Raw genomic sequence first — 113384 nt, 5'->3', positions numbered from 1 at the left:
TCCGTTGCATTGAACCAGTCGGCGCCCTGGATGTCGCCGTCCCTCTGGCTATTGTTGGTCGAGATGCCGGCGACTTTCACCGCAACATCGAGGCTGCTGTCCGCCGGCTTCGTTGCGTCGAACTGAAACGACCCCGAGAATTCCTTCGCGACCCCGATCACCTGTGAGAAGCCGAGATGGTCGATGAAGAAAGCGATCCCCGAATGGACGGGATCGATATCGAATGTCCCGGCCTCCGCTCTTTCTGCGGTCAGCGACAGCCAGGCAATGGTGGCGGCAAGCAAGGTAGTGCGCAGTAACTTCGACATGGTTGTAGTTCCTCCCTGTTGATGGTTTTGACAGTCCTTGCCCGGGTCATACCGGGAAGCTTGAGCCGTACCGCGCAATCACAGTCGCCACGGATGCACCCACGGGCAGCAGGCAGATCCCGACAAAGGCGGCGAGTTGAACGACCTTGTTCGTGGTACGGACCCGGCGCAGGACCGGATCGACGACAAAAGGCGTGACAAAGACCACGGTGAGCACGGCCAGCGCCAGCATGTCGGTCTTGCGCGTGATCAACGTGACGGTTTGCGCGGCCGCGATCATGCCTCCTGCTCCCCCAAGGAGGGATGCGGAGCGGAATCCGAAATCCGGATTCGAAATATTGGCAGCGACGATGGCCGCGATGGCGGCTGCGACAAGCAGGCTGAGCTGGAAGCTCGAGGACGACGCTCCCAACAGTGCGATCGGCGCGAATCCGGCGCATGCGATGCCGAGCAGGGTAGCGCGCCTTGTGCCGGATTCGTCCTCGGCCTCGCCCGTCCCACGGGAAAGGCCATACATCACCATTAGGCCCCATAACGCAGCCGCCGCCACTTCCGGTAGCGCATCGGGCAGGCGGGCCGTTCCTATATAGGCGGCGGACGCGATCGGCTGGGCAAGGACAAGCGCGCGACCCAGCCCGCCACGGCTGAAGGCCTCGACCAGGACACCGAGCGCCGTTCCGATCACGGCCACGAAGAAGATCTTGTTGACCGCGCCCACCGGCGGGAAAGACGGCACCTTGTTGTAGGTGAGCCAGTAGGCGACAAGGAAGCAGGCCGGCACCAGGAGGTCTGTCCAGACGCGCCCGGGGCGCAGCCAGCGCAGCAGCCCGGCAGCGACAAGCGCCAGCAAACCCGCCGCAACCATGCCCAGGATCAACGCTTCTTGCGGCGATCGCGCCAGGCCGCTCATGTCAGCAACCCCGCGGCGCTTCGAACCGCCGGCCGCCGGCGATCCTCTTGGCAATGCGCATAGGTCCTCCCTCTCGGCTCGATGCTGCATCAGCCGATTCACCGATCGATATATTGACATACCGATGGTTATTTAGATACTACTTAGTATCTAAATATGATATGTCTGTCAATGTGGATGGCGACACGGTCGCGGCATTGAACCACATCTCGCCAGCCAGATAAGCAAGCCGGAGCCTGCGCCGGGCGTTTCAAGGGAGGATATCGTCATGACCGATCTGGAAGCTGGCCTCGCCGATCTTCGGCTCGCGGGCGGTGCGCAGGGGTTCAACTGGCTCCCTGTCTTCGTTGCCGACGAACAGGGCCTTTTCGAAAAGCACGGCGTCCGCATCGTCTACAAGCGGATGGGCAGCGTCGAAAAGGCAACCGCGGCCGTTCTCGATGGCGAAACGGACCTGGCGATCACGCCACCGGAAGGTGCCGTCGCCGACTTCGTCCGGGGCGGAGAGTTGCGCATCGTGGCAGCCAACGCCGTGCGCCTGCCGATGTCCATTGTGGTGCGCCCGGGTATCAATTCGCTCGCCGAACTCAGGGGCAAGAAGGTTGGCACCTCCTCGCTGACGGAAGGCACTGCGATCTACACGCAGATCATGCTGGCCGCGGAAGGGCTGCACTATCCCGGCGATTACGAGTTTGCCCTGGCCGGCATTCATTCGAAGCGGTGGGAGGCGCTGCAGGCGGGCGAAATCGACTGCGCTCCGCAGCCCGCGCCATGGAACTTCCTCGCGCAGGACCAGGGCTACAACCTGCTCGGCGAGGTCAGCACCGCTATCCCCGAGATCCTTTTCACCGCCATCATCGGCAAGGCTTCCTGGCTCGGCGCGAACCGCGATGTGGTGACCAGCTTCCTCAAGGCGCTGATCGAAGCGCATGCGCTCACCAACGACGCGGCGAACCATGGCATCACTCTGCCGATCTTCCAGCGCATCACCACGCCCGACAGCGAATCCTTGGCGCGGCGGGGGTTGGAATACATGCGCGGCATGGGCATGTGGCCGGACGGCCTTACCGTGCCGGACAAGGCGCTCAAGACGACGATCGACCTGATGGTCAGGGCCAACCTGCTCGACGAAGCGAGGCGCGACGCGGCGGAAGGCGTCTTCGACAGGCGCTATCTGGAGGGCGCCGACTGATCGGCGGAGGCACCGCTCAAATAGACGTGCCTATGCGTTCGACGATCGGTAGGCGATTGCGGCAGGTCGCCAAGTGCCTCGTTCCTCCAGCCATTTCGCCGTGTTCCTGATGCCCCCAAACGGAAAGACGTGGAACTGCTCGATGGCTGAGCCGGGATTGGCCTGCACGTGGTCCTCGACGGGGCCGACGAAGCTCTCAGGCGAATGGCTGGTGGCCAGAGCCGCCAGCGATGCGCTGCGCTTCTTCAGGAAGTTGAGCGAATTGCCGACGCCGCACAGCGCCGCATATTTCAACAGCGTGGTGATCTTCGCGGGACCGGTCACACCCAGGTGGACGGGCAGATCGATACCATGGGCACTCAGTGCGTTGGCCCAGGCGATGAACCTCTCGGCGTCGAAGCCGAACTGAGTGACGATCCTGACCTTCGCGCCGGTGCGTTCGCCCCAGGCCCGCTTGAGCCTAAGGACCTCGTGCGCGGCCTGCTCCGAGAAATCCCGGCTGCCTTCCGGATGGCCGGCCACGCCGACATGTGTGATGCCGTATTTGTCGAGGAGGCCGGTCTCGAGCACATCCATCGATGAGGCGAAGGCGCCGAGCGGATGCCTGATGTCACCACCGATGACCAGGACATCGCGCACTCCACCCTCTTCGGCGCTCGCCTTCACCCGTTCCTCAAGTGCTGCCCGCGTCGTCAGCCGTCGCGAGGCGATGTGCGGCACTGGCGCGTAGCCGAGATCGGTGATGCGTCGCGCCGCCTTGACCAGCGTGGTAGTGTCGTCGGCGCCGATGTCGGTGATGTAGACCCGTACGCTGGGTGGAAAAAGGCCCGGCAAATCCGGCGAGTCGATCGCCTGCCTTGCCGCCATTTCGATCGATGCAGGGAGAAAGAGGGCGCGGCTGTTGCCCGCAGGCACTGTTGAGTTCATGGGTTGTTGGCTCCGGTGTCAGGCAAAAACGACCGTCTTGCGCCCGTTGAGCAAGACACGGTCCTGAAGGTGGAAGGCGACGGCGCGGGCGAGCACGCGGCGTTCGATGTCGCGACCCTTGCGTACGAGGTCGTCCGGGCTGTCCGCGTGGCTTACATGCTCGACGTCCTGGCTGATGATAGGCCCTTCGTCGAGATCCCCAGTGACATAGTGCGCCGTCGCTCCGATCATCTTCACGCCTCGTTCGTGGGCCTGATGGTAGGGCTTGGCGCCTTTGAAGCCGGGCAGGAACGAATGATGGATGTTGATGCAGCGGCCGGAGAGATAGGTGGAGAAATCGTCCGACAGGATCTGCATGTAGCGGGCCAGCACGACGAGTTCGGCGCCGCTATCTTGGATCACGCCCCTTATCCGGTTCTCCTGCTCGGCTTTGGTGTCGCGGCCGATCGGAAAATGATGGAAGGGGACTTCAGCATCGAGCGTAAGATTGAGCGCCTCGCGCGGATGATTGGACACGACGCCGACCAGGTCCATCGGGAGTTCGAGAATGCGCCTGCGATAGATCAGGTCGACAAGGCAGTGATCGAATTTCGAGACGAGGATGACCACCTTGCGAAGCTGGCTTGTGGGTCGCAGCGTCCATTCCAGGTCAAATCGCGTGGCTTCCTCGGCGAAGCGTCCGGTGAAATCCTCGATCGCCGCTCTCATCGTGAACGCCACGCGCATGAAGAAGCGGCTGGTCTCGCGGTCGTCGAATTGTTGAGCTTCCGTGATATCCCCGCCATGCGCTGCCAACTGCGAGGCGACGGCTGCAACAATGCCCGGCCGGTTCCTGCAGCGAAGCGTCAGGAGATACTCTGTCATGCGTCGGCTCCGCGGTCCCTCTGCGCACGGCCATCTCGTTTGCGGCCTCGATACTGAGGCCGCATTCCAAGGTGATCCGGCGATGTTCGGTGGTCGGAAGAAAGCGCTTCGATCCGCGCCTGCCGAGGCCGGTCAGCGTGTCAGTGCCTGCCGGTCTTGATGACCTTGTCGAAGTAGGGTGCCGGCGCGACCTTTGCCCTCATCTCGCGAACTTGATGCTTCTCCACCGTATTGCGGCGCGTCTCCGGCTCGCCCCAGAGAAGCGTGACCTCAGTCCCCGGTTGCGCATGCTCGAGGTCGACAAGCCCCAGCGAGATGAAGCGGTTGGCATTCGCCGTGAAGGCCGGCCAGGTGGAAATGCCGGCAACCTTGCCCTTCCTCATGACGGCGTCGACCTGGAATGTCGCGTACATGGGCATCGGCATGTTGAGGAACTTGGCGGGCATCCCGTTGGCCGGGAAGATGGAGTCCTGCATCACGGCGGCTGCATCCTCGTCGTTCCACTCAAGCGTTACCTTGGTGCGGCGCTGGTTGTTCGCCTTCTTGAGCAAGGCGTCGCGGCCGATGAAGTCGCGGCCGAAGTCGATCACGTTTTTGTATCCGAGTTCGATTGGATCGACGTAATAGTCCGTGATGTCGTCCGACACGAAACTGCCGCCGAGCGAGGCGACCGACTCCAGGTAGTAGCTGTTGAGCCACTCGCGGTAGGGCTTCATTTGGTCGCCGTGATAGATGGCTGGCAACGGCATCGGCACCCAGCCGGACTCCTGTGCGGTGGTCGAGTAGGCGAGCGCGCCGATCTTGCGCAGGCCGTATCTCTCCCCCGACTTTTCAAGCGCCTCGCGCACCGCCTGCTGGTCGTCCCAGGCTCCGTAGATCTCGAATCCGGGTTCGCCGGCCATGCCGTGCCGCAGGGCACGGACGGGTTTTCCCGCGATCTTGAACTCACCGATGTTGAAGAACTTGATCTCGGGGAGACTGCCGCCAGTTACGTCGCGCATTAGTGCGAGGGCGTTCGGTCCCTGGATCTGGACGCGGAACACCTCGCGCGTGCCAGAGCGGATCGAGAAATTGTCGTCCTTACTGGCCTCAACGTCGTAGTTGCTCTTTTCGGCGTTATAGAGCACCCAGTCGCTGGCGAATGGTGCGCCGACGATGCGGAAAAAGTCCTCGGCCTCCCGGAAGATGATGGCGTCGGCGATGTAGTATCCGTCATGACCGGCCAGCACGAGTTGCTTGGCGCGCAGGACAGGGAACGGGTCGAACTTGTTGACTGCGATCTCCGACAGGAAAGGGATGATCTGAGATCCGCGCAGGTGCAGTTCTGTCATGTGGTAGGACTGTTCGAGCAGTGCGCAACCGTCCTTCCAAGCGCGCACTTCGTCGCGCCAGTTCGTGAACTCAGGAGGAATGACGGGAAAACGGTAGGGGCCGAGGTTTGACCCGCGCAGCAGGTTTACCGGTCCACCCGCCGATCTCAGGATGGTCTCGAGGCTCTTCGGTGCCGCGTTAGTCGTTGTCATATCGGTTCCTCCATTTGTCTTTGTCATGTACCCGGCTCCCCGAACGCTGGCGTGCAGTTCGGCAAGCTCGCCTGAGAGCAATGCCGTGACCCTTCTGCGACGGCGTTTTCCAGCGCAAACATCCGCCGCGGCGCCAGGATGGCGCTCGCTTCGCGAGGCGATAGGCCGTGCGGGAAGCCGAGATATCCTCCCGAATGAGCGTCAACTAGGCTGGCTAGATCCGGTCGTGGGCTTGCGTCGACAGGATCCAGAGCTTGGAAACTCACTCAGATGCCATAAGGTATCCAAAAACTGCACGGAATGTCAATGTGCTATTTTGGCCGTCTGCCGCGCAGTTCGCTTGTTCTTTGGGTGGCATGACCCGGTAGCGCTACGGCGGACGCATGGTTCGGCCAGACGGTGGATCCTGACAGTCGACAATAGAGCCTATTATAGTGTTGACTTGTCACCGTCGGCGAGTGCCACCTCGACAATGTAATGTCCACGCGATGTTGTCCGAGATGGATATAGATCGACCATGGCCCCTTCGTGCGGGATCAGGATGCGCTTGGCGTCACCGGAGACATCGTTGAGGATCCGGTCCGTGGCCAGGATGATCTTTGTGTAGTCACCGAATGAGAGACCGTTGGGCAGGATCTTCGGGTCGTGGGGCTCACCTCCATGGAGGTTTTCAAAGCGATAGATCAGGTCGCCAGTGTAGATGTAGCGGTCTTCGCTGTTCGGCATGCCATCATTGCGGACAATGATGTATTGCGATCCAACAGTATGGGTGTCGCGAGCAAGGCGGACGTCGATCCCGGGCAGAACGTCGTCCTGATCGCCATCGATGCCGATCAAACGGCCCTCGCGGGCAAGCTGAACCGCATGGATAATGTCGCCAGGGTCGGTCGCGCCCATGAGCCACCGGAACTTGCGGTCCATCGTCATGACGTTGACCCAACCGGCGAGTTCCTCCTTCTGGATCAAGAACTTGGCGTTCGGAAACAGTTCCAGTCCTCCCATATGATCGAAATGCGCGTGCGACAGGATCACATGATCGATCTGCTCGGGGGTGACGCCGACTTCGGCCAGAACGTCACGAGGATGAGCCCAGTTCGAGACATTGTATTTTTGCACGAATTCCAGGCCGTGTGCGGCGGCATTCAGCCCACAATCGAATAGAATCGTATGTCCCCGGCCACGCAGCAAGGTGTAAGCGTATGGGAGCTTCTCGGTGCCGGCGTTATGGCGCCCGAATATGAGAGAACTCGTCGGGGCGTCGGGGACGCACGCAAACTCAAGAATCCATATCGAGTAATCCGCCATTGAAACCTCCCTGGTTTTCGGCAAGGCGCGCCTGATGCCAGGCGCAGCATGACTGTTTGAAATCCACCGTCTCGAATCCGGGAAGCGCGCGCGATGCGGCTTCCATATGCGACCAGGCGGCGCGCAGAACCGCGAACGGATCCGCCCCCGCTTTGCCGGCAAGTTCCGCGTCCGTCGCGGCAAACGCCATTCGCAGATCATCGAGCCCACGTTGCAGATGGAAATGGAAATGCTCGACCCGCGGTGTCGGGACCAGGGAAGAGAACAAGTCGCCGGCGCTTTGCAGTGATTCCAATGCCGCTGCTCTCAGCGGAAGGTCCAGCATGTGCCGCGACCCCATCGTCGCCGCGATGAGCAGTCCGGCAAGCCGAAACGCAGCATCCCGGCCGGCCTCGAAGGCTGGTTGGGCGGCCGTGGCGTAGCGCGCGGAAGCATCGTTCCAACGCTGCCCCATGGTGCTCATGCCGCCGAGAATCGCTGCTCGAGCATGGCCCCTTGGCCCCGTATGATCATGTCGGCACCCTTTTCGGCGATCATCAACGTTGATGCGTTGGTGTTGGCCGACGGCATGCTTGGCATGATCGATGCGTCGATCACTCTGAGATTCTCGATGCCGTGGACACGCAACTGATGGTCCACCACGCTGTCTGACCGCTCTGCCGGCCCCATCCGCGCCGTGCCGATCATGTGATACACCGTGGTGCCTTTCTCGCGGGCAAATGCCAGCAGTTCGTCATCGGACTGCAAATCCGGTTTCGGCGAGGTTTCGGCCTCCACATATTTCATCAACGCCGCGGAACGGAATAACCGGCGCGCCACACGCATCCCACCCAGAAGGGCGCGCTGGTCGATCTCGCTGGTCAGGTAGTTGGGCTGGATTTCCGGTGGCGCGAACGGATCCGAGCTGCGGACATGCGCATAGCCGAGGCTCTCCGGGCGCTGCTGCCAGACGCCGAGCGTCAGGCCGGGGTGGACATCGAGCAATCCGACCACGCCTTCCCGGAAGCTTGCCGGCGCGCAGGCAAATTCAAGGTCGGGCCTGTCCAGTCCAGGATGGGACCGACAGAAGAGATAGACGAGTGAAGGACTGATCGCGAGCGGACTTGGCAGGCCGACCAGCCAGCGCAGGACCTGGATCGAGAGGGCAGGTCCCTGCACCAGATTGTTGATGGTCTTGATGCCCTTGATCCTGGAGACCATCCTCACGGCGTAGTGGTCGCGTAAATTGCTGCCGACGCCCGAAAGCGCGTGGTGCACCTCGATGCCGGCCGCGCCCAGAACGTCGGCAGGGCCGATGCCGGAAAGGTGGAGCAGTTTCGGCGTGTTGAGGGCGCCCGCTGATATGATCACCTCGCGGCGAGCCAGCACTTGCCCACGACGGCCGTTGCGACCCCCCTCAAAGTACGCAACACCGGTTGCCTTCTTGCCTTGCATGATAATCCGGGTCGCGTGCGTGTTGGTGCGGATAGACACATTGGGTCGCTTGCGCGCCTTGGTCAGGAAGGCTTTTGCCGCACTCACGCGCCAACCCCGGTAGATGGTGCGCTGAAAGTAGCCAACGCCTTCCTGTGTCTCGCCGTTGTAGTCAGGATTGCGTGGAACACCGATCGACTCGGCGGCATCGACGAGCGCGTCACTCACCGGGTGATGCCAGTCGAGATCGGTAATCGGCAATTCCCCCGCTGTGCCCCGGTAACGGGAATCGCTCTTGCCGACACGGCGTTCCGAGCGACGAAAGAACGGCAGTATCTCCTCATAGGACCAGCCCGGGTTCCCCGCCTGCGCCCACTGATCGTAGTCGATCGCCTGTCCCCGCACGTAATTCAGTCCGTTTATGGAACTCGATCCGCCGAGAACCCGTCCCTGGGGCAGGGAAAATGAACGGCCGTCCACGCCGCGTCCGGGTTCGGACGTGAAGTTCCACGTCAGCGTCTTGGAGTAGATGTTCTTGATGTAGCCCGCGGGGATATGGATCAATGGATTGATATCGCGCGGCCCTGCTTCCAGAAGGCAGACCGAGTACCCAGCTTCGCTAAGGCGGGCTGTCAGGACGCATCCCGCGGTGCCGCCTCCGACGATCACATAGTCAAAAACGTCCGCATTGTCAGGCTTTGCCATTCTCGCTCCCAGCAAACCTGTGTCCGGGCTCTCCCCTGCTCGGGGTGAGGCCGAAGCACAATTCTTTCACCAAACAGTCCCTTGGCCAGCGCGAGTACCGGAAAGCACAAGTGCCGAGGGTCGGACCGGCGTCAGGAAGGTCGAAGAGGTGGGGCACGTTGCCGCTTAGGCCACACTCCTGCACGGGCGCTTGACTCCTCGACAGCTGATGTCGTCCATAATGAAACTATCAGACAATCTGTCAATATGAGAAAAAGATATTGACAGATTAGCAGACAATCTGCTTTTTAGGAGAAAGCAATTTAGCTCTGGGGAGGAGCAGGTGCACGACATCGCGAGTGGCGATCTGGTGGCTGACTTCAAGCTGGCGATGCGCCGGCTGACATCAACCATATCGTTGATAACGACGGCCCACGGCGGTCGGCGGATCGGCATGGCCGCGACCGCCGTGCAGTCCGTCACCGCGGATCCGGCAACCCTTTTGGTCTGCATCAACAAGAGCGCCAGCATCAGTGCACCCCTGCAGGACTGCAAGCGGTTTGCGGTCAATCTTCTCCATCTCTCGCATGCGGATCTGGTGCCCATCTTCAGCGGCAAGCTGAAGGATGAAGCCAGGTTCGATCATGGGGCCTGGGAAGATTGCGACGGCATTCCGGTCCTCGCGGACGCACAGGCGGCGCTGGTATGCGATGTATCCGGAATGGCGACCGTGGGGTCCCACGACGTATTTTTCGGGCGCGTCACGAGTATAGCGGTTCGAAGTGAAGTCTCGCCGCTGCTCTACGAAGATGGCCGGTTTGCACGCTCAGCCAATCTACCTGGAAAGATCCATGCCAGACCCGTTCCGTACGATGATTGGCAATCAATATTCTTCTAAAGGAGTACCTAATGACGACCAATGCGAAGATCAAATCGCCCGATGGCCTGGAACTGTCTGAACGTTTTTACAATGGCCTAAACACAAGACGCGAGGTTTTGGGCGGCGCTTATGTGGACGCCTCAATCGCCAAGGCCACTCCTTTCAACTGGCCAATGCAGGAACTGGTGACGGAATATTGCTGGGATGCGGTCTGGAACCGTCCAGGGTTGGAACGCAAGCAACGCTCGCTTCTCAATCTGGGGATGATCTCAGCGCTCAACCGCCCCCACGAGCTGAAGCTCCACGTTCGCGGTGCGCTGACCAATGGGCTCACCAAGGACGAAATCTGCGAGGTCTTCCTCCAGGTGTCGATCTACTGCGGTGTTCCTGCGGCGATCGACAGCTTTCGTGTGGCGCAAGAGGTGTTCGCCGAAATGGATTCATAACGGCGGGGTATTTTGAGAGAACTCTGGAGTAAAAAATGGATATTCAAGATCATTTCCGCGAAGCCGGGAATCCGATGTTTAACGACAACGCGCTAAAACTTGGCGTGTTCGGAACAAATTGCTCGGGTGCTTGCGCCATTACGATGGCCGAGACGACTTTTGAGCCGACCTTCGATCATAACGTGAAGATCGCGCGCCAACTGGAGGCGGCCGGCTGGGAATGCATGGTGCCGATCGCGCGCTGGCGCGGCTTCGGCGGGCCGACAAACTTCAACGGCACCAATATGGACACGTTCACCTGGGCCGCGGCCCTGTCGGCCGTGACCACGAACCTCCAGTTCTTCTCGACGACCCATGTGCCGACCTTGCACCCTATCGTGGCAGCAAAGATGGCAACGACGATCGACCACATCTCCAAGGGTCGTTTTGGCCTCAATCTGGTGACGGGTTGGTTCACGCCGGAGATGGAAATGTTCGGTCGCCCGATGATGGAGCACGACACCCGCTACGACTATGCAGATGAATGGATGAGCATCATCTCCGCGCTGTGGCAGCGCAATGGGGTCAACTTCGACGGCAATTTCCTCAAGGTGAACGACGCTTTCAGCGAGCCCAAGCCCTACAACAAGGCCGGCCGTCCGGTGCTGATCTGCGCCGGCGCTTCCGGCAAGGGGCTGGATTTTACCGCCAAACACACTGATTTCAGCTTTGGTTTCATGCAGGACATGGAGATCGGTGCCGCCTGGGTGAAGAAGGCCAAGGATCTCGCGTTCAAGGAATACAAGAAGAAACTTGGCACGTTCACTGCCTGTCCGGTCGTGGTGCGGGAGACGGAGAAAGAGGCCTGGGACTACTACGACTACTACGTCAAGCAGAAGGGCGACTGGGAAGCCTGCGAGAACATCGCGACCGTTCTTCAGGTGCAGTCGCAGAACCACTCCGCCGAGATGTACCAGAAGTTCAAGGAGCGGTTCATCGCCGGTTGGGGCGGCTATCCGTTGGTCGGCAACCCTGAACAGGTGGCCGACGGCCTGGTCAAGTTGAAGAAGACCGACGTCGATGGCGTTCTGCTGACGATGGTCGACTACAATGAAGAGCTGCCCTTCTTCAACGAACGTGTGATGCCGCTGCTCAAGCAGGCTGGTCTGCGCAAATAGGCCGTCGGGACCGGGGAGGCGGCCGAGAGGTGCCTCCCTGATTTCCACAACAGGGGAGGGTCCAATGTTGGTCGATATCAGCCGGCTGCTAGATGCTGCCCGGGCCGACTTCGAATTCTGTCGGGAGACCCGCTACTTGAATGGCACCCTGTCGGTGACCATCGGCGCCGATACGACGACGCTGAAATTCCAGGACGGCAAACTGACCGGCATAGGCGGCCCGCCTGGTGGCAAGCATGTCATCTCCGCAGGTGGAACCATCGAGCAGTGGGACGCCCTACTCGCAGACAGGCCAAAGCCCTTTTATCAGTGTCTCCAATCTGCCGCCGTTCGTCACGGAATGGCGCTGTCGAGCACGGACGAGACTTTTGCCTATCTGCCAGCCCTGAACCGTTTGACGACGCTGATGCGTGCCGTCAAGAGCGGGAGGAGCTGAGCCATGGCAAGGCTTGATCCCATCACCGGCCGCTATGTTTACCTGACCGTCGAAGGCATCGAATACCGCGTCTACTTCGAGGAAGCGGGCGCCGGCATCCCGCTGATCGTCGGCCACACGGCCGGCTCGGACGGCCGGCAGTATCGCAGTCTTCTTTGCGATCCCGAGGCCACCAGGGACTTCCGCATCATTGCCTTCGACCTGCCATACCACGGTAAGTCACTGCCGCCGCATGGCGTCAGGTGGTGGGAAACCGAATACAACATGACGAAGGCCCGGATGATGGCGTTTCCCAATGCGCTGTCAGAGGCGCTCGGGCTTGAGCGCCCGGTGTACATGGGCAGCTCGATGGGCGGCCATCTCGCGGTGGACCTCGCTTCGAACCATCCGGATCGCTACCGCGCGACGATTGCCGTCGAAGGCGCACTGCGATCGGCAGCCGCGTATGTCGAGGTCGGCATGGCTGGCATTCGCAAGGAATTCGACAACCCGAACGTCAACCGCACTTCGATTGGCGCCGCGATGATGCTGAACATCTCGCCCTATTCGCCTGAAGCCAATGTGCGCGAAATCCAGTGGGAGTATTCCTGCGGGGGGCCTGGGATATTCGCGGGCGATCTCTATTACTATTACTACGATCACAACGTCTCCCATGATGAGGCGCGTGCGATCGATACGTCGCAATGCATGCTCTACATGCTGACCGGCGAATACGATCCCAACACGTCACCCGCGGAAACCAAGCAATTGGCCGATCTGGTGAAGGGGTCAAAGTTCTGGGTGATGGAAAAGCTTGGCCATTTCCCGGTGACCGAGAACTACGTCGAGTTCCGGAAATACCTGCTGCCGATCCTGGCAGAAATCAAAGCAAAATCAAAATGAGGAGAGGAGAACTATGATGAGAAAGCTCGCCATCATTGCGGCTCTCGGCGCCGCGGCCCTGCTTGCAGGGCCAGTATTCGCCGCGGGCCTGGATGAACTTCCGGCCGATCAGCAGGCCGTTTACAAAATGGTCGACCCACAAACGCCGATAGGCGTAAGCCCGTTCCGCGACTTCGTGCCGAAGAAAAAGGCGCCGTGGAAGATCGGCTATGCCTCGACCTACGCCGGCAACACTTGGCGCAAGAACGTGCTCGAGGAATTCAACAACGTCCTCTTGCCTGCCTATCAGAAAGCCGGCCTGGTGTCGGAACTGGTGGTGACCCAGTCGGACCTCAAGGACGCGACGCAGATCCAGCAGATGCGGCAGATGGTCGATGACGGTGTCGACGCGATCATCATCTGCTGCTCAAACGTGACGGCGATCAACCAGACCATCGAATACGCACACTCCAAGGGCGTCCCGGTGTTCTCGTTCTCCGGTTATGTCACGTCGCCATACGCCATGACCGCGTCTGAAAATCAGACCCAGGGTGGCTACACCTCCGCCAAATGGTTGGCGGAAAAAATTGGCGGCAAAGGCAACGTGCTTCTGGTTTCGGGCATTCCGGGTTTTGCCTCCTCGGACAGCTTCGACATCGGTGCCAAGCAGGCTCTGGGTGAATATCCGGGCATCACGCTCGCCGGCAACGTCAACGGAAATTGGACCGACCAGGTCGCACAAACAGAAGTTCAGAAATTTCTTGCGACCAACCCCGGTCAAATTGACGGCATCGTTGTCCAATCGGCTTCCGAGAACGGCGTGGTCAACGCTGTTTTGCAATCTGGCCGTCCGATGATGCCAATTGTACTGGGCGGGGAAGCGTCGGCGGCTTGCTACTGGCGCAAGAACCCTGACTTCATCGACAAGAGCTTCCATTTCTGGCCGCCGCGCGCCGACGCGCGTCTGGTCTGGGATGTGATGATGCGCACCCTCGAAGGGCAGGGACCCAAGATGCAGTCCATCCTGCGTCCGGTCATCCCCTACACGATCGACGACGTTAAGGCGCAGTTGCCGGAGAATTGCGATCCCAATTCGACGGATTGGGTGGAGCCACTCAACAATGCCTGGTGGACGCCTGAAGCGGCCGCCGCGCATTTCGACCGGCCCGAAGATCCGTTGGCCTGGAAGCAGAAATAGGACCGGACTGATGACTTTGAGGGCCGACCTTTCCGGTCGGCCCTCGCGGTTTTGTCCGCAAGAGGAAACGGAAATGACAGATCAGATCGTTACCGTTCGCGTGAAATCGGTATCGAAGTCCTTCGGTGAGACCCGCGCTCTGCGAGCAGTCGATTTCGAAGCGCGGGCGGGCGAGGTTCACGCGATCGTTGGAGAAAATGGTTCGGGCAAGAGCACTCTGGCAAAGATCATGTCGGGGGTGCTTATCGCCGATCAGGGTGACGTGACGATTCTCGGCCGCGCTCCGCGCACGCCTATCCAGGCGCGGGATGCCGGTCTTGCGACAATCTTCCAGGAAATCCTTGTCGCCGATGGAGCCTCGGTCTTCGACAACCTCTATGTCGGCCGCGACCGGCTATTCCGCGCCACCGCGCGCCATGCTGACCGGGTCGCGGATGCTCAGGATCTGATGGATCGCTTTGTCGGCGCGCCGGTCGATCTGCAGGCGACGGTCGACCAGTTGCCTTTGAACATCAGGCAATGGATCGTCATCGCCAGGGCCATCCTGTGCAAACCGAAGGTGTTGATTCTCGATGAGTCGTCGGCAGCTCTCGATCTGGATGCGACGGTGCGGCTGCATGCCGAGATTGCCCGGCTGCGCACCGAAGGTGCGACCATCCTGATTGTCACGCACCGGATCGCCGAACTCGTGCGCATCGCTGACCGCGCAACGGTCCTGCGCGACGGGGAAGCCGTCGGTGTGCTGGAGAAGGAAAGCATCACCGAAGAGAATCTTGTGACCATGATGACTGCCAGCAACCGCCACGCAGGGCATGCCGAAGCCGTCACCCAGATGAAGCGCAAGGCCGCCGCTCCGGTTGTTTCCGTCAAGGGCATCGAGCTGTCCAAGGGAACCGCTCCGATCAATTTCTCCGTCGACGCGGGCCAGATCGTGGGTGTGACGGGTCTCGACGGACACGGCCAGGACGATTTCCTGCGGGCGCTTGCGGGAATTCGTCCGCCGCAAGCGGGCGTACCCAGCATCATCAGCCAGGACAACCGTGAACAGCCGCTGGCAAGTCTCGGCGACGCGGAGCAACTGGGGGTGGCCTATGTTTCAGGCGACCGCAAACGCGAGGGCATCTTCCCTGACCAGAGCATCTACGAGAATCTGGCGATCGGTATCTACAGGCAGAATCTGGGGCCATTCGGAATTATACGCCGTTCCGGCCTGGCGCAGTCGTTCGACCGTGAGGTCAAACGACTGCGGATCAAGACAGGGCCGCCCTCCAACAAGATCACATCGCTGTCCGGCGGCAATCAGCAGAAGATCCTGATCGGCCGTGCCTTCGCGCGCAAGCCACGCGTGATCATCCTGAATGATCCCGCTCGCGGCGTCGACATTGGGACGAAGCGCGATCTTTACGTCGAACTTCGGCGCTTTGCCGACGAAGGCGGCGCCGTGGTTTATCTCTCCTCAGAAATCGAGGAGTTTGTCGGCTTTGCCGACAGGGTCGACGTCTTCGTCGATCACACTATTTTCAGGTCGCTCTCCGGTGCGGCCATCGCCGAAGACGACATGCTGGCTGCGATGTTCGGGCAGGCGCGCGATGCGCATGTGTCGTTCGAGATCGAGGAGGCTGCCCAATGACCCGCGCGATGACGAACCTCTTGTCGCAGAACCGGTATCTCACCGTGCCGGCCGCGCTTTTTGTCGTGCTGATCATACTGGCCATAATCCGTAGCCCCAACCTGTTCGCCGTCAGCGGCCTGGCCGGAGCAGTACTGGTCGCCGCCCCCCTTATCCTGTGCACCATGGCGCTGACCCCGATCGTCATGGCGGGTCGAGGATCGGTCGATCTGTCGGTCGGGCCCGCCATGGGCTTCATCAACGTAACGCTGGTCATGTGGCTGTCGAAATACGGCTTCACCAATCCGCTTGCGATCTTCGGCTGGGCGATTGCGATGGGCGCCCTGTGGCAGCTTCTGCAGGCTCTCGTAATTCTTTACGTCCGGGTGGCTCCGATTATCGTGACCCTGTCGGGATACCTGATCCTGTCGGGCGTCAACCTCATGATCACGCAACGTCCCGGCGGACTGGCGCCGGACTGGATGATGAGCTGGGGCGCCGGCACCACTTTGCTCTCACCCGTCAGCTTCATCCTGCTTGGAGCTTTCGTGTTGTGGTTCGTTTTCAGGCGCTCCAGGTTTCACAGCCATCTTCGGCTGACGGGCGCGGACGAACGCATGGCCTACACTGCGGGTGTGCCAACTGAAACAGTTCGCATTGGCGCGCATTTGCTTGGCGGCGTTTTCATCGGCCTCGCGGCTGTCTGCTATACCGCGCTCATTTCTTCTGGCGACCCCACCCAGGGCGCCAACTATACACTGCAAGCCGTGACGGCACTGGTGCTCGGAGGCGCGAGCCTCGGCGGCGGCCGAGGCGGGGCCGTTGGATCGGTTCTCGGCGCGCTCAACATGTTCCTTATCGCCAACCTCCTGGCGACCTTCCGGTTCGAAATGATTTCGGGGTCGGCTACGAAGATGGCCTTCGGGGTGATCCTGGTCGTCTCTCTGCTTGTCAACGTGCTGGCCGTCAGCCGCGCTTCCACTCGATAGGACCGCAGTCATGACCGATACAATCAGCGTCAACGAACCTTCGGCCTTCGGTTTGCGTGCGGTCGTCAAGGCGAACCGGGCGATCGCCATCGGCGCGGCGCTTCTGCTTTGCCTGCTTGTCGTGGGTTCGGTGCTGGTTCCTGGATTTCTGTCGGTCCAGAACGCACGCTCGATCCTCCTGCTTGCGGCGTTCCTGGGGCTTGCATCGATGGGCCAAACCCTCGTCGCGCTGCTAGGCGGGCTGGATCTGTCCATCCCATTCTTGATCGGATCGGCCAATATCCTGCTTCCAAAGCTGATGAACAACGGCCTGCCTCCCGCGGCAGCGATCATCATCATCGTGGGGCTTGGCCTTGCAGTGGGGTGCATGAACGGGCTTTTCAGCCTGCGCTTGCAGGGGCAATCCCTGATCATGTCGCTTGGAGTTGGTTTTGCTGTCGTCGGCGCGACGGAAATCTACGTCTCCTATGGATCCGAATTCGGAGGGACCAGTTTCGTTGCGGTTCCCCCTTGGCTGACCAATCTCGCTGCCTTCAACGGCAAGACCTTCGGCATGCCGATACCGCCCGTCGTGATCATCTGGCTTGCCGCAAGCGCCTTCCTGATCTGGATGATGAAGAACACATGGTTCGGCCGCGGTGTCTATGCGCTTGGCGGCAGCCGCACGGCCGCAGCCCGGCTGCAGGTTTCGGAATGGCGCACCTGGATGTGGTTGCATGGCATTTCCGGCGCCATGTCCGCGACCACAGGCATTCTCCTGCTTGGGTTCTCGGGCGGCGGTTATGTCGGCGTCGGCGATCCCTATCTATTCAGCACCGTCGCCGCCGTGGTTATCGGAGGCACTTCGCTGCTTGGCGGTGCGGGCGGCTACGGCGCGACTGTGATTGGCGCGCTCGTCCTGACTGTCCTCACGTCGCTTCTGGTCGGTATGGGCCTTGGATTTGCCGCTCAGCAAGCGGTGATCGGACTGCTGATCGTCCCGATGGTCGCCGTCTATGCGCGCCTACCGCATATCCGCAATCAGATCTGACTTCTCCAGAGAGTGATCATATGGCTATCGCACGATCCCTGCTCGATCGACTTGCCGACAAGGCTCTTGTTCAGGAAGCTGCCGCCGTCGCCGGTTCATGGGTCGACGCCGCCGAGAGTGGCGGAACGTTGGATGTCTACAATCCGGCAACAGGCGAGCGGCTGGCTACGGTTCCAGATTGCGGAATCACCGAGATTCGGCGCGCCATCGAGGCGGCGCATGCCGCGCAGGTGGCATGGGCAGCGCGTGCAGCCAAGGAACGCGCTGCCGCGTTGCGTCGGCTCTACGATCTGATCATGATCAATCAGGCCGATCTTGCCACGATCCTGACGGCCGAGATGGGCAAGCCGCTGGCCGAAGCCAAAGGCGAAGTTGCCTATGGCGCCGGCTATGTCGAATGGTACGCCGAGGAAGCCAAGCGCGTTTACGGCGATATCATCCCTGGCCACCAGTCGGACAAGCGTATCGTCGTGCTGAAGCAACCGGTTGGTGTCGTCGCCGCAATCGCGCCCTGGAATTTTCCGAATGCGATGGTTGCACGAAAGGTGGCGCCGGCTCTTGCCGTGGGCTGCGCGGTGGTTTTCAAACCGGCCGCCGAAACCCCGCTCTCGGCCCTGGCGCTGGCCGTGCTCGCAGAACGGGCCGGCATTCCGCTGGCGCTGTTTAGCGTCCTGCCAACCACCGCTGCGGCCGCTTTCGGCCGCGAGGTCTGCGGCAACGATCTCGTGCGCAAGCTGACCTTTACCGGCTCCACGCAAGTCGGGCGCAAGCTGATCGCGCAGGCCGCCGACAAGGTGCTCAGGCTGTCGATGGAGCTTGGTGGCAACGCTCCCTTTATCGTCTTCGATGACGCCGACCTTGAAGCGGCCGTTGAAGGGGCGATGCTATCGAAATATCGCAATGCGGGTCAGACCTGTGTCTGCGCCAATCGTATCTATGTGCAAGCCGGCATCCATGATGCCTTTGTGCGACGTCTGACCGAGAGGGTTGCTTCCCTCGAGGTCGGTGATGGCTTCGCTCCCTCTGTCACGATTGGTCCTCTCATCAACGAAAAGGCCGTCGGCAAATGGCAAGAACATCTCGATGATGCCGTCGCCAAGGGGGCCAAGGTTGTCGTCGGTGGGCAGCGCCATGCGTTGGGCGGCACATTCGTCGAGCCCACGCTGCTAACCGGGGTGACTTCGAACATGCTGGTGGCCCGCGAGGAGACCTTCGCTCCGCTCGCGCCAATTTTCCGATTCGAGACGAATGAAGAAGTAATCAGGCTCGCCAACGACACAGAGTTCGGACTGGCCGCTTACTTCTTCGCCAAGGACATGCGCCAGATCTGGAAGGTCGCGGAAGCGCTTGAGTACGGCATGGTCGGTGTCAACACCGGGCTGATTTCGACAGAGGTCGCACCATTCGGGGGCGTCAAGCAATCGGGCTTTGGACGCGAAGGCTCGCGTTACGGTCTCGATGACTATCTGACGATGAAATATGTCTGCCTCGGCGGAATTGCCTGACGCATGACAAACTGGAAAGGCTCGGCGAAAGCCAAGACAAAGGAGATGACGATATGCTGAAGGGCGGATGCCATTGCGGACAGGTACAGTATGAGGTGGCGGCGATCGATGGCGGCTTGTGGCATTGCCATTGCCAGACCTGCCGCAAGACCCATGCCGCCCAGCGCAACACCGCCGCGCGCGTAAGTCGCGAGAATTTCAAGCTGACGGCGGGCGCCGACAAGTTGACCGCCTATCAATCCATTCCGGGCAAGTTCAGGCATTTCTGCTCAGGCTGCGGCGCGCATATTTATGCCGAATATCCCGACCGTCCCTTCGTCGTTCTGCGTGCCGCCACGCTAGACGATGATCCAGGCGTCCGCGTCACGATGAACGTATGGATGTCGCACGAACTGCCGTGGCTCACGGATGACCCGACTGTTCCGCAATATCAGGAAGGTCCACCGCCTGCTTGAAAGTGGGCCGCGGCAGGAACGCCTCAAGTCGAAATCGCGTCGCTTTTGTCGGTGCATGCAGTCCGCTGTCTTTCGGCACGGCGTAACGTTCAAGGGCGAGTGATGAAAACCCAAATCGTGGTCGTTGGTGGTGGGGCTGGTGGGCTCGAACTGGTTCGACGTCTGGGGGCAAAGCTCGGCCGCCAGGCATATGATGTCATACTCATCGAACAGAACCACACGCATATCTGGAAGCCGTTGCTCCATGAGGTTGCTGCCGGGGCTCTTGATGCGAACCTCGACGAAGTCGGCTATCGCAGCCACGGGCATCGTTGGGGCTACCGGTTCTTCTATGGTTCGCTGGAGTCTGTGGACCGGGCTGCACGCAAAGTCACGATCGCGCCTATTCTCGATGAGGACGGATCTGAGCTGATCGGGCGACACTTTGTTCGCTACGATTATCTGGTGATCGCCGTCGGATCTGTTTCGAACGATTTTGGCACTCCAGGCGTCAAGGAAAATTGTCTCTTCCTCGAAAATCGTGCCCAGGCGGATCGGTTCCGGCTGAAGTTGCTGAACCACTGCCTTCGCGTGTCGAGGACTATGTCGGTGACCCCCTCAACGGAAGCGTTCGTTGACGTCGCCATTGTGGGTGCAGGTGCGACGGGCGTGGAACTCGCGGCAGAACTCTACAATTCCGCATCGGCGCTCAAGCACTATGGGCTCGAGGTCTTTGACGAGACCCGCCTTAGGGTAACCTTGATCGAGGCAGGCCCGCGAATTCTGCCAGCCCTGCCTGAAACCTTGGCGAAAGCGGCTCACAAGGAACTTGAGGCCCTTGGGGTTCGAGTTCTGCCCAATACGGCCGTGAAAGAGGCGACCGCGACAGGCATGAGGACCGCGTCCGGGCAAGAGATTCATTCGAACATCAGCGTCTGGGCTGCTGGGGTACGAGGACCAGGAGTTCTACACAATATCGACGGGCTGGAGGTAACGCGCAGCACGCAGCTTGCGGTACTTCCCACGCTTCAGACGACACGCGACGAAAGGATTTTCGCGCTCGGAGATTGCTGCTTCTTCAAATCCCCCGGACAGGACCGGCCGGTGCCGCCGAGAGCCCAGGCCGCACATCAGATGGCATCGACCGTGTATCGCAACATCCTCCATCTGATTGCGAAGAAACCCCTGGAGCAGTTCGTTTACCGTGACAGGGGGTCTTTGGTGTCCCTGAGCCGCTTCTCGACGGTTGGCAGCTTGATGGGGAACTTGGTCGGGGGGCGCATGGCGGTTGAAGGGCGTTTGGCCAGAATGGTCTACATGTCGCTCTACCGGATGCACCTGCTGGCCATCCACGGCCGGCTGAAGGGATTCGCCCTCATTCTGGTTGGCCACGTCAACCAGGTCGTCCGACCAAGACTCAAGCTACATTGAGCGGCTGGCAATCAACTTCAAACCTCTACGAAAGTTGAGGTTGTTTCCCGCAGAGGCAGCGGCCTTGAGTGGCAAGGAAACAGAAGCCATCCGCCCGTCTCCCAAGACGCTCGTGCCTATCGGATACCGTCAAATCCGGGGTGGGAAGCGGACCGATAGCTTTTGCGTTATCTTCCCAGTGAACTGCCGCCTCCCGAGTTTATTAGCTAGTCTTGTCGATTTCCTCGATGAACGCCAGCATCGCCGACGCGAGGGTGGCTGGCGCCTCCATGGCGATATAGTGACCTGTATCCGCGATGGTCTGCGTCCTCAGCTTACCCGGCGCAGCGGGAGCAAACGACAGGGCAGTGAAATTCGAACCGTTCTGGTCGATTGCCAGCGCAGGCATTGCCAGCGGATTCGCGGCAACCAGAGCCTTGTACTCCTCGACCTCACGCAGATTGCTGTTGTAGATGGCCTGAGCGCCGTTCCAGCCGCCGGTTCGAGCATAGCCACGGACGAATTCGGCGATATCGACTGCACCGATGGCCGTGGAAATTGTCGTGGGCGGGGTGAAGATGAACTCGGTCAGCAGTTCCGTTTCACGCCCTTTGAAGAAGCGCTCGGCCGCACCCTTCTTCGCGAGCGTGCCAAAATACCAGGCGATTATCGGATTGGCCAATGTTTCCAAGCCAAAGCCGGGCAGGCCGGTTTCTACGGCAATGAAACTTAGCAAATCCTGCGGTTGCGTGGCTGCAAGCCGGAAGGCCAGCGGACCCGAGAAGTCCTGAGCCGCCAAATGGACCGGACCATGGCCGAGATGCGCGATCAGCGCATGCAGGTCTTCGGCCATGGTGGCGCTGCTGTCCCCGGGTTGGGCAATGTCGGATGCGCCGAAGCCACGGAGATCAACGGCAAAGACACGGTGGGATTTGGCCAGAGCCGGAATGACCTTATGGAAGGTCCACCAGGTTTCCGGCCAGCCATGGACCAACAGGATAGGTGAGCCAGCATTGCCGGCAGAGACGTAATGGAAGTTCGTGCCTTTGAGAGACACTTGATGGTGGGCGACCTCGGGGATAGTCAATTGCGTCATTTTCATATTCCTTTATGGTCAACTTGGTTGTCTTAATCCCAGATAGACACCTAGGTTGTCGATTGTCAATAAAAATCGACATGCTGGTTGTCTTTTTATCCCGATCGTGGCAGTGAAATTGCATGAGCAGGAAAGGCGCTGATCTCGCATTGCTTCTTCTGGGCGGCTTCCGTCAGTTGGCGGACAGCGCCGGGGCCGAATTGATACGTTGTGGATATCCAGAGCTTCGGCCGAGCCAGGAGTTTGCCATGCGGGCTATCGCCGGCGGAGCCAATAGCGCGTCCGATTTGGGACGCCGCTTGTCGATCTCCAAGCAGGCGGCCGCCAAGGTTATCGGTTTGCTGGAAGAGCGGGGTTATGTAGCGCGAATGGAAGATGCGACAGATTCCAGGCGAAAACTGCTGACTGTCACGCCCATGGGCCACGAGGTTATGCAGCAGGGGGAGGTAATCTTCGAGCAACTGCGCGCCGCCTGGGCCCGGAAAATCGGTGGGCCGGCGTTAGATCGTCTGCAGCAGGACCTTTTAGTCCTAGTAGGTGACGCACCCGTTGATCTAAATGCACCGGGTTTGACAGGGCTCGAAGAAGATTAGCTTCGAGCAGGTCAGCTTTTGGGAGGGCTTATCCGTCTCCGATGTCTCAATTCGGGTCGTGCAAGGTCGCTTCGACCCTCACGGCAAACCCCGGTTTACTCAAACCCTGCGGCCTGCCGACACTTGAACCGGGTGCCGGCGAATCCATGATCTGCTTCAGTTCGCACGTCACCACCAGATCAGGCCCGTCATTGATAGCACCTACGCGCTTGCCGACGTTCACGCGGCGCTGGATCGCCTCGAACATGGAGCCAATTCGGCAAGATCGCGATCCGTATCGATTGAGCGATGGAAGACGTCCAGCTGTCTTTAGGAGGTCAGAAGTTCTCTTGGGCTGCCTCGTGCGACGGCGACAAGATCGATTCACCTCGCGGTTCGCCATCGTGCTAGCAAATCCCGGACGTCGAAATGAGCCAAATTCGCAAACGGGACCGTAGCCCACTGATGGGTTTCGGGGATCGCTTTAGATCAAGGAATGTCGACGGCAATGTTGAAATCCTCTCATATTGCTCGCGTCCTGCTGCCACTAAGGTCGATCAACATGCCATCGTCTATGTGCTTTTGATGCAGCAGACTGCGCGCCCCAAGGCCATTGAGCGTGGCCGAGGAAGAGGGGCCGGGCTCTCAGGGTTGCTGAAGCCTCAAAAAACAAGTCCGCATTCTTGATGCGACGTGGCGTGTTGCGCCGAGGGGAAAAGCTCTAGTCGCACCGATAGCCGTTCAACCGGCGCGGTAGGGGCGAGATAGGTAGCCAGCAAACCAAATAGAAGATTAGTCGCCATTGGGAGGGATATATGTCTAGTGAGGTAGTCGGCGAAGATAACCTGACGCACCTGTCGGGAAGTGCCAAACATCAAGTTGAGCGGTTGCGTAAGAATACGCTTGGGACGAAGGATATATTCTTCTCGGTTATGGCGATGAATGCGCCGCTTTTCAGCATAGTCGTGGTGGCGCCGGCCATCTTCGTGTTCGGCAACGGCATCGGCGTTCCTGGAGCGTTTGTTCTGATCGGCCTGCTATATCTAGTCTATGCCTCCGGCTTTACGGCCATGAGCCGCTTCCTTGGCGGTGCCGGCGGGTCCTACACCTTCATAGCAGCCGGCTTGAACCGGACCTGGGCCGGTGCTGGGCTCATTCTGATGATCGCATCGTTCCTGATTGCGAACCTCTCATCCGTCGGCAACTTCGGCATCCTGTTCAACGACATGGTCGTCCAATACGGCGGGGCCAACGTACCGGCTTGGGTCTATTCGATCGCGTTCCTCCTCGGCCTCTATCTTTGCGGCGTGCGCAAAATCGAATTCGGGGCCAAACTCCTAGGGATCTGCTTGATGGCCGAAATCGCCATCCTATTGCTGATGGTCTTCGTGGTTGGCGGTCACTCCGTTGTCAGCGGCTCGCTGGGCGCGGCATCCTTTTCGCCAAGCCACGTTTTTGCGCCTGGGGTGGGTATTGCATTCGCATACATCGCTCTGTGCTACGTGGGCTTCGACATCACCGTGACATACCGTGAGGAAACGCGCGATCGCGAACGCTCAATTCCACGGGCAACATATCTGGCAGTCATCGTTATCACCCTCGTGTTCACGGCCTCGACCTGGGCGATCTCAAGCTACTACGGGGAAAAAGGCTTGGCCTCATTCCCGGTAGACAGGCTGCTGTTCATGATCCCCGATCTCTTCAACGCCAAGCTCGGACCGGTCGCCGGAATTGCGTTGAACCTTCTTTTGATGACAAGCTTGTTCGCAACATGCCTGTCCATCTTCAATGCACTCAATCGCTACATCTATGCGCTTGCACGCGACGGTTTGTTGTGGCGCGGCCTGACGAAGCTGCACCCCGCGCACAACTCTCCATACTACGCTGCAATGATGCAGACGTTGCTGGTCGGGTTGGGGATGGTGTTCATTTGGCTGTCGGGTGCGGATTTCTATCTCGTGACCGTGCAGTGGTTAGGTCCTTTTTACGGCTTGGGCGTTCTCCTTACGCAGGCTTTGGTGTCGCTCGCCGTCATTATGTATTTCTGGCGGGATGCACGAGGGGTTGGTGCCTGGTCGCGGCTAGTCGCTCCGAGTCTGGCCGGCCTCGGATTGATCGGCTGCATTGGCTTGCAAATCTGGCAGATGGACCAATTGACCGGCGTGAGTTGGGGTCTGTCCATGCTGTCCCCAGCAGCCGTCGCCGTGGTTGCCTTGAGCGGCATGCTCTTGGTGCACTGGGTCAAGCTCAACAGCCCGGAAAAGTACAATCGGCTCGGGCAGATGTTCGAATGACTTGAGCCACTTTCGTTCAAGTGCGGATGAATACGCACTTCGCCGACTGATTTGACACAAGGATTGAAGTTCGGCGGCGGGCCGAGCATCGGGCGCCGTTCCAGGCATTGCGAGGCATGATGTCAGGAACGGCTGCTGCTCAATCCGCCGAAGCGTTGCGGGCCTGTCAGGAAGCGTTGCGGGCCTGTCAGCAAGGGCCGCAAGAACTAGGACCTTAGGTTTCGGTTGTCGTGATTTGCGAGCCTGGGTGCGAGCTCTCGGGAGGTTGTCAATTCGGACCTGGCCCGAGACTGGAGTTACCACGATGCTCCAGCATCCATCGGAGTGTCCGAATGAGCATTCACAAGAATGCCCGTCTCATGCCACTGCGTCGAGAGTAAATGGTGCCATCGGGATAGAAGGCGCTTTTCGAAAGCCCACGCCGCGCTCGTCCATGAGGTGTCGGCCAAGATCGTGGCACGCACGCATTTGAGCCCCAAGCTTCGTCTTAAAAGGCAAGGGATTTGATGAATGCTGCCTGCGTCGGTGTTACAGTTTTGCCTTTCCGCGTGATAATCCCACAATGCGATTTTGAGAACAGGGCTGTTGGCTTCAGTTGCCTCATTTCTCCTCTGGATACCCAGTAATCTGCGTAATAATCCGGGAGGAAGCTAAGGTATTTTCCAGATAAAACAAGCATCGCTGCCGCCTCAAGGTGATTTGAAACGATATAGCTGCGATCTTCTGGCCTATTAATCGCACTATGAGAAACATAATCTGAATATATCAAATCTCCATCCAATATATCATTTATAGATAGCGCTCCTTCATCTGCGCTAAATAAGTTATGCTTATTGCCACAATATACATAGCTGTACTCGGTGAACTTCTCTTCATATTCTAAAGTGGGTAGTTTGCGAATTATCGGTGAAAGACCGATATCGACCTCTCCGTCAATCAATTTAATCTCCATTTCATTCGGAGAAAGGATGAGAAGATTCAATTTGACGTTGGGGGCCACTTGTAAGAAATTGGTTATGCTCTCAACCAGTTTTAAGCTGCTATTCCAGATGTTGTTGTCGGACAAGGCAACCGTCAACTGGCCTGTGAGGTCATCATTCAGCGTGTTGATTTCGCTCGTAAAATGATCGAGTGAGTCCATCAAAGAACATATCGCGGAGTATACCGCCGATCCGGCGTCGGTCAGAGCGAAACCGCCGCGACCGCGTTCACACAAGCGCATGCCAAGCCTTGTCTCGAGATCAGACAGATGAGTGCTTATCGTCGATCGGCTGATCCCAAGTTCCACCTCGGCGGCAGCCAGGCCTCTGGCATCGACGATCACCTTGAACAAGCGAAAAAGCCTGATGTCGGTGTCGGTAACGCGGCCGAGCCGCACTTTGCGATGCCCCATTGGAATCCTTGTCGAGTAGGCCGCTTCAGCGAAAATTTGCCGGCTGGGCGTCACGAAGTGGATGCTACCAGTTTTGCCAGGCGCACTGCAAACGGTTGCTAATGTTCGGGGTTTGYCAATCGTCACGTGGAGATCAATGGATCGACAGGCGACTGGTCGGTGGCCAACATCCCCTATGATCGCTTGTGCGGGGCGGTTAGCGAGGGGACGGATCCGCTATACATAGAGATCCGCTCGATTGGGAGGTCATATTGACAAGGGCGGAGCCGTCTGCAGTAGGCATGGAAGGGCTTTTTGCGCCGATACCTATCGCTTCCGCTTTGCGGTCCGGGTGGGCGAGGATCGAGCAGTCGGCGGGTTCGCTGGAATCTTTCGGTGAGTCCAAATTGACCCATTTCAAGCTCCAGCAACCAGGCCAGTGTGTCTCGCAAACCTGGGGTATGATCGACCCGTACGGCAGGCTGTCGTTGACGCCGTAGATTCAAGAACAAAGCGCTGTGCGGATGTCGTCCGGTGCTGGGTATCCCGTGCCATAGGCAAAGCTTAAGGCGACGCTGGTTGCCGGTGCAAATGCTGCCAGCCGCAACATTAACGAGCGCATTTCCGAGTCAAAAAGGACCCGCCCATGTCATCTCCAGATCAACATAAACTTGGTGCTGCGAGCCTCATCTTTTTCGTGATTGCCGCGGCAGCCCCCTTGGGCTTCACCGTGGGCACGATACCACTGGCGCTCGGCAGAGGCAGCACGGCTTATGCCTTGGCGATCATCGTGACGGCCGTCGTTCTCGCGATCTTCGCCGTGGGCTACGTGACAATGGCGCGCTATGCGAGCCAGCGAGGCGGGCTTTACGAGTTCGTGCGGGAGGGCCTGGGGCGCCCCGCCGGCACAGGCGCGGCATTCGTCGCTGTGCTTACCTATGCAGTCGCTGGCACGGGAGCCATCGGCGTCTTCGCCTTGCTGGCGCAATCGTTCGCTGCAGAGACACTGCACATCGACGCGCCATGGTGGGTATGGGCGTTCCTCGGCACCGCGACGATGGGCGTCATGGGCGTGCTCAACGCTGAATTCAACTCGCGGGTCTTGGGCGCTGTCATCATTCTGGAGGTTTCCGTTCTCGTCGTTGTGGCGGCGGCCGTCCTGCTCAAGGGAGGGGAGGCGGGACTCACATTTGTTCCTTTCGAACCCTCGACGCTATTCACCGGTTCCGTCGGGACGACATTCGCCCTCGCGGTCGTTGCCTTTGCCGGCTTCGAGGCGACTGTCATCTATTCGGCGGAGTCGGAAGACCGACATCGGACGGTTCTGCGTGCGACGGTCGGATCGCTTGCCCTGATGGCTGTCCTGTATGCAGTCATAAGCTGGGCGATCGTGGTCGGGCTCGGACCCTCGAAAACGGTCGAATTGGCGCAAAGCAATCCGCTAGGCCTCTTCTTCGCAGTCACCGAAACTTACGTCGGTGCTTGGCTCGTACACATAACGGAGTTCCTGGTGATCACGAGTTGGTTTGCCTCGGTGGTCGCATTCCACAATGCCACTGCTCGGTACCTTGCATCCATGGGTGCCGACGGGATTCTGCCCCGGTGGTTCGCCGGCAGGAGCGCTCGTACTGGTGGACCCGTGCGCAGCAGCCTGGTGCACACTGCGATCACGGCAGGTGCCGTTCTGCTGACCCTCGCATTGCACGCTGATCCCTATTTTGACTTATTCGTGCTGGGAAGCACGCCTGCGGTGATCGGTATACCTGCCCTGGAAATTGCAGCGAGTATCGCGATCGTCTTCTATTTCGCCCGCAATCGCCGCGGGCACAGCGTGTGGGTCGTTATGGTCGCGCCCGCTGTCGCGGCTGTTCTGCTCAGTGCATTGCTCTGGCAGATCATCGCTCAGTTGGAGCTCTTCACTGGTCGCGGACCGATGGTCAACGATACGCTTTGGGGAGTGATCGCAATGGTCTTCATCATCGGGTTTGTCCGAGGGCTTGTCTTAAAGGATGCCGGCGAGCCAGTGGATGTCACGCAGTCAACTGCGGCCGAGGTCCGGTAGCAACCCGCGGGCTTGTTTTGAATGGGCTTGCCAATGACGGTAGGCACTTTTTGAAGAGCCCGACGTCGGCATCTCACAAGTATTTTCCATGACAAACAGAGAGTGGCAGAACATGAGCAGCAACCAACTGTGGACGCAGGTGCGCAGCACCCGTTCGGTGACCATCGCCCGGCCATACGCGGTGGTGATGGAATACTTGAAAGACCCTGTCCGCTTCTCGCAATGGGCAGTTGAGTACATCACCAGCCCTGTAACCAAGATCGACGAAGACACCTATCGCATGCAGACAACGATGGGACCCCGGCGGTTTCGTGTCGTAGCAGACCTCGAGCGTGGCGCAATCGATCTCTATATAACCGAGCTGGACAAGCCCTTCAGCTATGCGCTTCCGATCCGGCTGCTCCGCAACCAGGATGGGGTCGACGTGCTCTTCACATTGGCGCGAGAAGACGTCTTGTCGGACGAGGAGTGGGTCTCGTCTTTGGGAATGCTGGAAAAGGAACTTGCGGCACTGAAGCACCTCCTTGAGAGCGACCGCCAATAGCCAACTGATCTTGGGGCCTCAGATCGTCTATGCGTGAGGCAAGGCCGCCCTCCATCGCGAGCTGCACAGTCGCCCGCCCCCGCGCGGCTGCTTTCCCCGACATGGCCGCTCCGGCAGCACCCGTTAGGTTGATGAATGCCAAAGGTAACATTGAAATATCTTCATATGTTTTTCCGCCGGCCCGGCTACCATCAGTCCAATGTAAAATTCACCTGCCGCAGAATAAAGAGTCGAACTCGTAAGATCGATCTCTTCAGCCTCTCGTAAATGACATGCGAAGAATTGCCGGTACAAAGTGTTGAAGGTAGGCCAACCGAGAGTAAATGGCCTGCTTGGATTGCCGTTGTGAGTGAGAGAGCGGGGCGCCTTTCGATCCCGTCGTGAGCTTTCTGTAAGGGCGCTATGAAATCAGAGACGACTGTTCCGGAGAATGCCATGGGTCTATGGCAGCGCGATTCTATAGTATTTGACGGAGGGCGCTGCGACGCAGAAACCCAAGTGTTTTGGGCCCAAACCTCCTCGATCTTTATCGATTTGAGAATTCCAGCTGACCGCCCAGGCTTCAAGTCCAATGATCTTACGCTGTTAACGGAAAATGAGCTGTGTGTTCTTGGGGAGCAGAAAGGGTTTGCGGGAAGACTCTACGGTGAAGGGCACCATTTCACATGGAAAAGGGAAATAGACTTCCGGCCGCCAAATCCTCGCTCGGACAATGGTATCATAAAAATTATTGGCGACAATCTCTATGAGGAGGGCGATCCTACAGCGATCCTTGGAGAGCAGTATAAAGAAATTTATACAAGGCGACAGACTGGCGATCATAGAAGAATTGCCTTGGAGTTAATGCAGCATTCTGGCGCGCCATTCTGTGGATCTGCTGCGAAGGAAGCATTTCTAGTTATCATTGATGATTCTTTCATGTTTGCGCGGTCGCGACCCAATACCCTACGCCAGGCAGAAACATTGAGCGAGTTGCTGGTTGAAGCGAGGCGAAATGGAACGCCTGTCGATCAACTCATCGACTGTCATATAGTTAAAGGGCAGATATCAAACGAGCTGGAATTTGAAATTCTACTATCAACTCATCCTTGGACTGAGGGAAAAAATCTATTTGAGATCGCTTCGGCAGAAATAGATGGTGAGAAGATAACTTTGGATCATGCCTCATGCTCCAGCGTGTGGAGAATACACGACTCAAATATTTCGCATCAAAAGTTGTCTGAAATATTCAAATCATCGCTTGATAAGTAAAAAATAGAGCAAGATGGCGAATACGCCAGAGAATTAACCAAACTGGGGAACAACAATGATAATCAGAGCTTTTCTTCTCGGGTCAGCTGCAGCTTTGCTCTCGCTTTCTGCCGCGCGTGCCGCGGACGCCGAACCTGAGCCAGCAGAATATGTCAAAGTCTGCGACGTATACGGCGCCGGCTATTTCTACATCCCGGGCACCGAGACCTGCCTGCGCATCGGCGGCTACCTTCGCTACGACGCTGGCGTCGGTGACGTTGGCTCACTCGATGGAGTGAAGACGAACGATCATCTCACTGGCGATCCGCAGCACACATACTGGAAGCGAGCCCTTTTCGGGCTGAGGACCTGGACCGGTCAGGAGACGGAATACGGCACGCTGAAGACTTATACTGAAACCCGCTTCTTCTTCGGCAATTTGCCCTTCGGCTCAGCAATTCCGAGCAACGGCGTCACGCAAAACTTCGCATGGATCCAACTCGGGGGGCTACGGATCGGCAAGGATGAATCCGCCTTCGATACGTTCATCGGCTATGCCGGCAACGTCGTCCAGGACACGCTGGTTCCCTATGGGGGCTTCGATACCAATGTCGTCCAGTACAACTTCGACGCCGGCAACGGCTTCTCGGCCGTCCTCTCGCTCGAAGAAGGCTCCGGTGATGCTGGCGCTGCGGTTACGGATGGTGGACGGTACCTCTACAATGCAACTTCTGGCAATGACACCATCGACAGCTACGTGCCGCATGTCGTCGGCGGGGTGAAGTACACCCAGAGTTGGGGTGATATCATTGCGGTCGGCGCCTATGACAGCACCTGGGAAGAGTGGGTCGGCAAGGTGCGCCTCGATGTGAACGCAACCAGCGAACTGTCGCTGTTCCTCATGGCCGGCTACGGAACGGACGACAACGTCGACCGCAATTTCTACAAGCAGTGGGGCGGTAACTGGGCGGTGTGGGGCGGCGGCACCTACAGGTTCAACGAGAAGACCTCGTTCAATCTGCAGGCATCTGCCGACGACGACAAGAACTATGCGGTCGTTGCAAACGTCGCCTACACCATCGTTCCCGGCTTCACTGCCATAGCTGAAGTTGACTATGCTCACGATGGCAGGTTTGGTGATGTCGACAATCGCAATTGGACAGGTGCAGACAAGGAAAACAGTGTCGGCGGCGTCCTGCGCCTCCAGCGCGACTTCTAGTCGATCGGGCCGCGATGAACCGGTGCGGTGCATCCTGACGATTGGCGGGCGCTGAAGCACGGCTGATGTCGCCCGCCGTGCTCGGTCCGAGGTCACCCGATCGGGCCTTTGGAACTGGAGGTTCCGAAGGTTTCGATCAGGCGATCGACAGTATTCGGCAGGTCTGCAGCCAACCACCGAAGCCGTGGAAGGCGGCCCCTATCCGCAGCGACCGGCCACGTGGAAAAGCCTGATCGACGATGGCTGCCAGGTGGCGGTACGACGAGGGAATGTTTCAACAATCCCCAAGTTGGCTTTGGCAATATCTGATTGATGCGGTTTTATTTGCGTCGCAGAATTCCGCAACCAGGGGAAATAGCGAGCCAAATATTCGCTAAGAATTCGGAGCATACATGTCACCTTCAGTAGCGAAAACGCGGCCAGTGGATATTGGCGTATTCGTCCCAAATCACAATGGCGGTTGGATTGCTTCGCAAAATTCCCCAGAAATACCTGGAACGTACAAATCCATTCTGGAGATAACCCTGCTCGCCGAGCAAATGGGATTCGACTTTGCCCTGACTCCATCCACATGGCGAGGTTATGATGGCGAAACCAGGTTCTCGCAGGTCTCGCTCGAGTCGGTGACTGCCATGGCCGGCCTTGCCCAGGCAACATCTCGGATCAGGATATGGGCGACCGTCCATATGATGATCTGGCCTCCCGCGATTGTGGCCAAAATGATTGCCACTCTAGATCAGATTGCGCCAAAGCGGGTCGGGCTGAACCTTGTGACCGGTTCCAATCCCAAGGCACTCAGCCATATGGGGTTGTGGCGTGATCTCGATCATTCGCAACGCTACGAACTCGGCGAAGAATGGATCCAACTCGTGCGCCGCCTATGGGCGGAAGACCGCGTAACGCACAAGGGTGCATATTACGAAACCGATGACTGCATGTCTTACCCAAAACCGATCATCCCGCCAACGGTGGTCTGTGCGGGGATGTCCGAGCGCGGCTTCCGCTTCACCGTGGAGAATTGCGATGCCGCATTCATGACGGCCGATGACAACGAGAAGTCGATTTCGCGGGCACGCCGGGCCAAGGAAATCGCACAAGAGCTGCGGAAACCTGACTTCAAAACATATGGCTTGGTTTCTCTGATTCCAGGGGCGACCGACCGTGAGGCGGAAGAGAAGGTCAGGTTCTACAATGAGGGTGGTGATCGCGTCGCATTGTTGCAACAGCGTGACGAATACGCCTCGGATGTCAGTGCAAAAGTAAACAGTGCCGCGCGGCTGTTTATTGATCAGGGCAACGAGCTTAGCGCAATATTCCCGGGTACGATGACTGGCTCTCCTGAAACGCTAGCGCGTCGTCTCAGCGCGACCATAAGCGAAGGTCAACTGGATGGAGTCATGATAATCGTTCCCGATTTCATCAATGATTTGAAGACCTTTGGCGAGCAGATCGTGCCGCTGATGCAAGAGTTTGGTTTGAAGTCCAATATTCGAGCTGTAGCATAGCGACGGATTGCGCGCCCGTGGTGTGCTAGGCTTCGAAGCCGACGAGACCGTGACGTCGGCCGAATAAATAGTAGCCGACCGCTTGATCCTGTCGGCAACATCTAACAGCCAACGTTGATCAAGCTTGCTGCGCCACGCTGGAAGCGAATGAGCGCGTGACGCAGACCAAACGCGCTTCGGCCAGCGGTCTGGCTGCTGTTGCCAAGACAAGGCGTTGCCTAGTTCTAGTTTTGCCAACAATCACTTGGAGATGATTGCATCGACAGTTCTTCGGCGCAGAGTCATCTTGCCGGCGTACTATTAAGGCATGCGAGCGGAGGAGCGATCTAGCAACGTCTCGCTGTTGTTCAGATGGAGGTTGATTTGGCGAATTCTCGGCTTTTGATTGTTGGCATAGGCGGCACCTTTGCACCTATGTCGTCCACTGAGCAGGCACTCCGCTCGGTCCTGGGAAAAATTGAAGACATGGGCGCCCGTACCGTGTGTTTCGGCTCAGCGGAGTTGACTGAGCTGCCGCACTATCAGTCGGGCCAATGCGGCGCAGGCGCCCGGAAGTTGCTCAGCGCGGTCCGCGAAGCTGATGGCATCGTTCTCGCATCGCCGGGATATCATGGGTCCGTGTCCGGACTGATGAAAAACGCCATCGATTACCTGGAGGAAACGTCCAAGGACGATCGCCCCTATTTCGATGGATTGCCTGTCGGCGCAATCGCCACTGCTCACGGTTGGCAGGCGGCCGTCAGCGCGCTCGCTTCGCTGCGGACGATGGTGCATGCGCTTCGCGGTTGGCCGACGCCGCTGGGAATGGCGATAAACAGTTCCGTGACGAAATTCGCGGCCGGCGCGACAAGCGACGCCGGCGTCGATGCCAGCCTATCGAGAATGGCCACGCAGGTGTTCGATTTTGCCCTGCATACCAGCAGCGGTTCGACGGCGGTCAGCAGTTCGACAGCAGTTATCCCACTGCGAAAAGCGCAGCAAGCGGCCGGCTAGTCTCGCCAATGTCAGGACGCCAGTCATCTCATCCCGTCCATTCGCTGTTGCTCGCTCGCTGGTCGCCAAGAGCCTTCGACCGTAGTGACCTGGCGGAACTCGATATGGAGACGCTCATCGAAGGCGCGCGCTGGGCGCCGTCGGCCTTCAATATGCAGCCCTGGCGGTTTCTCCCGGCCTATCGGAACAGAGCCGGGTGGGAAGACCTCCTCGGCTTGCTGCTTCCATTCAATCGCGCATGGGCCGGCGACTCGTCGGCATTGGTGGCGTTCATCTCCTTGCTGGACCTGGAAGACAATTCGGGCGGCCGCACGCGATGCGAAAGCCATAGTTTCGATACAGGTGCGGCGTGGGCCTGTTTCGCATTGCAGGCGACGGCCATGGGGCTGTCGTGCCACGCAATGACCGGCTTTGATGTCGCAAGGGCGCCCGCCGTTCTCGGGATCGCCAGCAACATGAAGGTTGAGGTCATTGTTGCGGTAGGCAGGCAAGGGGATCCAAGCCAACTGCCGGAGAAATTACAGGGCAAAGAGCGCCCCAGTGGCCGAAATCCTGCCCGGTCATTGATTCTGGACGGCGCCTTCGGAAGGTCGGGCGACGTCGACCGCGGTGGCCTTTGATCGTCGTGCGGATAGCTCTGCCAAGGCCAAAGGAACTCGATGCTCTTCCCCATTGTTCGGCGCCGGCCATGCAACGCACCCCCGCCTTGTGACACGAGGATAACCCAATGAATGCGCCGTCCAGACACCACCATGTTCAAGCTCCGAAGCTATGGTCCTGGGAACAGCAGGACCCCATAGCCCCTGCGGTCAAGGTCGGGAATTTGATCTTCGTGGCGGGCCAGATCGCGCTTGATCCTGAAGGCAACCTGGTTGGCAAGGATGACCTGGCGGCGCAGGCCGACAGATGTTTTCAGAACATTCAAGAGGTCCTGGCACGGCTCGGCGCGGGAATGAGCGATGTGGTGAAGCTGACAACCTATTTCAGCGGACATCTCGATGAGAGCCTGGCCAAGGAATATTGGCGGGTGAGGGAAAGCTATTTCGGCGCCAACGGTCCGGCAAGCACCGGCGTTTTGGTCGCAGGCCTGATCCTCCCGGAGTGTCTGCTTGAGATCGAGGCGATCGCCGTGGTGGACAACAAGGATCCGGTAAATTGACCGAGTTTTTCAAACGCGGCGAGTTGTGTATCGCCTTCGACCGCTCTGGCGCCGGCCCTGTCGTCGTCTTTTTGCACGGCATCGGAGGCAACAAATCCAACTGGTCTACGCAACTGGAAGACCTGTCGGACGAGTTTCTCTGTGTCGCCTGGGATGCCCGCGGCTATCTTGACAGCAAGTCAGTCGACCAGCCGTTCTCGATCGAGGCGAGCGCTGACGACCTTTGCGCTCTCCTGGACGAACTAGACGCTCCAAGGGCCCATATCGTGGGCCTGTCGATGGGCGGTTATATTGCGCTGGAATTTTACAATCGGTACCCGAACCGAGTCGCAACACTTACGCTGGCGGGTACGGGGCCGGGAAGCGTCGTTCTCGACAGAGAAGAAGCAGAGGAGTTTCTAGCGATCAGGCTTGCGCCGCTTGATAGCGGAGCCACGATGGAGGACGTCGCGACCAGCGTCGTTACAGCCCTTGCCGGGAGAAACACCACCAAGGAGATGCGCGCCCAGCTTTGGCGTTCGACGGCATCGGTTCCGGTGGCTACCTATCGGCAGGCACTGATCGCGGTGATGGACACAGACTACCTTGCGGTTCTGCAAAGGATCGTCGCCCCCACATTGATCATCGTTGGAACAGACGACCGGGTCATTGGCCAGGCGGAGACGGACGCTCTCTCGAGCGGCATCAAAGACAGCGAAGTCGTCATGCTTCAAGGGGCGGGACATCTCTGCAATATCGACAGCGCGAGCGAGTTCAATTCCGCATTGAGGCGCTTTCTCATGCCCTATCGACACATGCAGTAGGAATAGCACGCACTCGACGCCTCAGAGCTGGGCTGCGCGGCTGCGGTTGCAAGATCACACATTTCAGTTTCAACCGCGGGGAGCCGAGGAATGCTTGGGCCGTCAGTACACAGCGACACCTTCGCGCGCGACAACCTGCCGCCACACGATGAATGGCCGGATCTCGAGCTCGAAGGCTTTCAGTATCCGGAATACCTGAATGCGGCCGTGGAGTTGACCGATCGGATGGTCGAGAGAGGGTTCGGCGATCGCACAGCATTGATCGGCCACGGGCGACGCCGCACCTATAAAGAGCTATCCGACTGGACCAGCCGTATCGCCCACGCTTTGGTCGAGGAGTATGGGCTAAAGCCCGGCAACCGGGTGCTGATACGCTCGGCAAACAATCCGGCCATGGTTGCTTGCTGGTTGGCCGCCACCAAAGCCGGCGCGGTAGTCGTCAACACCATGCCAATGCTGCGCGCCGGCGAACTCGCCCAGATCGTCGACAAAGCGGAGATCGGCATAGCCCTCTGCGACACACGGCTGATGGACGAGATGGTGGCCTGCGCCAAGGAAAGCGGTTTTCTCAAGAAAGTGATTGGGTTCGATGGCACCGCCAATCACGATGCCGAACTCGATCGCTCAGCGCTCGACAAACCAGTCCGCTTCGATGCTGCGCAGACAGGGCGCGACGATGTCGCGTTGCTTGGCTTCACCTCCGGGACCACCGGCGTGCCGAAAGCGACGATGCATTTCCACCGCGATCTACTCATCATCGCCGACGGATATGCGAAGGAGGTTCTTGGTGTCACACCAGACGATGTCTTTGTGGGCTCGCCGCCGCTTGCCTTTACCTTCGGTCTCGGCGGACTGGCGATCTTCCCGCTACGCTTCGGCGCAGCCGCGGCCCTGCTGGAACAGGCGACGCCGCCAAACATGATTGCCCTCATCGAGGCTTATAAGGCGACAGTATCCTTCACTGCGCCCACCGCCTACCGGGCAATGTTGAGGGCGATGGACGAAGGCGCCGATCTATCCTCGCTGCGCGTGGCCGTCTCGGCCGGCGAAACGCTGCCGGCGCCGGTCTTCGAAGAATGGGAAAAGAAAACCGGTAAGCCGATCCTCGACGGCATCGGTGCCACAGAGATGCTGCACATTTTCATCTCCAATCGCTTCGACGATCGCAAACCAGGGTCTACTGGCAAGCCTGTGGGCGGCTACGAGGCGCGCATCGTAGACGAGGAGATGAACGAAGCGCCACGCGGCACTATTGGCCGTCTAGCGGTGCGTGGTCCGACCGGCTGTCGTTACATGGCCGACCAGCGACAGCGGAACTATGTGCGCAGCGGCTGGAACCTTACCGGGGACACATTCATCCAGGACGAGGACGGCTTCTTCCATTTCGCGGCACGCTCGGACGATATGATCGTCAGCGCGGGTTACAACATCGCCGGGCCCGAAGTCGAGGCCGCACTCATCACCCATCCGGACGTTGCTGAATGCGCCGTGGTCAGCGCACCTGACGCTGACCGTGGTCAAATTGTCGAGGCGCATGTCGTGCTGGTGGAGGGGGTTGCTCGCGATGAACTGACGATCAAGCGACTGCAAGATCATGTGAAGGCTACCATTGCGCCCTTCAAGTATCCTCGTTCGGTAAGGTTCATCGACGCACTCCCAAAGACCCAGACGGGGAAGGTCCAGCGGTTCCGGCTGCGTGACAACGACCGAGCCTGACATCAGGCTCCTGTGACTTATTCGAAGCAGGCGCAGCCATCGCGATGACTGCCGCTGCCGGCGCAGCAGTCCGGCTGGAAGAGGTAATGGCATGCGTATTGTTTGTATCGGCGGCGGGCCGGCCGGTCTCTACTTCGCTGGCTTGATGAAGAAGGAGCACCCCTCCCATCACATCACCGTGGTGGAGCGCAACCGTCCCTTCGACACTTTCGGTTGGGGCGTGGTGTTTTCCGACGCCACCATGCAGTCCATGCGCAAATGGGACCCGGAGACGGCGGCCACCATCGAGGACGCGTTCAATCACTGGGATGACATCGAGCTCGTTTTCAAGGGCCGCAAGATCCGTACGAGCGGTCACGGCTTCGTCGGCATTGCCCGCAAGAAGATGCTGAACATCTTGCAAGAGCGCTGCCTCGAGTTGGGCGTCGAACTGGTATTCGAGCGCGAGGTCATGGGCGACGAGGAATTCCCAGAGGCCGACCTCATCATCTCCTGCGACGGCGTCAACTCGCGCATCCGCCACAAATACGCCGATGTGTTCAAGCCGGACATGCTGATGCGGCCGAACCGCTTTATCTGGCTTGGCACAAACAAGCGCTTCGATGCCTTCACCTTCGACTTCCAGCGCACCGAGCATGGCTGGTTCCAGGCGCACATCTACCGCTTCGACGACACCACCTCGACTTTCATCGTGGAGACCACCGACGACGTGTTCAAGGCGCACGGTATTGATGAGATGGACCAGGACCAGTCGATCGCCTTTTGTGAAAAGCTGTTCGCGCAGACGCTCGAAGGCCACAGCCTGATGACCAATGCGCGGCATTTGCGCGGTTCGGCCTGGCTGAATTTCGGCCGGCTGATCTGCGGCAAGTGGAGCCATTTTAACGGCGACAGTCATGTCGTTTTGATGGGGGACAGCGCCCACACTGCGCATTTCGCCATCGGCTCCGGCACCAAGCTCGCCATCGACGACGCCATCGAACTGACCAACCAGTTCAACATCGCTGGCCACGATGCGAAGAACATTCCAACCGTACTTGCAGCCTATGAAGAGGTCCGTCGCATCGACGTCGCTCGTATCCAGAATGCTGCGCGCAACGCCATGGAATGGTTCGAGGTGGTTGGCACCCGGTATGCCGACACGCTCGAGCCGGAGCAGTTCATGTATTCGATGCTGACGCGCTCGCAACGCATCAGCCACGAGAATTTGCGGCTGCGCGACAAGAACTGGTTGGAGGGCTACGAACACTGGTTTGCTGAGCGCGCTGGCGCGCCGGCGCAGCTGAACGGCAGGCCAGTCCCTCCCATGTTCACCCCTTTGCAATTGCGTGGCGTGACGCTGGCAAACCGGGTCGTGGTCTCGCCGATGGCGATGTACTCGGCCAAGGAGGGCATGCCGAGCGACTTCCACCTCGTCCATCTCGGTTCGCGGGCGATGGGCGGCGCAGCGCTTGTCTTCCCCGAAATGATCTGCGTTTCACCCGATGCGCGCATTACGCCCGGGTGCCTGGGGCTGTGGAACGAGGAGCAGAAAGATGGCTACAGACGTATCGTCGACTTCGTCCGCAAAGACACATCGGCCAAGATCGGTATTCAGCTCGGCCATGCCGGCCGAAAAGGCGCCACCAGGCTAGCCTGGGAGGGTATCGACCAGCCGGTAGAGGAGGGCGGTTGGCCGCTGATTTCGGCTTCGGCCATCCCCTATCTGAAGCACTCGGCGGTTCCTCGCGCTGCCATTCGCGAGGACATGGATCGCATCAAGGCCGATTTCGTGCGGGCGGCAAAATGGGCGGACGAGGCCGCCTTCGATGTTCTCGAACTGCATTGCGCGCATGGCTATCTGTTGTCCAGCTTCCTTTCACCGCTCACCAACATTCGCGGCGACGAATATGGCGGCGGCCACGAGAACCGCGCCCGCTATCCGCTCGAAATCTTCAATGCCCTGCGCGCCGTCTGGCCGGCCGACAAGCCGATCTCAGTGCGCCTTTCCACCACCGACTGGCACGAGGGCGGTAATACACCGGACGATGCCGCGATCTTCGCCGCAATGTTCAAGGAAGCCGGCGCCGACCTGATCGACTGTTCGTCGGGCCAGGTGGTGAAAGAGGAGAAGCCGGTGTACGGGCGCCTGTGGCAGACGCCGTTCTCGGACAAGATCCGCAACGAGATCCAGGTTCAGACCATCGCGGTCGGGGCCATTTCGGAGGCCGATCACGCCAACTCAATCATCGCGGCTGGGCGAGCCGACCTGTGCGCCGTCGCGCGCCCGCATCTGGCGGATCCTTCCTTTGTCATGCATGAGGCGGCCAAGATAGGCTATGCCGGCCAAATCTGGCCGAAGCAGTACTATTCGAGCCGCCAGCAATACGAAGCCAATCTGGCACGCGCCGCGACCGCCGGCGCGCCTGCAGGCAAGCCGTGAGCAGGCGCCATGGGCTGGTCACCGGCATTGACCGGGAATTGGCGATGGTGACGACCATGATGGTCTCGCGAACCTCGATCGAAACTCGCTTGGAGACACCAGATGCATGACATTTTGCAGCCAGACGGCTGGTCCAAACCCAACGGGTACGCCAACGGCGTCGCCGCGCGCGGGCGAACAATCTTCGTTGGTGGCCAAATTGGATGGAACGCACAGTGCCAATTCGAGAGCGACGACTTCGTCGCCCAAGTCCGTCAAACGCTGGAGAACATCGTCGCCGTCCTGAAGGCGGGCGACGCGGATCCGAAGCATATCACGTCGATGACCTGGTTCCTCACCGACAAGAAAGAATACATCGACAACCTGCGCGACGTCGGTCTCGCCTATCGCGAGGTGATCGGGCGTAGCTTCCCGGCCATGGCTGCAATCCAGGTCGTCGCACTGATGGAGGAGCGCGCCAAGGTGGAAATTCAGGCCACTGCCGTGGTCCCGGAGTAAGCCGGTGACGGCTCTGCAATTCTCCGCGAGCGTATCGGGTGAGGTTCGAGAGGCCATCATGGTCGTCACCATCGCCAATCCCCCGGTTAATGCCATGTCCAGCCACGCACGCGCCGGACTGATTGCCGCGCTCGATTATGCGGCGCAACCCAGAGGCATCAAGGCCGTAGTCTTGACAGGGGCGGGCAAGGTTTTCGTGGGCGGCGCCGACATCAAGGAATTCAGTCAAACGCCGTCCCGCCCGAGCCTGATCGAAGTGGTGGATCGTATTGAAAACTTTGCCAAGCCGGTGATCGCTGCAATCAATGGTGCGGCGCTCGGCGGTGGTTGCGAGATCGCGCTGGCTTGTCATGGCCGCACGGCGGGGAAGACGTCGAAGCTGGGGCTGCCGGAAGTAAACTTGGGAATTGTGCCTGGCGCCGGTGGAACCCAGCGACTTCCACGCCTCGTCGGCATACTCGCTGCGATAGACATGATCGCTTCGGGACGCAGTGTAGCACCGGATGAGGCGCTTCAACTTGGCCTGATCGAGTGCATTTCCGAGAATCCGGTGGCAGACGCCATAGCTCTGGCGCATCAGATGAAAAGGCTGCCGCTCAAGCGCACCGGCGCGCTGGTGATCGCGCCGGAGGACGCCGCGGCAATCGACCTGGCCGCGAACAAAGTACTCTCCCGGGCACGCGGCCAGACAGCGCCCGCCGAGGCAATTCGGCTCGTCAAGGCAGCATCTGGCCTTTCGCTTGAAGACGGCCTTGCCGAGGAGCGCGCCACCTTCCAACGCCTGCGGAATTCGCGCGAGTCGGCGGCGCTTCGCCACGTCTTTTTCGCCGAGCGCGCGGCCGCCAAAGTCAGCAAGCTCGAGGGCGTGGAGCCGCTCAAAGTGGAGACAGTCGGCATCGTTGGACTCGGCCTGATGGGCTCCGGTATCGCGGTGGCGGCGCTTGCCGCGGGCTATCGCGTCGTTGGCGTCGATCGGACGCGGTCGGCAGTGGATGAGGGCATAAGGCGCATCGCCAGAATACTCCAAAAGACAGTGCAGTCCAGCGGCCTGTCGGGAGTTGCCTTCGACGACGCTCTTTGCCGGCTGACTGCCATTACCGACATGCATGCGCTTGCTGATGCGGACCTCGTCATTGAGGCGGTGTTTGATGACCTTGCCGTGAAGGTGGACCTGTTTCGATATCTCGACGGCATCGTGCGGCCGGACGCGATCCTGGCGACCAACACCAGCTACCTGAACCCGGATGAGATCGCTGGCGCGACTACCCGGCCCAAGCGTGTGGTCGGAATGCATTTCTTCTCGCCGGCCAACATCATGCGGCTCGCCGAAGTGGTCGATTGCAGGGCAACCTTACCGGAGGTCCTGGCCACCGTGCTGACCTTCGCGAGAAAACTCGGCAAGCTGCCGATCGTCTGCGGCGTGACGGAGGGGTTCATTGGCAACCGGATCTATTCGGCCTACCGCCGTGAGGCGGAGGTCATGGTAGAGGACGGCGCTGCCGTGGATCAGGTGGATGCTGCCCTGGAAGGCTGGGGTTTCCCGATGGGCATCTTTGCCGTCAATGACATGGCAGGTCTTGAGATCGCCTGGGCGCGACGCAAGCGCCAGGCTGCTAGCCGCGACCCGAGTGAGCGGTACGTTGAGATCGCTGATCGGCTCTGCGAAGCCGGCCGTTTCGGCCGCAAGAGCGGGCGCGGATGGTACGACTACACAAATGGTGTGCGCAGAGTGGACTCGGAAGTTGCGAAGTTAATTGCGGCAGTGCGCGCCGCCAGAGGAATTGCGGCACGCGATTTCACGGCCGAGGAGATCGTTTCACGCCTGCTGAAAACTATGGCTGACGAAGGCAAGGTGCTGTGTGCAACCGGCATCGCTGCGCGCGCGTCGGACATCGACCTCGTAATGATCAACGGCTACGGATTCCCAGCGCACAAAGGCGGGCCGATGTTTCATGCAGGGATTGCATAGGCGCGATTTTGCCAAGGCAGGTGACCTGCAACGAAATCAGGATATTGAAGGAAGAAGATCGGTGGTAGAGGCCTATATCTGCGACTACATCCGCACGCCGATCGGCCGCTTCGGCGGCTCGTTGTCATCGGTGCGCGCGGACGACCTCGGCGCCATACCCCTGAGGGCGCTGGTCGAACGCAATCCCGGTATCGACTGGCAGGCGGTCGACGATGTCGTCTATGGCTGCGCCAACCAGGCCGGCGAGGACAACCGCAATGTGGCGCGCATGTCCCTGCTGCTGGCCGGCCTGCCGAAGGAGGTTTCCGGCTCGACCGTCAACCGCCTCTGCGGCTCGGGCATGGATGCCGTCATCATCGGCGCGCGCGCCATCAAATCCGGCGAAGCCGAGCTGATGATAGCAGGCGGCGTCGAATCGATGAGCCGCGCCCCTTTCGTCATGCCGAAAGCCGACACGGCGTTTTCGCGCAATGCCGAGATTTACGACACCACCATCGGCTGGCGCTTCGTCAACCCACTGATGAAGAAGCAGTATGGCGTCGATTCGATGCCGGAGACCGGTGAGAACGTCGCCGAGGATTTTTCCGTGTCGCGCGCCGATCAGGATGCCTTTGCCGTGCGCAGCCAGGACAAGGCGGTCGCGGCACAGGCCAATGGCCGGCTGGCGAAGGAGATCACCCCGGTGACGATCCCGCAGCGCAAGGGCGATCCTGTCATTGTCGAGAAGGACGAGCATCCCCGCGCGGGCACGACGGTCGAGTCGCTGGCGAAGCTGCCGACGCCGTTCCGGCAAGGCGGCACCGTCACCGCCGGCAATGCCTCGGGCGTCAATGACGGCGCGGCGGCGCTGATCGTCGCCTCGGAAGCGGCGGTGAGGAAATACGGCCTGACGCCGGTCGCCCGCATCCTCGGTGGCGCTGCCGCTGGCGTGGCGCCACGCATCATGGGCATCGGCCCGGCGCCGGCGACGCAAAAACTATGCGCGCGGCTCGGCCTGACCCCAAAACAGTTCGATGTCATCGAGCTCAACGAAGCTTTTGCCTCCCAAGGCATCGGCGTGCTCCGCCAACTCGGCATCGTCGAGGACGCGGAGCACGTCAACCCGAACGGCGGCGCCATTGCACTTGGCCATCCCTTGGGCATGTCGGGCGCGCGCATCGCCGGCACGGCGGCGCTGGAACTGCGCGAGCGCGGCGGCCGCTATGCGCTGGCCACCATGTGCATCGGCGTCGGCCAGGGCATCGCGATCGCGCTCGAACGCGTATGATCGGATCCTGTACGGACCGCGGTAGCCATCCGTGCCAATTCAACTAAGCCGAGACTGGTTGGGACGAAATGGTATCAGCCGGCTATCCGAGCGCTGAGATCGTTGTGTACTTTTCGCCGTCGGATTCGAGGCTACGAATCGCCAAGTGGCAACGCCGGCGCGGGATCGACGCTGGCAGACGCGCTCTCGATCGGCATCCAGGTAGTCAATCGTCTGGCTGTCGGGCACGGACACCTGTTCAATATCGGCGGGGCAAGAGCGTTTGAGACTGCATTGGGACACTGTCTCACCCGCCAACCGACACCTGCGGTTGGGGTAACTCTGAACAAGAGTGCAGTCCGACAACCTGCGCGTCTCGGGAATGTCCCATCAATCCCAACGTCGATGTTGAGAAATGCGTATCGACACTTGTGGCGGTGTCAGCAACTTTCCATCGAAAGCAGAAAAAAGGAAGCTTCTCATGCCCGCCCACACAGCACAGCCCCGATCCGTGGAGATAGGGGTATTCATTCCCGTTGCCAATGGCGGGTGGATAGCGTCGAGCAATTCGCCGAAAATATCGGGTTCCTACGAGTCAAATTTGAGGGTGACCCAACTGGCTGAGCGTATGAATTTCGATTTCGCCCTGAGCATGGCCTGCTGGCGCGGCTTCGACGGTGAAACGAAGTATCTTCAGCACTCGCTGGAGTCGGTCACCTGCATGGCGGGGCTTGCCCAGGCGACATCGCGCATCAACATCTGGGCGACCGTCCACATGATGATGTGGCCGCCTGCGATCGTCGCCAAGATGATAGCAACGCTCGATCAGATTGCTCCCGGACGAGTTGGTCTCAATCTGGTTACTGGATCAAATCCCAAGGCACTTGGACATATGGGCCTCTGGCGCGATCTCGACCACACGCAACGCTACGAACTTGGCGAGGAATGGATCCAGCTCGTGCGTCGCATTTGGACCGAGGATCGGGTGACGCACAAAGGTGCCTACTATCAGACCGACGACTGCATGTCGTATCCCAAGCCGGTGGCACCTCCGACCGTCATATGCGCAGGACAGTCGGAACGGGGCTTCCGATTCACGGTGCAGAACTGCGATGCGGCCTTCATGGCGGCCGACGACACCGAGGCGTCGCTAGCGCGAGCGCGGCAAGCCAGGGCAATCGCGAACGACCTGCAGAAGACGAATTTCAAGACGTATGGCTTGGTTTCGCTCATTCCGGGGGAGACTGACGAAGATGCGAATGAAAAGGTTCGATACTACAACCAAGGCGTCGACCATGTCGCACTCGAGCAGCAACTCGAGGAATATGGCGCTGACGTTAGTGCAAAGCAGAATAACGCCGCCCAAATGTTCATCAGCCAGAGCAAAAACCTAAGCGCCATTTTTCCGGGCACAATGGCGGGTTCTTACGAAACCCTGGCTCGCCGTGTTAGCTCCATTGTGAGAGATGGCGACCTGGACGGGATCATGATCATTGTTCCGGACTTCATCGAAGACATTAAGGCGTTCGGCGCCAGGATCGCGCCAGCAATGGAAGAATACGGCGTGATCTCGAATGTCAGAGGCGAATCTAAGTAGGGATTTGACCGAAGGCAGAGGCTCCGGATCAGCGATCCGGGGCGCGTCGATGGGGGCCGACGGTTTTTGGCAAACCCGTTGTGAGAGCGATCGCACCTGTAAACATACCGTGGGGACTGGAGGCCGGTCTTTCGATAGTCGTCCTTGCCATAATCCTCGATCGATCGCTAAAGGTTCGCCGCCACTAGCCATCAGGCGGAAGGTCAATGTGGCAACGCTGCCGCCCTGGGCTACCAGCTTCGCTTGCCGAATATGCGCTCGATGCCGGCTCGGAGATGGGCGGCCATGCGTTCGGCCGCGAGGGCGGCATCGCCAGCTTCGATCGCCTCCAGGATCAGCCTGTGTTCCTGCGCGACGCGGCGGGAGGTGACGTCAGGCGGAATCGCCCGCAACTGCCGTCCCATCTGCAAACCCATTAAGATGTGCGGCATCAGAAACTCGAGCGTCATTGCCGGGTAGCGGCTTCCGGTGGCCCGCGCCACGGCGAGGTGAAAGGCCATGTCGGTTTCGGCGACTGCACTGTCGCGCGACGGGCAGTTTTCCATCGCGATCACGGCCTGGCGGATTTTGGCGATCAGGTCAGGATCGCCGCGGCGGGTCGCGTCGGCCGCTGTGGCGCTTTCGATGATCGCCCGGAAGCGCAAACAATCCTCGAGATCCCCCAATGTCTCGGGACGCCCATAGGAGAAGGCGGTTGGCGGCGGCTTGAGGACAAAGGTACCAGAGCCGCGCCGCGCCTCGATTGCTCCCTCCTTCTTCAGCACATCCAGCGCCATGCGCAACACTGGCCTCGATATGCCAATCCGCTCGGCGAGTTCGGTCTCCGGTGGTAGGCGGCCGCCTTGTGAAAAGGCTGGGAGCGAAAGCATCTCGCGCAGCGAGGCGGTCGCATGTGTCACGAGCGGAGAATCCATGGGGCGGCACCATTTCGACGGTAAGTTGTAAATATTAGTAAATTCGGCCCAGGAAAGCAACACAAAAATATCTAAATAATATCAATAAGTTAACAAACATATTCTGCTGCGACAAGAATTTTAATATTGACTAATTTGGATAGTTTGTGCCTTTTCCTCCGTGTCGACGGAGGACGCCAATTGCAAATCATCGGTCTTGAGACCATCCAGATGCTGGAGGCTGGGAACCTTGTGTGGGTTCGGCTCTATACGGATGAAGGGTTGGTCGGACTTGGCGAGACGTTCCGCAATCCGGAGGCAGTGATTGCCTATCTACATGAGACATGCGCACCGGCACTGATCGGCAAGGATGCTTCGCGACGCACCGCCCTCTCGCATGATCTGGCTCGTCGCGTGGGCAATCACTTCAATGGCTTCCCCAGCCGTAGTGTCGAGATCAGCGGCAATTCCGCCGTCGATCTCGCGCTCTGGGATTTGTTCGGCAAGATGTACGCACAGCCCCTTTACCGCCTCCTGGGCGGCGCCGTCCAGGATAGCGTGCGCATCTACAATACCTGCGCGGGCAGCCGGTACAACAACCGCATCCGACATGGCTACAACACCGAGCTGATCAGCCGCGACGATCCAGCGCCCGCCAGCATCGAGCCGCTGGATGATCTGCTGCTTCAGGTTTTTGAGCCGGCGCGCCTGGCCGAGGAGCTTCTTTCACAAGGCATCACGGCCATGAAGATCTGGCCGTTCGATCCATTCGCGTTGCGCAACCGGGGCCAGGAGATTTCGACGGAGGAATTGCGCAAGGCAATCTGGCCGATCGAGCAGATCCGGCAGGCCGTCGGCGACAAGATGGACATCATGATCGAGTATCACGGCCTTTGGCGGCTGCCGGCGGCGCTGCAGATCGCCGAAGCGCTCGCCGACCATGACATCTACTGGCACGAAGAGCCGGTCTGGATGCAGAATTTCGACGACATCGCCCGCTACCGCGACAAGGCGCGCGGACGCGTGGCGGGAAGCGAGAATTTCGGCACCGTGCCTTGGTATCGCGAAGTGTTCTCGCGTGGCGCCGTCGACGTCGCAAATTTCGATGTCGCCTGGATCGGCGGCTTGTCGGAAGCGCAGCGCGTTACCCATCTGGCCGACGCATACGATCGCAGCATCGCGCCGCACGACTGCACCGGGCCGGTGACGCTTGGCGTCAATGTCCATCTTCTCGTCGCAAGCACCAATGGCCTGATCTGCGAGACGGTCCGCGCCCATACCCAGGGCTTCTATGCAGAGATCGTCGATGAGATCCCGCGCATCGAAAACGGCCGGATCCATGCGTCCGACCGGCCTGGCATTGGCATGGAACTCTCCGAGCAATTTCTGGCGCGCCCGGATCTGCGCAGGCGGTTGAGCGGAAAGGCACTGCGATGAACATCGGTTTAGGCGCAATACAGCCAGCCGGGATCTGCGACGCGCACATGCATTTCTACAAGGCCGGCGCGCATAGCGGCGATACCCCGTTCGTGGTGCCGCAGGCAACGGTCGGCGATTATCGCCGGCTGATGCATCGCCTGGGGATCTCGAAGGTGGTGATCGTGCAGTCCATGCTTTACGGCGCCGACAATCAGGCGATGCTGGACGCCCTGGCAGAGCTTGGTGTGGAGTGCGCTCGCGGCATTGCCGTAACCAAGGCCGATGCGTCCGACGCGCTCTGGGACGACCTTGAGGCTCAAGGGGTCAAAGGCCTTCGTGCTTTCATGCTTCCCGGTGGCGTGTTTTCCTGGAATGAACTTCCCAGGCTTGGTGGGCGGCTTGCCGATCGTGGCTGGCAGCTTCATCTGCAGCTGGACGGCCGCGAACTGCCGAAGCGCGCGGCTGTCCTTTCCGCTTTGCCGTGCCCGCTGGTCATCGACCATGTCGGCAAGTTCCTCACGCCCGTCGCACCCGACGATGCCGCCTTTCTCGCGCTTCTGCGACTGGTCGAGAAAGGCAATAGTTGGGTCAAGATTTCCGGTTTCTATGAAACCTCGGTCAGCGGCGGCCCGGACTATGACGACGTCGCCAATCTTGCGCGCATCATCATCGACACTGCTCCGGAGCGCGTGCTCTGGGCTTCGAACTGGCCGCACCCGAACGGCCGGCCGGCACCGGATGATGGGGCGCTACTCGAACTGGCGCTGAGGCTGGCTCCCGACGAAAGGACGGCAGCGAAGCTCTTCCGCGAGAATGCCGTGGATCTCTTCGGGTTCGGGCCGTCCGCCGCTTCGCCCGGTCTCCAAACCGAGGGAACTGTGCAATGAGCCTCTTGGGCCGATCCTATATCGTGACTGGCGGCGCCGGCGGCATCGGCCTTGCCACGGTCCGTCTCTTGGCCGGCCAGGGCGCGCGAGTGACGATGGCTGACCTCGCACCGCCGCCGGCAGAGCCGCTGGCCGAATTCGGCCCGGCGGTTCGTTTCCGCCGCTGCGATGTGACCAAGGGGGCCGACGTCGAGGCCGTTCTAGATGCCGCTACAGATGCCTTCGGCCTACCGGACGGCCTGGTGACTTCGGCCGGCATCGATCGCCACCACGATTTCCTTGCACTCGACGCTGAAGAGTTCGCGCAGATCCTTGATGTCAACGTGCTTGGATCGTTTCGCTTCGCACAAGCTTGCGCCCGGCTTTGGGCGAGGGCGCCGCGCGCCGCACCGGATTCCTATGCCGTCGTGCTGCTTTCCTCGGTGAATGCCGTGATCGCCACGCCGACGCACACGGCTTACGCCACCTCCAAAGGCGCGATCGCGCAAATGGTGCGCGTCCTTGCGGTTGAACTCGCCGGTTACGGCGTCCGCGTCAACGCGATGGCGCCTGGCACAGTGCATACCGCAATGCTCGACCGCCTGATGACCGATCGGCCGGACGCCATGCAAGCCATCTTGGCGCGTACGCCGCTTGGGCGGGTTGCCGATCCGTCGGAAGTGGCTGCGGGCATCAGCTACCTGCTCAGCGATGCCGCCAGCTATGTGACCGGACAGACGCTCTTCGCCGACGGAGGGCGAACCGCTCAGAATCTATCACTTTAACATCCACGGGAGGATATCTATGAAACATGCTATGCATCGACTGGCTCTTGCCAGCGCCCTGGCCTTCGGACTGGCGGTGCCAGCATCCGCCGAGGATGCCACCAAGATCATTTTTGCCATTCATGGCGCGACGACGAACAGCTTCTTTCAGGCGGTGAAGCTCGGTTTCGAGGATGCCTGCAAGAAGATCGGCGCCGAGTGCCAGATGGTGTTCGCCCAGACCGACGGTTCGATACCCGATCATGTGGCCAATCTGGACACCGCTATCTCGCGCAAACCCGACGCCATCATTACGACGATCATCGACAACCATGCCTATGACGACGTCATTGCCCGCGCCCGCGCGGCCGGGATCGTGGTGATCGCCACCAATGTCGACGATACCGAAGGCGCCGCCGGCAATGCCCGCCAGGCCTTTGTCGGACAGGACTTCAAGTCCGCCGGCTATGCGCTGGCACAGGACCTTGCCAGCAAATTCCCGGCTGACGGGCCGCTGACCTTCATCCTTGGGGTCAATCTCCCCGGGGCGAATTTCTCTGAACAGCGGGCAGCGGGCGTCGAGGCCTTTCTCAACGAGTACAAGGCCTCACATGCTGGACGCAAGGTCGACATCATCCGCATCGACGCCGGCATTGATCCGGCAACGACCGCCGAGCGCTTCGCGACCGCGCTTACCGCACATCCCGAAATGACGGGTTATTTCGACACCGTCAACAACGACGCCGCCGCTGCCCGGGTCTTGCGCGATCGTGGCGTACCGGCCGGGAAGATCCTGCTGGCAGGTTTCGACCTGGTTCCACAGGTCATTCAGGAACTCGAATCCGGCTATATCCAGTCGCAGGTCGACCAGCAGCCTTACATGCAAGGCTTCATGCCCGTGGTCATGGCGGACCTTGCCAAGCGCATCGGATTGGCGCCCGCCGATATCAATACCGGCAAGGCCCTTGTGCATCAGACCGACGCCAAGGCCCTGATGGAGCTCTCTCGCAAAGGCCTGCGTTGATGAATGGGCTGTCGACAAAGCCAGGGCATCCCCTGAAAGGGGATGCCGGCACGGCTTCGGAGTGGAGCAGGTCGCGGCTGAAGCACTATCTGCAGAAGCCGGAAATGGCAGGGCTGGTTCTGCTTGTCCTCCTGGTCGCGCTGTTTCAGGTGCAGTCGAGCGGCGTATTTCTCTCCCTCGACAATCTACGCGGCGTCATCGCGCTGGCGCCGGAGATCACCATCGTGGTCATCGGAGTCACCGTGTTGATGATCTGCGGCGAATTCGATCTCTCGGTCGGATCCGTTTTCGCGCTGACGCCGATGTGTCTCGCTCTGCTGCTTGATGCTGGCTGGGCATTCATTCCGGCAATGCTGGTCGCAGTCCTTGTCGCGCTGACAGTTGGAATCCTGAATGGGGTGCTCACCCTGTTCAGCGGCATTCCGAGCTTCATCGTGACGTTGGGCATGCTTTACATGGCCCGATCGATCACCATCGTGCTGTCGGGCGGGTTTCCTCCGCTGCTGCCGACCGACATGCCAGATTGGCTGTTCGTCGCACCACTTTGGTCCGGCAGTCCGTTGCGCATGTCCCTCCTGTGGTTTCTGGCGATCGCCGTCGGTGTCGGTCTGATGCTGGAGCGTTCGAATCTCGGCAATTGGATACGGGCGACAGGTGGGGGACGCGAGGCCGCGGCTGCTATGGGCGTGCCCGTTGCCAAGGTGAAGCTGTTCGCCTTCGCGCTCTCTTCGCTGCTCGCGGGCTTTGCCGGTATCATCCAGGTGCTGCGCCTGAGCTCGCCCTTTCCGTCAATTGGCGAGGGGCTGGAGTTGCAAGCCATTTCCGCCGCCGTCATCGGTGGAGCGGCCCTGACTGGCGGCATCGGGACGGTGCTCGGCGCTATCGTTGGCGCGCTGCTGATCCGAGCCATCGACAATGGAATGGTTCTGACTGGCATCGACGCAAACTGGTTCAAATTCGCCGTCGGCTTCCTGACCGTCTTCGCCGTGATCGCGAATGGCTGGCTGCGCCGCAAGGCCACCAACATGAAGGTGACGCGATGAGCGCGGCCATCTTTCTGGAATTCGAGAACCTTAGCAAATGGTATTCGGGCGTCGAGGCCCTGAAGCGCGCCAGCCTGGCGATCCGCGACGATGAGGTGATCGGCCTCGTCGGCGACAATGGCGCTGGCAAGTCGACGTTGATCAACATCCTTTCGGGCAAGCAACGCGCCGATGGCGGCAAGATCCGCGTGGCAAGCCGCGACGCGACGATCCGCAACCCGGCGGATGCAAGGCGCCTCGGGATCGAAACGATCTACCAGTACAATTCGACCGTGCCGACCATGACGGTGGCAAGAAACCTGTTCATCGGCCGCGAGCCGCTACGATGGCAGCTATTCGGCCTTGGCCCCATGGACCGACGCAGCATGGAGGCCGCCTCCACCGAGGCGCTCGCTGATGTAGGACTGCATCTTCGCTCGCCGGATGCCCTGGTTGGCGAACTCTCCGGCGGTCAACGCCAGGGCGTCGCCATCGCGCGAGCCATGCATTTTCGCTCCAAGATGCTGATCCTCGACGAGCCGACCAATCATCTGTCGGTCAAGGAGACCAACAAGGTCATCGATTTCATCAAGAGCCTGCGCGGGCAAGGGAAGTGCGGGATATTCATCAGTCACAACTTGCATCACGTCATGGAAAGCTGCGACCGCATTGTCGGGATGGCGCGCGGCGAGATCGTGATGGACAAACCCGTGGCCGAGACGTCGATCGACGAGATCCACAGCATTCTCTGACAAAGGCGAGCCGACGCTCCGCAAGAGGACTTTTTCATGACACAGGCTACGATCCGATTGACGATGGCGCAGGCTCTGGTGCGCTATCTCACGCAGCAATTCATCGATGACGAAGGCACGGAGCGTCGGCTCTTCGCCGGCGTGTTCGCGATTTTCGGCCATGGCAATGTCACCTGCCTTGGTGAGGCGCTTGCCGCCGCCGAAGATGTTCTGCCGACATGGCGCGGCCAGAACGAGCAGTCGATGGCGCTCGCCGCACTTTCCTACGCCAAGGTCAAGCGGCGCCGCCAGATCATGGTCGCCGCTTCGTCGATCGGTCCCGGCGCCACCAATATGATCACGGCCGCAGCAGCCGCTCACAGCAACCGCATACCTGTGCTTTTCCTTGCAGGCGATGTTTTTGCCGCGCGCCGGCCCGATCCGGTCTTGCAGCAGGTCGAGAATTTCGGCGATCCGACGCTCACGGTCAATGACGGCTTCAAGTCGGTCTCGCGCTATTGGGACCGCATCACCCATCCCGCGCAAATCCTGAATTCTCTGCCTCAGGCTGTCTCCGTCATGCTTGATCCGGCGACGGCAGGTCCGGCGTTTATCGGCCTCTGCCAGGACGTTCAGGAAATGGCCTTCGATTATCCGGAGGCTTTCTTCGCACGCACGGTACATCGCATTCCGCGCCCGCGCCCCGATAGGGCTTCGGTCGCGGATGCTGTAACGGCGTTGTCAGCGGCAGAGCGGCCACTGATCCTCGCCGGCGGCGGCGTGCGCTATTCCCTAGCCGAACGTGAGGTTTTGGATTTCGCCCGCCGTCGGGGAATTCCGGTTGCCGAAACCATTGCCGGCAAGGGGACGTCCGCCCATGGCGATCCACTTTCGTTGGGTGTTCTCGGGGTTCTGGGGACTGCCGCAGCCAATGCCGCCGCCGGGCGTGCCGACGTGGTGTTTGCTCTCGGAACGCGGCTGCAAGATTTCATTACCGGCTCGTGGACCGTCTTCTCGCCGGAAACGCGTTTCGTTTCGCTCAACACGGCTCGTTTTGACGCCGTGAAGCACCGTGCTCTTGCGGTCGTTGGTGATGTGCGCGAGGGCCTCGCTGACATCGATGCAGGTCTTGGCGCGTGGCGGGCGAACCCGAATTGGTTGGCGCAAGGTCAGGCCGACATGGCCAATTGGGACGCATTGATTGATGAACTCCAGGCCCCTGACAACGCCTTCGTGCCATCTTATGCGCAGGTGGTCGGCGTCGTGAACCGGGCGGCGGGTGCGAAGGACATGGTGCTCGCCTCGGCTGGCGGCATCGTCGGCGAACTGACCAAAGGATGGCGGGTCACCGGCACCTATGGCTTCGACTGCGAAATGGGCTCATCGACCATGGGTTATGAGATTGCCGGCGGTTGGGGCGCGGCCATGGCGCGCGAAGATGGCGATGTCTTCGTCATGCTCGGTGACGGCTCTTACATGATGATGAATTCCGACATCTATTCGAGCGTTCTGACAGGTCACAAGATGATCGTCGTCGTTTGCGACAATGGCGGCTATGCGGTCATCAACCGTCTGCAGACCTACAAGGGCAATCGTCCGTTCAACAATCTGATTGCCGATTGCCGTGTCAAGGAGCCGTTTTCCGTTGATTTCGCGGCACACGCGGAAGCGATGGGTGCTGCGGTGCGGCGGGTCGAAGCCCTTGCCGACCTGTGCGCCGCGGTCGCATGGGCCAGGGAGCAGGATCGAACCACGGTCCTTTCCATCAAGGTTGCGCCCGATCGCTGGACGCCCGGTGACGCGTGGTGGGACGTCGGCGTGCCCGAGGTCAGCGAACGCTCGGAGGTGATGGCGGCTCGCGAGGATCATCAGGTAGGGCGGAAGCGCCAGCGCCAAGGAGTCTAGCATGCTGAAACCCGGCAACGCTTTCAAACGCGGCCTGGAAGAGCGCCGCGCCCAATCTGGTCTTTGGGTCAGCCTCTGCTCGCCGGCATCGGCCGAGATCGCCGCTCATTCGGGTGCGGATTGGATCCTCGTCGACATGGAACATGCCCCAAACGAGGTGTCGGGCGTCGCGGATCAGCTTCGCGCCGCCGAGTCCGGCTGCGCAGTCATCGTGCGGCCACCCGAATCCAGCCAGGTTATCACCAAGCGGCTTCTCGACATCGGTGTCAAAACTCTCATGTTCCCGATGATCGACACGGTGGAACAGGCAAGGGGGGTGGTGAGTTGGACCCGGTATCCCCCTCATGGTGTGCGTGGGGTTTCAGGCGTCATACGGGGCAATGGTTATGGACGCGACAAGGGCTATCGCTCTCGGTTGAACGACGAGATCTGCGTCATTGTCCAGGCAGAAACGCCGCAGGCGCTCGCCAACATCGCCGAGATCGGCGCGGTCGAAGGCGTCGACGCGATCTTCATCGGCCCTGGCGATCTGGCCGCGGCCTTGGGCTATCCCGGCCCAGCCGAGATGCAGCAAATCGTCTATGAAACACTGACTGCGATCCGGTACACCGGCAAGGCTGCCGGCGTCCTGGCTTATGGCGCGGAGCCGGCGCGGGGAATGTTTGCGCATGACGCCGATTTCGTAGCCGTCGGCGCGGACACCTGGCTGCTTGCCCGTGAAACGAGCGCGTTGATCGCCAGCGTCAAGCTGTGAAACTTGATCCTCGGCCTTGGTGTACCGTGTGACCGGCAGGTATGACCGCACCGAAGCTGCCTGAACGCCGATCTGATGCCTGACGGTTATTTCTCTGGTGCGATGTCGATTCCGAACCACTGGGTCGAAAATCAAGTCAATGTCCCGTCCGCGATCTCCAGGGCATTGGATGAGTTTCGACGGCGTCGCGCGCACAGAATCCGGGTCGGCGAGGTCACCGCGCGGACCGCCGTCACGCCAGCGGGAAACTGCGCCGTCTCAGGGGAAGGCGTCAGGGTGCGGACCTGCTTCTCACGCCGGGCAGCTGGAATGCATAAAGCGTCCCGCAAGGTGCAGTAAGCCGGCAAGGGCGTGCTGCCACCCCGTGCCGCGCGTAGTCGCAGCCAAATGCGTCGCCCATGCGCTTTACAACCGGGCTCGAATGAAGGCGATGCTGTCGGCGATCGCGCGTGCGGGATCATCGAGTTCATGGACGGCCGGCGAGAATGGCTCGAAGGAGAGGGGGCCGGCATAGCCCGCGCTTTGCAATGCCCGGATCTGGCCGATATTGTCGAGGCGGTCTTTTCCATCCACGAGCACGCGATGCGGGTCGCGCATGTCGTCGACCACCACATCCTCATCGGCGACACCCGAAATATGGACGAGGCCGGTCATCTCGGCAAACAGAGCTGGCTCCCCGGCGAGGTGATGATGAAACGTGTCATGCACCAGCCCGAAGGCGCCCACGGCGTCGATGTCCACGATGGCATCCGCCGCCTCCCGCTTCGAGCGCAGGGAGCAGATGCTGAAGCCGAGCGGCTCGACCAATCCGACCACGCCGCGGTCGCTCAGGATCGGCTTCAGGGCTCGAAGGGCGGTTCTTGCGTTGTTCTGGCGTTCGCCGTCCGCCTGTCCCGAGCCATCGTTGACCGGAACCAGGACCAGCGCGGCCGCGCCGGCCGCCTGCGCATAGTCGGCGAGGGCGATCGCCTCGGCCTCGCGGGCCGGCGTCCATTCGTTGAAGCGCTGCAGCGCGTTGATGCTGATCAGGGACACCCCCGCATTGCGGGCTTGACTGCCGATTTCGGCTGCGGGCGTGCCGTCCATCATGGCGTTGCCTGCAAGATCGTTGCGGATTTCCGCCTGCGCCACTCCCACCTTGCGGCAGAGCGCGAAGAACGCGTCCGAGCGCAGCGAGGGCGCTACCATATGGTTGAGTGCGAACGACGGCAATCGAGCAACTGGCATCGGGTATTCCCTCTCGTTGTGATGCCGGTCATTGCTCCGGCGCGGCCGCCGATCCCATCATCCGGCGGCAGGATGCCGTCAACCCTCGCTGATGAATTTTTATCATTCATGATAGATTCTATCGCAAGGATGCCTAGATATTCTCCGGCACGTGGATGTCGAAGGGAAGGAAGGTCTGCCCCGGGGCGTTGGCGGCGCCGTCCTTGATGGCATGCGCCATTAGATTGACGAGATCGCTGCTCAGCCGCGCCAGTGGCGTTGCGAACACCATGGTGATGATGTTGTTGGCGAGTGCGGCGCGTGACTCCGGCGTTATCTCGTTGCAGATCAAGACCGGGGGATGGGCAGGCATGGCCGTTCTCAACGCAGTGATAGCGCCTTCCATGCCGCCGCCAGCTACATAGCATCCGACGAGATCGGGATGCCTCTCGAGCAGGTCGAGCATCGCATGGTGGGTTAGATCGGCCGTTTCGAGATTGACCAGCGTCTCAAGCACAGTGAATTCCGGTGCGTGCTCCCGGAAATAGGCGCGCACGCCGATCTCTCGCAACTCTTGACCGTGAAAGCGGTGACTGCCGACAAACACCGCGACCTTGCCGGGTCGGCTGGCGCACTGCGCGATCATCCACGCGGCGGTGCGTCCTACCTTGCGGTTGTTGAGGCCCACATAGCCTTCCCGTACGCCCGGAGCAAAATCCGACAGAAGCGAAAACACCGGGATCCCGCGGGCCTTCAAGCTCTCCACGGCGGCCGTGATCGTCGGATGATCGGGGCTGACCAAGGCAATGGCGTTCGTCTTTGCCGCCAGTTTCTCCAGATGGACGACGATGTCCTCGGGAGCCTGGCTCGACCAGAAATCGACAACCGGAATTCCACGGAACCGGGGCGCATGCATCGCCGCGGCCTCCAATTCGCGCGCGAACTCCTGGTAGAAATGCTGCTCGGGCTTCTGCAGAAGAAAGCCCAGCCGGTATTCCGGGAGATCTTGGCGGATCCGCTGCTTGATCAGGGGTGCGGCGTGGTAGCCGATGACGGTCGCCGCCTCGTAGACCCGCTGCGCTGTCTCCTCGCGCACCGGAAGGCGGTTGTTCAAAACCCTATCGACCGTCGCCACGCTGACTCCGGATGCCTGGGCCAAATCCGAAACCGTTGGTCGCTTGGCCAAGGCAGTCTCCCTTTGACGAGTTCGAACGAATGATAGTAGATGATAGAAAAATTGCAAGTGGTGTTGATGGGAATGATTGAATTTGGTAGCTTTATTGCATGACAGGTTATCAGTCTTGGTTCCAGCCTGAAAAGGAAAGATCATGACCAGCGCAGCCGCCGCAGCCGAAGACTATGGGCCGACGACACAAGACTGCGTTCTGAGAGGGCGCGAAGCGCGTCGCGCCGGTCAGCACTTCCCGATGGTGGCGTACCACGCGCTACAGAAGCTGAACTGTCTGATCAAGCGCGCCAGCCATCGCCTTCCGTTCCGACAGGCCACCGCGAAATGATCGCGGCCTTCCTGCGCCGGTTGCGCAACGAGGACGACTTCATCAAGCGCAATCTCCTGCCAATGGCGCGGCCGTATCGCGAGCAGCTCCACGCCAAAACCAAGGTTGCCTCGGAACAACAGCCTCCCAAGGCTACGGAGGCGGCGGCGCGCCGCCGTCTCCGACTTCGACCCAGATAAAATCCTCGGAGATGAAAGTGACGGATTGGATTGAGGCCTGCGGCGCGGGCCGCGGACGGACATTTGCTTTGGGCGATCGGCATCGGTCCCGGCAACGCGGTGGCCAGCGACCTTCGCCTGGCCGACATGCTGATCGCAAGGCAGGCGCGGCCGGACCTCGGAACGGACGTTGCCCGACGTGAAACTCAAGACGTTGCTGGCGGCATGATCGCGCAAAATGGGAGGTGCAGACGATGAGCAGGAAGAGGCCGACGGTAGCGGATATCCGCGCCATGAAAGGCAAGTACCAGTTCACGATGATCCGCGTGGAGACGCTGGACGAGTTGGAGGCTGCCGAGAAGGCCGGCGTCGACATGGTCTCGGTGCCGCCGCAGATGATGGTTCTTCCCCATTTCCGCGAGGTTGCGCCAAGCCTGTTTGCGGTGCCAGGCGTCAATTTCTTCGAAGTCGGCACGGCGGACGATTTTGTGCGCTGGGCTTTCGCGCTCTACAAGGCGAGCGCCGACGCCGTCTATTGCAGCGCCAGCCTGGCCACCGTGAAGCGGCTCGCTGACGAAGCCATTCCTGTAATCGGCCATGTCGGGCTGATCCCGTCGCGGGCCACCTGGACAGGCGGCTTCAAGGCGGTCGGCAAGTCGGCCGAAAGCGCCCTCAGGATCTTCGACGCGGTCAAGGCATACGAAGCGGCCGGCGCGTTCGGCGTCGAAATCGAGGTGGTCCCGGCCGAGGTCGCGGCCGCCATCAGCGAACGCACGTCACTGTTCATGGTTTCCATGGGGGCCGGAACCGGCTGCGACTGCCAATACCTCTTTGGCGACGACCTGTTGGGCCAGAATCGCGGCCACGTACCCAGGCACGCCAAGGCCTATCGCAATTTCGCAGCCGAGTTAGACCGCCTGCAGCGCGAGCGCATCGCGGCGTTCTCCGAGTTCGCCGCCGACGTGCGCAGCGGCATCTACCCCGAGCAGCGCCATGTCGTGGGCATCGAAGCGGGCGAACTGCGCCGCTTCCTCGATGGCCTGCCTGTCTCATGAACGCTCATTCCGAAAAACCGCCCCACAGGGAGCACACCGTGGTGGACAAGATCCACGTCCTCAGCCTTTCGTGCGACGACCACCCCGGCATCGTGGCCGCCGTCACCACCGAACTTGCGGCAATTGGCGCCAACATCGCCGAGAGCAATCAGTTCTGGGATCGTCAGACGAACCGCTTCTTCATGCGGATCGCCTTCGCGGCACCGGCTGGTGCGGTCAAGGACGATTTCGAACGGGCGCTGAAATCGCCTGTCGAGCGCTTCGGCATGAAGGCCACGCTGCTCGATCAGGGCCGTCGGTTAAAGATGATCGTCATGGTCTCAAAGTTCGACCACGCACTCCTGCACATCCTCTACCAGATCAGAGTCGGATGGCTGAACGCCGAGGTTGCGGCGATCGTGTCCAATCATGAAGACTGCCGCAGCAGCGCCGAGGCCGCCGGCATCCCCTATCATTGCTGGCCGGTTTCGAAGGACAACAAGGCCGAGCAGGAGGAAAAGCTGCTTGCGCTGGTTCGCGAAACGGACGCCGAACTGGTCATCCTCGCCCGCTACATGCAGGTCTTTTCGAACGCTCTCTCCAAGCGCCTCTACGGCCGGGCGATCAACATTCACCACTCGTTCCTGCCGAGCTTCAAGGGCGCTAAGCCCTATCACCAGGCATTCGAGCGGGGCGTCAAGCTGATCGGCGCCACCGCCCACTATGTCACGCCCGACCTCGACGAGGGGCCGATCATCGACCAGGAGACCGAACGCGTGACGCACTCGATGAGCGCGGAAGATTTCGTGGCGGTCGGCCGCGATATCGAAAGCAGGGTGCTGGCGCGTGCGGTCAAGCTGCATCTGGAGACCCGCGTCATGCTCAACGGCCACAAGACGATCGTCTTCTAACCTTTCAGGCGCGGACGCGGGTGAATGTGGAATTCGTCACGGCAATATTGCCACCGGCCCTTGGCGCTGAGGCACTTGCCGTTTCGATACGGCCCCCGAACGGGGGGAGTTCCGGGAGGATCGGGCGAACCGGACGCCTTAAAATGGAGGAACTGACATGAAGAAACTGATTCTGGGCGCCGCAATCTCGGCGCTGATGACGACCTCGGCGCTTGCCGAGAACATCGGCGTCTCGATGGCGCAGTTCGACGACAACTTCCTGACCGTTTTGCGCAACGGGATGATCGATTACGCGAAGACGCTGGAGGGCGTGACGCTACAGGTGGAGGACGCACAGAACGACGTCGCCAAGCAGCAGAGCCAGATCCAGAACTTCATCGCTTCAGGCGTAAGCGCGATCATTGTCAATCCGGTGGACACGGACGCGACAACTGCAATGTCGAAGATCGCGGCCGATGCCGGCATCCCTCTGGTCTATGTCAACCGCCAGCCGATCAACGTCGACAAACTGCCGGAGAAGCAGGCGTTCGTGGCATCGAACGAAGTCGAGTCGGGCACTCTGGAAACGAAGGAGATATGCCGGCTGCTCAAGGAAGCGGGCAAGACCGAAGCCAAGATCGTGGTGATGATGGGCGAACTGTCGAACCAGGCGGCCCGCCAGCGCACACAGGACGTCCACGACGTGATCGCGACACCCGAATGCTCGTTCATGAAGATCGTCGAGGAGCAGACGGCCAACTGGTCGCGCACCCAAGGCACCGACCTTGTCAGCAACTGGCTGTCGGCCGGTATTCAGTTCGACGCCGTCGTTGCAAACAATGACGAGATGGCGATCGGCGCCATCCAGGCGATGAAGGCGGCCGGTATCGACATGAAGACGATGCTGGTCGGGGGTGTCGACGCAACCGGGGACGCGCTCGCCGCGATGGCAGCCGGCGACCTCGACGTCACCGTGTTCCAGAACGCCGCCGGCCAGGGCGTCGGTTCGGTCGACTCGGCGCTGAAGCTCGCCAAGGGCGAGAAGGTCGACCAAAAGGTCTTCGTGCCGTTCGAGCTGGTGACGCCGGCCAATCTGGCGACCTACCAGAGCAAAAACTGATCTTGCCTGGCCGACACTAGCCGGGCGCGCATCCGCGCGCCCGGCCGAAAATCACCCCAGGAGGAGGAGCACGCCATGAGCAGTGCATCGACACCAGCCGCAGCCCGCGAAAGGGCTTCGGCCGCAGGTTCCGAATATCTGTTGACCATCGAGAACGCCCGCAAGGAATTTCCCGGCGTCGTCGCACTGGACGACGTGTCGTTCAGGCTGCGGCCTGGAACGGTTCATGCGCTGATGGGCGAGAACGGCGCGGGCAAGTCGACGCTGATGAAGATCATCGCCGGCATCTATCATCCCGACCGCGGTGAGGTGCATCTGCGCGGCAAGCCTATCAAGTTGAAGTCGCCGCTGGACGCACTCGAGAACGGCATCGCCATGATCCATCAGGAACTCAACCTGATGCCCTACATGACGGTGGCGGAGAACATCTGGATCAGGCGCGAGCCGCTGAACCGCTTCGGCCTCGTCGACCATGCGACGATGAACAGGATGACGGCGGATCTGTTCCGACGGCTAAACATCAACATCCATCCGCAGGTGCAGGTGCGCGATCTCTCCGTCGCCAACCGGCAGATGGTCGAGATCGCCAAGGCCGTCTCCTACGAATCTGACGTGCTGATCATGGACGAACCGACATCGGCGCTGACCGAGCGCGAGGTCTCCCACCTGTTCACCATCATCCGCGGTCTGAAAGCGCAGGGCAAAGGCATTATCTACATCACCCACAAGATGAACGAGCTGTTCGAGATCGCCGACGAATTCTCGGTGTTTCGCGACGGTCGCTACATCGGCACCCACCTTTCGAGTGATGTGACCCGTGACGACATCATCCGCATGATGGTCGGGCGCGAGATCACACAGATGTTTCCTAAGGAGGAAGTCCCGATCGGCGACGTCGTGCTGTCGGTGAAGAACCTGACGCTAGAAGGGGTCTTCCGCGACGTCTCTTTCGACATCCGCGCCGGCGAAATCCTGGGCGTCGCCGGGCTGGTGGGTTCGGGCCGCTCCAACGTCGCCGAAGCGATCTTCGGTGTGACGCCGGCGAGTTCGGGCTCCATAGAGATCCACGGCAAGCCAGTGACCATCTCGTCGCCGAACGTCGCTATTCGTCACCGCATGGCGCTGCTCACCGAGGACCGCAAGGAAACCGGCTGCCTGCTCATCCTCGACATCCTCGAGAACATGCAGATAGCGGTGCTGCAGCAAGACTACGTGTCACGCGGCTTCGTGGCCGAAAAGGGCATCACCAGCGCCTGCACGCTGATGAGCGAAACGCTGCGCGTCAAGACGCCGAATCTGGCGCAACGCATCGAAAACCTGTCCGGCGGCAACCAGCAGAAGGTGCTGATTGGGCGCTGGCTCCTGACCAAACCGAGGATCCTCATCCTCGACGAGCCGACACGCGGCATCGACGTCGGCGCCAAGGCCGAGATTCATCGCCTGGTCACGGAACTCGCGCGCGATGGCGTGGCGGTGATGATGATCTCGTCGGAGATGCCCGAGGTGCTCGGCATGAGCGACCGCATTCTCGTCATGCACGAAGGACACGTCACGGGAATTCTCGATCGGGCGGAGGCGACACAGGTCAAGATCATGGAACTGGCTGCGAAATAGGACCGAAACAACACTAGGGAGGATACAACATGTCTACGAACAACATATTGCCGGGGCCCGCCGTTTTCACTGGGATCGGGGCCAACAGGCGCCGACTGCCGGTCGAAGCGAACATCCTGCTCATCCTGCTTGGAATTGCACTGGTGTTCGAGTTGCTCGGCTGGATCTTCGTCGGCCAGAGCTTCCTGATGAATGCGCAACGCCTGAAGATCATGATCCTTCAGGTCTCGGTCATTGGCATCATTGCGGTGGGCGTCACCCAGGTCATCATCACCGGCGGCATCGACCTGTCGTCGGGGTCCATGGTTGGCCTGACTGCAATGATCGCGGCCAGCCTGGCGCAATCGTCGGAATGGACCAAAGCACTCTATCCCTCGCTCACCGATTTGCCGGTTTTCGTCCCGATCCTGCTGGGCCTGGCCGTCGGCCTGCTCGCTGGCGTGTTCAACGGGGCGCTGATCGCCTACACCAAAATCCCGCCCTTCATCGCGACACTGGGCACGATGGTATCCGCCCGGGGCCTGTGCAAATGGTACACCAAAGGTCAACCGGTGTCGGGGCTGACGGACCAGTTCAACTTCATCGGCTCGGGCATCTGGCCGGTGGTGGTTTTCCTGGTGGTAGCAGTGATCTTCCACGTGGCGCTGCGCTATACGCGTTATGGTAAGTTCACCTACGCCATCGGCGCCAACGTGCAGGCCGCACGTGTCTCCGGCATCGACGTCGAGCGTCATCTGATCAAGGTCTATGCCGTAGCCGGTCTGCTCGCGGGGGTCGCGGGCATCGTCACCGCATCGCGCGCGCAAACCGCACAGGCCGGAATGGGTGTGATGTACGAACTTGACGCGATTGCCGCGGCGGTGATCGGTGGCACCTCGCTGACGGGCGGCGTCGGCCGCATCACGGGCACGGTCATCGGCACCATCATCCTCGGCACGATGATGTCGGGTTTCACCTTCCTGCGCGTCGATGCTTTCTATCAGGAGATCATCAAGGGCCTGATCATTATCGCCGCCGTGATTGCCGACGTCTATCGCCAGAAGAGCCGCAAGACCTGATGCAGCGGCGGCGGCGCAGCCGCGGCTGTGCCGCCGCCGTCCGTTTCAAATAGCGGCACGGAGAGTTGGACATGACATACGAACCGGCGATTGGGATCGAACGGCTGGGAACTATCAAGGAAATTGCCGCGGCGGCGAGCGTCGGCGTCGCCACCGTGCACCGCGTCCTGAAGGGGCAATCAAAAGTCTCGCCATCCACTTCGCGGACAGTGATGGATGCGATCCGCAGGATCAATGAGCTGAAGATAAGCCGCGCGCGTCTGTAAGAGACCCACAGCGTGGGACCCGATCACCGAACGAAAACACCCGGATCCGCAAAAATTCTGACTTTCACGTTGCCGTGCGCTAGTGGAGCGGTGACGGTACTTTTCGAGACAGGCTTGGGTGCTCATCCAACGGCCGCAAAGTGCAAAAATCGTCCGATTGGTCTCGATTGTTGGTGAAACCTCAAAATATTTTTTGCAGCGATTTTCGCTTTAAAATCAACAGCGTAATTTTTTGACGGTTCTGGTGTCGGACTTTGCACCTTGCCGAAAAATATTTGACAGTAATTTCAACGAGTTATATGTTGTTTTAACAATCGAGTGGGAGTGACGGGACCACTCAGACGCCGCCGAACATACGTCAATCTGCGGCCGCGTCCCTTCGCCAGCGGACATCGCCAAACGGCGACCATTTAGCCTGGGAAGATAGTGAAACCGCCATCGACGCGGATGACCTGGCCGTTGATGAAGCGCGCGCGCGGACCGGCGAGAAAGGCCACTGCCTCGGCGATTTCTTCCGGCTCCGCATAGCGGTTCAGCGATTTCTTGCTCGAATCCATGCGCGTGGGATCTACCACTCGGGTCGCCTGGAACCGGGCCGTCTTGGTGGCGCCGGGGCTGACCGCATTGACACGCACGCCATCGTCAATCAGTTCTTTGGCGAGACAGCGCGTGTAATGTACGACCGCGGCCTTCAACGTCGAGTAGACGACCTCGGGTGAGACGCCGAGATGTGCTGCCGCCGACGCGATGTTGATGACGGAACCGCCGCCGCGCTGCTTCATTGGCGGCACGAAAGCCTGGCAGACCAGCATCGTGCCGATCAGATTGTTCTCCGTGAGCACGCGGATGTCGTCCAGTTCGATGTCGAGGGCGTTGTTGGGGGTCGGCTTGCCGCCCTTGGCGCCGATGTCGCCGCCGGCACAATTGACAAGCACATGCACGTCACCGAGATCGGCCTCGATCTTGCGCTTCATCTCGGCCACTGCCTTCTGGTCGCCAATGTTTCCGGTTACCGAAGTGACCCTCGTGCCATGCCGCTTCAGGCGCTCGACCACCTCGCCGAGATTGGCGAACTCGCCATATTTGGCCGGTGCTGTTTCATCCATGTCATGGATCGCGACATTGGCGCCGAGTTCCGCCAGGAGCTCGGCCATCACGCGACCAAGGCCACGACCGGAGCCGGTGACGAAGGCGGTCAATCCATCGAGTTCACGTGTCGCCATCAGATCTTCTCCACTTTCATCAAACCAAGGTTGCGCATGTTGGCGGCGCTGCGCCGGATCATGTCGAGCTCATAGGAAACGAGGGAACCGTCGTCTTCGCGCTCCCAAGGGGTGCGGTAGTCAGCGTCGTCGGGTAGGCGATTGCGCTGCGCGGCCCGCAGGCAGGCGGCAAATTCGCGCGCCGTTTTCGGCGGATAGCCGCGCCACCAGTCGTCGCTGAGAAAGCGGACATGCCTCGCCTCCAATGCGCCTGGTTCCAGAACGGCGGTCATGCGATCGTGATGTTCGGCAAGGACTGCAAACAGCTGGGCAAACGGCACTGCGCCATCGCCGATGGCACAACGGATCAGCCTGTATCCTTCGGTCGTGAATTGCACGCGGTAGTCCTTGAGGTGGACATGGCGGACATAAGGTGCGATCCGCCGCGCAAAATCGAGCGGCGCTTCGCCGACAGGGAATGTGTTGCCGGTGTCAAAAGTGACGCCGATGCCTTCGCCGCCGAGCGCGCAGAAATCGACGAGTTCCTGGCTGGTGAAGTCCTGGTGGTTTTCGATCGCAAGCACGTGGCCCTCGGCAATCGCGCGGGGGCCCCATTCCTTCAATCTGTCTCGAATGATGCCGGCGAACTCGCCCCATTTCTCGCCGGCGGCGTTGCGGTCGCCACACAGAACCGGCGTCAGTGCGGTTCGGATGATTTTCACCCTCAGCAGGCGTGCGGCTCGAAATGCGGCGTCGAGCGGTTCGCCCACCAGAAGCCCGCCACTGACGATCGGTGTGATTCCAAGGCCGGCGAGCCTTTCGCGCAGCGCGATCACCGCGTCGTCGGAAAGCTCCGTCAGCCATGGCACCCAGATCTCCAGCACCCGCGCGCCAAGTTCGGTCGCAAGCGCGATGAAACCTTCCAGCCCTGCCGGCTTGGGATTGGCGCGTGGCGTGCCGCGGGCCTGGAGGCCGAGATGATAGGTCAGACCGTAGGGGGTCAGGCCGACCTGGAGCATGGAGCGATCCTTTGATGGGGCTGGGGTCATCGCAGACCGGCATCCACGGTGATCGACTGCTTGGTGATCATGCGGCTATCGTCGGCGGCGAGGAACAGCACCGTACGCGCGATCTCCTCGCCCAGCAGAACCCGGCGGATCATCTGGCGCTGCACCACCTGGTCGATCGACGCCTGCGTCTTGTACCAAAGCCGCCGTTGCCGGTCGGTGATGACGGCGCCCGGCTCGATGGCATTGACGCGGATGTTGTCGGGACCAAACGCCCGCGCCAGCGCGAATGTCAATCCGACCACTGCAGCCTTGGCCGTCGCATAGGGCGCCATGTCCGCCGCGCCGAAACGCCAGGCGATCGAGGAAAAATTGACGATCGAACCAAAGCCCAGTTCCTTCATCTGCGGATGCACGGCCTGGGCGGCAAAGAAGTGGTGCCTGAGGTTCACGTCCTGGGCATGGTCCCAGTACGCCTGCGTCACGTCGATGACCGGGTGGCGATTGTCGTCGGCGGCGTTGTTGACCAGCACCGCGACAGGTCCGAGGCGGTCGCGCACAGTGCCGATCGCAGCCTGCAGCGCGGGAATATCGGTCACGTCGCAGTGCATGAACAGCGGCGGGTGCGCTGCCGTGGCGCCGAGTTCTCGCGCGAGCTCTTCGCCGGCCTCCTGCTGCAGATCGAGAAACGCGACGCGTGCGCCATTGGCGGTGAAGGCGCGAACCGTATCGGCGCCGATGCCAGACGCGCCGCCGGTAATCAGCACGACACGGTCGGCCAGGCTCGGATAGGTGGCAAAGGGCAAATGCGAACTCTCTTCAGATCAGGCGTTGGGTCAGATCAGGCGTTGGGTCGTCGGGTCGAACAGGCACGCACGCGCCATGTCGATGCCGAGCGTCACCGTCTCACCCATCCGAGGCGTGCCGTCGGGGTCGAAACGACCGGTGATCTCCTTGGCGCCCAGGCGCAGAACGGCCATGGTCTCCGCACCCGTCGGCTCGACCAGTTCGACCACGGCATCGATTTGCGCGATGCTTGGCTTGCGACGCTGAAGATCGGGATCAAACCGGTAGATGTGCTCCGGCCGGATGCCAAGCACGAGCTGTCGCGGCGTATTGGATGGAAGGGTCTGGACGATCGGCAGGACGGCCGTCTTGCCGTCGGCGGCCTGCAAGGCAACGCCAGGGCGACCGCCGTCCTCGCTCAGTTCGGCCGTCAGAAAATTCATCGCCGGCGATCCCATGAAGCCCGCGACGAACATGTTGGCCGGACGGTTGTAGATCGTGGCCGGCTCATCGAATTGCTGGACCGATCCCTGATGCATTACGGCGATGCGCGAGGCGAGCGTCATTGCCTCGACCTGATCGTGGGTGACGTAAACCGTCGTCTTGCCGACGCGGTGATGCAGTTTCTTGATTTCGGTACGCATGTCGACGCGCAGCTTGGCGTCGAGATTGGAGAGCGGCTCGTCGAACAGGAACAGTTTTGGATCACGCACCAGCGCCCGGCCCATCGCGACGCGCTGGCGCTGGCCGCCCGAAAGCTGTCCGGGTTTGCGCCCAAGCAACGGTTCGATCTGCAGGAACGCAGCAACCCGTTTGACCGCCTCGTCCTGTTGCGGCTTCGGTACGCGGCGGCTTTCCATGCCGAAGGTGATGTTCTCGCGCACCGTCATCGTCGGGTAAAGCGCGTAGGACTGGAACACCATAGCGATGTCGCGGTCCTTCGGTGCAACCGAATTGACCAGCCGGCCGTCGATGCGGATCTCGCCGGAGGTTACGGTTTCCAGCCCGGCGATCGTCGCGAGCAATGTGGACTTGCCGCAGCCGGACGGTCCGACCAGCGCGATAAACTCACCGTTCTGCGCCTCGAGATCGATGCCCTTCAGCACCTCGACCGCGCCGTAGTTCTTGCGCAGGGATCGGATGGTCAATGTCGACATGCGATGCCTTTCTTGGCGGTCGGGGCCATCGGCGACATCAGATAGGCTCCCGTCACTTGATCGCACCCTGGGTCAGGCCGCGGACGAAATACTTGCCACCGAAGAGATAGATCAGCAGCGGCGGCAGCGCGCCGATCAGCACGGCGGCGCTCATGACATCGTAGGCGCGTACATTCGTGCCGCTTGCCGTCAGCGCCACGAGTGCGGCCGTGATCGGCTGTTGCTGCCCGGAGGTGAAGACGACACCGAACAGATATTCGTTCCAGATGCCGGTGAACTGCCAGATCACCGTGACGATCAGGATCGGTGAGGAGAGCGGGAGAATGATCTTGCCGAAGATGCGCCAGAAGCCTGCGCCATCGATGCGTGCCGCCTTGATCAGATCGTCGGGGATGCTGACGTAGTAGTTGCGGCAGAACAGCGTGGTGAAAGAGATGCCCTGGATGACGTGGATGACGATGAGCCCGTAGGTCGAATTGCTGAGGCCCAGATTGCCGAGGATGAACGCCCAGGGCATCAACGAAATCTGGCCCGGAATGAAGACGCCGAGGAGCATGCAGGTGAACAGCGCTTCCGAACCCCTGAAGCGCCATTTCGACAGGATGTAACCGTTCATCGCGCCGACCGCCGTCGAGATGATCGTCGCCGGGATCGTCATTTTCAGAGAGTTGTAGAAGTTGCGCTGCATGCCCTCGCAGGTCCCGCCGATGCAATAGGTGCTCCAGGCCTGGCCCCAGGCTTCAAGGCGGAAGCTCCGTGGCAGCGAGATCAACCCGTTGCGCGCGATCTCTTGCTGGTCGCGGAATGAATTCAGCACCACGACCAACAACGGGACCAGGTAGATCGCCGCGAAGATAACCAGCAGCCCATAGATGACGAAGCGGGTGAGGAAATGCCTGCGCGCCGCAACTGTGGCAGCGTGATGATCCTGCGCCTGGTCCAGCGAGACGTCAGCCATGGCCGGCCTCCTTGCGCCGGCGCCAGACCACCCAGAACGAATAGGGCACCAGCACCACGGCAAGAGCGGCAAGCATCATGATGGCCGCCGCGGCGCCTTCGCCGATCTGGCCGCGTTGGAACATCAGGTCATAGACGTAAATGGCAGGGAACGTGGTCGAGATACCAGGGCCTCCTTTCGTGAGGGCCGCCACGAGGTCGAAGGTCTTGATGGCGAACTGGATCTGGATGACGGCGACCGCCAGGAAGATCGGCGCAATCGTTGGCAGAAGCACTTTGCGATAGATGCGGAAGGTCGATGCGCCGTCGATCTGCGCGGCCTTGACGAGGTCCGAATCGACCGAACGCAGACCCGCCAGGAACAGTGCCATGGCAAAGCCCGAGGCCTGCCAGACACCGGTGATGATCACCGCATAGATTGCATAGTGTCGGTCGCTGGCGAGCGCGAAGCTGAAATTCGTCCAGCCCAATCCGCGCACCATCGCCTGGATACCGTCGGTCGGGTTATAGAGCCAACTCCAGACCGTGCCGGTGACGATGAAGGAGACGGCCAGCGGATAGAGGAAGATCGTGCGCCAGACCGCTTCGCCGCGCACACGCTGGTCGATCAGGATCGCCAGCAGCAGCCCCACGGCCATCGAACCGACGATGTAGAAACCGCTGAAGAGAAAGAGGTTGGTGTAAGCGATGTTCCAGCGCCGGTTCGCCCAGAGTGACGCGTAGTTGTCCAGACCGACGAAGCCGTAGGTCGGGAGCAGCGAGGAGTTGGAGAGCGAGATGTAGAGCGTCCAGCCGGTGAACACGAAAACGTAGATGAAGCTCGCCACAAGCGAGGGGCCGAGCACCAGAAAGGGCATCGCGGAGCCCAGCCGCTCGCGCCAGGGGCGGGCGGGCGCCGGGGTCGACAGGATCAGGTCGTGATTTGACATTTGCGGCGCGGAACTGGATGGAGGATGGCCGGGTGCGGATAGAAACTGCGCCCGGCCGTTCCTGTCTACTTCTGTGCTTCGGCCGCGTCGGCCATCGCATTGGCGCCGTCCTCCGGTGACATGTCGGGCGTCGCTACGAACTCGGTAATGGAGTCCATGATCGCGCCGCGCATCTTCTGCGGGATGGTCATGTTGTGCGCCATCGAGCGGACCAGCGTGCCGTCCTTGATCGAAGCCTGGAGATCCTTCTGCGAGAGCTGCTGGCACGGATTGAAGCCCTTCGACAGATCGATATCCAGGCGTGCGGGGATCGAGCCCTTGGCCTGGTTGAAGACCGTCTGGAAGTCGGGCGACAGGATCAGGCTGGCAAGCAGCTTCTGGCCGTCGATGTAATCCTGGTCCTTTTGCTTGAAGAACACGACCGAGTCCGAGTTGAGGATGAAGCCGGGTTTGCCCCAGTCGGTCGGCGCCTGGGCGCAGACATAGTCGGTGCCTTCCTTAAAGCCGGCGGCGGTCAGCAGGCCGATCGTCCAGTCGCCCATGATGTGGAAAGCCGCGTCGCCCTTGCCCACGAGCGCCGACATCGAATCCCAGTCGCGGCCAACCATGCCCGGATCCATGTACTTGGTCGTCATCAGGCGCATCTGCTGGAAGGCCTTGACCATCCCCGGGCTGCGCATGGATTCGACATCGCCCTCGACGAAGGCCTTGCGGTAGAGATCGATATCCTGGCCGTAGAGCACGACCTCGAACACCGTCGAATCCGTCCAGTCGGCGGTCGAATGCGAGATGCAGATCTTGCCGGACGCGACGATCTTGTCGCAGGCCGCATTGAACTCGGCCCAGGTCTTGGGCATTTCCGTCACGCCGGCGGCCTGCATGACCTTCGGCGAGGCCCACAGCCAGTTGATGCGGTGGATGTTCATGGGGGCGGCGACCCATTTGCCGGTCGGCTTCATCACCGGAAGCAATTCCGGCGCGACCACTTTTTCCCATCCTTCCGAAGCCGCCAGTTCGTCGAGATCAGCGGTCATGCCGGTCTTGTTCCACTCGGCGATTTCCGGACCTTTCAGCTGCACGGCGGGCGGGGCATTGCCGGCGATCACGTCGGCACGCAGCTTGGCCAGCGTATTGGCCGTGTGACCGGCGATCGAGGTCTGTTCCCATTTGCCGCCCTTGGCGGTGAACATCTCGCCCAGCTTGGCGATCGCCTGCGCGTCCGATCCAGTCGCCCATTGATGCAGCAGGTTCGTCTTGGGCTCGGCGAAGGCTGCCCCGGCGGCAAAGGTGCACGCAACGGCGGCCGCGAGGGCGGTCATGATGCATTTCATAGTTTCACTCCCATATGGTGTTGCACGGTTCGTATCGACCGCTTATGGCCGCGGTTTGAAGCCGCCGCCGGCGAGATGCGTTAATCTCAAGTTCTTTCCAAGATGACATATTGGAGCTATCAGTCAACGATGTTTATGTTGGTCCATGACAAAACCTTCGCTTAGAACCTGGCTGATCGACAGGCCGCCCGCATCGCCGGAGAGCATGATTGTGCGTTGCCTGAGTGAGCGCGGCGCCCTCTCGGCGTCGCAGATCGCACGTGTCACCGGTCTGGCGCGCTCGACGGTCTCAACCGCGCTCAATGGCTTGAGAAAATCGGGCATGGTAATCGAAGCCCCGACCAGCCACGAGGGGATCAGAGCCATTGGCAGGCCAGCCGCGGCCGTGACGCTCAATCCGACAGCGGGCACCTGCGTCGGAATTCATCTGGGGCTTCAGCAGATAAGGCTGATCGTCGCCGATGTCTCACATTCCGTCATTGCCGAACAAACTATCCCCATGGCACTGGACTACCAACCGCAGCAGGCGGCCCAGATGGCCAAATCGGCAATTGCCCAATCTTACGAAGAAAATGGTCTGCCGATGGCGGGACTCCTGGGGGTTGGGATTTCCGTCTCTGGTCCTGTCAGTCGCGATGGAGTGGTCCTGCGCGCGAGCATCGTTCCAACATGGGCTGGCGTCAACATACGAGATGTGTTCGGACCCGTCCTGGAGCGGCCGATCTTCGCCGACAACGAGAGCAACTGCTCGGCCATTGCCGAGCTGATGTGGGGTGCGGCCATCGGCCAAGACGATTTTGTGCTGTTCAAGATCGATCTGGGGGTTGGTGGCGCCATTGTCCAGCATGGCCAGCTGGTGACGGGCATTGCCGGCGGTGCCGGCGAATTCGGGCACATCAGCATCGATCCCGGCGGCGATCTTTGTCGGTGCGGCAATCGCGGATGCCTGGAACTCTATGCGAGTTTTGCCCGGCCACTGGAACAGATTTCGCGTGTTGTGCGGCGGCAGGTCACCATGGACGATGTCATTATGATGGCCAAGGAGGGCGACGTCAGGGCGTTGCGGATGATCGAGGATACCGCCGAGATTGCCGGCCGGGGTCTCGGCTTGATCGGCTCGGTGCTCAACCCGCCGCTCATCATCATCGGGGGCCAGATGGCGTTGGCGGGTGACATTCTGTTGACGCCGCTGATCGGGTCCTATGAACGCCACACGCTCATCAAGTCCCGCGATGTCGCTCCGGCCCTGCGCACGCGGATAATCGTTGGCAAGCACACCGAGAACGATGCGTTGCTGGGCGCGGTCGGCCTCGTGCTGAGACACCAGACGAAGGAACTCTCGCTCGGCTGATCGGCTGGGTCAAGTCGCGACTGCGGGGGGTTGAAGAGCCTCCGGGCTTGCGCATGCGCCAGATCTCCTTGGCGATGAAGCCGTATCCACCAAATGGCGGACGCTCTCTTCATGAGCGTCTTAGGTTTCAGAAGCAATTTTCCGGTGCGTACGGGCACGGGCGATGATTCCCAAGCCGGGCTGGACGAGGTGGCGCGCAGCTGCCTCGTTTTCCTCGACCTATGAGACGATGCGAGCCTTCGCCAACATGAAGTGGATCGACGCCCTCGCAAGGGTGCTGATCGTTGGCGGATTGGGCACGTTGCTGCCCGCCCAGGCTGCTGACCTGGAAGGCAGTTTTGATCACCCGCAAGCATCCTCCCGCTCTTCATCTCATCATACCAGTTGACATGATGATGGTTGCCGCTAAGGTTGACCAGGGTTCGGCGGATGCGAGTACACGGTCAAGGGAGGAGACTATGCAAACGTCAAGGAAACTTCGGCGCGTAGCGCTTTTGGGTGCCATCGCCATGGTGGTCGCGGGTGAAGCGTCGGCGCAAGAAGTCAAGGTTTGGACCCTGACCTTCGCCAATGATTCCGCCAACAAGGCATGGGCTGACATCGTCAAGGAATTCGAGGCTGCCAATCCTGGTGTCACCATCAAGGTGGAAGGCCGCGGCACCGATGAACACAAGTCGGCGCTACGGGTCGCCTCAGGTTCCGACCAGGGGCCGGACATCTATTTCATGTGGGGCGGCCTTGGCCTTGGCGGCGAATTCGTCAAGGCGGGGCTCAGCCTGCCGCTCGACAAATACTACTCGGAATACAAATGGGACGACGAACTGCTCTCGCCGGCGCTTTCCTTCTCCAAGCAGTATGAGGGTGGCAGGCACGGCGTGCCCTACACATTCCACGGCGAGGCGCTTTATTACAACAAGGCGCTTTTCGAGAAGGCCGGTATTACCACGGCCCCCGCGACCTATGATGAACTTGTTGCAGACGCCGAAAAGCTGAAGGCCGCCGGCATACCGGCGATCACCTTTGGCGGAACCGTCAACTGGCACGTCATGCGTCTCATGGACATGATCCTGGAGACCAAATGCGGGGTCGAGAAACATGACCGTCTGATGAGCATGCAGGTGAGCTGGGCCGACGAGGCCTGCGCCACGGCCTCATTCGAGGAGTTCCACAAATGGACATCGAATTACACACTGAAGCCGTTCATGGGAATCGATCAGGCGCAGTCGTTCAATCTCTTCCTCGGCAATCGAGCCGCCATGATGCTTGAAGGCGACTGGCTGGTGGGGCAGCTCAAGGGTGAAAACCGCACCGCGGATTTTGGTCTGTTCCCGTTCCCGACCGGTACTGACCGCCTCTACGGCTTCGCCGAGTACAACTACATTTCGACCAAGAGCAAAGTTCCCGACATCGCCGCCAAATTCCTGAACTATCTCGAATCCACCGACGTGCAGCAAAAGCACCTTGGCGATTTCGGTTCGATCTCGGTCAACAAGAACGTCAAATACACGAGCACAGAACCGCTCGACCAGAAATGGATCGAGATCTTTGGCAAGTTCCCCGCGACGTTCGTCAATGGCGACCAGGCCTTCCCGCTCGACGTCACCACCGAATACTTCCGGGTGATCAACGAGGTTGCCAGCGACAATCTCGATCCCAAGGCGGCAGCCGCCGAGTTGCAGAAATTCATCGGCAATCGCAGCTGATATTGAACCTCGCGATGGCCGGCCCCGACAAGCCGCAGGCCGGGGCCGGCCAGCCGATTCTCCTGCACCGCTCCTGGGACGATACATGGCCGTGAACATTTCCGCCGCCGATCGCCATGCGCGAATGCCTGCCCGGTCAGGCCAGCTTCGCCGGAAACTGCAGGACCCGACCCTGCAGGGACTGATGCTGTTGGCGCCCGCGGTGCTGGCCTACGCAGTCTTTGCCTTCTATCCAATGATCGACGTCATCCAACTCAGTTTCATGAAATGGAATGGACTGAACGCCGACAAGCATTGGGTGGGGCTCGACAACTATCGCTACGTGCTCGCCGACGATCCGGTGTTCTGGGTCGCCTTCAAGAACACGCTGATCTGGACTTTCCTGTCGGTCATCTTCCCGCCGCTGATCGGCTTTGGGTTGGCGCTCGGCCTGAACCAGAACATCCCTGGCCGATCGCCGCTGCGCGCCTTGTTCTACATGCCCGTGATCATCGCACCGATCGCGGTGGCAACCATGTGGCGCTGGATGTTCGACCCCTTCTTCGGGTTGTTCAACAGTTTGCTCTCCGCCGCCGGATGGCCCAACCTGATCCAGGATTGGCTGGGCGACCGCAATGTCGCGCTCTATTCGGTCTTCATCGGCTATGTCTGGGAGGTCGCAGGCTTCTCGATGGTGTTGTTCCTGGCCGGGCTGCAAGGCGTCTCGCAGACGCTGATCGAAGCCGCCCGCATCGATGGCGCAGGACGCTTCCAGCTGTTCCGCTATGTGACGCTTCCAGCGCTGAGGCCCACTATCACCATCGTCCTCATCCTGTCGCTGATCAACTCGCTGAAAGCCTTCGACATCGTCTACGGCATGACCGGCGGCGGGCCGGCGCAATCGACGCAGATGCTCGCCATGTGGGCCTATACGCAAGCCATGCAACTCGGGGACTTCGGCCGTGGCAGCGCCATCTCCGTCGTGCTGCTCCTGATCACCGTTTCCATCGTCATCCCCTATCTGCGCTGGACGCTCAAGCGACAGGAGACCTATCAATGAGCGGCATGGCCAGCCCCTTTCGCCAGGCCGGCGCGGAGCGGGTGGATCCACTGCTGGTGGCATTGTGGATCGCGCTGATCATCGTCGCCATGGTCTGGATCGCTCCATTCGTCTTCATCATCTTCACGTCGCTGAAATCGAACGCCACGGTAATGGGGACCGGCGCATTCGCGCCGCCCACCAGCCTCGCCTGGGAGAATTTTACCAATGCCTGGCGGCGCGGCGATTTCGGCACGACGGTTGTCAACAGCACCATCATCACCCTCATCAAGGTGCCGCTCGGGCTGATGATATCGGCCATGGCCGCCTATTCGCTGAGCCGCATCCAGATCTGGGGACACAAAGTGGTCTTCCTCGCCATCGTGTTTGGCACGATGATCCCGTTCCAGGTGATGCTGGCGCCGATCTTCAAACAGGTGAACAGCTTCGGGCTGATCAACACCTATGTCGGCATCATCTTGCCCTATCTCGCCTTCGGCGTCCCCTACCAGGTCTTCATCCTGCACAGTTTCTTCAGGGACGTGCCGAAGGAACTGAGCGAGGCGGCGCTTATCGACGGTGCGTCGCATTTCACCGTGTTCAGGCGCATCTTCCTGCCGGTGTCGCTGCCGGTGCTTGCGGCGCTGCTGATCCTCGACTTCGTCGCCACCTGGAACGAGTTCGCCATGGCGCTGGTCATCCTGCAGGATCCGGACCGCTGGACGTTGCCGCTCGGCCTGATGTCGTTCCAGAGCCAGTTCGCCCGCGACTACGGCCAACTCAACGCGGCGATCGTCATGACGGTGCTGCCGGCGGCGATCGTCTACCTCATCTTCCAGCGCTACTTCGTCTCGGGGCTGACGTCGGGCGCGGTCAAGGAATAGCAACGCAAGGAAGCACGGATGACCGACGGCACGACAGTCGAGAAATGGGACATGTTCGAGATCGAACTGAAGGGGCCTGCGGATGGCAATCCCTTTGTCGAGATCGAGTTGTCCGCCAGCTTTTCGCAAGCCAACCGCAGCATCGCGGTCCCGGGCTTTTACGATGGCGACGGCACCTACCGCATCCGTTTCATGCCGGACAATGAAGGCAGCTGGAGCTACGTCACGCAGTCCAACAGCCCGTTGCTGACAGGCAATACCGGTGCCTTCGAGGCGGTAAAGCCGGCGGCGGGCAACCATGGCCCGGTGCGCGTGCGCAACAAATTCCATTTCGCCTACGCCGACGGCACACCCTACTTCCCGTTCGGAACCACCTGCTATGCCTGGACGCACCAGCCGCTCGAGATGCAGGCCGAGACGCTGGCAACGTTGAAGAAAGCGCGCTTCAACAAACTGCGCATGGGTGTCTTCCCAAAGGACTATCCCTACAATACCAATCCGGCGCTGCATTCGATTTTCGAGACAGGGGCGGACGGCAAGGAGGATTTCGACCGGCCGAATCGGGTCGCCTTCCGCCACCTCGAGACGCAGGTGGGTGCACTGCGTAATCTCGGCATCGAGGCCGACATCATCATCTTCCATCCCTATGATCGGTGGGGCTACGCCGACATGAGCGCGGCTCAGGATTTCCGCTACGTCGCCTACCTCGCGGCACGGCTGGCGGCTTATCGCAACGTCTGGTGGTCGCTGGCCAACGAATACGATTTCCTGCTCGACACCAAGCCGATGGCGCAGTGGGACCGCTACTTCCATATCCTCGAGGAGAATGACCCCTACCAACATCTGAAATCCATCCACAATGGCGAGCAGTCGATGAATTTCGACCATCGCAAACCGTGGGTCAGCCATGTCTGCATCCAGAACTGGGACGTGAAACGAACACCGGAATGGCGCGAAGCCTATGGCAAGCCGGTCGTCAACGACGAGCCCGAATATGAAGGCAACATCATCCAGCCGTGGGGCAACATCACGGCCGAGGAGTTGGTGCACAGGTTCTGGCTCACCGTCATGCGCGGCGGTTATGCCGGGCACGGCGAAACCTACATGCACCCCCAGGATCTGATCTGGTGGGCCAAGGGCGGCCGGCTCTACGGCGAGGCGTGGAAGCGGATCGGCTTCCTGCGCGACGTCATCGAAGAGGACGTCAGCAGCGGGTTGGAGCCGATGGGCCACAACACCGAATGGCCCTGGAGCCGCGTCTCCGGCGCCAGCGACGGCAAGCTTCGTTACATCTATCTTGGCGAGCATCAGCCGGTCGTCTGGTCCTCCGGCCTACCGCTGCAGGATGGCCACTACGACATCGACATCATCGACTCATGGGCCATGACGGTGACGCCGGCCACGAAAGTGCCGGCGCCGATTCCGCATCCGACACGCCATGGCTCGGTCGTGCGTGGGGGCAAGGCGGACGCGGCTTTCGGGGTCGAGTTGCCCGGCAAGCCCTATCAAGCCATCCGCGTCAGGCCGCGGCGCTAGAAAACGGGGTTACGAGATGTCTTCTGTCCAGATCGCCGACGTGAAGAAGTCCTATGGCGCGACCCCCGTGATCCATGGGGTTAGCGTCGACATCGAAGATGGCGAGTTCGTCATCCTCGTCGGCCCTTCGGGTTGCGGAAAATCGACCCTGCTGCGCATGATAGCCGGGCTCGAAACCATCTCGGGGGGCGAGATTTCGATCGGCGAGCGGGTGGTCAACCATCTTCAGCCAAAGGAACGGGACATCGCCATGGTGTTCCAGAACTATGCGCTCTATCCGCAGATGACCGTCGCGCAGAATATGGGTTTCGCCCTCGAACTTGCCGGCGCCAAGAAAGCCGAGATCAAGGAAAAGGTAGACACGGCGGCATCGATCCTGGGGCTGCAGCCGCTGCTCGCACGCTATCCGCGCCAGCTGTCCGGCGGCCAGCGCCAACGCGTCGCCATGGGCCGGGCCATCGTGCGCGATCCCAAGGTGTTCCTGTTCGACGAACCGCTGTCGAACCTTGATGCCAAGCTGCGCGTGCAGATGCGATCCGAGATCAAGGCGCTGCACCAGCGGCTTAAATCGACCATCGTCTACGTCACACATGATCAGATCGAGGCGATGACGATGGCCGACAAGATCGTGGTGCTCAATGGCGGCAGGATCGAGCAGGTCGGAAGCCCGCTCGAGCTCTACGACCGGCCGGTAAACATGTTCGTCGCCGGCTTCCTCGGATCGCCGGCGATGAATTTCGTCGAAGGAACAGTGCGCGATGATCCGCATCCCGGCCTCGAACTGGACGACGGATCAATCATCCCGCTGTCAGCCATTCCCGCCACCGCCGCAGGGCGGCGCCTCGTGCTGGGCGTGCGTCCGGAGGACATTCATATCGATAGCGAAACCGGTGCCGCGGCGAAGGTGATCGTCGTCGAGCCGACGGGCGCCGAGACGCATCTTTCGGTCGAAATGGCGGGCCACGAACTCGTCTGCGTGCTGCGCGAACGCGTCACTTTGAAGCCGGATGAGACCGTCATGCTTTCCGTACGAAAGTCAGCCGTACATTTCTTCGACCCGGCGTCGGGAAGCCGTATCTGATTGATGTTTGCGATAAGCCCGTCCGGGAAGGGGTGGTTCTGCCAGCCACGCGCCAGCATGCTCGTCGTCGCGTCGCGGGCTTCTGGGATGAGGTGCTGACAGTTGCGGTCGAGGCCGCCAGCGTTGCCGGGGTAGTGACAAACGTCGTGCGCGTCATTCGCGGCGCTGACCACACGGCGCTTTCGCGTTTTTGCAGGCCGCGACGCGCGCCGCCGTCTAGCTGATGAAGTCATTTGCCGCTAGGTAATCCCGTCAACCTCCGAGGCCGTCGCGAATGGCGCTAAAATAGCGATCGGTTCCGACCTGGCCGCCCTTCAGCGCGATTTCGAGGCCGTCCACCTCGCCGCCGTGGGCAATGCAGAGCGGTGAACCCGGTGATTGCGGCAGCGGCATGCGCACGGTCAGCGCATCGATGGACAACTGTCCCAGCGCGTGGCTGGAGGTGTCGCCGCCTGCGATCACAGCGCGCCCGAGTTTTTGCTCGAGGACCAGCCGGCGCAGAATGTCGCCGAGCGCCCGGCCAAGCCGGTTACGAGCGCCTTCGATATGGTCGATCTCGGCACTGCGGTCGGCCTGCGGACCGAGAGCGGTGTAGAGGATCACGCTGCGTCCTGCTGCCAGGCACGCCAGGCCGCTCGCGACGGCGCGCTCGATTGCCCCGCCGGCGCTGTCCGAAACCAGCTGCATGGCATCCATCTGGACGCCGTCGAATCCATGAGCGAGCGCGAAGCGGATCTGCTTCTCGGTGGTCGGCGACACACTGCCCGAGACGACGGCGAGCCGGTCCACCGGACCGGGCGGCACGAAGGACGCGTGCCCTGCGGCGATGCCTTTGCCGGCCCATTCGGCGAGCAGCGCATATTCGACGCCCGAGGATCCGACGACGAAACCATGGCCTTGTTCGCAAATCCGCCAGATCTGCTCGCCGACGCGCGTCTGCGTCTGGTGGCTTTCGACGTCGAACAGGACGATTTCCTTGTCCTGCAAGGCCTGGTCCACGGTTTGCGAAAGGCCATCCGCCTGCAGCGCCGCCAGGTCGATAAGGCCGGAGCCGAGATCGGTCTGGCGATGGAGGTGGATGAGCAGGTCGGCCTCCTTCATCGGCGTCACCGGATGCCGGCTCATGACGGGATGGCGGTCGATACGGAAATAGGTGCCGCGAAACGCCGCGAAGAGGTTTCCGAACGCCGTGTAGCGTTTGAGCTGAGGTGCTCCGACAACCAACGGCACGCTCTTCTGGTCGAAGACGCGCCGGCCGATCTCGATGGCGCGTCCGATGCTGCCGATCGCCGGGCTGGAATCGAAGGTCGAGCAGATCTTGTAGTGGCAAACCGTCGCTTCGAGGGTTTTTAGCCATTTGAAGGCCGGTGCCAGGTTTTCGTCCATCCATTGCGGCGTCTCGCTGCGGCTCGTGCCAGCCAGTCCCACCGCACGGCACTGCGCAAACCGCGACAGCAGGTGCTGGTCGGGTTGGCGCATGAACAGCACGGTAGGCACGCCACCAAGCTCGAGTGCCTCCATGACATCGGTCGAGCCAGTGAGGTCGTCGCCATAGTAGCTAAGCAGCAGGTTCTGCATGACCGCGCTCACGCTGCCTTACCGTCGCCGAACTTTTCGATCGAGTGCGCGAGCTCGGCATGGCTGCGGGCATAGTCCGCCAGCGGGATGCCTTCGACAGCGGCCTGCCAGGCCTGCTGGACGGCGCGCACGCCGGCGCCTGGCCCGTCCGGATGGCTGACGATGCCACCGCCGCAGAGATAGAGCAGGTCGACCGTGCGGCCGGTTCGTTCGTAGGTCTCGGGCGCCTGCCCGCCCCACTGGCCGGACCCTGCGACCGGCAGCGCGCAATCATCAGGCGAAAAGATCGGCGTCGTCACTGCCTTGAAGGATTCGATGAAGGATGCATCCGGCTCCCAATATTTTGAAGCGATGCCGTTGATCTGGAACTGGTCGACGCCGAGCAATCGCCAGAACTGCTGCCACACCTTGAAATCCATGCCGAGGCCGGGGTGGCGGGTGAGGATGTCCCAGCCGTTGCGATGGGCGTGCAGCACCAGGCTGGAGCGCTTTCTCAAGTAGGCCATGCCGCCGAAGCCGATGGAGTTGATGTTGATCACCGCGCAATTGCCGCCGGCCTCCGCCACCAGATCGTGGTTGCGCATCATCTCGTCCGGATCTGCATGCGAGATGCCGAAGGCATACATCACCTTCCTGCCGGTCTTCTGCTCATGGTCGAGGATCAGCGGCATGATCGTTTTCACCCGCTCGGCCAGCGGCGAATAGATCGGGCTCATCAGCTTTTCGTCGTCCTTGATGAAATCGACGCCGGCCTCGATCAGTTCGCCCACCATCGCGGCCGTCTCGGGTGGCCGCAAGCCCAGCGCGGGCTTGACGATGGTGCCGATGATCGGGCGTCCCTCGACGCCGGTCAGCTTGCGGCTGCCGGCGACGCCGAACTGCGGGCCGGGATGGGCGCCGCGATAGTCATCAGGCAGCTTCATGTCGACGATGCGGATGCCCGACAGGCCCTTGATCGAATAGGTGCCGCCGATGGCGATGGTCATCAGCGCTGAGAGGTCGGTGCCGATAGCGTCGAAGGGAAAGGCGATGTCGACATCGGCGCGCTTGAATGGTCCATTGCCGGCCTCCGGAATGGAGGGCTGCACGGCGTCGGGTAGATGCCGGATCGCCAGGACGCGCGCCGCCACCCGGGCCTTCAGTTCCTCGGTTTCGCCGGGCAGCGCGACGAAGGTGCCGGTCGACTGATCGCTGGCGATCTTGGCCGCCAGGGCCTCGATGCTTTCAGACGTTTCGATGCGATAGGTGAGGGTGATCATGTCCGCTGTCTCAAGCCCAGGCGTTCGAAAAAGGTTCACCGGTAGTTGAAATCTGGTATAATGAGTACATAAGTATTGCAAGACATATCCGGGCCGGAAGGTTTTGCGAGGTCGACAGCCGCCATTTCCGCGAATTGTGGCGGCGGTGTTAGATAGGGCCGGGTCAAGGGAGTGATTCGCGACGATGAACCGTTCGGAACCGATTGTCCGACGCAAGCTTTCCGACGAGGTCTTCTTGCGGCTGAAGCGCCTGATCACCAGCGGCGAGTTGATGCCGGGCGACGACATGCCGTCGGAGCGTGAATTGATGGAGCGTTTCGAAGTCGGCCGCCCAGCCATTCGCGAGGCGATGCAGGCGCTGAGCAATATGGGCCTTGTCGCCATCTCGCATGGCGAGCGGGCCAAGGTGCTGCAGCTCACCGCCAAGTCGATCATCAAACAGGTCGACGGCGCGGCCAAGATCATCCTGTCGTCGTCGAAGGACACGCTCGAGCACCTCAAGACCGCGCGTATCTTCTTCGAGCGTGGCATGGTCAGGGAAGCTGCCGAGAAGGCCACAGTCGAGGACGTGCAGCGGCTCAAGGCAACCGTCGCCGAGCAGCGTGCCGCGCGCGGCGATTCCGAAGCCTTCATTTCCGCCGACATGAAATTCCACACCCAGATCGCGACGATATCGGGCAACCCGATCTATGTCGCTGTCAGCGAGGCGATGCTCGGCTGGCTGAAGGAGTATCACACCGAAATGCTGATCTGGACCGGCAAGGAACAGTTCACCCTGACGGAGCACGAAGAGATAATCGGCCGCATCGAGAAGAAGGATGCCGATGGCGCCGAAAAGGCCATGATCAAGCATCTCGAACGCTCGCGCGCGCTCTACGTGATGAATTCCGATAAGTAGGTCTAGCCGATCCGGGTAATGGCATAGGGCGCCATCACGAGATGGCCCTGGCCAAGCGCGGAGGCATCGACGGCGACATTGTCCGCCGTCAGGTTTGCCAGCCACCCAATGGTCTCGCCGGAGGCGGAGCGACCGGCCAGTGCCGCAATCCGCATCTCGTCGCTTGTCTTGGCGGACACATGGGTAAGACCAGCCAGCTCGCAAAGCGCCTTGATGGCCTGGAAGATCGGCCGCGGTGATCCTTCGGCGGCAGGTTCACCGGATGCCGCCAGCACGCCGAACGGCCCGGTGAAGCCGGACAGCGTCAGCATCTCCAGCCCCGCCGGCGCGATGCGCGCGGCATAGCCGATGGTCCAGGCGGCGGCGAACAGGCCGTTGTGGCGCGGATCGCGGCTCGCCATGGCGATGCGCTGTCCCTGCGGATTGTCCTTGGTCGCGCCGCCATAGGGGTTCTGCCGCATGGCAATGGTTGAAGGCCCGATCCGGTAGGGCTTGTCGCCGAAGATCGCCCGTGCTGAGCGGGTGATGAACGGCAACGCTTCCAGCGACTGCATGACGCTGAGATCGTCTGCGGCATGCACGATCGGGCAGGTGCAATGGGTGACGAAATCGAGCAGCCCGGCCGGAACGCGCTTGCGGTTGAGCTCGGTGAAATAGCTGAACATGCCGCCGCCGAGACGGATATCGGGAAAGGCGCGGCGCGCCGCGGCATAGACGTCTTCCAGCGGAGGGCAGGGCGGCCAGGCACTGCCCGGCGGCGTCGACTGGCGGTCGACCGAAGGCGAAACCGCGATGGCATCGAGCCGCAGGCTCGCCTGGCGCACCAGCCCGGCGACCTGTGCGAGTTCGGCATCGAGATCGCCGGTGCACGCCACCACACATTCGAGTGTTGTGCGGGCGGGACAAGCGGCGGCGAGCCGGGCGAAAGAGCGCAAGGCATCGAGCCCATGGCCGCGCGTCGGATCGTAGTGAAACAGCAGTTGCTGCGGGCCGAGCGCCGACAGGGTGGCGAGTTTCGCCAGCGCTGTCTCGACACCGCCGGGATAGATGATCACCCCGACATCCGGCAGCACCGGACCGGACTCGCCGAGCGTCACACGGACCGGGCCGGATCCTGCAGCGACAGCCGGCATCGTGCCGTCGCCGGCAATGCGCAGGCTGATCGTTTGGCGGTTGGTCTCGCCGGCCGGCAACATATAGGGCCAAGGCAGTGCCAGCGGCCGCACATAGGTCTTGTAGGAGGCGTCGGACCAGTTGCGCTGGTCTTCCATTTCAAAGACGTCGCCTTCCATGCGGCATTCGGCGGTGACGCCGGGTCGCACTTGATGCGTGATGGCGCGTAAATCCTTGAAAGGCTGCCAGGGGTCGATCAGGTCTGGCAGTTTCGTCGCCACCACGCTGCCGTCAGTGTGCTCCACCGTCACCGGGCTGCCGGCGAGGCCGGCGATCGGATGCAGGACGCAGAAGCCGCAACGGTTGGTCTCGAAATCGCTTTCGGGCAGGGCGCTGACATCGAAGACCAGACGACCATCAGAGGAGCCTTTGATGACGGCGCGGAAGGCGAGACGGCTTCCGCCCGGCCCCGTGCAACTCGCCGTGTAGGTGACGGAGAAGGCATGGGCCCCCTGGTCGATGGTCAGATCTGTCAACACTGGCTCGTAGGTGCCCCAGTCGCGGTCCCGCACGATGTAGGCGACGGCACGCAGCACCTCCGTGCCGCCGTGGCGGATGGTGCGCAGATTGCCGTTGACGAAATCGGCGCTGAGCGGGCCGGCAGTCAGCCGAACCGGTTTGCTCTCCGCCGCGCGCGTGCCGCAAAGGAGGAAGTGATCCCAGGTCATTTCAGCAGGTCGTCGATCTGCACCGGCTGTCGGCTTGCCGAACCGGCATAGGCGGCCTCGACCAGCGCGAATGTCTTGAGGTTGTCTGCGCCCGAGGTCGCCGGCTCCTTGCCTGATGCAAGGCAGTCGACCCAGTGCCGCTGGATCGCCAGCACGCTTTCCTGGATGTTGTGCCATGGCCGCGAGGCCCAGGGCAGAAGCGGCGGCGAGATATCCCTGACCGTTGTGCCGCTCTTGCCGGTGACGGTCAGCTGGTAACCCTGCGCCAGCCGGAGCGTGCCGTCGGTTCCGTCGATCTCGATCAGCGTTTCGGGAAACGGCTCTGCCGCAAGCCGGGTCGCGTAGCTGCAATCGACCACCGAAGTGGCGCCGCTCTTGTGATCCATCAGCATGGTGGCGACATCCTCGCCGGCGATGGCCGGATTGACGCGCGCGGTGCGGGCGGTGAGGCTCGAAACGTCACCCAGCAGAAAACGCGCGACGTCGAGGATGTGGATGCCGAGATCCTCGATGATGAAACGCTTTCCCGTCGCCAGATAGGGCTGACCGGAAAACACGTCATAGGCGGAGCGGAAGGAGATACGCCCGAAGAAAGGCGTGCCGATCGCCCCGCTGTCGAGCACGGCGCGCACCGCCTGGATCGGCGACTGCCAGCGGAAATTCTCGTGCACCATCAGCGGCACGCCGGCCTTGGCGCAGGCCGCGACCATCGCCTTGGCGTCGGCCAGCGTCGGCGCGAAAGGTTTCTGGCAGATCACCGGGACGCGGTGGGCGGCCGCCATCTCGACCAGCGGCCGGTGGCTGGCGACAGTCGTGGCGATATCGACGAAGTCGAGCGTCTCGGCTGCGAACAGCGCGGCTGCATCGGTATAGCGCTTCGCCACGCCGAACTGGTCGCCGACGATCCTGAGCCGCTCCGGATCGCGGTCGCAGATGGCGACGATCGAGGCGCCCTCTATGTCGCGCCAGGCATGCATCTGGTTGACGGCGAAGAAGCCGCAGCCGATCAGCGCTCCGCTCAAATTCCCCATGATCAACCCGCCCTTGCCATCTGCATCAGGGTGACACGCTGCTGAAGCCGGCGCTGCGCCTGGTCGACGACGACGGCGACGATGATGACCAGACCCTTGATCACCATCTGCCAGAAGGAGCTCACGCCCATCATCACCAGCCCATCCGACAGGATGCCGATGACGAAGGCGCCGACGATAGTGCCGCCGATCGTGCCGCGACCGCCCGACATCGAGGTGCCGCCAAGCACCGCCGCGGCGATCGCATTCAGTTCGAAGCTCTCGCCCGTCGCCGGATGCGAGGCCATCAGCTCCGACGAGATGATCAGGCCGACGATCGCCGCGCAGAAGCCGGAGAACATGTAGACGAACATCTTGACCATGTTGACGCGCACGCCCGAGATGCGTGCCGCGCGCTCATTGCCGCCGACGGCGAAGATGTGGCGGCCGAGCGGCGTGTACCGGGCGAGATAGGCCGCGCCCAGCGCCACCACGACCAGGATCCAGATCGAGACGGGCAGACCGACGAGCCGGCCCGCGCCGAGGAAGCCGAAACCGGTGGTGCCGAGTTCCGGCTTGCCGACAAGGTTGGGGAAAGTGCGGCCGTCGGACGACAGCAGCGCCAGGCCGCGCGCTACATAAAGCACGCCGAGCGTGGCGATGAAGGGCGCGACGTTGAGCCTGGTGATCAGCAGTCCGTTGACGGCGCCGATCAATATGCCGACCGCCAGGGTGATCAATGCAATCTCCATCACGTTGAAATAGATGGTGTAACCGATCTGCAGGTCGATGCCGTTGAGCACGAGATAGCCGGCCACCATGCCGCACAGGCCGACGATCGAGCCGACCGAAAGGTCGATGCCGCCGGTGATGATGACAAAGGTCATGCCCATGGCGAGGAAGGCGTTGAGCGCCACATGCTTGGCCATCAGGATCAGATTGGCGGCCGAGAGGRAGTTCGGCGCCGCGATGGAGAAGAACACCAGCACGGCGATCAGCGCGATGAAGGTCCTGAGCTTCATCAGCGTCAGCAGCGCGGAGCCGCTGGAGGCCGAAGAGTGAGCCGCCCTGGCCGGAATGTCAGTCATCAGCTTTGCTTTCCATATGCGGGGGCAAGATGCGCGGGTCCGTGGCCGAGCGCCGATGCGGCGACGATCGCGGCTTCGCTCGCTTCGGCGCGGTCGAACATGCCGGTCAGTTTGCCATTGCTCATCACCGCGATCCGGTCGGACAGCGCCATCACTTCGTCGAGGTCGGACGTGGCGAAGAGGATGCCGAGCCCATCGCGCGACAGCTTGCGCATGGTGCGGAAGACGTCGGCCTTGGCGCCGACATCGATGCCGCGGCTCGGTTCGTCCATCAAAAGCACCTTCGGCCCGGTGAGCAGCGCCTTGCCGATCACCACCTTCTGCTGGTTGCCGCCGGACAGCGAGGAGACTTCCTGCGTCGGATCGGCGACCTTGATCGAAAGTTCCCGCACCATCTGCCTGACAGCCTGCCGCTCGGCGCCGCCACGGATATGGAACAGGCGCACGAAGCGCGACAGGCTCGCCAGCGTCAGATTGCTGGCGACCGAGAGGATCGACACCAGGCCTTCGCGTTGACGGTCTTCCGGAATGAGCGCCAGCCCGCGCCGTATGCGCCGCGTCGTATCGCGTTCCCTGATCTGTTTTCCGTCGATGAAGATCTTGCCGCTGGCATGGCCGTGGCGGCCCATGATGCAGTCGAACAGCTCGCTGCGCCCCGCGCCCATCAGGCCGTAAATGCCCAAAATCTCTCCGGCGCGCAGCGACAGCGAGACATGGTCGACCGCGAGTCCGCCGGTGACGCGCGGCAGGCAGATGTCCTCGGCGCGGAAGATCTCCTCGCCTGGAACATGGCCGTCGGCCTTGGCGAAATCCTTGGCGTCCGAGCCGATCATCTGCCGCACGATCCATTGCGTGTCGACCTTCTTCACTTCCTCCTGGCCGGTGATGCGGCCATCACGCAGCACGGTGATGTAGTCGCCGATGCGGATCAGCTCCTCCAACCGGTGCGAGATGTAGACGATCGCCACGCCGCGCGCCTTGAGGTCGGCGATCACCTTGAAAAGGATCTCGACTTCCGTCGCACTCAGCGCCGACGTCGGCTCGTCCATGATCAGGACGCGCGCGTCGAGCGAGACAGCCTTGGCGATCTCGACCAGCTGCTGCTGGCCGATGCGCAAATCCTCGACCAGCATGTCCGGGCGGATACCGGCTTCGAGCCGATCGAGGAATTCGCCGGCCCGCCGCTCCTGCTCCTTCCGGTCGATCTTGCGAAACCGATTGGTAATCTCGCGGGTGGCGAAAATATTCTCGGCGACTGTCATGTTGCCGAACAGGTTCAGCTCCTGGAACACCATGCCGATGCCGCGGTTCATCGCATCACCTGACGAGGAGAAGGAAATCTCGTTTCCGTCGAGCAGGATGCGCCCGGCCGTCGGCTGTTCGACGCCGGCGATGATCTTCATCAGCGTCGATTTGCCGGCGCCGTTTTCGCCGACGAGCACATTGACGGCGCCTTTACGCACCTCGAAATTGGCCTGCTTGACGGCGATTGTGCCGGCATAGACTTTCGAGACGTCTTCCAGCTTCAGGATGACGTCATGATCAAGTGCCGTGGTCATGGCTTTGGCCCGATCTCGGCCTCCGCCGGTGTCACCAATGGCAGGTCCTGGCCGCCTTCGATGGTGTAGGCGCCGAGCACCTTGGCGGTGCGGCCCTCCAGCGCTTCACGCGGCAGCTTGGACAGCACGGTCTTGTCGACATAGGCGTTGAACGCTTTGCCGAACTGGGCGAAGTCGATCTGGTTGGTGAAATCGTTGAACTGGACGAAATCGAGGCTGTCTCGCAGTGCGGTTCCACGCATCGCTGGCCCGATCTGCACGCGCGCATCCGCCTTGCCGTCGCCGTCGACGTCGATGTCCATCGTTGCCGCGCGCGACTGGGTGTTGGCCGCGATGATCTTGCCTTCGACGCGCACCGCGAAGGTCCATGGCGAATTCGCCTGCTTCTTGGGATTGCCGTATTTGGCGCCGGCCGCCGCCTGGTCGGTCTTCGCCAGAGCATGGACCTCGGCAAATGGCCCGGCCTTCTCTTGCAAATGGGGGATGACCTTCGAGGCCCAGATTTCCTCGACCAACTTGTCCGCATTGAAGCCGGATACGTTGCCTGCGCCGCCTTGCGCCGATGGCGTCGGCAGGATCTTGCAGGCGCTGAGGCCGATGCCGGCGACAAGCGCGAGTATCGGCCAAGTTGCCTTAATCGGCCCGATCGGCTTACTGAGCATGGCGGTCAAAGCCTCCCATTCAAATGGCGGCGAGGGACGAACCTTGGGTTCGCCCCTCGTTGTTTGCGTTGCGCCGGCTCAGTTCTTCAGCGCGAAGGTTTCCAGCTTCGCGGCATTGTCGCCATTGATGAGCACGCAGTCCATCAGCTGCTTTTCCTTCTCGGGCGACTTCTTGTTCTTGATGAAGTCGTTGGCCTGCTCGACGGCCATCTGCGCCTGGGCGTAGGCGGGCTGCAGCACCGTCGCCTTGATGCCGCCCGAGGTGATGGAGTCGCGCACGTCGTTGGAGCCGTCGAAGCCGACGACGATGACATCCTTGCGGTTCGCGGCTGCGAGCGCCGCATAGGCACCCATCGCCATCGTGTCATTGCCGGAGATCACGCCCTTGATGTCGGGATTGGCCTGCAGGATGGATTCCATCTTGGAATAGGCTTCGGTCTGGCTCCAGTTGGCCGACTGCTGCGCCACCATCTTCAGGTCCGGATAGTCGTCGATGACGTCATGATAGCCCTTGGAGCGAATGCCGGCATTGGTGTCGGATTCCTTGCCGACCAGTTCGACGAAGTTGCCCTTCTCGCCCATCAGCTTGACGAATTCCTGGGCGCCAAGCTGGGCGCCCTGGTAGTTGTTGGAGACGATCTGCGCCACGGCAACGCCGGTGGCGTTGATCTCGCGGTCGATCAGGAAGGAGGGGATGCCGGCGTCCTTGGCCTTCTGCACCGCGGCGACGGTGGCGTCGGCGCCGGCATTGTCTAGGATGATCGCCTTGGCGCCGCGGCCGATCGCGGTGTCGATCAGTTCGGATTGCTTGTTGGCGTCGTCGTCGTGCACCAGCACCAGCGCCTCGTAGCCGAGCTCCTTGGCCTTTGCCTCGGCGCCGACGGCTTCCGCCTTGAAGAACGGATTGTCGTGCGAGGGGGTGATGATGGCGATCAAGTCGGCCGCGAAGGCCGGCGCCGCCGTGCCGAGTGCCAGCACGCCGGCGAAAGCCGCAAGCGTCATTCTGCGAGTAAGTTTCATGAAGTCCTCCCTTTAAAAAACACGGGCCTCGACCAGTCGAGGCCTCTGTCTCCATTTGAATTCGTTAGGCAGTGCAGCGGCGCACGCCGCCTCGATCGGCAGCCGTTTGCAGGCTTTTCGACCGAACCGATTTTCGCGCCCGCTCCCCGCCATCCTCCGCTCGCTTCGATATCTTTGTCCCCGCAAAGAACGATCAATCCGAGTACATTTACAGCTTAGCCAACTGGTATGATGAGTCAATCACTAATTCAGATGATCTGTATCTAACCGCGCGTGTTGGTACTGTGGAGGAAGGCGCGCCCACTCACGTAATGCGCTGGATGCTGGCGGCGATTTCCTCCGGCTCGAAGACGCGCTTCCAGTCGTCGCGCATCAGTACCGGCTTGCCGAATTCGATGGCCTTGTTGCACGCATCGGAAAACACGCCCTTGGTCTCACCGAAGATGACGGCGCCGAGCACATTCATGTGACCGAGCAGGAAATCGAGTGCGGCCTGCCGGTCGACTCCGCGCGCCACCACCTCATCGAGTGCTTCCTTCATGACGACGAGCAGCGAAGCGCACACTGTCTCCGAAAGGCCAGGCTCCAGCAGCGCCATATGCTCGACGGTGACCCGGTGCGAGCGCATCACCGGCGCCCAGATGATCTGGGCGATCTTCTCACCCTTGGCGTAGTCTTCCTCCGGCCCTTGCATCAGGGCGCTGACGAAATGCTGCTTGGCCTTGACGCCGCCGAAGAAGTCCTTCTTGGCGGCCATGTCGGTCTCGTCATTGAAAATCGGCGGATGGCAGGGATGGGTCACGAAATAGGTAAGGTCGGGACGATCGGGCAGGTGACCAGCGAAAGGGGCCGCCGCGTCCAGCACGATCACCATCGTGCCTGACGCAAGCTTGCTTTCGATGCTGGCGGCGACCTTGCCGATATGCGTGTCCGGCACCGCCAGGATCACGACCTCGGCGCCCTCGAGTGCCTCATCGACGCCGACCGCGTCGAAGCCCAGACCGGTTTTCAACCGCTCCTTGCCCGCCTCGCTGATCTCGACATGGCGGATCGTGTAGCCCGATCCGCGAAAATTGGTCGACAGCCGGTAGCCCATTTTCCCGCCCGCACCAAACAGCGCAATCGTTGTCATCTGGCCTTGCTCCCTTGGATTCTGGGTGATCATCGCTCGATCATCATCTTATATACTGGTATGATCACTCTACCATAATTTGGCAAGTGGAATTGTCGCCTGGCTTGGCAGGTAAACGCCTGCTGGCACGGTGAGCCGTAATGCCGGACCTCCGCTTCTCGTCTGCAACCGCCCGAGACAAAGTCGTGGAGCGGTTCGTCATATGTTCAAGGAACCCGAGTTCAGCGCGGCGGTCTTCATCGGCGGCATGGACGGAATCACGCGAAATACGAGATGTTCAGGCAACGTCAGCCGCATGCGAAAGTCACCCCGGCGACCTCTATCGGGGGAGCGTGCCTCGACCTAGCAGCCAAGCTAGACAAGGCCATCCGGCTTCTGGGTCAACGCGATTTCGTCGCGCTGTTCCACGGGCACCTCGGCATTTCCGTGAGGAGGAGCGGTTCTGGTGACCTACGAACTTAGGTGGCGAATGGCAGCTTATGGCCATCCGTGATCGATAGGCGGGCAGACCGCTAACGGCCCCATGACGGCCGTTCTGGAGCATGGCTCCGAACATTCGCAAAGGAGGTTAGGCTAAAGTGACCCTATGGCGCCACGGGACCATGCGGAACGATAGGGGAAGATTTCTAAGTTTGGCTCACGAAAAACTCAATAAAATCAAAGATTCTAATATATCCTCCGGGCCCGCCATGACCGTTGATTTTGGGCCGAAAAAATGCGCTAGTTGAAGCGGTGACGGCACTTTTCGAGACGGCTTGGGGACGCCGTCGGACGCAGTAAGGTGCAAAAGATCGTTCGATTGGTCCCCATAGTCGGTGAAACGTCAAAATACTTTTTTGCGGCGATTTTCCCTTTAAAGCGCAACTTTTTGACGGTCCTGGTGTCTGATCTGCGCCACGTCCCCTATGAAGGAAAGATCTTTTAAAAAAGGGAGAGGGCTTGAGCGTAGAACGGCGTGCACAAAGGCGGATCTGCTTCGCACCGCTTGTCATTCCGGCCGACTTGACCGCCAACCTTTTTTTGGCTGGCCGCCCTGGTCGAGCAGTGTGCACGCAAAGCCCGCGGCTCGGCCCTTCAGGTAGCGAAGTCGGCAACGACCGTTCCCGAGACGGGATCGGTCACGCCGAGGTCGCCGCCGAGATCCTCCAGCATGTCGCGCATCGTATCCAGAAGGCCGATCATTTGCGGCCGTGCCGCCGCGAGGCTGTCCATGTCGTTCCACTCGCCGACGACGCAGAAGGTCCGGTCACCGGTCTTGACGAGCGCGCCCTTACGGAAACCCTTGACGTCGAGGGTCGCGTTCTTGTGCGCATCGATGAACGCCTGTTCCTTGCCGGGCTTGGTACGGAACCGAACGACGTTGTAAGCAGTCATGCCTTCCTCCAATTGTTTGCACAATGAACCCTAAGGGCGAGCCTCGAGGACCATGTTGAACGGTGTCTCGGTGGCTCGGCGAAACCGCTTGAACCCGCCGCCCGACACCACCTTGCGCAGCCTTGCCTCGCCGGCCTGCGCGCCGAGCCCCAGTCCAACCTCCTGCGACAGCGAGGCCGGCGTGCAGATGAAGGTCGATGCGGCGTAGTAGATGCGGCCGACCGGATTGAGGTTCGCGGAAAGCTTATCATTCGCGAAGGGCTCGACGATCATCCAGGTGCCGTCCGGCTTAAGCGCCTTGTGCACATGTTTGGCCGCGCCTTCCGGATCGCCCATGTCGTGCAGGCAGTCAAAGAAGGCGACAAGGTCATAGGTGCCAGGGAAATCCTTGGCCTGCGCCACCTCGAAGCGGGTGTTGCCGGCGACGCCGGTTTCTTTTGCCACGGCGCGGGCGCGTTCGATCGACGGGGCGTGATAGTCGAAGCCGGTGAAGCGTGAGTTCGGGAATGCCTTCGCCATCAGCACGGTCGAGGCGCCATGGCCGCAGCCGACATCGGCGACGTCTATGCCCCGCTCCAGCTTCTCGACCACCCCGTCGAGAGCCGGCAGCCAAGAGCCGATCAGATTGGCATTGTAGCCCGGCCGGAAGAAGCGTTCCGTGCCGCGGAACAGGCACGCGCTGTGATCGTGCCAGCCGAGCCCCTTGCCGGAGCGAAAGGCCTGCCTGACCTTCTCCTCGTCGAGCCACAGCGTCGAGACAACCTCGAACGCGCCGGCCATGAAGGCCGGGCTGTCCTCATTGACGAAAACCTGTTCCTGTTCGGGGCTGAGGTAGAAGCTGTCGCCGGCCTCGTCATATTCGACATAACCTGCCGCCGCCTGTGCCGAGAGCCATTCGCGGACCAGCCGTTCCTGCGTGCCCGTCCTTTTGGCAAGCTGTCCGGCCGTCATCCTGCCGCCTTCGCTCATCGCCGAGAACAGGCCAAGCCTGTCTCCCAGCAGCACAGCGGCCCCAGTGGTGATGGCGCCAAGATCGCCGACCATCCTTCCCAGCAGCGCCTCCAGTTTTTCCTGATCGGGCTGATTGTCCTTGTTGCGCTCCAGCATCGGCTTTCTCCTCCAGCTCGATCCCAAACACTCGCCAAGGGCGACAAGCCTGCTCCCGCCGGGCCTCGCCATGGACAGCGGAGAAAGTTTACCTAAGGATAGGAGCCGTCGATAATGCTGATTTCTGATTGCGGCGATGCATGCCGGGCATCAGCGGGGATGTGTCATGGAAATGCACGAGATTCGCTACTTCCTGGCCGCCTGCCAGACCCTCAACTTCCGTCGCGCGGCCGACCTCGTGCACGTCACCCAGCCTGCGCTCACGCGCGCCATCCAGAAGCTTGAAGCGGAACTCGGCGGCCTCCTCTTCCATCGCGACAAGGGCCATGTCCAGCTCAGCGATTTCGGCTTGCTGATGCGCAGTCACCTCGACGAGATCGCGCAGCGCTCGGAGCACGCCAAGCGCACTGCCAGGAGCTTCCTGTCGCTCGAGACGGCGCCGGTGACGCTGGGCGTGATGTGCACCATCGGCCCGCTGCGCTTCATCGGTTTCCTCAACGCCTTTCGCGAACGCTATCCCGGCATCGAAGTGACCGTGATCGAGGGCGCCGCCGACCACCTCACTGATCTGCTGCTGAAGGGCAAGCTGGACATCGCGCTGCTGGCACGGCCAGAGCCCTTCGACCCCCGGCTGAAGGCTGAGCCCGTCTATATGGAACGCTTCGGCCTCGCCTTCTCGACCGGTCATCCTTTCGAGACCCGAAACACGCTTCAGCTGACGGATGTGCGCAGCGAGCCCTATCTGGAGCGCATCAATTGCGAGTACGGCAACCATATCGACGAACTCTGCAAGGATCTCGGCTTCGAGATAAGAAGCGCCTATCGCAGTGAGCGCGAGGACTGGATCCTGGCCATGGTCGCGGCCGGCATGGGCGTCTGCTTCATCGCGGAATTCTCGGCCAGCCAGCCCGGCGTCTGCCACCGGCTGGTCGTCGACCCCGAGATCGTGCGCGAAGTGTCGCTGGTGTCCGTCGCGGAGCGCTCGCCGTCGCCCGCTATCTCCGCATTCGTCAAGGCGGTCATGGAGTATGATTGGCGGATGGCGCCGGACGCCAAGGACCCACTCAGCCTTTAGACTAATCTCCTGCGGCTGTGGCCAGCGCGCGGTCCTCTGTCCTGGCGAACAGCGCCAGGCCTCTCTCATATCGATTTCAAGACATAGGTGTCGTCAAAGTCTGCGAGCTTCGGATAAGCAATCGTCGGGGCACGAACGAGGCCGAGGACGCGTTCGCGGTATCGAACGAGCCACTCCTGGCGCTCGCTGTCGCCAATGCGCGCTGGTGCATGCACGAGGAAGGGCTCGATCACGGTGAAGCCGACAAAGTAGAGCATCCCGTGGTTGATTGGGAACAGGATCTCCGCGATTGGCCCGTTTAGTCCGCGGCTCGAATAGATTGGAGGCGGGCCGCCAATTGTGACGGAACACATCGCGAGCTTCCCTGCGAAGACACCGCGATCATACCATTTGCCGCCGCCGTAGATGCGGCCACCCGACGCGAACACTCGGTCGACCCAGCCCTTGAGGATTGCCGGCAGCCCGAACCACCAGAGCGGAAACTGCAGGATCAAGGCGTCGCACCAGAAGAGTTTGTCCATCTCGGCCTGGATGTCCGGCGAGAACCCGTTATGGGCAGCCGCGTTCGCCTCCTCTGATTGCTGGTGGTAGTAGCTCGCGTCGCGCACCGTCGTGAAGTTGCGACGATCCGATACCGGATTGAAGCCCATGGCGTAGAGATCGGAGACAACGACCTCGTGTCCCGCCCCGGACAACGCCGCTTGCCCCGCGCGGGTCAGGGCGCCGTTGAAGCTGTTGGGCTCGGGGTGGGCGTGAACGATGAAGATGCGCACCGGGCTTTTTCCACTGGGTCGAAATGCTCATTTTCCAGACGCCGTGAGAGCCCGCGCCGCGACGTAGTCGAGCGAGAGCACACCGGCGCCCCGTGTCAGCACGAGAAGCAGCAAAGACACCCACAGCAGGTGCTCCGCCCAGTTCTCGGGATAGACAAAGATCTGGATGACAGAGACGACGCCGAGCAGCATCAGGGCCGCGAGACGTGAGAACAATCCGAGGAAGATCAGGACCGAGCCGGTAAGTTCTGCGGCCGTTGCGAGCGGCGCCGCGATCGACGGATCGATGAACGGCAGATTGTATTCATTGGCGAAGAGCTGCAGCGTCACCGGCCAGGATGCCAGCTTCGACTGTGCGGATTGCCAGAAGACACGGGCGACCGCGACACGGACCGCGAGCTGAACCAGCGAAAATGGAATGCGCTCTGGCAGCTGCATGATACGCCGGTAGAAGCCGACGAAGCCGGCGGGGCTGGTCGAGGAATGATCTGAAAATGCGGTCATGATTGTCTCCATCAGTTCGAGCGGGGATGTGCGGCGATGCGCAGGTTTGTGACGAGCCCGTCATCGAACAGGCGCATGAGTGCGGCCACGAGATCGAACGCCGGATCGAGGGCGAGGGCACGGCTTGTTGCGTGCTCCAGCCCAAGACCGTGCTTCAGGGAATGCCGCAAGGCGAAGTTCGCGCGATCGAGCAGAACCAGCCGGACGCTGTCGCCCGCACGCCACAACGCCACGCGTTCGGGTCGCCTCGTCCAGGCGCTGTGCTGGTCGATGACTGCGTCCTGCTGATGCGCTGTCCACACCGACAGGATCGACCAGTGCGAGACAATCAATCGCAGCGAAGGCTGCAACAGGACATCGGGCGATGGCCCCAGATCGGTATTGTCGAATTCCGCCAGGGTCCGAGGCGGTAGCGAGGCCGCGTCGAGTGCCTCGGCAATGGCCCATTCGAGCCGCGCCGTTTCGGCGACGATAGGCATATCGGTAAGCGTGTCGATCGTTTTCAGGAAGCGCGGGAAGCCGGCGCCGTAGCGCGCCAGCCGCGACTCCACCGGCGGATGACGTCGAATGAACTCGCTCGCCACGAAACGGAAGAAGCGTTCGTCGACCAGGCGCACGGTGACGGGAAACACCGCCATCAGAACCGCGGTGAGCGAACTGCGGGTGTTGTTCTGGTAGATGCGCAGGCGCGCCAGCGGATCGGCCTTGCCGGCGGTCAGAATTTTCGCCGTGGCCAAAGGCTCAATGGCCAGCACCGAGCGCGCCATGGTGGTCTGCAGGTGTTCAAGCGGCAGCATGATATCCTCCCTGTATTGGTGGCAATGCCAACGGCACGGCCGGTCCGGCCCTGGCGACGGCAAATGCCGCAAGCACCGGCATGCCTGTCCTCGCCTCGGCTTCGATGGAAACGAGTGTGGACTGTGGCTGGGGTTTGGCCGCCGCCGTCTGTCTCGCGGTCCGCTTGCGGTCGAACATGATCGAAGCGCTGAGCATGTCGGCCCACATGGCTTCGCCAAGCAGCACATCGAGAACGGGGACATCGGTGTCCCATTCGATCAGGGTAGGGCGCGGCCCGAGCCGGCCTATGGCATGCTGGTAGAGGCTCCAGACGACCGGCGGCACACGCGAGCCATGATCGTCGATGAGCACGGTGTCGGCCCCAACCCGGTTGAGCGCATGCCCGGCGAGATGGATCTCGCCGATGGCATCGGCCGGCAGCGCATCGATGAAGGCCTTGGCGTCATATTGCAGATTATGCGCCGAGACCTGGACATTGTTGACGTCCAGCAGCAGACCGCAGCCCGTCCGCACCACCAGTTCGCTCAGGAACTCGGCCTCGTTCATCGACGAGTCGGTAAAGGCGACATAGGCGGACAGATTCTCGATAAGCACCTGGCGCTTCAGCCTGTCCTGGACGGTCGCGACATTGCGCGCCACGATCGCCAGCGCCTCTTCGTCATAGCGCAGCGGCAAGAGATCGTTGAGGTAGGCGCCGTCGGCGACGCTCCAGGCAAGATGCTCGGAAACGAGATCGGGCTGGAAGCGCTCGCAGACTCTGCGCAGCCGCTCCAGATGATCGCGATCCACTCCTCGCGCGCTGCCCAGCGACAGGCCGACACCGTGCACCGACAGCGGATAGGTCTGGCGCAACCGTTCCAGCGCTTCGACGCCGGCGCCGTCTCCCATGTAATTCTCGGCATGAACCTCGAGCCAGCCAGCGGAAGGCCTTCGGGTCAGCATTTCACCGATGTGTGGGGAGCGAAGACCGATGCCCGCCGATGCGGGAATCGCGAGGGGTTGAAACGCACGGGGCATCGGTCGGCTCCTTTCAAGGGGTGGCTGGAAGTCCGGATGGTTCAGGCTTTCGGCTTGTCGCTGCCGCCGGCGATCTTGGCGCAGCTGCCGGCGGGCACGTAGAGCCAGGAATCCGGCTGGTTGTCGGCGGTGGCGGTGCCGGCACAGGAATGCGTCGCCGTCTGACAGTCATTCTGGCCGGCTTTGACCACGCCGTAGCATTTCTCGAACGAGAAACTGGGCTTGGCGGCGGGGCCGCTATAGGCCGCCGTGGCGGCGAGCGAAGTGGCGGCCGCGAGGGCCGATCCGATAAGGGTCCTGGTGTTGATCACGGTCGTGTCTCCTGTTTGCGTTTCGAGGGAAAGACTGGCCTTGCGACCTGTCTGCAAGCAGTGTCCCCGATCCGGATGGCGAGCTGAAATGCTGTCTCGGCATGGATTTGATACGCGGCCACTATGTTGAAGAGGCCGCACGCAAAAAGCCCTCCGGCGGGGGCACCGGAGGGCTTGGCGCTTGCGTTCGGAGTCTGCGAAGCAGGCGCGGCTAGGCGGGAAGGAGGCGCCTAGATGTATCGGTTCTTGCCGTCGGCGGCCGAGCATTCGTCTGCGACGGAGTGCTCGGCGAAAAGCCAGTCCCCGGCACGTTCGCGTCCCCGGTCACGCATGTCGGTCAGCTCACCCCAGTCGGTCCAGGGCCTCGTGAACAGGGCCGCGCCGGCACGGTGTTGGCTGTCGAAGATGGCATGGGTTGGGGCGCACTTCATCGCACAAGGAGTGGCGGCGGGGCGACGATCCGCGCACGGCGTCATGAACAGTGCCGGCTTGCCGGTGACCAGCAGTCGATGGCTGGTATCCGACGGCAGGGCCAGCGAAGCCGAAAGGTCGCCGTCGCCCCAATAGGTTTCGCCGTCGATCTCGACGGCCGGGAAGAGGAACGGGATCGTGGCGGCCGCCAGGATCGCGTCGATCGACACCTGATCGCCGGCGAAGATCTTCACCGCATCGGTGCGGGCATTGGAGGCCAGGATGCTCAGTTGCAGCGGGCGGCTCTTGCTGCGGATCACCGCAATATCGATCGACTGCTCCAGGATCGATCGCAGCGGATTTGCCGCATCGGCGGTAAACATCGATGCATGGCTGACGCGTCGCCAGAAGTTGGCGAGCGCGGTCCGCGCGCCGCGCCGGCCGCCCAGCGCCAGGCCATAGGCCAGAACCGCGGCCTCCATCGCGCCGAAGCCGGACGCGGTGATATTGCCGATGGAAAGGCTGGGTTCGTCAAGCAAGCGGTCGAGGACGCCCCAGACGAAGGCGCCGTGCGCGTCGCTGGCCAGGACAATGTCCACGACCTGCCGGTCATCCACTGCAGGTCTTGCAATGACGGCTTGGTCGGTCTCGGTTCCGGTCTGGATATGCATTTTCAGTCTCCATCCCAAAACGCCAGGCTGGGCGTTTGATTGAAAGACTGCCGCAACTTCTTCTGTCGACGAAATGCCAAGGTGGCATGAACTCCATAGGCAGATTGCATTGGCTGCAATCGCGCGCGCGTCGCACGATTCTGCCAGCCAGGCGAACCAACGTGGTTGGTCGCCCTGACCAGGCCCCGCGACTGTCGTGTGGGCGATTGTTCAACAGCTAAAGGGAGCGGGTCATGAAAATACGAACCTTGTATCTGGGGGCTATTGCTCTCGGTGTTCTTGCGGGAGGCGCGTCCGCCGATCCCCTCAGCGACCTGGCATCTTTCCCGTCGTTCTACAAAGATGCCGGGATGAAGACGATGAAGCCGATGGCTGAGTTCAAGAAGGCGTGGCGTGCCACGCCAAAGCGAGATCGGCACGCAATGAAGAAGGCTTGCAACGACCCGGCGATGAGCAAGGCCCATGCGCCGTTCTGCGCAAACGTGCTGGCGCTGGGTGGCGCCAACTAGCCGCAAGTCCAGGCCATCAACGTCTGGATGCAGAACCGGCATAAACTCCATACGCAGATGGCATTGGCAAGTTGGCGGCCGGTTGCAGCAAAGTCCATCTCGGCAAGGAGGAACCACAGAGGTTTAAATTGCTGCCGATCATTACCGCGGTCGTCGATGGGACGATTGCTCAACTCCAGAGAAGGATCCTACCATGAATATCAAAGCTATCTGCCTCGGCGCTTTTGCACTTTCCGTCTTGAGCGGCGTTTCGTTCGCCGGCGCGCTCGACGAACCGTCCAACATGCAGCCCTTCTTCACCGACGCCAGCATGAAGACGATGAAGCCCAAGGCCGAGTTCAAGGCCGCCTGGGACGCAATGGCGAAGGACAAGCAGGGCGCGATGATGAAGGAATGCCAGGATGCGGCGATGAGCAAGCCGCACGCCGAATTCTGCGCCAACCTGCAGGCGCTCGGCGGCGCCAACTAAGCTGTTCCGGCCGTCCCGGGCAACATCGGGACCATGATGATGGCGAGCAGCTTGCTCGCCATCATCATTTCGGCGAAGTCCCACGCCCACACAAACCCGCTACGCGCGATTGTCGTCCCATGACGGACCGCTATCGACTTTATAGCGGCAGTGCATTGGCGCCGGGACAAGCTTTGCTGCACGCTCCGAAGCTACGAAGGCCTCGTTTGCAATTCGGGACAAATCGGCATGGACATTCATCACATCCGCTACTTCCTGGCCGTGTGCGAGACGCGAAACTTCACGCGCGCCGGCGAAAAGTGCAACGTCACTCAGCCGGCGCTGTCGCGCGCTATCCAGCAGCTCGAGGAGGAGGTCGGCGGCCTGCTGTTTCGCCGCGAACGAAACCTGACACACCTGACCGACCTGGGCGCGCTGCTGCGCCCCCGGTTTCAGCAGATCCTCGACGAACTGACCGGAGTGCGGCAGGAGGCATCGAGATTCCTGTGCTTGGAAAATGCCAACCTCAAGGTTGGCGTCATGTGCACCATCGGTCCGCGCCGCTTCACCGGCCTGCTGGCCGATTTCAACAGGCGCCAGCAAGGCATCCAGTTGCAGCTGGTGGAAGGTGTGCCCGCCTCGCTTTCGCAACTGCTCGAATCCGGTGAAATCGACGTCGCCATTATGGCGTCAAGCGACAGTTTTCCGGAACGGTTCGATGTCACGCCGCTCTATCGCGAGCGCTTCGTCCTGGCCTTTCCAAACGGCCATAGGCTGGCCCGCAACGACAATGTCGCCATCTCCGAACTCGACGGCGAGAATTACCTGAGGCGGCTGAACTGCGAGTATCGCGATCATCTCGCAGGTCTGTGCAACGACCGTGGCGTCAAGCTCAGGATCTCCTATGCAAGCGAGCGTGAGGACTGGATCCAGAACATGGTTTCAGGAGGTCTCGGGATTTGCTTCATCCCCGAGTTCAGCGCTGTGATCCCGGGCTTGCAGGTCCGGCCTGTCATCGATCCGGAGGTCTGGCGGGAAGTGTCTCTGGTGGTCGTGGCGGGGCGCAGATTCTCGCCGGCGGCATCTGCCTTCGTCAACAGCGTCAAGGCGCATGGCTGGCCGGAGAGTGCCCTGGCTCAAGCAATCCGCAAGACCGCGGCCTGAATAAAAATCAAATAAACTCCTGCGTTGCGCGACAGAATCTCGCGCGCACTTTCGCGCGTCGTGATGTCCCACCATAGTTTTCAGGTATCGATTTAAGAGCCAGTCAGCATTTCTCTTTCTTCGAGGCTGCCGTCACTCTCCTCCCATGCCCCGCCTGTGCGATTGGGCACTGACAAAGGAGAAATAACATGGCTTCCAAGACTATTGCATCGCGGGCGTCGCTGAATCTGGCGCTGACACTCGGACTGCTTACCGCGACCGCTGCGTTGTCCGTGGCCCCGGCTTTTGCCGGCGACTGCCCTGCCGGCCAGGCGGCCACGACAGACATCCAGGAGCATCCCAGCAAGCCGGTCGGCGTTGTCGACACGGTTCTCTCGGCGATCGATCTGAGCAGCAAGGGCGACGCCTGGAAAGGCAACATGCTGCGCCTGCGCAAGCTCGTCGTTCAGCCCGGCGGCGTCGTTCCGTGGCATGAGCACAATGTCCGCCCCGCCAATATCCTGATCGTCGAGGGCTCGATCACCGAATACCGCAGCACCTGCAAGGTCGGCATCGAACATACGGCCGGCGACGTGACGGCCGAATTCGGCCAACTCGCCCATTGGTGGAAGAACAACGGCAAGGTTCCGGCCGTGCTTTATTCCGCCGACGTTCTGCCGCCTGCGATGCACGACGATCACATGATGTGAACGTCGTTCTCGAGCGATCTTTTCATGACCGGCATCTGAAAGCGCGTCCTCGGGTGATCGCCCGGGGACGTGCGCAACGGGAGCTTCCTGCCATGACGACAAGCGAACACACTGGACCAGCGCGGCTTCGCATGGTTGCCGCGGACAGCTGGCGGTTCGGCCTGATAGCGCTGATCGCGTTTCTGACGCTTGTCGATCTGTTCGCCACCCAGGCCATCCTGCCTTCGCTGGTGATCAAATTCGGCGTCAGTCGAGCGACCACGGGCTTCGCCGTCAATGCCAGCACGTTCGGCATGGCGGTGGCCGGCATTGCCGTGGCTCTTTTCGGGCGCGGTATCGATCGCCGCAATGGCATCTGGATCAGCCTTGCGGTGCTGGCGATACCGACAACGCTTTTGTCGCTCACCAACAGCATCGTGATCTTTGCCCTGCTGCGCGTCGTCCAGGGCTTGTGCATGTCGACCGCGTTCACCCTGACAATGGCCTATCTCGCCGAGCATTTTTCCGCGCGGCAGACGACCGGCGCACTTGCGGCCTATGTGACCGGCAACGTCGCCAGCAATTTCTTCGGACGGCTGATGTCGGCCGCCGTCGCCGACACGTTTGGCATATCCACCAACTTCCTGACATTCGCCGCTCTCAATCTGATCGGCGCGGCCCTTGTCTGGCTCACCCTGCAGAAGACATCGGCAATGATGCGCGCTGACGCCAGGAGCGAGCCGGCCCGCACCGCCTGGAAAGGGCCCTTGATGAACATCGAGCTGCGTGCCTGTTTCACCATCGGCTTTCTGATACTCTTCGTCTTCATCGGCACCTTCACTTATGTGAACTTCCAGCTCGTCGCCGCGCCGCTTTCGCTGTCGCCGATGGCGCTCGGACTGGTGTATTTCGTCTTCCTGCCCTCCATGCTGACCACCCCGCTCGCCGGGCGGGTTGCCGCGAGGCTCGGGCCAAGGATCGGGATCGGGGCAACACTTGCGTTGGCCATCCTGGGTTTGCTCCTGCTTCTGGCGAGCAGCCTGCCGGTGGTGCTTTCAGGAATGGCGCTGGTCGCCATCGGCACCTTCCTGGCGCAGGCAATCGCCACCGGGCATGTCAGCCGGACCGCGTCGCACGATCGCGCCGCCGCGAGCGGCATCTATCTCGCCTCCTACTATGCGGGCGGGCTCGCCGGCAGCTTTGTCATCGGACAGGTCTACGACCGGATCGGCTGGACCGCATGTGTGGCCGTGCTCGCCGCGGTCCTGGCTTGCGCCATCGCGGTGGCGCGCGTGCTGCAAACGCCAAAGACCTGAGATTTGAAGACCAAACCAGGCAAATCCAACAAAGGAGACTGACATGAACAGCTACGTGAAGACCATGATTGCCGGCGCCGCCGTGCTGATGGCCGTCGTCGTCCCGGCGGCCGCTTCGGATGGTGTCGTCACCGTAAAGAGCGACTACTCCGTCGCGGAGACCGTCGCCCGCATCAAGAAGGATGTCTTCAAGAAGGGCATCAAGTTCTTCGGCGTCATCGACCAGGCAAAGCTCGGCAAGGACGCTGGCAACGACGTGAAGCCGTCGCGGCTGGTGATGTTCGGCAATCCGGCGCTCGGCACGACCTTCATCACCTCCAATCCCGAGGCCGGTCTCGACTGGCCCGTCCGCGTCCTGGTCTACCAGACCGCGGATGGAACGGTTTATGCCGCCTACAGTGATTTTGCCTGGATCGCCAAGCGGCATGGCATCACCGACCGCGAGGCCCAGTTCAAGATGGCGACCGAAGTCATCCAGTCCGTGACCTCGACGATCAAAAAGAACTGAGTGCGGATGAGGTGAAGGAGATCCGCCGCCCGTGCATGCGAGGCAGCCTGCCTCACGCGACGAGGCTACTCGGCCGCGGATAACGCCTTCGCCCGTTCGCCGAACCACCGCTTCTGCGTGGCCTCGCGCACCAGGGCGCCAACCGCCGGCGAATGCCGGCGGCCACGCACGGTGACGAGATTGACCTCGCGCCAGAATTCCGGGTCGGTGATCGGCAAGGGCACCACGCCCGGGTGCTTGGCGGTATGTTCGGGCATGAAACCGAAGCCAAGCCCGGCGGCGATCATCGCCAGCGTCCAGTCGTCACGATCGCTCCAGTAGACCGGGCTGACGGTGACGCCCTGTTCGGCGAGGATGGCATCGGCATAGCCGGCAAATTCACAATTGTTGCGGTGTATGTAGCTTTCATTGCTCATGTCTTTCACTTGCACGCTACGCTGGTTGGCGAGGCGGTGGGTCAGATGGACGGCCATCACCATCTGCTCGCGGAAAAGCGGCAATGAGTGCACTTCTTCGTCGGGTATGTTCGACGGCAATGCGTAGATAGCGGCTTCGAGATCACCCTCCAGAAGTCGTCGGCGCAAGCTCGGCGCGTCGGCATCGCAAAGATGCAGCTCTACGCCCGGGTGATGGGTGCGGACGGACGAGATGAGCTCGATGATCTCATCCGGTGCGATCGTGCTCATGATGCCAACCCTGAGCGGCGTCTTTTTCAGATGCACATACTGCTCGGCAATCTGCTTTGCCTGGCGCGAGTTCTCGAAAACACCCTCGAGATAGGTCTCGACCAAGCGCCCCAGCTCGGTCAGGTGGGTGAAGCGCCGCTCGCGGTGGAAAAGCGCCCCGCCAAATTCATCTTCGAGCAGCTTGATTGCGCGCGACAGCGCCGGCTGCGTGACGTTGCACTGCTCGGCAGCCCTGGTGAAATTCAGCTCCTTGGCAACGGCCAAGAAATATCTGACCTGGCTGATCTCCACGGCAACTCCCTCAACGGGCGAGCATACGGCACGGCCCGTGTTGCGGCCCAATCTTACTAGCTGCCCCAACGTCAAACAACCCGGCCTGCAGGTCTACATCGCCGTCGCATCGGTCAGACCGTCGGCTATCGAATCCATGTCTCAACGGCATTTCCGCTGCTTCGGGCTGCTCGCCATACTTGATCAGGATTTCTGACCTGGGCGCGCAAACCCGTTGCCCGCAGCGGATGCAGAGTGGTTCTGCCGGACTTCAACACAAGGAAACGACGATGCTCAGAGGAAAGACGGCGCTGATAACAGGCTCGACCAGCGGCATCGGCCAAGGCATTGCCGAAGCCTTCGCGGCCAGGGGTTGCAACATCGTTCTCAACGGCTTCGGCGATGCCGAAGAGATCGAACGGCTGCGGGCGAGGCTGGCCGCCGACAACGAGGTGATCGTTCATTACGACAATGCGGACATGAGCAAGGGCGGCGCGATCACCGCCATGATGGACAAGGCCATCGCCGAGTTCGGGGCCATCGACATCCTGGTCAACAATGCCGGCATCCAGCATGTGGCGCCGATCGACGAGTTCCCGATCGAGAAGTGGGAGGCCGTCGTGGCGATCGATCTGATGTCGTCGTTCTACACGATCCGGCGCGCCCTGCAGGCGATGAAGCAGCGCAAATGGGGCCGCATCATCAATGTCGCCTCGGCCCACGCCCTCGTCGCCTCGCCATACAAATCCGCCTATGTCGCCGCCAAGCACGGCGTCGCCGGCCTGACCAAGACGGTGGCACTGGAAGTGGCAGAGCAGGGGATCACGGTCAACGCGGTCTGCCCCGGATATGTGCTCACCCCGCTGGTGGAAAAGCAGATACCGGACACGGCCAGGGCGCGCGGGATCACCGAACAGCAGGTGATCAAGGATGTGCTCCTGGCCGCACAGCCGACCAAGCAGTTCGTGACGGTCGAGCAGGTTGCGTCGCTCTGCCTGTTCCTGGCCTCGGACGATGCGGCCTCGATCACCGGCGCCATCATGCCGATCGAAGGCGGCTGGACCGCCCACTGAAACCGGCAAGGAGGAACGCAAACGCCATGAACAAGATCTCTCGAAATCCCTCGACGTCGGAACCCGTGCCTGAGGCCGTCCTAATGGCCGACGGTTCGGCCAAGCGACAGACCGTATTGGTGCTGCAGGGCGGAGGCGCCCTCGGCGCCTATCAGGCGGGCGTCTACCAGGCCCTCGTCGAGGGCGGGGTCGAACCCGACTGGGTCATCGGCACGTCGATCGGCGCCATCAACGCGGCACTGATCGCCGGAAATGAACCGCAGGACCGCCTGCCGAGGCTGCGCGAGTTCTGGGACGGCGTCAGCCGCAGCAGCCCGCTCGACGAGTTCTTCCGGATGATGGTTCCGAGCAACATCTTTGCCAATATGGGCACGGTGATGCGCGGCATACCGGGGTTCTTCGAACCGAACCCAAGCGCCATGTTCGGGGTCAATCGCGAAGTGGGTGTGGAGAATGCCTCCTACTACACCACGGATCCTCTCAGGCGGACCCTGGAAAACCTGATCGATTTCGATTGCCTCAACCAGCGCCATACGCGGCTGACGGTCGGTGCGGTCAACGTCAACACCAGCGAGCTCAAGTATTTCGATAGCAGCCTTATGCCGTTGTCGGCGGCGCACATCATGGCGTCGGGCGCCTTGCCGCCGGCCTTCCCGGCAGTCTGCATCGACGGCGAGCCCTACTGGGATGGCGGCATCTATTCGAACACGCCCATCGAGGTGGTGCTGGACGAGCGTCCGCGGCGCGACGCGCTGATCTTTGCCGTCAACATGTGGCAGCCGCGCGCGACGGAGCCGAAATCTATCTGGCAGGTCATGGGACGGCAGAAGGATCTCCAATACGCCAGCCGCGGCCGAAGCCACGTTGCCCGCCAGGAGCAACTGCATCGCCTGCGCCACGTCGTGCGCGAAATGGGAAAGCTGGTTCCCGAGGAACGTCGTGATGATCCGATGTTCAGGGAACTCGCATCCTACGGCTGTCCCTCTGTCATGCATCTCGTTCGGCTGCTTTCGCCACGCCTGGATGGCGAGGACCACACCAAGGACATCGACTTCACGCGCGCCGGAATCAGAACGCGCTGGCAGGCGGGATACGAACATGGCCAGCGCGTGCTCTCGGAAAAGCCGTGGGAGTGCGAGGTCGACATGCTGCAAGGCATCGTGATCCACGAATCGCAGGAATGACGGTCCAACGCCTCGGAAACGATGGAGAATATCGATGCAGATCATCACGCCCGGCATGCGGCTCGTCCCCGAGGCGGTGCTTGCCAACGACGCGGCTCTTTTCCGCGCCATTCCAGAGACGCCTTCCCATGCGGACACGTCGCTGCATCGCGTGGTCATCGTCGGCGGCGGCGCGGGCGGGCTGGGACTGGCGGCGCGTCTCGGCCGCAAGTTCGGCAAGCGGCGGCTTTCCGTCACGCTCGTCGACCGCAACCGCACCCATATCTGGAAGCCGTTGCTGCATGAGGTGGCATCCGGCGCGCTGAACGCATCGCATGACGCTGTCGAGTACATCGCCCATGCCAGCCGGCACGGCTACCGGTACCGCATTGGCGAGGTCGTCGGAATCGACCGTGCCAAACGCCAGGTCTTTGTTGCGCCCAGCTTCGACGATGACGGCCGGCAGGTTATCCCACCGCGCGTGCTGGGCTACGAAACGCTGGTCATGGCTGTCGGCAGCGTCAGCAACGATTTCGGCACGGCGGGCGCCGCGCGCCACGCCATTTCGCTCGATACGGCGGAGCAGGCCGCCCGTTTCAACAAACGCATGATAGACGCGTGCCTGCGTGCCAACGCTCAATATGAGCAGCTTTCGCCCGGCCAGCTCCATTGCGTCATCGTCGGCGCCGGGGCCACCGGCGTGGAACTGGCCGCGGAACTGCACAAATCGATGCGTGAGATTGCATCGCACAATCTCGACAACATCGACTTCGAGAGACTGATCCGCATCACCATCGTTGAAGCGGGGCCACGGATCCTTCCGGCCCTGCCGGAGCACATCGCGCGGGCTTCCGCACGTTTGCTCGTCAAGCTCGGCGTCCAGATACGGTGCGGCATCAGAGTCAGCGAGGTGAGGGAAGACGGCATCAGGCTCGGTGGGAAACTGTTCGTGCCGGCGGAGCTCGTCGTCTGGGCGGCCGGGATCAAGGCGCCGGATTTCCTGAAAGGGCTCGATGGTCTTCAGACAGATCGCATCAACCGCCTGATGGTGGACGAGACCTTGCGGGCTGTCGGAGACGAGAATGTGTTCGCGATCGGGGATTGCGCGAACTGCGTCCTGCCGGGTCATGACAACGCCCTGCCGCCGCGCGCCCAGACAGCTCACCAGCAGGCCGATCATCTGGTGAGGGTGGTTGCCGCGCGTCTCGCGGGACAGGCCGTGCCGGCATTCCGCTACCGTGACTATGGTTCGCTTGTCTCGCTGGCCGACTACGGTGCGTTCGGCAGCCTGATAGGCGGGCTGAAGATCGAAGGCCTGCTTGCAAGGGTCGTCTATCGCTCGCTCCACAAGATGCATCTCAGGGCTGTGCATGGCCTTGCCAGGACCGCTCTGGCTGCGATCGGCGAGACGATAGCCAGGCGCGCCAGGCCTCGGATCAAGCTTCACTAGCACGGCGGAGGCGGTGCGATGGAAAAGTATGATGTGGTGATCCTTGGCGGCGGCAATGCCGGAATGGGGGCGACGGTGGCGACGCGTGCTGCAGGTCTCTCCGTCGCCATGATCGAAGCCCGCGACCTCGGCGGCACATGCCCCAACCGCGGCTGCACGCCAAAGAAAGTGCTCGTCGCCGCGTCCCATGCGCTGGATGAGATCGAACGAGCCGATAAGCATGCGATCACTGTCGGTGCGCCGAGGCTTGACTGGCGAGCCCTGATTGAACGGGAAAAGGACATTATCAGGGACATTCCGTCCCGGCTGTCGCGATTGATGGCCAGACGTGGCGTCGACGTTATCTTCGGCGAGGCCGCCTTCATTGGCGGCAACGCCATCCGTGTCGATGGACGAAAACTGGAGGCGAGGAACATCGTCATCGCTACCGGTTCGAAGCCGCGCTCGCTGCCTATCCCGGGCGCCGAGCATTTGACGACCTCGGACGATGTTCTAGGCGACCCGGAGCTGCCCGGAGCTGTTGTCTTCATTGGCGGCGGTGTCATCGCTTTCGAACTGGGCCAGGTCTATGCGCGCGCCGGTGTTGATGTGACCACTCTGGAGGCGCTGCCGCATCTGCTGGCGGCATTCGATGCCGATGCCGTCGCTCGGATCCTTGGCGAAAGCAAACGAATAGGCATGCATGTCCGCACCTTGGCCTGGGTCAGGACGATCGAGAAGATCGACGGACGGTTGCGCGTCGCCTTTGTCGCCGATGGCGCGGAATGCACCGTGGACGCGGACAGAGTTGTGAATTGCGCCGGACGCGTGGCCAATGTCGAGCGGCTCGATCTTGGCGCCGGCGTCATCGTGCATCGTGAAGGCCRCATCGAGATCGACGATCATCTGCGCTCGCGGTCGAACCCTGACGTCTATGTCTGCGGCGACGCGGTGTGGAATTCTCCGCAGCTTTCACCTGTCGCGACTTACGAGGGTGGTATCGTTGGCCGCAATATCGTCGACGGACCGAGACACCGGCCAACCTATGGCCAGATACCATCCGCGCTCTACAAAGTCCCCGCCTTGGCCGGCGTCGGGCTGACCGAGGCCAAGGCGAAGGAGCAAGGGTTTGGCGTAAAGGTCCATGTCAACGACATGCGTGGCTGGCTGTCCGCGAGGACCTATGGCGAGACAGTGTCGTGGTCGAAGATCATCGTCGAGGAGACCACCGACAGGATCGTTGGCGCTCACATCGTGGGTCATGTCGGGGAAGAGCTGATCCATCTGTTCGCACTTGCCATGAAACACGGCATCACGGCATCGCAATTATCCGACACGGTCTACGGCTTCCCGACCTTCTCGTCGGATATCAGGAACATGATGTAACGAACCGAGACGAGGCTGCGAACAGAATACGAACCCGGCACCTTCCGATGCATCTTGGGCATCGAAACGATGCAAGGAAAGCATAGCCCTCACCGAGGGGCTTCAATGGTAGGGTGCACGCAGTCCATGAAAGTGCAGAAATGGCCGCCGACGACGAGGCAATGACATTTGAACAGTCCGTCCAGGCTGCCATTGAACTCGATGCGTCCCTGAACGAGCGGCTGGCGGTGATTGCCGCGGCGGTGCGCCGCTTGAACGCGGATTTCGCCGACGCGGTGGACCGTCTTGTGGGACGATTGGAACAACAGGGGGCTGGAGCTATGGCGCCGGTTCCTGGCGATGTCATGCCCGGGTTCCTGCTGCCTGACGACGAGGGCAGACTGGTTAGCTTGGCTGAGATCCTTCTACAAGGCCCCGCTGTCGTCACCTTTCAGCGCGGGCATTGGTGCCCCTATTGCCGCTTGAATGCGATTGGCATCGTCGAGGCTCAGCAGGAGATTGCAGCGCTGGGCGGCCAGGTCGTCGCGATCATGCCCGAGCGACGCAGATTCGCGAAGGCGATGAAGGCTGCGGTCGGGGCCACGTTCCCCTTCCTGACGGATATGGACAATGGCTACGCCCTGTCCCTCAACCTTGCGATCTGGATCGGGGCCGAGATGGAGCGGTTGATGGGTGTTGCCTATGATCTTCCAAACTACCAGGGCAATGCCAGTTGGTTCCTGCCGATCCCCGCTACCTTCATAGTTGGAACCGACGGGATCATCACGGATCGTTTCGTCGATCCCGACTACCGTCGGCGGATGGACATCGACGACCTGATCGCGGCGCTCAAGCGGGCTCGCTGACGCCGAAAGAAGACCAGTCGGTCGACCGCAGCAGGTTGAGCAGCGTCGTGGCCACGGGCGAGCGATGTCGGCCGGCGACCGCGTAGACGGCGACGACCCGAGAGATATCGACGTCCCGCAGCTTGAGCCTGCGGATATTCGGCGTCCGTGGCGCCGTCACGGAGACGAAGCCCACACCGGCGTTGGCCTCCAGCAATGCCAGCAGATCGTGGTCCGTTTCGACTTCATGGGCGGTGCGAGGCGTCAGGCCCTTCGCGGCGAGGCAGCGGGACAGTTCCTCGCTGGTTTCCCAATCGATCCGGCTGAGCACGGGCTCCCCGACCAGCTGGCTCAGTGCGACATCTGCCTCGTTGCGACGGGCAAGCGGATGATCCGAATTGACGACGAGTTCAATGCCCTCCTGGAAAAGCGGCCATGTGTCGAGCCGGTCCCAGGCCTGGCCCAGGGGCCCGGCAACGGCGAGCTCGACCTCGCCGCTCTTGAGGGCCTCGACGACAGCGGTCGGCGAGCCCCGGTTGATCTTGAGATGCACCCCGGGATAGGCCCGGAAAAGCTCCGTAAAGGGCGACACCAGAAGCGCAATGTTGACACTGTTGGAAATCGTGACGTTAAGAGGCGCCACGTCGCTGCTTTGCACGGCCTTGGCGAGTGACTTGGCGGAAGTGGCGGCATCGTAGCATTGCTGCAGCAGGGGAAGCATGCGCCGACCGAGTTCGGTAAGGTGCGAATGCTGGCGCTCGCGCCGGAGGAGTTCGCCTCCCAACTCCTCCTCCAGCGTCTTGATGGCACGCGTGAGCGCAGGTTGGGTAACGTTGCACTCTTCGGCTGCTCTGGTGAAATTAAGCGTGCTGGACAGGGCCAGGAAATAGCGGACCTGCTGCATCTCCATGAATTTTCGCCCCCTCAGCGAAATGATCTATCAGCGACTTCGCATGTTTGCAGGCTAGCGCATTGCAGCCGCTTCGGCAAAGCGTGGCAACGTCAATGGCGCTGAACGCTATGCAGCATGGCTAGTCAAGGTCTGCTTTGGGCCAGATCAAGTCGATGATCGCGAAGGGTCGAAAGAAGCGCTCCCGGCTTGATGTCATGAGTAAGCGCACGAATGATCCGCAATCGACATAATGCGTCGTCAGCGCCTTCGTGAACTCCGCGATCATCCGATCGGGTGCGACATGAGAATCCTCTTGCTGGGGTTATTAGCGAGCAACGTCGGGTTGCCTCTCGATCCTTCCCTCCGGTGAAATGCGCGATCACTTGCCCTTGAAGGAACGGAGGCGGTCGAGCTAGATGGCTTGTCGTCGTGATGAGTGGACCATGGTCCTCCGTTTCAGATCGACCTTGTCGTTGGTTCGTTTTGACGGGCGGTTCTTGCGCCGATGGACGTCACGAGAAATTCTCCAACGAAATCAAAAGCGTAGCTATTTGACGGCCCGCAGGTCGGTAGTATTCGGGCTCAAAAACATTTTCTTAAGTAAATTCAATGCGTTAACAGAGCCGTGAACAATCGAGTGGGAATGAAGGATGGAAACGCGGCGGTAGCGTAGTTTCGGTGACGACTTTCGCTATCGAAAATTGTTTTCGTGTCCGTATCTCACTTTCGCTGAACTCGCCTTCTCCATATCAGATCAGGCAAGCCCGATCTGCACCCATGGCTCTTATGAATCAAAGACCTCTCAAAACAAAGACCTCTCAAAAAGAGAGAGGCACAGCGTAGAACGGTGTGCCCAAAGGCGGATCTGTTCCGCGCCTCGTCATCCTTGGAGCGATGTCCGTGGGTAAGAGCATGAAACTTCCGGGCGCAGGCGGGTTCTCATCACGCTCCTCCACGTTCCACCCCGCCAGGCTTGTATCCGGCGTGCGCTCGATCGATCTCCGCCGCCCGATCCGGGCGGCTGTGGCCCCTATGTTCAACTATTAACTGTTCCGCCAAGTTGGATGTTGACCCTTCCCCGTAAGAAGAGTTAATAATCTCCTAATATAAGGGGCATCTAAAGTTCGTGGCCAATAACCACGAGTTGGACGATGTAATTTGGGTAGGGAACGCAGCGCGACGACCAGTGTCGTCGGGCCGACCAGCATCGAGCCAATATCCGTCCGGGAATAGCCAGCTTAGGCGGCTGTTCTAAGCGCGGCGGTGTGTCTGGATGACGGCGACAATTCATTACCTGCCCGGATTCGCACGACTGTTCTTCGGCTGGAAGCAGCCGGCCGTTCAGTACTGTCAATGAAGCAGATGGTTGGGCATCTGTTTTTATACAAATAAGGGGGGTTGAAAATGGCTACTCAGGTCACCGGTGCCGGCGGCACAACGACGTCGTTCTCCAATACACCGCAGGCGAAGGATGACATTTTCAACCTCACCGAGGATACGGTCGTCCTCGCTTCAGGTTCGCAAACCATCATAGTTCTCGATGTGATGGCCAACGATCAGGGTGGAAACGCAAAGTCCCTCTTCTCGGTGGACGACGGGGTTTCCGCACCGACGGCCACGAAACAATACGCGCCGATCGACCTGACGACTCAGGATGTTCTGGTGACTGGCGTCTCCGCTTGGGAAAGCATCGGCGGCGGGGTTTCCATCCGCATCAACAACGGCAAGGTCGAGATGGACCTTAGTGGGTATCTGGCGGCGCATGGCTTCTCGAGCCTGCAGGCCATGGGCGCGGGCGATCAGATCAACGAAACCTTCACCTATGCGATCAAGCTCGGCGGCGGAACGCTGAGCTGGGCCAGCGTTTCGGTCAACATTCAAGGTACCAATGACGGCGCGATCATAACCGCCGTTCCCGGCGCCGACCTGACTGTGGTGGAGGCCGGCGGCGTCGCCAATGGCACGCTGAATGACCCTAACGCGCACGGACAGCTGATCATCACCGACCCCGATGTCGGCCAGAATCATTTCCAGGCTCCCCCCAGCCTGCAGGGCACCTATGGCACCTTCGCCTTCGACACGACAACTGGCGTGTGGGCCTATACGCTCAACCAGACTCTCGCCGACCCGCTGACCCAAGGCCAGCATGTAACCGACACTCTGACGGTAAAATCTGCGGACGGAAGCGCGAGCTACAATATCGTCGTCAATATTACTGGCACCAATGATGCGGCGGTTCTCTCCTCCGCATCGGTCAACCTGACGGAAGCCAATACCGCAGCGGCGATCAGCACTTCCGGCACGCTGACCATCTCCGATGTCGACAGTCCTGCGACCTTCGTCGCTCAGGCCGCAACCGCCGGGACCTACGGCACCTTTGCCATCAATGCGGCCGGTGC

The 113384-nt window shown here is 61.0% G+C and carries 108 protein-coding genes and 1 pseudogene (1 of these 109 running past the window's edge); 69 read left to right on the top strand and 40 right to left on the bottom strand.

Annotated elements, in window-relative coordinates; all coding sequences use genetic code 11:
* Positions 1-386 carry the 5' portion of a YceI family protein gene (locus AC1DPX_RS22175; protein ID WP_477239605.1) on the bottom strand. 280 nt of this gene lie to the left of the window's left edge, so the window shows 386 of its 666 coding nt (coding positions 1-386); the start codon lies at positions 384-386; its stop codon lies off the left edge, out of view.
* Positions 355-1218 carry a hypothetical protein gene (locus AC1DPX_RS22170; protein ID WP_477239604.1) on the bottom strand — a complete coding sequence of 288 codons (864 nt, stop codon included), beginning with the start codon at positions 1216-1218 and terminating at the stop codon, positions 355-357. The genes AC1DPX_RS22175 and AC1DPX_RS22170 overlap by 32 nt, the downstream gene beginning before the upstream one ends.
* Positions 1219-1486: 268 nt before the next feature.
* Here AC1DPX_RS22170 and AC1DPX_RS22165 point away from each other — a divergent pair, with 268 nt between their 5' ends.
* Entirely contained in the window at positions 1487-2410 is a 924-nt protein-coding gene (locus tag AC1DPX_RS22165; RefSeq protein ID WP_477239603.1) for an ABC transporter substrate-binding protein, read from the top strand.
* Between the two features lie 30 nt (positions 2411-2440).
* Here the strand turns inward: AC1DPX_RS22165 and AC1DPX_RS22160 are convergent, their stop codons facing one another.
* The 6 genes from AC1DPX_RS22160 to AC1DPX_RS22135 all read right to left on the bottom strand — a co-directional run bounded on the left by AC1DPX_RS22160 (position 2441) and on the right by AC1DPX_RS22135 (position 9147).
* On the bottom strand, positions 2441-3337 hold the full coding sequence (locus AC1DPX_RS22160) for a methylenetetrahydrofolate reductase (protein ID WP_477239602.1): 897 nt from the start codon (positions 3335-3337) through the stop codon (positions 2441-2443).
* An 18-nt stretch (positions 3338-3355) separates the two neighbouring features.
* Positions 3356-4201: a formyltetrahydrofolate deformylase gene (gene purU / locus AC1DPX_RS22155; RefSeq protein ID WP_477239601.1), complete on the bottom strand. Its 846-nt coding sequence runs from the start codon at positions 4199-4201 to the stop codon at positions 3356-3358.
* Between the two features lie 140 nt (positions 4202-4341).
* Positions 4342-5805, bottom strand: a complete 1464-nt coding sequence (locus AC1DPX_RS22150) for an aminomethyl transferase family protein (protein ID WP_477239600.1) — start codon at positions 5803-5805, stop codon at positions 4342-4344.
* A gap of 348 nt (positions 5806-6153) precedes the next feature.
* Positions 6154-7029, bottom strand: coding sequence for an N-acyl homoserine lactonase family protein (locus AC1DPX_RS22145; RefSeq protein WP_477239599.1), 876 nt, complete (start codon positions 7027-7029; stop codon positions 6154-6156).
* Positions 7001-7492, bottom strand: a complete 492-nt coding sequence (locus AC1DPX_RS22140) for a hypothetical protein (RefSeq protein ID WP_477239598.1) — start codon at positions 7490-7492, stop codon at positions 7001-7003. Before AC1DPX_RS22140 ends, AC1DPX_RS22145 begins: the two co-directional genes overlap by 29 nt.
* Entirely contained in the window at positions 7489-9147 is a 1659-nt protein-coding gene (locus AC1DPX_RS22135; protein WP_477239597.1) for a GMC family oxidoreductase, read from the bottom strand. Before AC1DPX_RS22135 ends, AC1DPX_RS22140 begins: the two co-directional genes overlap by 4 nt.
* Positions 9148-9469: 322 nt before the next feature.
* Here AC1DPX_RS22135 and AC1DPX_RS22130 point away from each other — a divergent pair, with 322 nt between their 5' ends.
* The 12 genes from AC1DPX_RS22130 to AC1DPX_RS22075 all read left to right on the top strand — a co-directional run bounded on the left by AC1DPX_RS22130 (position 9470) and on the right by AC1DPX_RS22075 (position 21102).
* Positions 9470-10024 (top strand): flavin reductase family protein, encoded by a 555-nt coding sequence (locus AC1DPX_RS22130; protein WP_477239596.1) that lies wholly within the window; start codon positions 9470-9472, stop codon positions 10022-10024.
* Between the two features lie 11 nt (positions 10025-10035).
* Positions 10036-10452 (top strand): carboxymuconolactone decarboxylase family protein, encoded by a 417-nt coding sequence (locus AC1DPX_RS22125; protein WP_477239595.1) that lies wholly within the window; start codon positions 10036-10038, stop codon positions 10450-10452.
* 35 nt (positions 10453-10487) lie between these two features.
* Positions 10488-11609 carry an LLM class flavin-dependent oxidoreductase gene (locus tag AC1DPX_RS22120; protein WP_477239594.1) on the top strand — a complete coding sequence of 374 codons (1122 nt, stop codon included), beginning with the start codon at positions 10488-10490 and terminating at the stop codon, positions 11607-11609.
* A gap of 64 nt (positions 11610-11673) precedes the next feature.
* A complete protein-coding gene (locus AC1DPX_RS22115) occupies positions 11674-12045 on the top strand; it encodes a hypothetical protein (protein WP_477239593.1) in 372 nt (123 codons plus the stop codon).
* Between the two features lie 3 nt (positions 12046-12048).
* On the top strand, positions 12049-12927 hold the full coding sequence (locus AC1DPX_RS22110; RefSeq protein ID WP_477239592.1) for an alpha/beta fold hydrolase: 879 nt from the start codon (positions 12049-12051) through the stop codon (positions 12925-12927).
* 13 nt (positions 12928-12940) lie between these two features.
* Positions 12941-14104, top strand: a complete 1164-nt coding sequence (locus AC1DPX_RS22105; protein ID WP_477239591.1) for an ABC transporter substrate-binding protein — start codon at positions 12941-12943, stop codon at positions 14102-14104.
* Between the two features lie 73 nt (positions 14105-14177).
* On the top strand, positions 14178-15734 hold the full coding sequence (locus AC1DPX_RS22100) for a sugar ABC transporter ATP-binding protein (protein WP_477239590.1): 1557 nt from the start codon (positions 14178-14180) through the stop codon (positions 15732-15734).
* Positions 15731-16702: an ABC transporter permease gene (locus AC1DPX_RS22095; protein WP_477239589.1), complete on the top strand. Its 972-nt coding sequence runs from the start codon at positions 15731-15733 to the stop codon at positions 16700-16702. Before AC1DPX_RS22100 ends, AC1DPX_RS22095 begins: the two co-directional genes overlap by 4 nt.
* A gap of 10 nt (positions 16703-16712) precedes the next feature.
* Complete coding sequence (locus AC1DPX_RS22090) at positions 16713-17732, top strand: ABC transporter permease (protein WP_477239588.1); 1020 nt, start codon at positions 16713-16715, stop codon at positions 17730-17732.
* A 20-nt stretch (positions 17733-17752) separates the two neighbouring features.
* Complete coding sequence (locus tag AC1DPX_RS22085; RefSeq protein WP_477239587.1) at positions 17753-19237, top strand: NAD-dependent succinate-semialdehyde dehydrogenase; 1485 nt, start codon at positions 17753-17755, stop codon at positions 19235-19237.
* A 53-nt stretch (positions 19238-19290) separates the two neighbouring features.
* Positions 19291-19692, top strand: coding sequence for a GFA family protein (locus tag AC1DPX_RS22080; protein WP_477239586.1), 402 nt, complete (start codon positions 19291-19293; stop codon positions 19690-19692).
* A 102-nt stretch (positions 19693-19794) separates the two neighbouring features.
* Positions 19795-21102 carry an NAD(P)/FAD-dependent oxidoreductase gene (locus tag AC1DPX_RS22075; RefSeq protein WP_477239585.1) on the top strand — a complete coding sequence of 436 codons (1308 nt, stop codon included), beginning with the start codon at positions 19795-19797 and terminating at the stop codon, positions 21100-21102.
* Positions 21103-21304: 202 nt separating this feature from the next.
* Here the strand turns inward: AC1DPX_RS22075 and AC1DPX_RS22070 are convergent, their stop codons facing one another.
* A complete protein-coding gene (locus AC1DPX_RS22070; protein ID WP_477239584.1) occupies positions 21305-22177 on the bottom strand; it encodes an alpha/beta fold hydrolase in 873 nt (290 codons plus the stop codon).
* Positions 22178-22299: 122 nt separating this feature from the next.
* Here AC1DPX_RS22070 and AC1DPX_RS22065 point away from each other — a divergent pair, with 122 nt between their 5' ends.
* The gene (locus tag AC1DPX_RS22065) at positions 22300-22770 is read left to right on the top strand and encodes a MarR family winged helix-turn-helix transcriptional regulator (RefSeq protein ID WP_477239583.1); all 471 of its coding nucleotides are present in this window, start codon (positions 22300-22302) and stop codon (positions 22768-22770) included.
* Positions 22771-22816: 46 nt separating this feature from the next.
* On the opposite strand, the gene AC1DPX_RS22060 is transcribed toward AC1DPX_RS22065, so the two are convergent.
* Positions 22817-23017 (bottom strand): hypothetical protein, encoded by a 201-nt coding sequence (locus AC1DPX_RS22060; protein ID WP_477239582.1) that lies wholly within the window; start codon positions 23015-23017, stop codon positions 22817-22819.
* A gap of 547 nt (positions 23018-23564) precedes the next feature.
* Between AC1DPX_RS22060 and AC1DPX_RS22055 the strand changes: the two genes are divergently transcribed.
* On the top strand, positions 23565-25043 hold the full coding sequence (locus AC1DPX_RS22055; protein WP_477239581.1) for an APC family permease: 1479 nt from the start codon (positions 23565-23567) through the stop codon (positions 25041-25043).
* A 487-nt stretch (positions 25044-25530) separates the two neighbouring features.
* Here AC1DPX_RS22055 and AC1DPX_RS22050 read toward each other — a convergent pair whose 3' ends face one another.
* Complete coding sequence (locus AC1DPX_RS22050) at positions 25531-26490, bottom strand: LysR family transcriptional regulator (protein WP_477239580.1); 960 nt, start codon at positions 26488-26490, stop codon at positions 25531-25533.
* A 571-nt stretch (positions 26491-27061) separates the two neighbouring features.
* On the opposite strand from AC1DPX_RS22050, the gene AC1DPX_RS22045 reads away from it, so the two are divergent.
* From AC1DPX_RS22045 to AC1DPX_RS21975, 15 genes are all read left to right on the top strand, one after another.
* Positions 27062-28477, top strand: a complete 1416-nt coding sequence (locus AC1DPX_RS22045) for an APC family permease (RefSeq protein WP_477239579.1) — start codon at positions 27062-27064, stop codon at positions 28475-28477.
* 112 nt (positions 28478-28589) lie between these two features.
* Positions 28590-29021, top strand: coding sequence for a hypothetical protein (locus AC1DPX_RS22040; protein WP_477239578.1), 432 nt, complete (start codon positions 28590-28592; stop codon positions 29019-29021).
* A 402-nt stretch (positions 29022-29423) separates the two neighbouring features.
* Complete coding sequence (locus AC1DPX_RS22035) at positions 29424-30272, top strand: hypothetical protein (RefSeq protein WP_477239577.1); 849 nt, start codon at positions 29424-29426, stop codon at positions 30270-30272.
* A gap of 55 nt (positions 30273-30327) precedes the next feature.
* On the top strand, positions 30328-31470 hold the full coding sequence (locus AC1DPX_RS22030; RefSeq protein ID WP_477239576.1) for a porin: 1143 nt from the start codon (positions 30328-30330) through the stop codon (positions 31468-31470).
* A gap of 392 nt (positions 31471-31862) precedes the next feature.
* Positions 31863-32975: an LLM class flavin-dependent oxidoreductase gene (locus AC1DPX_RS22025; RefSeq protein WP_477239575.1), complete on the top strand. Its 1113-nt coding sequence runs from the start codon at positions 31863-31865 to the stop codon at positions 32973-32975.
* Between the two features lie 363 nt (positions 32976-33338).
* Positions 33339-33968, top strand: a complete 630-nt coding sequence (locus AC1DPX_RS22020; RefSeq protein WP_477239574.1) for an NADPH-dependent FMN reductase — start codon at positions 33339-33341, stop codon at positions 33966-33968.
* An 8-nt stretch (positions 33969-33976) separates the two neighbouring features.
* Positions 33977-34588 (top strand): nitroreductase family protein, encoded by a 612-nt coding sequence (locus tag AC1DPX_RS22015; protein ID WP_477239573.1) that lies wholly within the window; start codon positions 33977-33979, stop codon positions 34586-34588.
* Between the two features lie 107 nt (positions 34589-34695).
* On the top strand, positions 34696-35127 hold the full coding sequence (locus AC1DPX_RS22010; protein ID WP_477239572.1) for a RidA family protein: 432 nt from the start codon (positions 34696-34698) through the stop codon (positions 35125-35127).
* On the top strand, positions 35124-35930 hold the full coding sequence (locus tag AC1DPX_RS22005; protein WP_477239571.1) for an alpha/beta fold hydrolase: 807 nt from the start codon (positions 35124-35126) through the stop codon (positions 35928-35930). Before AC1DPX_RS22010 ends, AC1DPX_RS22005 begins: the two co-directional genes overlap by 4 nt.
* A gap of 90 nt (positions 35931-36020) precedes the next feature.
* The gene (locus AC1DPX_RS22000; protein ID WP_477239570.1) at positions 36021-37646 is read left to right on the top strand and encodes an AMP-binding protein; all 1626 of its coding nucleotides are present in this window, start codon (positions 36021-36023) and stop codon (positions 37644-37646) included.
* 91 nt (positions 37647-37737) lie between these two features.
* Positions 37738-40068, top strand: a complete 2331-nt coding sequence (locus AC1DPX_RS21995) for a bifunctional salicylyl-CoA 5-hydroxylase/oxidoreductase (protein ID WP_477239569.1) — start codon at positions 37738-37740, stop codon at positions 40066-40068.
* 102 nt (positions 40069-40170) lie between these two features.
* Positions 40171-40566 carry a RidA family protein gene (locus AC1DPX_RS21990; protein WP_477239568.1) on the top strand — a complete coding sequence of 132 codons (396 nt, stop codon included), beginning with the start codon at positions 40171-40173 and terminating at the stop codon, positions 40564-40566.
* A gap of 58 nt (positions 40567-40624) precedes the next feature.
* The gene (locus AC1DPX_RS21985; RefSeq protein WP_477239567.1) at positions 40625-42535 is read left to right on the top strand and encodes a 3-hydroxyacyl-CoA dehydrogenase NAD-binding domain-containing protein; all 1911 of its coding nucleotides are present in this window, start codon (positions 40625-40627) and stop codon (positions 42533-42535) included.
* 61 nt (positions 42536-42596) lie between these two features.
* Complete coding sequence (gene pcaF, locus AC1DPX_RS21980) at positions 42597-43802, top strand: 3-oxoadipyl-CoA thiolase (protein ID WP_477239566.1); 1206 nt, start codon at positions 42597-42599, stop codon at positions 43800-43802.
* A 394-nt stretch (positions 43803-44196) separates the two neighbouring features.
* Positions 44197-45378, top strand: coding sequence for an LLM class flavin-dependent oxidoreductase (locus AC1DPX_RS21975; RefSeq protein WP_477239565.1), 1182 nt, complete (start codon positions 44197-44199; stop codon positions 45376-45378).
* Positions 45379-45608: 230 nt separating this feature from the next.
* Here AC1DPX_RS21975 and AC1DPX_RS21970 read toward each other — a convergent pair whose 3' ends face one another.
* On the bottom strand, positions 45609-46352 hold the full coding sequence (locus AC1DPX_RS21970) for a FadR/GntR family transcriptional regulator (protein WP_477239564.1): 744 nt from the start codon (positions 46350-46352) through the stop codon (positions 45609-45611).
* Positions 46353-46472: 120 nt separating this feature from the next.
* On the opposite strand from AC1DPX_RS21970, the gene AC1DPX_RS21965 reads away from it, so the two are divergent.
* From AC1DPX_RS21965 to AC1DPX_RS21930, 8 genes are all read left to right on the top strand, one after another.
* On the top strand, positions 46473-47708 hold the full coding sequence (locus AC1DPX_RS21965; RefSeq protein WP_477239562.1) for a mandelate racemase/muconate lactonizing enzyme family protein: 1236 nt from the start codon (positions 46473-46475) through the stop codon (positions 47706-47708).
* Positions 47709-47755: 47 nt separating this feature from the next.
* Entirely contained in the window at positions 47756-48577 is an 822-nt protein-coding gene (locus AC1DPX_RS21960; RefSeq protein WP_477239560.1) for an amidohydrolase family protein, read from the top strand.
* Positions 48574-49341 carry an SDR family NAD(P)-dependent oxidoreductase gene (locus tag AC1DPX_RS21955; protein WP_477239558.1) on the top strand — a complete coding sequence of 256 codons (768 nt, stop codon included), beginning with the start codon at positions 48574-48576 and terminating at the stop codon, positions 49339-49341. Before AC1DPX_RS21960 ends, AC1DPX_RS21955 begins: the two co-directional genes overlap by 4 nt.
* A 19-nt stretch (positions 49342-49360) precedes the next feature.
* The gene (locus AC1DPX_RS21950; RefSeq protein WP_477239556.1) at positions 49361-50344 is read left to right on the top strand and encodes a substrate-binding domain-containing protein; all 984 of its coding nucleotides are present in this window, start codon (positions 49361-49363) and stop codon (positions 50342-50344) included.
* Positions 50345-50448: 104 nt separating this feature from the next.
* Positions 50449-51387 carry an ABC transporter permease gene (locus tag AC1DPX_RS21945; RefSeq protein WP_477239554.1) on the top strand — a complete coding sequence of 313 codons (939 nt, stop codon included), beginning with the start codon at positions 50449-50451 and terminating at the stop codon, positions 51385-51387.
* Entirely contained in the window at positions 51384-52118 is a 735-nt protein-coding gene (locus AC1DPX_RS21940; protein WP_477239552.1) for an ATP-binding cassette domain-containing protein, read from the top strand. Before AC1DPX_RS21945 ends, AC1DPX_RS21940 begins: the two co-directional genes overlap by 4 nt.
* A 36-nt stretch (positions 52119-52154) precedes the next feature.
* A complete protein-coding gene (gene iolD / locus AC1DPX_RS21935) occupies positions 52155-54002 on the top strand; it encodes a 3D-(3,5/4)-trihydroxycyclohexane-1,2-dione acylhydrolase (decyclizing) (protein WP_477239550.1) in 1848 nt (615 codons plus the stop codon).
* A gap of 1 nt (position 54003) precedes the next feature.
* The gene (locus AC1DPX_RS21930) at positions 54004-54756 is read left to right on the top strand and encodes an HpcH/HpaI aldolase family protein (protein WP_477239548.1); all 753 of its coding nucleotides are present in this window, start codon (positions 54004-54006) and stop codon (positions 54754-54756) included.
* A gap of 405 nt (positions 54757-55161) precedes the next feature.
* Here the strand turns inward: AC1DPX_RS21930 and AC1DPX_RS21925 are convergent, their stop codons facing one another.
* Both AC1DPX_RS21925 and AC1DPX_RS21920 read right to left on the bottom strand, forming a co-directional pair.
* On the bottom strand, positions 55162-55983 hold the full coding sequence (locus AC1DPX_RS21925; protein ID WP_477239546.1) for a TIM barrel protein: 822 nt from the start codon (positions 55981-55983) through the stop codon (positions 55162-55164).
* A gap of 133 nt (positions 55984-56116) precedes the next feature.
* Positions 56117-57148 (bottom strand): LacI family DNA-binding transcriptional regulator, encoded by a 1032-nt coding sequence (locus AC1DPX_RS21920; RefSeq protein WP_477239544.1) that lies wholly within the window; start codon positions 57146-57148, stop codon positions 56117-56119.
* Between the two features lie 142 nt (positions 57149-57290).
* Here AC1DPX_RS21920 and AC1DPX_RS21915 point away from each other — a divergent pair, with 142 nt between their 5' ends.
* From AC1DPX_RS21915 to AC1DPX_RS21875, 9 genes and pseudogenes are all read left to right on the top strand, one after another.
* Positions 57291-57479: a hypothetical protein gene (locus tag AC1DPX_RS21915; protein WP_477239542.1), complete on the top strand. Its 189-nt coding sequence runs from the start codon at positions 57291-57293 to the stop codon at positions 57477-57479.
* Positions 57476-57658 carry a hypothetical protein gene (locus AC1DPX_RS21910; protein ID WP_477239540.1) on the top strand — a complete coding sequence of 61 codons (183 nt, stop codon included), beginning with the start codon at positions 57476-57478 and terminating at the stop codon, positions 57656-57658. The genes AC1DPX_RS21915 and AC1DPX_RS21910 overlap by 4 nt, the downstream gene beginning before the upstream one ends.
* A gap of 51 nt (positions 57659-57709) precedes the next feature.
* Positions 57710-57866, top strand: a pseudogene (locus AC1DPX_RS21905) (ferredoxin reductase); the annotation flags it as partial.
* A 25-nt stretch (positions 57867-57891) separates the two neighbouring features.
* Positions 57892-58692, top strand: coding sequence for a 3-methyl-2-oxobutanoate hydroxymethyltransferase (locus AC1DPX_RS21900; protein ID WP_477239538.1), 801 nt, complete (start codon positions 57892-57894; stop codon positions 58690-58692).
* Positions 58689-59582 carry a formyltetrahydrofolate deformylase gene (gene purU, locus AC1DPX_RS21895; RefSeq protein WP_477239536.1) on the top strand — a complete coding sequence of 298 codons (894 nt, stop codon included), beginning with the start codon at positions 58689-58691 and terminating at the stop codon, positions 59580-59582. Before AC1DPX_RS21900 ends, purU (AC1DPX_RS21895) begins: the two co-directional genes overlap by 4 nt.
* 157 nt (positions 59583-59739) lie before the next feature.
* Positions 59740-60681: a sugar ABC transporter substrate-binding protein gene (locus AC1DPX_RS21890; protein WP_477239534.1), complete on the top strand. Its 942-nt coding sequence runs from the start codon at positions 59740-59742 to the stop codon at positions 60679-60681.
* A 75-nt stretch (positions 60682-60756) separates the two neighbouring features.
* Positions 60757-62295 (top strand): sugar ABC transporter ATP-binding protein, encoded by a 1539-nt coding sequence (locus AC1DPX_RS21885; protein WP_477239532.1) that lies wholly within the window; start codon positions 60757-60759, stop codon positions 62293-62295.
* Between the two features lie 29 nt (positions 62296-62324).
* Positions 62325-63353 carry an ABC transporter permease gene (locus tag AC1DPX_RS21880; protein WP_477239530.1) on the top strand — a complete coding sequence of 343 codons (1029 nt, stop codon included), beginning with the start codon at positions 62325-62327 and terminating at the stop codon, positions 63351-63353.
* 71 nt (positions 63354-63424) lie between these two features.
* Positions 63425-63619 carry a LacI family DNA-binding transcriptional regulator gene (locus tag AC1DPX_RS21875; protein ID WP_477239528.1) on the top strand — a complete coding sequence of 65 codons (195 nt, stop codon included), beginning with the start codon at positions 63425-63427 and terminating at the stop codon, positions 63617-63619.
* 410 nt (positions 63620-64029) lie between these two features.
* Here AC1DPX_RS21875 and AC1DPX_RS21870 read toward each other — a convergent pair whose 3' ends face one another.
* From AC1DPX_RS21870 to AC1DPX_RS21840, 7 genes are all read right to left on the bottom strand, one after another.
* A complete protein-coding gene (locus AC1DPX_RS21870) occupies positions 64030-64842 on the bottom strand; it encodes an SDR family NAD(P)-dependent oxidoreductase (RefSeq protein WP_477239526.1) in 813 nt (270 codons plus the stop codon).
* Positions 64842-65840: a sugar phosphate isomerase/epimerase family protein gene (locus AC1DPX_RS21865; protein ID WP_477239524.1), complete on the bottom strand. Its 999-nt coding sequence runs from the start codon at positions 65838-65840 to the stop codon at positions 64842-64844. Before AC1DPX_RS21865 ends, AC1DPX_RS21870 begins: the two co-directional genes overlap by 1 nt.
* Before the next feature lie 26 nt (positions 65841-65866).
* Positions 65867-66634 carry an SDR family NAD(P)-dependent oxidoreductase gene (locus tag AC1DPX_RS21860; RefSeq protein ID WP_477239522.1) on the bottom strand — a complete coding sequence of 256 codons (768 nt, stop codon included), beginning with the start codon at positions 66632-66634 and terminating at the stop codon, positions 65867-65869.
* Between the two features lie 30 nt (positions 66635-66664).
* Complete coding sequence (locus AC1DPX_RS21855) at positions 66665-67771, bottom strand: ABC transporter ATP-binding protein (protein WP_477239520.1); 1107 nt, start codon at positions 67769-67771, stop codon at positions 66665-66667.
* A gap of 52 nt (positions 67772-67823) precedes the next feature.
* Positions 67824-68729 carry a carbohydrate ABC transporter permease gene (locus tag AC1DPX_RS21850; RefSeq protein WP_477239518.1) on the bottom strand — a complete coding sequence of 302 codons (906 nt, stop codon included), beginning with the start codon at positions 68727-68729 and terminating at the stop codon, positions 67824-67826.
* Complete coding sequence (locus AC1DPX_RS21845) at positions 68722-69657, bottom strand: carbohydrate ABC transporter permease (RefSeq protein ID WP_477239516.1); 936 nt, start codon at positions 69655-69657, stop codon at positions 68722-68724. The genes AC1DPX_RS21850 and AC1DPX_RS21845 overlap by 8 nt, the downstream gene beginning before the upstream one ends.
* Before the next feature lie 65 nt (positions 69658-69722).
* A complete protein-coding gene (locus tag AC1DPX_RS21840) occupies positions 69723-70976 on the bottom strand; it encodes an ABC transporter substrate-binding protein (RefSeq protein WP_244730496.1) in 1254 nt (417 codons plus the stop codon).
* Between the two features lie 157 nt (positions 70977-71133).
* On the opposite strand from AC1DPX_RS21840, the gene AC1DPX_RS21835 reads away from it, so the two are divergent.
* The 7 genes from AC1DPX_RS21835 to AC1DPX_RS21805 all read left to right on the top strand — a co-directional run bounded on the left by AC1DPX_RS21835 (position 71134) and on the right by AC1DPX_RS21805 (position 78561).
* Positions 71134-72339, top strand: coding sequence for an ROK family transcriptional regulator (locus tag AC1DPX_RS21835; RefSeq protein WP_477239514.1), 1206 nt, complete (start codon positions 71134-71136; stop codon positions 72337-72339).
* A 163-nt stretch (positions 72340-72502) separates the two neighbouring features.
* The gene (locus tag AC1DPX_RS21830) at positions 72503-72727 is read left to right on the top strand and encodes a hypothetical protein (RefSeq protein WP_477239512.1); all 225 of its coding nucleotides are present in this window, start codon (positions 72503-72505) and stop codon (positions 72725-72727) included.
* 70 nt (positions 72728-72797) lie between these two features.
* The gene (locus AC1DPX_RS21825; protein ID WP_477239510.1) at positions 72798-74042 is read left to right on the top strand and encodes an ABC transporter substrate-binding protein; all 1245 of its coding nucleotides are present in this window, start codon (positions 72798-72800) and stop codon (positions 74040-74042) included.
* An 85-nt stretch (positions 74043-74127) separates the two neighbouring features.
* Entirely contained in the window at positions 74128-75081 is a 954-nt protein-coding gene (locus AC1DPX_RS21820) for a carbohydrate ABC transporter permease (RefSeq protein WP_477239508.1), read from the top strand.
* Complete coding sequence (locus tag AC1DPX_RS21815; protein WP_477239506.1) at positions 75078-75944, top strand: carbohydrate ABC transporter permease; 867 nt, start codon at positions 75078-75080, stop codon at positions 75942-75944. Before AC1DPX_RS21820 ends, AC1DPX_RS21815 begins: the two co-directional genes overlap by 4 nt.
* Positions 75945-75962: 18 nt before the next feature.
* Positions 75963-77480: a DUF5060 domain-containing protein gene (locus AC1DPX_RS21810; RefSeq protein ID WP_477239504.1), complete on the top strand. Its 1518-nt coding sequence runs from the start codon at positions 75963-75965 to the stop codon at positions 77478-77480.
* A 16-nt stretch (positions 77481-77496) separates the two neighbouring features.
* Positions 77497-78561, top strand: a complete 1065-nt coding sequence (locus AC1DPX_RS21805; protein WP_477239502.1) for an ABC transporter ATP-binding protein — start codon at positions 77497-77499, stop codon at positions 78559-78561.
* 252 nt (positions 78562-78813) lie between these two features.
* On the opposite strand, the gene AC1DPX_RS21800 is transcribed toward AC1DPX_RS21805, so the two are convergent.
* Both AC1DPX_RS21800 and oiaX read right to left on the bottom strand, forming a co-directional pair.
* Positions 78814-80139 carry a four-carbon acid sugar kinase family protein gene (locus tag AC1DPX_RS21800; protein ID WP_477239824.1) on the bottom strand — a complete coding sequence of 442 codons (1326 nt, stop codon included), beginning with the start codon at positions 80137-80139 and terminating at the stop codon, positions 78814-78816.
* Positions 80140-80147: 8 nt separating this feature from the next.
* Positions 80148-81398 (bottom strand): 3-oxo-isoapionate-4-phosphate decarboxylase OiaX, encoded by a 1251-nt coding sequence (gene oiaX, locus AC1DPX_RS21795; protein WP_477239500.1) that lies wholly within the window; start codon positions 81396-81398, stop codon positions 80148-80150.
* 184 nt (positions 81399-81582) lie between these two features.
* Between oiaX and AC1DPX_RS21790 the strand changes: the two genes are divergently transcribed.
* Positions 81583-82296, top strand: coding sequence for a transcriptional regulator NanR (locus AC1DPX_RS21790; RefSeq protein ID WP_202355713.1), 714 nt, complete (start codon positions 81583-81585; stop codon positions 82294-82296).
* Positions 82297-82298: 2 nt separating this feature from the next.
* Here AC1DPX_RS21790 and apnL read toward each other — a convergent pair whose 3' ends face one another.
* From apnL to AC1DPX_RS21755, 7 genes are all read right to left on the bottom strand, one after another.
* Positions 82299-84137: a D-apionate lactonase gene (gene apnL / locus AC1DPX_RS21785; protein WP_477239498.1), complete on the bottom strand. Its 1839-nt coding sequence runs from the start codon at positions 84135-84137 to the stop codon at positions 82299-82301.
* Positions 84134-85168, bottom strand: a complete 1035-nt coding sequence (locus tag AC1DPX_RS21780; RefSeq protein WP_477239496.1) for a Gfo/Idh/MocA family protein — start codon at positions 85166-85168, stop codon at positions 84134-84136. Before AC1DPX_RS21780 ends, apnL begins: the two co-directional genes overlap by 4 nt.
* A 2-nt stretch (positions 85169-85170) precedes the next feature.
* The gene (locus AC1DPX_RS21775) at positions 85171-86235 is read right to left on the bottom strand and encodes an ABC transporter permease (protein ID WP_477239494.1); all 1065 of its coding nucleotides are present in this window, start codon (positions 86233-86235) and stop codon (positions 85171-85173) included.
* Positions 86235-87794, bottom strand: a complete 1560-nt coding sequence (locus AC1DPX_RS21770; protein WP_477239492.1) for a sugar ABC transporter ATP-binding protein — start codon at positions 87792-87794, stop codon at positions 86235-86237. The genes AC1DPX_RS21775 and AC1DPX_RS21770 overlap by 1 nt, the downstream gene beginning before the upstream one ends.
* Positions 87791-88456, bottom strand: a complete 666-nt coding sequence (locus AC1DPX_RS21765; RefSeq protein ID WP_477239490.1) for a DUF2291 family protein — start codon at positions 88454-88456, stop codon at positions 87791-87793. The genes AC1DPX_RS21770 and AC1DPX_RS21765 overlap by 4 nt, the downstream gene beginning before the upstream one ends.
* 78 nt (positions 88457-88534) lie before the next feature.
* Positions 88535-89476 (bottom strand): D-ribose ABC transporter substrate-binding protein, encoded by a 942-nt coding sequence (locus tag AC1DPX_RS21760; protein ID WP_202355707.1) that lies wholly within the window; start codon positions 89474-89476, stop codon positions 88535-88537.
* A gap of 304 nt (positions 89477-89780) precedes the next feature.
* Positions 89781-90608, bottom strand: a complete 828-nt coding sequence (locus tag AC1DPX_RS21755; protein ID WP_477239488.1) for a phosphogluconate dehydrogenase C-terminal domain-containing protein — start codon at positions 90606-90608, stop codon at positions 89781-89783.
* 273 nt (positions 90609-90881) lie between these two features.
* On the opposite strand from AC1DPX_RS21755, the gene AC1DPX_RS21750 reads away from it, so the two are divergent.
* Positions 90882-91070 carry an SLOG domain-containing protein gene (locus AC1DPX_RS21750; RefSeq protein WP_477239486.1) on the top strand — a complete coding sequence of 63 codons (189 nt, stop codon included), beginning with the start codon at positions 90882-90884 and terminating at the stop codon, positions 91068-91070.
* Positions 91071-91682: 612 nt separating this feature from the next.
* Here the strand turns inward: AC1DPX_RS21750 and AC1DPX_RS21745 are convergent.
* Both AC1DPX_RS21745 and AC1DPX_RS21740 read right to left on the bottom strand, forming a co-directional pair.
* A complete protein-coding gene (locus tag AC1DPX_RS21745) occupies positions 91683-91982 on the bottom strand; it encodes a putative quinol monooxygenase (RefSeq protein ID WP_477239484.1) in 300 nt (99 codons plus the stop codon).
* Positions 91983-92012: 30 nt separating this feature from the next.
* Entirely contained in the window at positions 92013-93089 is a 1077-nt protein-coding gene (locus tag AC1DPX_RS21740; protein ID WP_202355703.1) for a class I SAM-dependent methyltransferase, read from the bottom strand.
* 166 nt (positions 93090-93255) lie between these two features.
* Between AC1DPX_RS21740 and AC1DPX_RS21735 the strand changes: the two genes are divergently transcribed.
* Complete coding sequence (locus AC1DPX_RS21735) at positions 93256-94164, top strand: LysR family transcriptional regulator (RefSeq protein ID WP_477239482.1); 909 nt, start codon at positions 93256-93258, stop codon at positions 94162-94164.
* A 65-nt stretch (positions 94165-94229) separates the two neighbouring features.
* Here AC1DPX_RS21735 and AC1DPX_RS21730 read toward each other — a convergent pair whose 3' ends face one another.
* From AC1DPX_RS21730 to AC1DPX_RS21705, 6 genes are all read right to left on the bottom strand, one after another.
* Positions 94230-94937 (bottom strand): NAD(P)H-dependent oxidoreductase, encoded by a 708-nt coding sequence (locus tag AC1DPX_RS21730; RefSeq protein ID WP_477239480.1) that lies wholly within the window; start codon positions 94935-94937, stop codon positions 94230-94232.
* A 27-nt stretch (positions 94938-94964) separates the two neighbouring features.
* Complete coding sequence (locus AC1DPX_RS21725; RefSeq protein ID WP_477239478.1) at positions 94965-95441, bottom strand: DoxX family protein; 477 nt, start codon at positions 95439-95441, stop codon at positions 94965-94967.
* A gap of 11 nt (positions 95442-95452) precedes the next feature.
* Complete coding sequence (locus tag AC1DPX_RS21720; RefSeq protein WP_477239476.1) at positions 95453-96238, bottom strand: HvfC/BufC family peptide modification chaperone; 786 nt, start codon at positions 96236-96238, stop codon at positions 95453-95455.
* Entirely contained in the window at positions 96225-97256 is a 1032-nt protein-coding gene (gene bufB / locus AC1DPX_RS21715) for an MNIO family bufferin maturase (RefSeq protein WP_477239474.1), read from the bottom strand. Before bufB ends, AC1DPX_RS21720 begins: the two co-directional genes overlap by 14 nt.
* A 41-nt stretch (positions 97257-97297) precedes the next feature.
* Positions 97298-97567, bottom strand: a complete 270-nt coding sequence (locus tag AC1DPX_RS21710; RefSeq protein ID WP_477239472.1) for a BufA1 family periplasmic bufferin-type metallophore — start codon at positions 97565-97567, stop codon at positions 97298-97300.
* 230 nt (positions 97568-97797) lie between these two features.
* Entirely contained in the window at positions 97798-98649 is an 852-nt protein-coding gene (locus AC1DPX_RS21705; protein ID WP_477239470.1) for a patatin-like phospholipase family protein, read from the bottom strand.
* 233 nt (positions 98650-98882) lie between these two features.
* Between AC1DPX_RS21705 and AC1DPX_RS21700 the strand changes: the two genes are divergently transcribed.
* From AC1DPX_RS21700 to AC1DPX_RS21675, 6 genes are all read left to right on the top strand, one after another.
* On the top strand, positions 98883-99158 hold the full coding sequence (locus AC1DPX_RS21700; RefSeq protein ID WP_202355695.1) for a hypothetical protein: 276 nt from the start codon (positions 98883-98885) through the stop codon (positions 99156-99158).
* A gap of 193 nt (positions 99159-99351) precedes the next feature.
* Complete coding sequence (locus AC1DPX_RS21695; protein WP_027169812.1) at positions 99352-99627, top strand: hypothetical protein; 276 nt, start codon at positions 99352-99354, stop codon at positions 99625-99627.
* Positions 99628-99855: 228 nt separating this feature from the next.
* The gene (locus tag AC1DPX_RS21690) at positions 99856-100770 is read left to right on the top strand and encodes a LysR family transcriptional regulator (RefSeq protein ID WP_202355694.1); all 915 of its coding nucleotides are present in this window, start codon (positions 99856-99858) and stop codon (positions 100768-100770) included.
* Positions 100771-100958: 188 nt separating this feature from the next.
* Positions 100959-101459: a cupin domain-containing protein gene (locus AC1DPX_RS21685; protein ID WP_477239468.1), complete on the top strand. Its 501-nt coding sequence runs from the start codon at positions 100959-100961 to the stop codon at positions 101457-101459.
* 92 nt (positions 101460-101551) lie between these two features.
* Positions 101552-102754 (top strand): MFS transporter, encoded by a 1203-nt coding sequence (locus AC1DPX_RS21680; protein ID WP_202355692.1) that lies wholly within the window; start codon positions 101552-101554, stop codon positions 102752-102754.
* A gap of 43 nt (positions 102755-102797) precedes the next feature.
* Entirely contained in the window at positions 102798-103262 is a 465-nt protein-coding gene (locus AC1DPX_RS21675) for a DUF302 domain-containing protein (RefSeq protein WP_202355691.1), read from the top strand.
* Between the two features lie 65 nt (positions 103263-103327).
* Here AC1DPX_RS21675 and AC1DPX_RS21670 read toward each other — a convergent pair whose 3' ends face one another.
* Positions 103328-104290, bottom strand: coding sequence for a LysR family transcriptional regulator (locus tag AC1DPX_RS21670; RefSeq protein WP_477239466.1), 963 nt, complete (start codon positions 104288-104290; stop codon positions 103328-103330).
* A gap of 218 nt (positions 104291-104508) precedes the next feature.
* Between AC1DPX_RS21670 and AC1DPX_RS21665 the strand changes: the two genes are divergently transcribed.
* From AC1DPX_RS21665 to AC1DPX_RS21645, 5 genes are all read left to right on the top strand, one after another.
* On the top strand, positions 104509-105291 hold the full coding sequence (locus AC1DPX_RS21665; protein ID WP_477239464.1) for a 3-hydroxybutyrate dehydrogenase: 783 nt from the start codon (positions 104509-104511) through the stop codon (positions 105289-105291).
* A gap of 26 nt (positions 105292-105317) precedes the next feature.
* Positions 105318-106475 (top strand): patatin-like phospholipase family protein, encoded by a 1158-nt coding sequence (locus AC1DPX_RS21660; RefSeq protein WP_477239462.1) that lies wholly within the window; start codon positions 105318-105320, stop codon positions 106473-106475.
* A gap of 34 nt (positions 106476-106509) precedes the next feature.
* Positions 106510-107904 (top strand): NAD(P)/FAD-dependent oxidoreductase, encoded by a 1395-nt coding sequence (locus AC1DPX_RS21655; RefSeq protein ID WP_477239460.1) that lies wholly within the window; start codon positions 106510-106512, stop codon positions 107902-107904.
* Positions 107905-107922: 18 nt separating this feature from the next.
* Positions 107923-109269, top strand: a complete 1347-nt coding sequence (locus tag AC1DPX_RS21650) for a dihydrolipoyl dehydrogenase family protein (RefSeq protein ID WP_477239458.1) — start codon at positions 107923-107925, stop codon at positions 109267-109269.
* Between the two features lie 140 nt (positions 109270-109409).
* Positions 109410-110114, top strand: coding sequence for a peroxiredoxin-like family protein (locus AC1DPX_RS21645; protein WP_477239457.1), 705 nt, complete (start codon positions 109410-109412; stop codon positions 110112-110114).
* Here AC1DPX_RS21645 and AC1DPX_RS21640 read toward each other — a convergent pair.
* Positions 110098-111003 (bottom strand): LysR substrate-binding domain-containing protein, encoded by a 906-nt coding sequence (locus AC1DPX_RS21640; RefSeq protein WP_477239455.1) that lies wholly within the window; start codon positions 111001-111003, stop codon positions 110098-110100. The genes AC1DPX_RS21645 and AC1DPX_RS21640 overlap by 17 nt on opposite strands.
* 1386 nt (positions 111004-112389) lie before the next feature.
* Here AC1DPX_RS21640 and AC1DPX_RS21635 point away from each other — a divergent pair.
* On the top strand, positions 112390-113384 hold a 995-nt coding region (locus AC1DPX_RS21635), incomplete at its 3' end, for a VCBS domain-containing protein (protein ID WP_477239453.1).

The organism is Mesorhizobium sp. 01N446 (assembly GCF_056399285.1).
Note: the sequence above shows the minus strand (reverse complement) of the source record. Positions and strands in the feature narration are given on the sequence as shown.

Bases quoted from the DNA above. Each gene is read 5' to 3' on its own strand.
- AC1DPX_RS21845 (WP_477239516.1), bottom strand. From the start codon at position 69,657: ATGTCAAATCACGACCTGATCCTGTCGACCCCGGCGCCCGCCCGCCCC.
- AC1DPX_RS22000 (WP_477239570.1), top strand. From the start codon at position 36,021: ATGCTTGGGCCGTCAGTACACAGCGACACCTTCGCGCGCGACAACCTG.
- AC1DPX_RS21910 (WP_477239540.1), top strand. From the start codon at position 57,476: ATGATCGCGGCCTTCCTGCGCCGGTTGCGCAACGAGGACGACTTCATC.
- AC1DPX_RS22070 (WP_477239584.1), bottom strand. From the start codon at position 22,177: ATGACGCAATTGACTATCCCCGAGGTCGCCCACCATCAAGTGTCTCTC.
- AC1DPX_RS21745 (WP_477239484.1), bottom strand. From the start codon at position 91,982: ATGACTGCTTACAACGTCGTTCGGTTCCGTACCAAGCCCGGCAAGGAA.
- AC1DPX_RS22060 (WP_477239582.1), bottom strand. From the start codon at position 23,017: ATGTTCGAGGCGATCCAGCGCCGCGTGAACGTCGGCAAGCGCGTAGGT.
- AC1DPX_RS21725 (WP_477239478.1), bottom strand. From the start codon at position 95,441: ATGACCGCATTTTCAGATCATTCCTCGACCAGCCCCGCCGGCTTCGTC.
- AC1DPX_RS22135 (WP_477239597.1), bottom strand. From the start codon at position 9,147: ATGGCAAAGCCTGACAATGCGGACGTTTTTGACTATGTGATCGTCGGA.
- AC1DPX_RS22080 (WP_477239586.1), top strand. From the start codon at position 19,291: ATGCTGAAGGGCGGATGCCATTGCGGACAGGTACAGTATGAGGTGGCG.
- AC1DPX_RS21740 (WP_202355703.1), bottom strand. From the start codon at position 93,089: ATGCTGGAGCGCAACAAGGACAATCAGCCCGATCAGGAAAAACTGGAG.
- AC1DPX_RS21810 (WP_477239504.1), top strand. From the start codon at position 75,963: ATGACCGACGGCACGACAGTCGAGAAATGGGACATGTTCGAGATCGAA.
- AC1DPX_RS21870 (WP_477239526.1), bottom strand. From the start codon at position 64,842: ATGGCGACACGTGAACTCGATGGATTGACCGCCTTCGTCACCGGCTCC.
- AC1DPX_RS21995 (WP_477239569.1), top strand. From the start codon at position 37,738: ATGCGTATTGTTTGTATCGGCGGCGGGCCGGCCGGTCTCTACTTCGCT.
- AC1DPX_RS21925 (WP_477239546.1), bottom strand. From the start codon at position 55,983: ATGCCAGTTGCTCGATTGCCGTCGTTCGCACTCAACCATATGGTAGCG.
- AC1DPX_RS21835 (WP_477239514.1), top strand. From the start codon at position 71,134: ATGACAAAACCTTCGCTTAGAACCTGGCTGATCGACAGGCCGCCCGCA.
- AC1DPX_RS21680 (WP_202355692.1), top strand. From the start codon at position 101,552: ATGACGACAAGCGAACACACTGGACCAGCGCGGCTTCGCATGGTTGCC.
- AC1DPX_RS21855 (WP_477239520.1), bottom strand. From the start codon at position 67,771: ATGTCGACATTGACCATCCGATCCCTGCGCAAGAACTACGGCGCGGTC.
- apnL (WP_477239498.1), bottom strand. From the start codon at position 84,137: ATGACCTGGGATCACTTCCTCCTTTGCGGCACGCGCGCGGCGGAGAGC.
- AC1DPX_RS22160 (WP_477239602.1), bottom strand. From the start codon at position 3,337: ATGAACTCAACAGTGCCTGCGGGCAACAGCCGCGCCCTCTTTCTCCCT.
- AC1DPX_RS22065 (WP_477239583.1), top strand. From the start codon at position 22,300: ATGAGCAGGAAAGGCGCTGATCTCGCATTGCTTCTTCTGGGCGGCTTC.
- AC1DPX_RS21675 (WP_202355691.1), top strand. From the start codon at position 102,798: ATGAACAGCTACGTGAAGACCATGATTGCCGGCGCCGCCGTGCTGATG.
- AC1DPX_RS21850 (WP_477239518.1), bottom strand. From the start codon at position 68,729: ATGGCTGACGTCTCGCTGGACCAGGCGCAGGATCATCACGCTGCCACA.
- AC1DPX_RS21690 (WP_202355694.1), top strand. From the start codon at position 99,856: ATGGACATTCATCACATCCGCTACTTCCTGGCCGTGTGCGAGACGCGA.
- AC1DPX_RS21790 (WP_202355713.1), top strand. From the start codon at position 81,583: ATGAACCGTTCGGAACCGATTGTCCGACGCAAGCTTTCCGACGAGGTC.
- AC1DPX_RS22115 (WP_477239593.1), top strand. From the start codon at position 11,674: ATGTTGGTCGATATCAGCCGGCTGCTAGATGCTGCCCGGGCCGACTTC.
- AC1DPX_RS21720 (WP_477239476.1), bottom strand. From the start codon at position 96,238: ATGCTGCCGCTTGAACACCTGCAGACCACCATGGCGCGCTCGGTGCTG.
- AC1DPX_RS22165 (WP_477239603.1), top strand. From the start codon at position 1,487: ATGACCGATCTGGAAGCTGGCCTCGCCGATCTTCGGCTCGCGGGCGGT.
- AC1DPX_RS21645 (WP_477239457.1), top strand. From the start codon at position 109,410: ATGGCCGCCGACGACGAGGCAATGACATTTGAACAGTCCGTCCAGGCT.
- AC1DPX_RS21945 (WP_477239554.1), top strand. From the start codon at position 50,449: ATGGCAGGGCTGGTTCTGCTTGTCCTCCTGGTCGCGCTGTTTCAGGTG.
- AC1DPX_RS21960 (WP_477239560.1), top strand. From the start codon at position 47,756: ATGCATTTCTACAAGGCCGGCGCGCATAGCGGCGATACCCCGTTCGTG.
- AC1DPX_RS22035 (WP_477239577.1), top strand. From the start codon at position 29,424: ATGAAATCAGAGACGACTGTTCCGGAGAATGCCATGGGTCTATGGCAG.
- AC1DPX_RS21655 (WP_477239460.1), top strand. From the start codon at position 106,510: ATGCAGATCATCACGCCCGGCATGCGGCTCGTCCCCGAGGCGGTGCTT.
- iolD (WP_477239550.1), top strand. From the start codon at position 52,155: ATGACACAGGCTACGATCCGATTGACGATGGCGCAGGCTCTGGTGCGC.
- oiaX (WP_477239500.1), bottom strand. From the start codon at position 81,398: ATGATCACCCTCACCTATCGCATCGAAACGTCTGAAAGCATCGAGGCC.
- AC1DPX_RS21900 (WP_477239538.1), top strand. From the start codon at position 57,892: ATGAGCAGGAAGAGGCCGACGGTAGCGGATATCCGCGCCATGAAAGGC.
- AC1DPX_RS22125 (WP_477239595.1), top strand. From the start codon at position 10,036: ATGACGACCAATGCGAAGATCAAATCGCCCGATGGCCTGGAACTGTCT.
- AC1DPX_RS21825 (WP_477239510.1), top strand. From the start codon at position 72,798: ATGCAAACGTCAAGGAAACTTCGGCGCGTAGCGCTTTTGGGTGCCATC.
- AC1DPX_RS21800 (WP_477239824.1), bottom strand. From the start codon at position 80,139: ATGCAGAACCTGCTGCTTAGCTACTATGGCGACGACCTCACTGGCTCG.
- AC1DPX_RS21815 (WP_477239506.1), top strand. From the start codon at position 75,078: ATGAGCGGCATGGCCAGCCCCTTTCGCCAGGCCGGCGCGGAGCGGGTG.
- AC1DPX_RS21880 (WP_477239530.1), top strand. From the start codon at position 62,325: ATGTCTACGAACAACATATTGCCGGGGCCCGCCGTTTTCACTGGGATC.
- AC1DPX_RS22120 (WP_477239594.1), top strand. From the start codon at position 10,488: ATGGATATTCAAGATCATTTCCGCGAAGCCGGGAATCCGATGTTTAAC.
- AC1DPX_RS21830 (WP_477239512.1), top strand. From the start codon at position 72,503: ATGATTCCCAAGCCGGGCTGGACGAGGTGGCGCGCAGCTGCCTCGTTT.
- AC1DPX_RS21985 (WP_477239567.1), top strand. From the start codon at position 40,625: ATGGTCGTCACCATCGCCAATCCCCCGGTTAATGCCATGTCCAGCCAC.
- AC1DPX_RS21770 (WP_477239492.1), bottom strand. From the start codon at position 87,794: ATGACCACGGCACTTGATCATGACGTCATCCTGAAGCTGGAAGACGTC.
- AC1DPX_RS21915 (WP_477239542.1), top strand. From the start codon at position 57,291: ATGACCAGCGCAGCCGCCGCAGCCGAAGACTATGGGCCGACGACACAA.
- AC1DPX_RS21755 (WP_477239488.1), bottom strand. From the start codon at position 90,608: ATGACAACGATTGCGCTGTTTGGTGCGGGCGGGAAAATGGGCTACCGG.
- AC1DPX_RS21820 (WP_477239508.1), top strand. From the start codon at position 74,128: ATGGCCGTGAACATTTCCGCCGCCGATCGCCATGCGCGAATGCCTGCC.
- AC1DPX_RS22110 (WP_477239592.1), top strand. From the start codon at position 12,049: ATGGCAAGGCTTGATCCCATCACCGGCCGCTATGTTTACCTGACCGTC.
- AC1DPX_RS21735 (WP_477239482.1), top strand. From the start codon at position 93,256: ATGGAAATGCACGAGATTCGCTACTTCCTGGCCGCCTGCCAGACCCTC.
- AC1DPX_RS22075 (WP_477239585.1), top strand. From the start codon at position 19,795: ATGAAAACCCAAATCGTGGTCGTTGGTGGTGGGGCTGGTGGGCTCGAA.
- AC1DPX_RS22085 (WP_477239587.1), top strand. From the start codon at position 17,753: ATGGCTATCGCACGATCCCTGCTCGATCGACTTGCCGACAAGGCTCTT.
- AC1DPX_RS21955 (WP_477239558.1), top strand. From the start codon at position 48,574: ATGAGCCTCTTGGGCCGATCCTATATCGTGACTGGCGGCGCCGGCGGC.
- AC1DPX_RS21890 (WP_477239534.1), top strand. From the start codon at position 59,740: ATGAAGAAACTGATTCTGGGCGCCGCAATCTCGGCGCTGATGACGACC.
- AC1DPX_RS21705 (WP_477239470.1), bottom strand. From the start codon at position 98,649: ATGCATATCCAGACCGGAACCGAGACCGACCAAGCCGTCATTGCAAGA.
- AC1DPX_RS22105 (WP_477239591.1), top strand. From the start codon at position 12,941: ATGATGAGAAAGCTCGCCATCATTGCGGCTCTCGGCGCCGCGGCCCTG.
- AC1DPX_RS22145 (WP_477239599.1), bottom strand. From the start codon at position 7,029: ATGGCGGATTACTCGATATGGATTCTTGAGTTTGCGTGCGTCCCCGAC.
- AC1DPX_RS22100 (WP_477239590.1), top strand. From the start codon at position 14,178: ATGACAGATCAGATCGTTACCGTTCGCGTGAAATCGGTATCGAAGTCC.
- AC1DPX_RS21875 (WP_477239528.1), top strand. From the start codon at position 63,425: ATGACATACGAACCGGCGATTGGGATCGAACGGCTGGGAACTATCAAG.
- AC1DPX_RS22015 (WP_477239573.1), top strand. From the start codon at position 33,977: ATGTCAGGACGCCAGTCATCTCATCCCGTCCATTCGCTGTTGCTCGCT.
- AC1DPX_RS22170 (WP_477239604.1), bottom strand. From the start codon at position 1,218: ATGAGCGGCCTGGCGCGATCGCCGCAAGAAGCGTTGATCCTGGGCATG.
- AC1DPX_RS21840 (WP_244730496.1), bottom strand. From the start codon at position 70,976: ATGACCGCCCTCGCGGCCGCCGTTGCGTGCACCTTTGCCGCCGGGGCA.
- AC1DPX_RS22040 (WP_477239578.1), top strand. From the start codon at position 28,590: ATGAGCAGCAACCAACTGTGGACGCAGGTGCGCAGCACCCGTTCGGTG.
- AC1DPX_RS21975 (WP_477239565.1), top strand. From the start codon at position 44,197: ATGCGTATCGACACTTGTGGCGGTGTCAGCAACTTTCCATCGAAAGCA.
- AC1DPX_RS21700 (WP_202355695.1), top strand. From the start codon at position 98,883: ATGAAAATACGAACCTTGTATCTGGGGGCTATTGCTCTCGGTGTTCTT.
- AC1DPX_RS22140 (WP_477239598.1), bottom strand. From the start codon at position 7,492: ATGAGCACCATGGGGCAGCGTTGGAACGATGCTTCCGCGCGCTACGCC.
- purU (WP_477239536.1), top strand. From the start codon at position 58,689: ATGAACGCTCATTCCGAAAAACCGCCCCACAGGGAGCACACCGTGGTG.
- AC1DPX_RS21750 (WP_477239486.1), top strand. From the start codon at position 90,882: ATGTTCAGGCAACGTCAGCCGCATGCGAAAGTCACCCCGGCGACCTCT.
- AC1DPX_RS21940 (WP_477239552.1), top strand. From the start codon at position 51,384: ATGAGCGCGGCCATCTTTCTGGAATTCGAGAACCTTAGCAAATGGTAT.
- AC1DPX_RS21685 (WP_477239468.1), top strand. From the start codon at position 100,959: ATGGCTTCCAAGACTATTGCATCGCGGGCGTCGCTGAATCTGGCGCTG.
- AC1DPX_RS21990 (WP_477239568.1), top strand. From the start codon at position 40,171: ATGCATGACATTTTGCAGCCAGACGGCTGGTCCAAACCCAACGGGTAC.
- AC1DPX_RS21760 (WP_202355707.1), bottom strand. From the start codon at position 89,476: ATGAAACTTACTCGCAGAATGACGCTTGCGGCTTTCGCCGGCGTGCTG.
- bufB (WP_477239474.1), bottom strand. From the start codon at position 97,256: ATGCCCCGTGCGTTTCAACCCCTCGCGATTCCCGCATCGGCGGGCATC.
- AC1DPX_RS22055 (WP_477239581.1), top strand. From the start codon at position 23,565: ATGTCTAGTGAGGTAGTCGGCGAAGATAACCTGACGCACCTGTCGGGA.
- AC1DPX_RS21805 (WP_477239502.1), top strand. From the start codon at position 77,497: ATGTCTTCTGTCCAGATCGCCGACGTGAAGAAGTCCTATGGCGCGACC.
- AC1DPX_RS21780 (WP_477239496.1), bottom strand. From the start codon at position 85,168: ATGGGGAATTTGAGCGGAGCGCTGATCGGCTGCGGCTTCTTCGCCGTC.
- AC1DPX_RS21765 (WP_477239490.1), bottom strand. From the start codon at position 88,456: ATGCTCAGTAAGCCGATCGGGCCGATTAAGGCAACTTGGCCGATACTC.
- AC1DPX_RS21930 (WP_477239548.1), top strand. From the start codon at position 54,004: ATGCTGAAACCCGGCAACGCTTTCAAACGCGGCCTGGAAGAGCGCCGC.
- AC1DPX_RS21640 (WP_477239455.1), bottom strand. From the start codon at position 111,003: ATGGAGATGCAGCAGGTCCGCTATTTCCTGGCCCTGTCCAGCACGCTT.
- AC1DPX_RS21665 (WP_477239464.1), top strand. From the start codon at position 104,509: ATGCTCAGAGGAAAGACGGCGCTGATAACAGGCTCGACCAGCGGCATC.
- AC1DPX_RS22030 (WP_477239576.1), top strand. From the start codon at position 30,328: ATGATAATCAGAGCTTTTCTTCTCGGGTCAGCTGCAGCTTTGCTCTCG.
- AC1DPX_RS22090 (WP_477239588.1), top strand. From the start codon at position 16,713: ATGACCGATACAATCAGCGTCAACGAACCTTCGGCCTTCGGTTTGCGT.
- AC1DPX_RS21695 (WP_027169812.1), top strand. From the start codon at position 99,352: ATGAATATCAAAGCTATCTGCCTCGGCGCTTTTGCACTTTCCGTCTTG.
- purU (WP_477239601.1), bottom strand. From the start codon at position 4,201: ATGACAGAGTATCTCCTGACGCTTCGCTGCAGGAACCGGCCGGGCATT.
- AC1DPX_RS21660 (WP_477239462.1), top strand. From the start codon at position 105,318: ATGAACAAGATCTCTCGAAATCCCTCGACGTCGGAACCCGTGCCTGAG.
- AC1DPX_RS21950 (WP_477239556.1), top strand. From the start codon at position 49,361: ATGAAACATGCTATGCATCGACTGGCTCTTGCCAGCGCCCTGGCCTTC.
- AC1DPX_RS22025 (WP_477239575.1), top strand. From the start codon at position 31,863: ATGTCACCTTCAGTAGCGAAAACGCGGCCAGTGGATATTGGCGTATTC.
- AC1DPX_RS22010 (WP_477239572.1), top strand. From the start codon at position 34,696: ATGAATGCGCCGTCCAGACACCACCATGTTCAAGCTCCGAAGCTATGG.
- AC1DPX_RS22045 (WP_477239579.1), top strand. From the start codon at position 27,062: ATGTCATCTCCAGATCAACATAAACTTGGTGCTGCGAGCCTCATCTTT.
- AC1DPX_RS22095 (WP_477239589.1), top strand. From the start codon at position 15,731: ATGACCCGCGCGATGACGAACCTCTTGTCGCAGAACCGGTATCTCACC.
- AC1DPX_RS21885 (WP_477239532.1), top strand. From the start codon at position 60,757: ATGAGCAGTGCATCGACACCAGCCGCAGCCCGCGAAAGGGCTTCGGCC.
- AC1DPX_RS21865 (WP_477239524.1), bottom strand. From the start codon at position 65,840: ATGCTCCAGGTCGGCCTGACCCCCTACGGTCTGACCTATCATCTCGGC.